Genomic DNA, 115343 nt, shown 5'->3' on the forward strand with positions numbered 1-115343 from the left:
CCTCGAACTCGTCGGGCTGTCCGACCGGATGACCTACCACCCGGCCAAGCTCTCCGGCGGCCAGCAGCAGCGGGTCGCGATCGCCCGGGCGTTGTCGATGGACCCGAAGGTGATGCTCTTCGACGAGCCGACCGCCGCCCTCGACCCCGAACTGGTCGGCGACGTGCTGGCCGTCATGCGCGACCTCGCCGAGGCCGGGATGACGATGATCGTGGTCACCCACGAGATGCTCTTCGCCCGGGACGTGTCCGACCGGACGATCTTCATGGACGGTGGCGTGATCGTCGAGGAAGGCCCGTCCGCAGAGTTGATCACCGCCCCGAGCGAGAAGCGGACGCAGGTGTTCCTCAAGCGCGTCCTCGACCCCACGCACATCGAGGACTCCGAACTGGGGGAGACCGAGCCCGACTGAGTCGCCCTGCGCGCGGGGGCTGGGGCCCTCGCGTAGGATGGGGAAGCCGTTGCGCTGACGCGCGACGCCGTTGCTGCGCGATCAGGAAGCGATACAGACGTGGGTCTACTGGACAAGATGCTGCACATGGGCGAGGGCCGCCAGCTGAAGAAGCTGAAGGTCGTCTCCGCCCAGGTGAACTCGATCGAGCCGGACTTCGAGGCCATGTCGGACGACGAACTGCGCGGTCAGACCGCGGAGTTCAAGGAGCGGATCGAGAACGGCGAGAGCCTGGACTCGCTCATGCCCGAGGCGTTCGCGACCGTCCGCGAGGCCAGCCGTCGGGTGCTCGGCAAGCGGCACTTCGACGTCCAGCTCGAGGGCGCGGCCGCGCTCCACTGGTGCAACATCGCCGAGATGAAGACCGGTGAGGGCAAGACACTCGTCGCGGTCCTCGCGTCCTACCTCAACGCGCTGTCCGGCAAGGGCGTCCACGTCGTCACGGTGAACGACTACCTGGCGAAGTTCCAGTCCGAGCAGATGGGCCGCATCCACCACTTCCTCGGCCTGAAGGTCGGCGCGATCCTTTCCCAGATGACTCCGGCCGAACGGCGCGAGGCCTACGCCTGTGACATCACCTACGGCACCAACAACGAGTTCGGCTTCGACTACCTGCGCGACAACATGGCGCTGAGCCTGGCCGACTGCGTCCAGCGCGGCCACCACTACGCGATCGTCGACGAGGTCGACTCGATCCTCGTCGACGAGGCCCGCACGCCGCTGATCATCTCCGGTCCGGCCGAGGACAACTCCTCGTGGTACCCGGAGTTCGCCAAGCTGGTCCGCAGCCTCAAGCGCGACACCCACTACGAGGTGGACGAGAAGAAGCGCACGGTCTCCGTCCTCGAGCCCGGCATCACCGCCGTCGAGGACCGGCTGGGCATCGAGAACCTGTACGAGTCCGCGAACACGCCGCTGATCTCCTACCTGAACAACGCCATCAAGGCGAAGGAGTTGTTCAAGCGGGACAAGGACTACGTGATCATGGACGGCGAGGTGCTCATCGTCGACGAGCACACCGGACGCACGCTGGTCGGCCGCCGCTACAACGAGGGCCTGCACCAGGCGCTGGAGGCCAAGGAGAACGTCGAGATCAAGGACGAGTACCAGACGCTCGCCACGATCACGCTGCAGAACTACTTCCGCATGTACGACAAGCTCGCGGGCATGACCGGCACGGCGAAGACCGAGGAATCGGAGTTCCAGAAGATCTACGGCCTGGGCGTCCTGCCGATCGACACCAACAAGCCGATGGTCCGCAAGGACAACGCGGACCTGATCTACCGCACGGAGGCGGCGAAGTTCGCCGCCGTCGTCGGCGACGTCGTCGAGCGCCACGAGGCGGGCCAACCGATCCTGATCGGCACGGCCAGCGTGGCGAAGTCGGAGGTCATCTCGAAGCTGCTCAAGCAGTCCGGGGTCAAGCACGAGGTGCTGAACGCGAAGAACCACGCGCGGGAAGCGTCCATCATCGCGCTGGCCGGACGCAGGGGGGCGGTGACGGTCGCCACCAACATGGCCGGCCGTGGCACCGACATCATCCTCGGCGGCAACCCCGAGTTCCTCGCCGACCAGGTCCTGCAGGGCAAGGGCATCGACCCGGTCGAGCACGCCGACGAGTACGAGGCCGCGTGGCCCGAGACGTTGGAGGCGATCGAGAAGCAGGTCGCGGACGAGCACGACGAGGTCGTCGAACTGGGCGGCCTCTACGTGGTCGGCTCCGAGCGGCACGAGTCGCGGCGCATCGACAACCAGCTGCGCGGCCGGTCCGGCCGTCAGGGCGACCCGGGCGAGAGCCGGTTCTACCTCTCGCTCGAGGACGACCTGATGCGGCTGTTCAAGTCCGACATCATCGACTGGGTCCTGCAGACCCTGAAGGTGCCCGACGACCAGCCGATCGAGAACAGCCGGGTCTCCAAGTCCGTGCAGCAGGCGCAGGAGCAGGTCGAGGCTATGAACTTCGAGATGCGCAAGAACGTCCTGAAGTACGACGACGTGATGAACCGCCAGCGGCACGCGATCTACGGGGACCGGCGACGCGTGCTCGAGGGCACCGACGTCGAGGAGCAGCTGCGCAACACCGTCAACACGGTGGTCGAGCAGTACGTGCGCGGGCTCACCGAGGGCTTTGTCGAGGACTGGGACCTCGAGGCGCTGTGGACGCAGCTGCGCACGCTGTACCCGGTCACCCTCGACATCGCCGACTACGAGGGCCGCCTGGACCTGACCGTCGAACAGCTCGTCGAGGACTTCCAGACCGACGCCCAGAAGGCGTACGACGCCCGGACCGAGGCCCTCGGCGAGGAGACGATGCGGGAGTTCGAGCGGCAGGTGCTGCTCACGGTGCTCGACCGCAAGTGGCGCGAACACCTCTACGAGATGGACTACCTGCGCGAGGGCATCGGCCTGCGCGCGATGGCGCAGCGCGACCCGCTGGTCGAGTACCAGCGCGAGGGCGGCGACATGTTCAACGCCATGATGGAGGCATTCTCGGAGGAGGTCGTCGGCTACCTGTTCAACCTGCAGGTGCAGGTGGAGCCGGCGCCGCAGGTCGGCCTGGTGCCGGGTGCGAACGGCCGGCCGGTGACCGCCGGGGCCCTGCTCGAGTCCGGCCCCGACGACGACGTCCCCGACCTCGGCAAGGACGGCTTCGAGGAGCGCGTCGTCGCCGCGGCCGAGGAGCCGGCGCTGGTCCGGCGCCCGACCCTGAAGGCGAAGGGCCTGCAGCCGAAGGCAGCGCGTCCGATGGCCTACTCCGCGCCGAGCGAGTCCGGCGAGGCGACCAAGTCGGGGACGCAGACCGCGACCGCCGACCCGTTCGCCGGCGTCGGCCGCAACGCGCCCTGCCCCTGCGGCTCCGGCAAGAAGTACAAGGTCTGCCACGGTCGCGCCAGCTGACGACGGCACGAAGGAACCGTCCCCGCGTACCCGGTACGCGGGGACGGTTCTTTCGTGCCGGGCCGATCCGGCGCTGTCGGCGACTCGTACGACTTCGGCGGTCGCGCTCCGGCCACGGGACCCGTCCCGGGGCTAGCGTGACCGCCATGACGTCGGGAGGTGTCGGCATGGCCGATCGTCGTGGTTCCGCTGTTGTCGCCGTCGGTGCGGTGATGGCCGTCCTTTCCGCGTGCACGGGGCCCGCCGCGCCCGGCTCGCCCGCGGTGACGTCGTCCCCGTCGCCGGAGAGCACCCACCGGGTCACGCCGGCGGTGGTGTCGGCGGCCTCGCCGGACTTCGACGGGGACGGGGGCGCGGACCTCGTCGTGGGCATCGGTACGAGCCCGGGGCGGGTGAGCGTCCGCTACGCCAACGGGGCGAGCCTCGACCTGGGACGTGGCGACGTGGACACCGCCGGGGCCGATTCGGTGGATTTCGGGCAGGGGCTGCTGGCCCGGGACTTGAACGGGGACGGCTACACCGACCTCGTGGTGGCCGACCCGGGGGACGGGAGCGGGCTGAGCCTGTACTGGCTCTACGGAGGGCCGAAGGGGCTCGACCCGGCCGCGTGCCTGGTCACGACGAACAACGACAGCCCCGGTGCGGGGCGCGCGCTCGCCCTCGTGACGGCGCCGAGCCCCGTCCTGGTGGTGGGCGGCGGCGGGACGGTGCTCACCTACACGCTGGACGCGGACGGCCGTCCCGCCGGCGACCCCGGTCTGCTGACCCCCGCGACGCTGGGGTTGCCGGACGTGCCTGCGGCGTCCCGCTTCGGCTGGAGCGTCGCGGCGCACGGCGCGCTCCTCGTGGTCGGCGCGCCGGGGGAGAAGGTGGACGGCGCCGCCCGGGCGGGGGCGATCTACGCGATCGACTTCAGCGCCGCACCGATGCGGGCATCCCGGCTCACCCAGAACTGGCCCGGCGTGCCGGACGTCGCCGAGGCCGGGGACTGGTTCGGCGGGAGCCTCTCGCTCGACGCCTCGTGGCTCGTGGTGGGCGTTCCGGGGGAGAGCAGGGAGGACGAGCGGGGCCACACGCGGGCACAGACGGGAATGGTGCAGGTGTTCTCCGTCGCAGGCACGGCGCTCGAGCCGGGGGACGCCATCGACCAGCGGGACATCCCCGGCAACGTGGAGGCCGACGACCGGTTCGGCACGACGGTGGCGCTGGTCACTCCCTGCGAGGAGACGTCCGGAGTGCTGGTGGGTGCGGCCAACGAGGCGATCGGGAACCGGGTGCAGGCCGGCGCGGTGTGGGTGGTCCCGATCGGTCCGACCTGGAACTGCGGTGCGATCCAGCTCTACGACAGCGGCGGCCTCGGTGCGAAGGCCCGGGCCGGCACCCTCGTGGGCTCGGCGGTCAGCACCCTGCGGGTCGGCGAAGGTGGGGACACCCTGGTGATCGCGGCGCAGGGTGACTGGGAGGAAGGTGTCCCTGGCCGCGTGCTCACCCTCGACCGCCCCTACACCGACGCCCCGGTGGTGGTCCTGGACGGCCTCGCGATCAAGGAGGAACGGACGATCGCGCTGAGCCCTTCGGGCCGGTGATCGGGGACGTCAGCAGGAGACCCGCACCTCGAGCGGGTTGATCCAGCCCGCCCTGTGCACGACACCCGCGTCCAGCGAGATCACCAGGTGGGTGGCGACCCACCGTCCCCTGCGGCGGCTGATCCGGAGTGCGGCCGCCCGGGACACGCCTCCCTCGCGCAGGTGCGCGGACACCTCGAGCGCCTCCTCGTGCGGGGCCTGGACCCGGACCGAGTGCAGCCGCAGGCCGAGGGACGGGCGGGCGGCCCGCAGGTGCTCGAGCAGCGCCAGCACGTCCGGCACCACCCAGAGCTCGAGCTGGAGGGCCGAGCGCTGCCCGCTGAGCACCTCCACGAGCGCCGACATCAGCGACGTGGCCAGCTGGCGGAGCCCCGGGTCGAGCGGGGAGTCCGGCGCCACCACCTGGGGGACGACCGTCCACGGCAGGACCGGCTGGCTGGGCGCGGGCAGAACCACGGGCTCGACCAGCGGAACCGCGGGCGGACGCGATGCCGGCGCGGGCCGGCTGCGGGCGAGGGCGGGATCCATGGCACCTCCTCGGCGGGTGGGCGCCACTGTGCGCACGCGCAGCCGGTTCCCGGCAAGGGGGTGGGACGACATCTGTGGACAACTCCGGCGAATTGCGGTCCGGATTCCCCGGTGCGCGCCTCCGCGAGCCCCTAGCCTGTGCAGAAGGGGGCACAAATGCACGCATGGGTGTGGGTGGCGATCGTCGTGGCCATCGGCGCGGTGGTCGGGGGAGTGTTGCTGTGGCGTCGGCAGCGCTACCTCGCCCAGGTGAAGGCGCTGGGCTGGTCCCACGACCCGCGGCCGACGCTGGACGCCGTCGGGGACCTGCACGCACCGCCGTTCGCCCTCGGCCTGGACCGTTCGATCGACGAACTCGTCAGTGGCACGACCGCGGGCGGCTTCGGTTTCCGCGTGTTCGAGTACGGCTACACCGGCGAAGGTCCCCGGTTCTCGGCCCGCGTCGCGGCCCTCGACCTGCCCCTCGGCCTGCCGGACGCCTTCGTCTGCGGCGAGGGCGTGGACCGGGTCGGGATCGGCCTCGGCGGCCTGGAGTTCGTCCAGGCCGAGGACCAGGGCGTCCGTGCGGTCGCCGGGGACGGCGCGTACGCCGCCGACCTGCTGGCGGCCGTCGGCCCTGCCGCGCGCACGTTCGGCCAGACGGCCGGCACCATCGACCTCGGAGTCGACGGCAACCACCTCGTCGCGTCCGGCGCGCCGAGGGACCCCGAGCGGCTGGCCGCGTTCCTGGCCGGTCTCGACCCGATCGCGCAGGCCGTGGCAGGCAGCGGGGCGTTGCGCAGCCGCCAGGTGGCGCCCGCGCAGGGCGCGTCCTACTACGGGCACCCGGACTGGGGCTGGGTGGGCGTCGACGACGGCGTCCTCGACCACTACCCGGTCACGAGGGACGGGTACGGCCACCGCACGGAGGACGTCGTTCGCGGCCTGCGGGACGGCATCCGGATGGACGCGTTCACCCACCACTGGAAGACCGACCGGACGGTCACGGAGACCGACTCCGAGGGCCACACCCACACCCACACCGAGACCGACAACCACTCCGAAGCGGTGTGCGGGTTCCAGCTCCCGTTCGTGTTGCCGTCGATCTCGTTCAACGGCGGCCATGTCGGGCCGAAGGTCCGGTTCGAGAGCAGCGACTTCAACGCCGCCTTCACCGTCCGGACCGAGGACGCCAAGTTCGCCTCCGACGTCACGCACCCCCGCATGATGGAGTGGCTGCTCGCCACGCGTCCGGGTGGATGGACCGTGCAGGCCCACGTGGTCACCTTCGACGTCCGGCAGCACGACTTGCTGCTCGTCGACGGGTGCGAGGCCACCCTGCGCGGCTGGCTGGGGCGGATTCCGCGGTTCGTCTGGCAGGACCTGCGCGTCCCGGTCCCGCCGTACCTGGTCGAATGAGCGCTGGGTAGGGTGGGTTCATGATCACCCCGCGGACTTTTTCTCCTCCGCTGCGCTCCCCCGAACAACTCCGCGGGGACCCCGATGAGTGACCCGGTGACGGTGACCGAGGCGGCCCTGCTCGCCCGCGACCAGCAGTCGCAGCCGTGGCAGCAGGCGGTGGTCGCGATGCTGACTGGCCCGCTCACCCGTGCCGAACTGATCGACCGGGTCGCCGACCGGATCGAGTACGCGCCGAGGTTCCGCAGGGTGGTGGGGGGCTGGCCGGTGCCCGTCTGGCAGGACGACACCACCTTCAGCGTGGCCGGTCACGTCCGCACCGACTCCCTGGCCGCCGGCCAGCGGATGGAGGACTGGCTGGCCGCCCGGCTCGCGGAGCCCCTCGACCGTGCCCACCCGCTGTGGGAGGCGACACTCGTCGACGGGGTCGCGCCGGGGACGCAGGCCCTCGTGGTCCGCGCGCACCCGGCGCTGGTGGACGGCTACGACAACGTCCACCTGCTGCAGGAACTGTTCGACTCCGAGCCGGCCACCGTCAGTGCTCCGGTCGCCGACTGGGTTCCCGAGGACGCCCGTCCGCCCGGTCTGGCGGACCTGGTGACCGGCCTGTCGGACCCGGTGCGGGCGGTGTCGGGCGCGGCGACCGGCCTGCTCGGCATGGTGGAGAACGCGGTCCGCACGCTCGCGGCGAGCCCGCGGTCCCAGCACGTGGCCGGCGTCGAGGTCGACCTCGACGTGCTGGCGGGCCTGCGGGGGCGGTTCGGGTGCACCACCCACGACCTCCTGCTGGCGCTGGCGTGCGCGGGCGTCCGCGGCTGGCTGGAGGACAACCAGCGCGAGCTCGCCGACCCGGTCGCTCTGGTGCCGCTGGCGGTGCAGGAGCCCGCCGTGCTGGAGAGCGCGATCGGCTGCCGGATCGCGCCGTCGTGGCTGGGCCTTCCGGTCACCGCGCCGTCGGCCGGCGAGCGGGTGCGCACGCTGGCCACCCTGACCAGGGCGCGGATCGACACCGGGGTGAGCGTGCCCGCCCTCGACCTCGTCGAACTGGCCGGGTTCGCCCCGCCCACCCTGCACGCGGTGGCCGCGGGCACGGTCGCCGCGGGGCGTCCCCACTCGGTCACGGTCGCCAACGTCCCCGGTCCCGCAGCGGACCGCTACCTCGGCCGCGCGCGGTTGCGGCAGGTGTACGCGCTCACGGCCACCACCGACGACGAACAGGTGAACGTGTCGATCACGAGCTACCGGGGCCGGGCCACCATCGGCGCGACCGCCGTCGCCCCGCTGCGCCACTGGGCCAGGGACGTCGGCGCGGAGCTGGCGGTCCTGCGGAGGGAGGTCTGATGACGCTCGTCCTGGTCCCGCTCACCACTGAGCAGCTCGCCGGCTGGGCGACGAGCGGCGTCCTGGCCGGACCCCGCCCCGGCCACGCCGTCACGGCGGGGCTGCGGGCGGCCTTCGCGCCGTCCGACGATGAGGAGGCCGAGCACATCGCGCTGCTGGTCGCGTCCATCGCGTCCCTCGTCGGCACCGGCCGCCGGCTGGTCGCAGTGGTCGAGTGCTCGCCGCGTCCGGACGCGAGCGCCGACCAGGACTTCGGCGGCGTCACCGTTCCCGACCTCGCGTGGGACGCCCTCCAGAGCCTGTTCGCGGACGCCGGCGACGCGGAGGGGCTTCCCGAGGCTGCCGCTGCTGCGGCAGGCTTGTCCCTCACGGAGGCGTGGGACCTTCCCGAGGTCGTCCGATTGCTCGAGGAGGCCGACCTGTTGTGGCACGGCGCGGGGGAATGGCGCGAGCTGGGTACCGGTTGAGCACGTGACGTCCCGGAGCCGGGGCGTGGAGGCGAGGAGGACGCGATGCCGAGGTCGATCTGGAAGGGCGCGGTGTCGTTCGGGCTCGTCACGATCCCGGTGAAGGTCTACGGGGCGACCGAGGAGAAGGACATCAGCTTCCGGCAGGTGCACCGGGCCGACCAGGGCCGGATCCGCTACAAGCGGGTGTGCGAGGTGTGTGGCGAGGAGGTGCCGTTCGCCGAGATCGTGAAGGGCTACGAGTCCGCCGACGGACGCATGGCGATCCTGGAGCCGTCCGACTTCGCCGACCTGCCGGCCGCCGACGGCAAGACCGTCGACGTGGTCCAGTTCGTCGACGTGGACGACATCGACCCGACCTATTTCGACAGGACCTACTTCCTGGAGGCGGAGAAGGTCGGCACCAAGCCCTACGTCCTGCTCCGGGAGGCGCTCGCCGAGACCGGCAAGGCGGCGGTGGTGAAGGTGGCGTTGCGGTCCCGCGAGACGCTCGCCCTGATCCGGCCGGTGGGGGACGTCCTGCGCATGCACACCATGCTGTGGCCCGACGAGTTGCGGGACTCCGCGTTCGCCGCCCCTGAGGGCGAGGTCAAGGTGAGCAAGGCCGAGGTGGCGATGGCCCGTTCGTTCATCGACCAGCTGTCGGGCGACTTCGACCCGGAGGCGTTCGCCGACGACTACCGCGAGGCGCTGGAGAAGGTGATTGAGGCCAAGCTGGAGGGCGTCGAACTGCCCGCGCCCGAGGCCGCGCCCCAGGAGGCCCAGGTGGTCGACCTGGTCGCGGCGCTGCGCGCGTCCGTCGAGGCCGCGAAGAAGCGCCGCCAGGAGGCCGCCGCCAGCTGAGCCGGTGCCATCCGGTCATCTTCGGGTCGCCGATCCGTCCACCTTGTCGTGGACGCTTCTGCGGTGAGTTCGCGATTTTCCGTCCACTTTGTGGTGGACGTGGCGCGGTCGCAGTTCGTAGTGGACGGTTCTGCGGCGAGTTCGCGACATTCCGTCCACCTTGTGGTGGACGCGGGGTCCGCGCCGCCGCGCCGGGAGGCCGGGGTGCGTGGTCGGCCTCGTCGTCGCGGGCCACCCCGACGATAGGGTGAGCGCCGTGACCGGGGAGGTGGGGACGGGCGACGCGGCGAGGACCGCGCCGGGCGAGAACGCGGCCGAACACGTCCACCAGCAGTTGCGGGACGGCATCCTCAGCGGTCAGTACCGGCCCAACCAGCGGCTGGTGGAGGAGGAGGTCGCCGCCCGCCTGTCGGTCAGCAGGACGCCGGTGCGCGAGGCGCTGCTGCGACTGCGACACGAGGGACTCGTGCAGCAGAACCGGGGCTGGCTGGTCCGCGACCACGCCCCCGAGGAGATCCTGGAGTACCTCGAGGCGCGCGCCGAGGTGGAGGCCGCCGCCGCGCGGCTGGCCGCGTCCCGGATCACGCCGGCACAGCTCACCGGGCTGGAGGAGTTGCTCGCCCACATGGAGGGGGAGCCCAACCGGCGCCTGTTCAACGAACTCAACAGCGCGTTCCACGACCGCGTCACCGAGGCCGGCGGCAACCGGGTGCTGGCCGGTTTCGCCCGCAGCTCGAAGATCAACTACTGGACCTTCAGCCGCCCTGTCGTGTTCACCGCAGCCCAGGACGCACTCGTGGACAGCGAGCACGACGAGCTGCTGGCCGCCCTCCGCGCGGGCGATGAGGACGCCGCGGAGCGGATCGCGCGCGCCCACGTCCGGCACACCGCGGCGATCATCGCGGACGCGCTCGGACTGCGCGTGCCCTGACGTCGCGAGCAGGAACGCCCGCGGCACGACAGGAACCGTCCCCATCGTGCCGCGCGGGTGTGGGAGACTGTATACAGCGCGGTATGCAGGATTCCCGGACTGGGAAGACCTGCGTGCACCCGCGACACTGGACGAGGACGAGTCAGCAGGAGGACAACGTGGACGCGATCACCCAGGTGCCGGCGCCGGCCAACGAGCCGGTGCGCAGCTACGCCCCCGGCAGCGCCGAGCGCGCGAGCCTGAAGGCCGAACTGGCCTTCCTGGCCGCCGAGCCGGTGGACGTGGCTCCCGTGGTCGCGGGGACGGTGGGGAACGCGTCGGAGCACGTGCTCGAGGTGCGGATGCCGTCCGACCACTCGACGCTGCTCGCGCGGGTGCGGCAGTCCTCGGCGGAGAACGCCGCGGCCGCGGTGGTGGCTGCGCAGCGCGCGAAGGCCGACTGGGCTGCGACGCCGTTCGACGAGCGGGCCGCGGTGTTCCTGCGGGCGGCCGAGTTGCTGGCGGGGCCCCGCCGCGACCTGCTGAACGCCGCCACGATGCTCGGCCAGGGCAAGACCGCCCAGCAGGCCGAGATCGACGCCGCGTGCGAGCTGATCGACTTCCTGCGGTTCAACGTGGCGTTCGCCCGGGAGCTGATGGCGCACCAGCCGATCAACTCGCCCGGAGTGTGGAACCGGCTCGACTACCGCCCGCTGGACGGCTTCGTGTACGCGATCACCCCGTTCAACTTCACCGCGATCGCCGGCAACCTCCCGACCGCTCCGGCACTGATGGGCAACACGGTGGTCTGGAAGCCGGCGCTCACCCAGACCTTCGCCGCGCACTTCTGGATGCAGTTGCTGGCCGAGGCCGGCCTTCCCGAGGGCGTGATCAGCATGCTGCCCGGGCACGGTGCGGACGTCTCCGACGTCCTGCTCGCCGACCCGAACCTCGCCGGGATCCACTTCACCGGTTCCACCCGCGTCTTCCAGGGCCTGTGGGGAGAGGTGGGGGCGAACATCTCGCGCTACCGGGCCTACCCGCGCCTGGTGGGGGAGACCGGCGGCAAGGACTTCGTGCTCGCGCACCCCTCCGCCGATCCCGCCGCCGTCGTGGCCGGTCTGGTCCGGGGCGCCTTCGAGTACTCGGGGCAGAAGTGCTCGGCCGCCTCGCGGGCCTACCTCCCGCGCAGCCTGTGGAACCTGGTCCGCGACGAGTTGGTCGACCAGGTCGAGGCGCTGTCGGTCGGCGACGTCCGCGACTTCTCGCACTTCACGTCCGCCGTGATCGACGCCCGTGCGTTCGACAAGCTGTCCGGCGCGATCGACCGGGCCCGGTCCTCGGCCGACGCGGAGATCGTCGCGGGTGGCACGTACGACCGCAGCGAGGGCTGGTACGTCCGGCCCACCCTGATCACCTCCGACAACCCGCACCAGGACATCTTCACCACCGAGTACTTCGGCCCGATCCTCGGCATCTTCGTCTACGAGGAAGCGAAGTACGATGAAGTACTTTCGCTGATCGACGACACGTCCGCCTACGCGCTGACCGGCGCGGTGTTCGCGACCGAGAGAGCGGCGGTGGAGAAGGCGTCGCAGGTTCTCCGGCACGCCGCCGGCAACTTCTACGTCAACGACAAGCCCACCGGGGCCGTCGTCGGCCAGCAGCCGTTCGGCGGCAGCAGGGCGTCCGGAACCAACGACAAGGCCGGTTCGATGTGGAACCTGATGCGCTGGACCAGCCCGCGCGCGATCAAGGAGAACCTGCTCCCGCCGACCGCCACCGGCTACCCGCACATGCTGCCGGAGGCCTGAGCAACCGTTTTCACGGCGCGCCACGTGGTGTGACGCCCTCCGGGGCGCCACAATCTCGCTGTGGCCATTCGGGGGGATGGCCCGGATCTGGGGGGATCGGGCAGTGGATGCCGAACAGGAATACCTGCTGCGAAGAATGCTGGACGCCTACGTGCCCGCACCGGCGCCGCGCCCGCAGGGGGAGGGCCGCCCGCCGGTCATCCGCCGGTGGTCGGACCCGTCCTCGCCGATGGCGATCCGGGAGTCGCTGGACGACTACGAGCGCGTGTTCTTCGCCGAGGGGGCGACCCTCGACCACGTCCGGGCCGTCGCCGAACCGTGGCGGGCGAGCGGGCTGACCGCTCCCGAGGTGCAGCAGTGGCTCGACGCCGGGGTCTACCTCGACGAGCCGGAGCTGGCGGTGGCCCTCGCCGGGGCCGGCTTCGCCCCGCAGGAGGCCAGGCGGGCGACGATCCGCTACCGCTCCGACACCGAGGTGATGAACGTGATCAGCGCCGTCCGCAGCCGAACCGAACAGGCCGTCTGGGCGGTCGAGCTCAAGCAGCGGATCGACCTGATCCGCGAGACCCCGGACGAGGCCAGGCGGGCCGTCTAGCCGTACGGGCGGGTGGTCGTCAGGCCGGGTTGCTGTGCCGGGCGATCACCATGTCGATCCACGCGCTGTAGGCGGACACGATGTCCGGGTTGTGGACGGTAAGGGACACCTCGTCGTTCACCCCGTCCGGCGTGACGGTGAGGGCGCGTCCGCTCAGGTTGTGGGTGCCGACCATGGCGACCTCGAGGGGCTGCCCCGCCGCGTCCCTGCCCTCGATCGTGAGGATCTTGGTGTGGAGGGCTGTCCCCCTGGTCGAACGGAGGTCGATCCGGCCGGCCCCCGGTGCGGTGAGCTGCTCGCGCGCCAGGGGAGTCCACTGGGGCAGGTGCGCGAGCAGGCGGACGTCACAGCCGGCGGCCTCGAGGGCCCGGAAGCGGTCGACGAGGTACAGGCGCTGACTGGTGAGGAACAGGTGGGCGACCCGAATGGTCGTCGCGTCGCCGTCGTGGACGCAGCTGACGTCGTCGAGCAGGGCAAGGACCGGATCATTGGCCTCCCCGCCCTCGGGGAGCGGGAAGGTGCGGACGGTGGCCGTCGCCGTGGTGGCGGTGCGTCCCAGCCGCGTCGGGTCGGTGACCCCGGCACGGAACAGGGCGAACTGCTGGCGGAGGAACCGGTAGAGCCGGCCGTCGCCGGTGGTGACCAGGGCCTCGTTCGCCTGGTCGCGGCCGTCCGCGCTGGTCAGGTTCCCGGAGGACACCCAGACGACCTTGTCCTCGCCGTTGCTGCGGGAGGAGAGCAGGAACTTCGAGTGCATGCGGATCTCCGGCGTCCGCACCACCACCCAGGAACGGGCCGTCCGGTCCGAGCCCAGGGCGCGGACCAGTTTCGTCGCCTGGGTCGAGTCGGCGTTCTCGCTGTTCAGCACGACGTGGACGGTCACCCCGCGGCGAACGGCCCTGACCAGGCTGGCGGCCGTGCCGGGGTAGGTCATGTTGAACATCGACAGGGTCACGGTTTCGCCCGTGGGCGTTCCGTTGATGATCTCCAGAGCGGAGTCGGCCACCGCGTGCTGGCGGGCGGGGTCCTTCGACCAGGGGTTGCCGAACACGACCCGCTGCGTGGTGCCGGGGGTGGGCTCGTCGGTGCGGGGTGGTGTCGCACTCGTCGTGGGGGTGGACGGGACGGGTGTCGTGGCGGAGGTGGCCGGGGCGCTCGTCGGCGTGCCGGTGCACGCGGTCAGGGCCACTGCGACGGCGAGGGCCAGGGCCAGCAGCGAGGTGCCCGGTCCCGGAGTGGCGCGTCGGCTCATGTCCGCCAGCCTCCCACGCCCGAGGCGGTTTCTCGACCACCTTGACCAAATCGAACAAGTGTTCGATCATCGAGGAGTGGAGTACGCGACGGACCTCGCCAGGGGCGAGCTGCTGGAGCGCCTGCGGGCGCAGGTGGCCACCCGCGAGGCGCGCGTGCGGCCGGCGCCGTTCCCCGTCCCCACCGAGTTGGCGGGGTTGCTGGACGGGGGCCTGAAACCCGGGTCCGCCTATTCGCTGGCCACGTCCGGCGCGCTCCTGCTGGCCCTGCTGGCCGGGCCGTCCGCGGACGGGCACTGGTGCGGGGTGGTGGGCGTCCCCGAGTTCGGGGCGGAGGCTGCCGGGCACGCCGGCGTGGCGCTGGACCGGCTCGCGCTCGTCCCCGATCCCGGAGAGGAGTGGCTGGCCGTCACCGCCGCGCTGCTGGAGGCGGTGCCCGTCGTCGTGGTCCGTCCCCCCGGACGGGTGCGCGAGGCGGACGCGGCCCGGCTGGGCTCCCGGCTGCGGGACCGCGGCTCCGTGCTGCTCGTGCACGGGCCGTGGCCGCGGGCCGAGGCGCTGCTGAGCCTGGAGGAGGCCCGCTGGAGCGGCCTGGGGGACGGCTTCGGCTACCTGTCCCGTCGCGAGGTGACGGTGATCGTCAGCTCCCGGCGGGTCGCGGTTCCGCGCAGCGCACGGCTGGTGCTGCCGACCACCGACGGTCGGCTGGCCGGGGTGCCCTCCGTGCCGCGGGAGCAGCCGGCGCCGCTGCGGGCGGTGGGCTGATGTCCGCCGCAGAACTCTCCACGGTCCCTGAGGAGCGGGCGCAGCGGGTCACTTCCACGCTCCCTGAGGAGCGAGCGCAGCGGATCCCTTCCACGCTCCCTGAGGAGCGGGCGCAGCGAGCGTCACGAAGGGCCGCCGAGCGGTGCCTGGTGCTGTGGTTCCCCGGCTGGCCGGTGACGGCGTGGGCGCTGGCGGAGGGGGCGGACGCGAACCGTCCGATCGCGGTGATGGCGGCGAACCGGGTGGTGGCCTGCTCGCCCGAGGCGTCCGCGGAGGGCGTGGTGACCGGGCAGCGGCGCAGGGAGGCGCAGGCACGCTGCCCCGGGCTGTTGGTGCTGCCGGCGGACGAGGGCAGGGACGCCCGCGAGTTCGACCCCGTGCTGGAGTGCATCGAGGAGATCGCGCCCGGGGTGCAGGTGATCTGGCCGGGGGCGTGCGCGCTGCGTCCGCGCGGGTTGGCGCGCTACGTCGGCAGCGAGGAGGAGGCCGCGGAAGTGCTGCTCGAGGCGGTGGTCGCGTCCCTGGGGCTCACCGGCGGACGCGCGGGGATCGCCGACGGCCGGTTCACCGCCCTGCAGGCCGCCTACGCCGGCGACCCGGTCCGGATCGTCCCTCCCGGAGAGGGCGCCGCCTTCCTCGCCCCGCTGCCGGTGACCCGGCTCGGGGACGAGTCGCTGTCCGCGCTGCTGCCCCGGCTGGGGGTGCACACCCTCGGTGCCTTCGCCGCCCTCGGTCAGGACGCCGTCCGCGACCGGTTCGGCCGCCACGGCGAGCGGCTGCACGCGCTGGCGTCGGGGGCCGACCCCAGCGTCGTCGCCGCGCGCACCCCACCGCCCGAACTGTCCCGACAGATCGGGTTCGAGCCGCCGCTGGCGCTCGTCGACCAGGTGGCGTTCACCGCGCGGGCGACGGTGGAGGAGTTCATCGCCGGCCTGTCGGCGGCCGGCCTGGCCTGCACGGAGCTGCGCATCGAGGTTTCCGGAGAGCGGGACGAACTGGTCGCCCGCACCTGGGGCACCCCGGGGGTGTTCGACGCCCCCGCCGTCGTCGACCGGCTCCGCTGGCAGCTCCAGGCCGCGGCGGGGAGCCGCCTGCACAGCGCGGTGACCGGGGTGCGGCTGGAGCCGCTGGTCGTCGACGCGCTCGCCCACCACGTGCCCGGCCTGTTCGGCTCGGGGACGGACGAACGCGTGCACCACGTGCTGTCCCGCGTGCAGGCGATGCTCGGCCACGACGGGGTCGCCACCGCGCGGATCGGTGGCGGGCGCTGGCTCGCCGAGCGGCAGGAGCTCGTCGCCTGGGGGGACCGGCCGGTGAGTGCCCTGGCGGCGACCCCGCGTCCCCAGGGGGCCAGGGACGCGCCGGGGACGTCGGGGGAGGATGCGGGACCGTGGCCGGGTCGGCTGCCGGACCCGCTGCCCTCTTCGGTGTTCACCTGGCCCCGGCCGGTCCAGCTGCTGACCAGGGAGGGGACCGCGGTCGGGCTGGACGACAGGGACCAGCTGCGGGGGGTGCCCACGGCACTGCTGCTGGAGGACGAGCGGCGCACGGTGATCGGCTGGGCGGGGCCGTGGCCGATCGACGAGCGCTCCTGGGACCCCGTCCGGCACCGGCGGGCCAGCCGGTTCCAGGTCGTCGACGGGGCGGGGACGGCCTGGCTGCTGGTGCTGCAGGCCGGACGCTGGTGGGCAGAGGGGCGGTACGACTGATGGGCTTCAACAACCCCCCGGTCACGTGGCGGACGCTGGAGCGCACCCTCAGCACACCGGAGCAGGGCCGGGTGCCCGCGCAGGACGTGCCGACGTCGTGGAAGCGCGGCCCCTACCAGCCGCCGCCGATCGAGCGACCGGCCGACGCGGTGCCGTACGCCGAACTGCACGCGCACTCGTCCTTCTCGTTTCTGGACGGGGCGTCCGGGCCGGCGGAACTGGCCGAGGAGGCCGAGCGGCTGGGCCTGCACGCGCTGGCGGTCACCGACCACGACGGGCTGTACGGGATCGTCCGGTTCGCCGAGGCCGCGGAGTCGATGCAGGTGAAGACGGTCTTCGGTGCCGAGCTGTCCCTCGACCTGCCCGCCCCGCAGGCGGGGCGGGCCGACCCGGCGGGCTCCCACCTGCTGGTGCTGGCCGCGGGCGAGGAGGGGTACCACCGGCTCGCGGCGGCGATCACGCAGGGCCAACTGCTCGGCGGGGAGAAGGGGCGTCCGGTCTACGACACCGTCGACCTCGCCGCCGGGGCGGACGGCCACTGGGTGGTGCTGACCGGCTGCCGCAAGGGCGCCGTGCGACAGGCGCTCGCGTCCGGAGGGGTGGACGCGGCCGGTCGCGAGCTGGACGACCTCGTCCGCCTGTTCGGACCCGAGCGGGTGTTCGTGGAGCTCACCGACCACGGTCACCCGCTGGACTCCACCCGCAACGACACGCTGGCCGCGCTGGCCGCCGACCGGCGCCTTCCCGTGGTCGCGACCGGCAACGTCCACTACGCCACCCCCGCCCGACACCCACTCGCCCAGGCCGTCGCCGCCGTCCGCGCCAACCGCAGCCTGGACGCCCTCGACGGCTGGCTGCCCGCCGCGGGGACGGCGTACCTGCGCTCGGGGGCGGAGATGGCCGCCCGGTTCGCCCGGTACCCCGGCGCGGTGGCCCGGACGGTCACCCTGGCCGACGAGCTGGCGTTCCCGCTGCGCCGCGCCAAGCCCGCCCTGCCGAAGCAGGAGGTGCCCGACGGCCACACCCCGATGAGCTGGCTGAGGCACCTGGTCTGGGAGGCGGTCCCGTCCCGCTACCCGCACCTGAGCAGCGCGGACGCTGCCCGGATCGAGCGGGAACTCGGCGTCATCGAGGCCAAGGACTTCCCCGGCTACTTCCTGATCGTCCACGACATCGTCGCCGAGGCCCGGCGTCGCGGCATCCTGTGCCAGGGCCGCGGGTCGGCGGCGAACTCCGCGGTCTGCTACCTGCTGAACATCACCGCCGTCGACTCCATCGCCTACGACCTGCCGTTCGAGCGGTTCCTGTCGGCGCTGCGTGACGAGGAGCCCGACATCGACGTCGACTTCGACTCTGACCGGCGCGAGGAGATCATCCAGTGGGTGTTCGACCGGTACGGGCGCGAGCGCGCCGCGCAGGTGTGCAACGTGATCCAGTACCGGCCGAAGAACGCCGTCCGGGACATCTCCCGGGCGCTGGGCTACAGCCCGGGGCAGGGGGACGCCTTCGCCAAGCAGGTGGAGCGCTGGGGCTCGTCGCTGGCCACCGACGAGCACGGTATCCCGGCCGAGGTCGCCGACCTGGCCACGCAGCTGCTGAAGGCGCCGCGGCACCTGGGCATCCACTCCGGCGGGATGGTGCTCACCGAGCGTCCGGTGGGGGAGGTGGTGCCGATCGAGCACGCCCGGATGGAGAGGCGCACCGTGATCCAGTGGGACAAGGACGACGCCGCGTGGATGGGTCTGGTGAAGTTCGACCTGCTGGGGCTGGGCATGCTGGCCGCGCTGCAGTACTGCTTCACCCTGATCGCGGGCGCGACCGGGGAGGCGTGGGAGCTGGCCACCATCCCGAAGGAGGAGCCGGGCGTCTACGACATGCTGTGCCGGGCCGACTCGATCGGGGTGTTCCAGGTCGAGTCCCGCGCCCAGATGGGGCTGCTGCCCCGGCTCCAGCCGCGCCGGTTCTACGACCTGGTGATCCAGATCGCGCTGATCCGTCCCGGCCCGATCCAGGGCGGGGCCGTGCACCCGTTCGTGCGCCGCAAGCTGGGCAGGGAGCCGGTCACCTACGCGCATCCGCTGCTGGAGCCGGTGCTGGAGCGGACGCTCGGCGTCCCGGTGTTCCAGGAGCAGCTGATGCAGATGGCGATGGCGGTGGGGGACTGCACGGGTGAGGACGCCGACCTGCTGCGCAGGGCGATGGGCTCCAAGCGCGGCCTGGAACGGATCGAGTCGCTGAAGGAGAAGCTGTTCGCCGGCATGGCCCGCAACGGGCTGGTCGGGAAGCCGGCCGAGCACCTGTACGCCCAGATCCAGGCGTTCTCGAACTTCGGCTTCGCCGAGTCCCACTCGCTGAGCTTCGCGCTGCTGGTGTACGCGTCCAGCTGGCTGAAGCTGCACTACCCGTCCGCGTTCCTCGCCGGGCTCCTGCGTGCCCAGCCGATGGGCTTCTACTCCCCGGCCACCCTCGTCAACGACGCCAAGCGCCACGGCGTGGACGTGCGGCGTCCCGACCTCGCCCGCTCGGGCGTGGACGCGGTGCTGGAGGCCGTGGCCGCCGACGCGGGATCCCGCTCCCCGCGCGCAGACGCTCCGCTCGCGTCCTGCGTCGCGGCCGACCAGCCTCCGGTGGGGGCGTTCGATCCCACGGCGCCGGACGACTCGGCCGCCCATCGCAGGGACGCAGGGTTCGCCGTGCGGCTGGGGCTGGCCGGGGTGCGCGGGATCGGGGCGGGGGTGGCTGGGCGGATCGTTGCCGAGCGCGACGCGCGCGGGGCGTACACGTCCATGGAGGACCTGGTCCGGCGGACGGGGCTGGCGCAGGAACAGCTGGAGGCGCTGGCGGCGGCCGGGGCGCTGGAGTGCCTGGGGCTCAGCAGACGGCAGGCGCTGTGGCGCGCCGGCAGCGCGGCGCTCGACCAGCCGGGGACGCTGCCGGGCACGCTGGTCGCGTCCCAGCCGCTGCTGTTCGAGGACCCGTCCGCCACGGAGCTGCTCGCCGACGACCTGTGGGCGACCGGGGTGAGCACCGGGGAGCACCCGATCGGCCAGCTGCGGGCCGACCTGGCCACGCGCGGGGTGCTGGCCACCGTCGACCTCGCCACGGCCGAGCCCGGCCGCCGGGTGCGGGTGGGTGGGCTGGTCACCCACCGGCAGCGGCCCGCGACCGCGTCCGGCATCACGTTCCTCAGCCTGGAGGACGAGGGCGGGCTGGTGAACGTGGTCTGCTCCGTGGGGGTGTGGCAGCGCTACCGGAAGGTGGCCCGGTCCTCCCCGGCGCTGGTCGTCCGCGGCACGCTGGAGCGCTCGCCCGAGGGGGTGGTGAACGTGGTGGCCGACCAGCTGGAGGCGCTGCCGATCATGGTCACGCACTCCTCCCGGGACTTCCACTGACCTGCGGGTACGCAAGGATGCGCGCAGGTCGGAAACCTCGTGTTCACCCGCGGCAGGTACCCTTTTCCTGGTCAGGACGGACGCGACCCCAGCCGCGTCCCCGACACGACAGTGCGGAAGGACCCCATGAGCCCGACCCTCCCGTCCGAGCGGCGCACGATGCCGCGCGCCCTGGTGGCGGTGGCCGTGGCCGTGATGCTCGTCGCGTCCGGCTGTGCCCGCACCCTTCCCGAATCACCCACGCAGGGCGCCTTCGGCCCCGCGAGCGAACAGGTCACGCCGTCCCCGACCGGGGTCGCGACCGCCACGGCGTCCCCGACCAGCTCGCCGACGGCGACGTCCACGCCGACCACCACTCCGACGCCGAAGCCGACGCCCACCGACCCGTGGAAGGCGCTCAGCGCCAAGACCCAGAAGCAGTTCAAGAAGTGCCGCACGACCACCGTCGGTCCGGGCTCGTCGGGGGCGTGCGCGCTGCTGGTGGTCAAGAAGCTGAAGGCGGCCCACTACTACCCGTGGGCGCTGACCAGCCGGATCAACCAGACCTCCGGGGCCAACGCGATCCTGAACTACCAGCGGTCCCGCGGCCTGCCCGCGACCGGGATCGTCGCGAAGAAGACCTGGCTGGCGCTGGCGTCCAAGGCGCCCGTGGTGCCGACGGTGCTGCCGAAGAAGTGCCTGACCAAGGGCGTCGTGATCTGCGTCGACCAGGCCCACCGCAAGCTGTTCTGGCTGAAGGACGGCGAGGTCAAGAAGACCGTCAAGGTGCGGGTGGGTGGCTACAACTACCTCAAGAAGAAGAAGCAGAAGAAGGGGGAGTGGCGGATCTACGCCACCGCCAACGGCACCTGGAAGGTCTACGACAAGCAGGTCGACCCGCCGTCGGACAACTACGGCTCCGGCGCGATGCCCTACAGCGTGATGTTCTACCCGGACATGTACGTGCACTACTCGCCGGGGTTCCACGCGGTCGGCTACGCGGGGTCGAGCCACGGCTGCGTGAACGTCGGCAGCCTGTCCGACGCGATCTGGATCTTCAAGCACACCCCGATCGGGGCGAAGGTGCACATCTTCTCCGCCACCAAGGTGTAGTCGCGCCGCACGATCACCGTCCGTTCACCGGGCGGACGTCTCAGCGCCGATCGCCGGCCACGCGCGCTTCCTAACGTGCGGATCGCCACCTCGCCCAGGGCTCCCCTGGCCAGGACACCGAAAGAAGGCGATCCCCACCCATGCCCCTTGATCCCTCACCCGTGCGCGCCCGTCGGCTCCCGCTCCTGCGCGGGCTCGCCGCTGCCGCGACCCTCGCACTGCTGGCCACCTCTGGCGCGGTTCCCGCCCAGGCCGCGACCTACTCCAGCGACTCCACCAAGCCGAACCTCGTCGCCGGCCTGTCCGGCTACAGCGACCTGTGGCAGTCCTCCGGCACCAACGACCTGCACGGCACGGTGAAGAACGCCGCGGAACTGCAGTGGAACGACCGCCTGACCAGCTGGATCAACCAGCACGCGACCAGCGACCAGCAGTTCCGGGCCCTGCAGAACTCGGCCTACCTGGCCTCCGACCTGTCGGGCTACGACCAGTCCATCTCGATCGCCGACGGTCTGGGCAAGAACCTGGGCTCGCTGTACGTGCAGGGCCGGATCTCCGGCGCACTCCCGCTGACCTCCGCGCTGATCAACAGCTCCAACGGCACGACGGGCGCCTACGTCAGCACCTCGACGGCGAAGGCGACGTTCAGCTACCCGCGTCCCTTCCTGAACGTCGACCCGACGGCGACCAAGGTGGACGGTGACACCGACGCGTGTGCGCCGAGCGCGGTGAACGGGTCGTCGCTGGCCTCGATCCGCAAGGGGAAGAGCTGGGCCGACGCGTCCGGCAACCTGAAGGTCACGCGTGTCGCGGCCACGACCGACACGACCAAGGAGTTCGCGACCACGGACGTGACGCTCGACCCGGGCTACGGCACGGCGGGCATCTGCACGGGCGGCGCCTTCCCCAGCGGTCACACCACCACTGCCTACGAGGCCGGCATCACCCTGGCCACGCTGCTGCCCCAGCTCGCCCCGCAGATCCTGGCCCGGGCGTCCGAGGCCGGCAACAACCGGATCGTGCTCGGCGTCCACTACCCGCTGGACATCATCGGCGGCCGGATGAACGGTGAGATGGCCCTCTCGGCGCGCTGGTCGGACGAGGCCTTCCGCACTGACGTGCTCGAGCCGGCCCGCACCGAGCTGGTGAACTACCTCGAGCAGCAGTGCGGCAACACGCTGGCGAAGTGCATCGCGGCCGACACCTCCTACACCGACAACCCGTACGGCGGGGCGAAGATCCCCGGCGGCACCAGCCAGGTCGTGAAGGACCGCAAGTCGGCGATCAAGGTGTACACCGAGCGGCTCGGCTACGGGTTCGCACCGACCACGTCCACGCGGCAGGCCGCGTCCGTCCCGGCCGGTGCGGAGAACCTGCTGCTGAGCACGTTTCCGACCCTGACCGACGCCCAGCGCAGCTCGATCCTGGCCCAGACCGAGATCCGTTCGGGCAACCCGCTGGACACCACCTGGGCCAGCGCCCACGGCACCGCTCCCGGCTCGTGGCAGCGGCTCAATCTGGCCACCGCCATGTCGGCAACGGTCAAGGTGTTCAGGAACGGCAAGGTCAAGGTGGTCTCCACCGGCGGCCAGCCGAAGCTGATCGTGCTGTCGAAGTAGGGCGGCCCCCGCGGCCGCGGTCCCTGGCTCCGTCCGCCCTTGCTCCCGAAAGGCGGCCTTGCTCCCCGAATTCCGGGAGCAAGGCCGCCTTTTGGGAGCGAACGCAACGGGTGGGACGGGTGGGACGGCACTGGCGGGGGAGTCGGTCGTCCCAAGCCCGGGCCGTCCCCCACAGACGCTCCCGAAACGCGCGGACGCTCCCGAAATCTCGGTGGCTTCTGCGAGTTTCGGGAGCGTTTGCGCGGGAGTGGGACGGATGGGACGGAGGGGAGTCGGCGTCGGCGGTTGCAGCGGCTGCACTGCCGCGGGACGGCGGCCTAGGGTGGGGCATGGCTATCGCACGTTTCCCCAGCGTCGTGCTCGACTGCCCCGACCCGGCGGCGCTGGCCGGCTTCTACGGGGCGATGCTCGACTGGAAGGTCGAGCTCGATGACGGCTGGGCCGACATCCGGGCTGATTACGGCCAGTGCTTCTCGTTCCAGAAGGTGGACGACTACCGCCCCCCGGTGTGGCCGGGCCAGGACGTGCCGCAGCAACTGCACATCGACGTGATGGTCGACGACCTGGACGAGGCCGAGGTGGCGGTGCTCGCCCTCGGCGCGACGAAGACCGTGTTCCAGCCGGGGACGACCTTCCGGGTGTTCCTCGACCCCGCCGGGCACCCGTTCTGCCTCTGCGTGGAGTGAGCTACCGCGCCAGGAACTCGGTCCCGACCCGCTGCTGGATCTCCAGCGCCTCCAGCAGCAGGGGAGCGGCCTGTTTGGCCAGCCCCGGCCCCAGGAACGGGACGTTCACCGTCAGCTCACCGTCGTAGTGCAGCACCGACCCCGAGCCGCCCGGACGCAGCGTCACGACCCCGACCAGCTCGGCCGGCAACCCCTCGACGGTGATGTGCGCGGCGCCGCGGCGTCCCCCGTCGACCTCGCCGGGCTCCCACGTGATCTCGTCGACCACCGCCATCCGTGGCCCGGCGAGCCTGGCCACCACGGACGGGGTCGGCATCACGCGGCGGGTGGAGGTGCGCAGCCCGTCCACGGTCACGTCGTGCTCGAGCGGATCGGTCGCCAGGCACACCGCCCGCAGGAAGACCGGGTCGGTGAGCATCGCGAACACCGTGGGCACGGGCGCGGCGAAGTCGTTCGTGGCGTGTATCTCCATGCCGCCCATTCTGGCGTGGATAGGGTGGATGAGGTCCCAAGCTGCGAAGGAGCAGGCGTGTCCAGTCTCGTGCCCGGCGTTTCGGCAGGGCTGCGTGAGTCCCTCACCCGTGTCACCGAGGGTGGGCAGCCGGCCGATCCCGGGTTCTCCCGCCTCGTGGCCGCCTACCTGCAGCCCGTCCCCGAGCCCGACCTCGTCGGCATTGAGCCGGCCTCGCTGGCCGCCACCGTCGCGGCGCACCTGGCCCTCGGCGCGACCCGCCGGCCGGGGGAGCACCTCGTCCGGGTGATCACGCCCGGGCAGGTCCCGGGCATCGGCGCCGACGGCTCCACGCTCGCCCTGCTCGTCAGCGACGACCGTCCCTTCCTCGTCGACACCGTCACCATGGAACTGACTGGCCGCGACTGGAGCCTGCGCCGGCTGTACCACCCCCAGCTGCGGGTGGCGAGGGACGCGGACGGCCGTCTCGTCGAGCTGGCTGCCGGCGACCACGGCCTGGCCGAGTCGTGGATCGCGCTGGAGGTCTACCCGCCGCTGGGGGAGGCGGCCGACGGTCTCGCCGGAGCCCTGGCGGACGGGCTGCGCCGCGCCCTCGAGGTGCTCACCGTCGTCGTCGACGACTGGCGGCCGATGGTCGCCCGGGCGCGGTCTGCGGCCGACGAACTGCGCGGGACCGGTCCGGACGCCGAGGAGGCCGTCGCCGTGCTGGACTGGCTGGCCGCCGACAACTTCGTGTTCCTCGGCGCGGCCGACTACGTGCGGGACGGCGACCGGCTGGTCCCCGTGCCCGGCACCGGCCTCGGCCTGCTGACCGGTGCCACCGAGCCGGATGACGTCACCGTCCCCGTGGCCGGCGAGCGCGACCCGCTCGTGCTCGTGCGCGACCCGCGCCGCTCGCCCGTGCACCGTCCGGTCCACCTCGAGCACGTGGCCGTCCGCACCTACGCCGACGACGGGACGCTGGTCCGGGAGCACCGGTTCCTCGGCCTGCTCGCCGCCTCGGCGTACACCGAGTCGGTGGCCACGATCCCGCTCCTGGCCGCGAAGTCGCGCCAGCTGCTGGAGGGGTCCGGCTTCGAGCCGCACTCCCACGGCTGGAACGCCGTCCGCCAGGTCGTCGCCACCTACCCGCGCGACGAGCTGTTCGAGGCCAAGGTCGAGGAGCTCGCCCCGATCGTCGCCGCCGTCGCGGGGCTGCGCGAACGCCGGCAGGCCCGGGTCTTCCTGCGTCGCGCGCGCTACGGCGCGTTCGCGACCGCGCTGGTGTACCTGCCCCGCGACCGGTACAACACCGACACCCGGCTGCGGATCCAGCAGATCCTGATCGAACGCCTCGGCGGCGTCGAGGTGGAGTTCTCCACCCTGGTCAGCGAGTCGGTGCTGACCCGGCTGTTCTTCGTCGTCCGGCTGGGCCCGGACGCCCCCGCGGAGCCGGACGGCGAGTTGATCGCCCGCGAGGTGGCCGCCGCGGCCCGTAGCTGGGAGGACGACTTCGTCGCGCTCGTCGACGCGTTGCCGAGCGAGCAGCGGGGGGTCGAGTTCAGCGAGGCGTACACCGCCGACTACGCCCCGTCCGCCGCGGTCGCCGACCTCACGCTGGCCAACCAGCTCGTCGACCACGACGACCTGCGGCTGTGCATCTTCTCCCCGCACGACCCGTCCGACCCGTCCGACGTGCGGCTGAAGGTGATCACGCAGCGCGCGATGTCCCTGACCGAGGTGATGCCGCACCTCGCCGTCCTGGGGGCGGACGTCGTCGACGAGCGCCCGTACAGCTGGGACCTGCGCGGACGCCGCGTCCTCGTCTACGACTTCGGCCTGAAGCTCCCGGCCGACCTGGCCGCCCGCGCCCGCACGGTCGGCATCCGGCAGCGCTTCATGGACGTGTTCGTCGCCTCGGTGACCGGACGCTGCGAGGCCGACGCGCTGAACCGGCTGGTGGTCGCGGCCGGCCTGGACTGGCGCCAGGTCAGCTGGCTGCGCGCGATCTCGCGCTACCTCCAGCAGGCCGGCGTCCCGTTCAGCCAGCCGTACCTGGCGACGGCACTGAACGCCCACCCCGACCTCGCCGCCGGCCTGGCCGCCGCCTTCGCCGACCGGTTCGACCCCGACGCCCACGCCACCCCGGAGGCGAGGGACGCGGCGTATGCGGAGCGACGCGCCGACCTGCTCGCCCAGCTGGACGCCGTCGAGAGCCTCGACCACGACCGGATCCTGCGGGCGTTCCTCGCTGTCGTCGACGCGAGCGTCCGCACCAATGCGTTCACCGGCACCGACACGCTGGCCCTGAAGCTGCTGCCCGCGCAGCTCGCCCTGCTGCCCGAGCCGCGGCCGGCGTTCGAGGTGTTCGTGTACTCCCCGCGCGTGCAGGGCGTCCACCTCCGCTTCGGCGCGGTCGCGCGCGGGGGCCTGCGCTGGTCGGACCGCAGGGAGGACTTCCGCACCGAGGTGCTCGGACTGGTCAAGGCCCAGCTGGTCAAGAACACGGTGATTGTGCCGAGCGGGGCCAAGGGCGGCTTCGTCCCGCAGCACCTCCCGGACGCGGCGGACCGCGCGGCGTGGCTGGCCGAGGGGAAGGCCTGCTACCGGGTGTTCGTGGACGCCCTGCTCGGCATCACCGACAACATCGTGGCCGGGCGGGTCGTCCCACCCGAGCGGGTCGTGCGCTACGACGGCGACGACCCGTACCTCGTGGTGGCGGCCGACAAGGGCACCGCGACCTTCTCCGACCTGGCCAACGAGGTGTCGGTCGGACGCGGCTTCTGGCTCGGCGATGCGTTCGCGTCCGGGGGGTCCAGCGGCTACGACCACAAGGCCATGGGGATCACGGCCCGCGGCGCCTGGGAGTCGGTCCGGCGGCACTTCGCCGACCTCGGCCTCGACCCCGCCGTCGACGCCTTCACCTGCGTCGGCATCGGCGACATGGCCGGCGACGTGTTCGGCAACGGCATGCTGCTCTCGGACCGGATGTCGCTGGTCGCGGCGTTCAACCACGTCCACGTGTTCCTCGACCCCGACCCCGACCCGGCGGTCTCCTTCGCAGAGCGGCAGCGGCTGTTCGCGCTGTCCGGCTCGACCTGGGCGGACTACGACGCGTCCCTGGTCTCGGCCGGCGGCGGGGTGTTCCGCAGGGACGCGAAGTCCGTGCCGGTCAGCCCGCAGGTGCGCCGCGTGCTCGGGCTGCCGGAGGACGCCGAACACCTCACCCCGAACGAGCTGGTCAGCGCGATCCTGTGCGCGCCGGTCGACCTGCTGTTCAACGGTGGCGTGGGCACCTTCGTGAAGGCGGCACCCGAGTCGCACGCGGACGCCGGCGACAAGGCCAACGACGCCGTCCGGGTCGACGGCGGACGCCTGCGCGCCCGGTGCGTGGCCGAGGGCGGCAACCTCGGGTTCACCCAGCTCGGACGCGTCGAGTACGCGCGGGCGGGCGGACGGATCGGGACCGACTTCATCGACAACTCCGCGGGCGTGGACACGTCCGACCACGAGGTGAACATCAAGATCCTGCTGGCTCCCGAGGTCGAGTCCGGCCGGCTGGGCGAGGACGACCGGCGCGCGCTGCTCGCGTCCATGACCGACGAAGTGGCCCGGCTGGTGCTCGCCCACAACTTCGACCAGAACGTGGCGCTGGCCAACTCGATGTACCGGCGGGTGGTGCTGGCGGGACAGCACGAGGCGTGGATGCGGACCCTCACCGACGACGGCCTGCTCGACCGGTCGATCGAGGACCTGCCGTCCAGCGCGGAGATGACCGAACGGATCGCCGCCGGCGAGGGGCTGACCCGCCCGGAGCTCGCGGTCCTGCTGTCCTACACGAAGATCGCGCTGGACCGGTGGGTGCTCGCGTCCGACCTTCCCGACGACCCGTATCTCGCCGACCGGCTCGTCCAGTACTTCCCCGAGCCGCTGCGGGAGCGCTACGCCGACCGGATGCCCGCCCACCGGCTGGCGCGGGAGATCGTCGCGACGGTGGCGGTGAACCGGTTCGTGAACAGCCAGGGCATCACGGCCTACCACCGGCTGTCGACCGAGACCGGGTCGGGGATCGCGGACATCATCAGGGCGCAGCTGGCCTCTCGGGCGATCTTCGCCGTCGGCCTCGACGAGGTACGGCTGCGGCGCAACACCGGCCTGGCCGCTGCCGACGCCACGCGGCTGCGGGTGACGCTGCGCCGGATGGTCGAGCGCGCCACGCGCTGGCTGCTGCACCACCAGCGTGGCGCGCTGGACGTCACCGCGGCCGTCGCGGCCTACGGTGCCGAGATCGCGCAATTGCGTCCGGAGCTGCCGCGGCTGCTCACCGGCGGCCAGGCAACCGCGGCGCAGGAGCTGACCGCGCACTGGATCGAGGCGGGGCTGTCGGCGGAGCTCGCGGCGACCATGGCGACCGCGGGGCAGGCGCACACCCTGCTCAGCGTCGTCGAGGTGGCCCACCGGCTGGGCCTCGCGCCGCTGCGGGTGGCCGAGGTGCACTACCGGTTGTCGGCGGCGGCGGGCATCGACCAGCTGGCCGCAGGGGTGGACGGGCTGCCGCGGCAGGTCCGCTGGGACGCGATGGCGCGCGCGGCGCTGCGCGACGAGTTGCTGGCCGCGCACGCAGAGCTCACCGCCGAGGTGCTGTCCGGTGCCGATCCGGACGCGCCACCGAGCCAGGTGGTCGCGGCGTGGGCGGCGTCCGAAGCGGCGCTCGCCACCCGGGTGGCGACGATCCGCGCGCTCACCGACGGCCCGGCCGACGTGGCCAGGATGAACGTGGGACTCGCCCAGGTGCGCGCCATGCTCGGCTGACGACTCCGGCCCGTGAGGATGCCGGATGGCAGGATGGGGCGATGCGCATCGACCTGCACACGCACAGCGCGGTCTCGGACGGGACGGACACGCGGGCCGAACTCGTCGCGAACGCCCGGGCCGCCGGTCTCGACGTGGTGGCCCTGAGCGACCACGACACCTTCGACGGCCTGGCCGAGGCCGTGCAGGCGGGGACCGAGCTCGATATCCGGGTGTTGCGCGGCATTGAGATCTCGGCGGAGCACGACGGGACGTCGGTGCACCTGTTGGGGTACGGGTGCCGTGCCGACGACGGGCCGCTGAACGACGAGCTGGCGAAGATCAGGGAGGGGCGGAGCGGTCGCGTCCCGACCATGCTGCGCCGGTTGGCCGAGGCGGGGATGCCGGTCCCGGAGGACGTGCTGGCGAGGTACGTCGGCGACAGCCCGTCGATCGGGCGTCCGCACCTGGCCGACGCGATGATCGAGCTCGGCTACGTCGCCGACCGCACGGAGGCCTTCGACACCTGGCTGGCCGAGGACCGTCCGATCTTCGTGAAGCGCTACTCGGTGCCGCTGGCTGCGGGCCTCGACCTCGTCCGCGCCGCGGGCGGGGTGGCGGTGATCGCCCATCCGTGGGGACGCGTCAGCCGTGACCAGCTGCCCGTCGAGGTTCTGGCCGGGTTCGCGCGGGCGGCCCGGCTGGACGGCGTGGAGGTCGACCACCAGGACCACGACGCGGCCACCCGCGCGGAGCTGCGGGCGCTGGCCGACCGGCTGGGCCTGCTGGCGACCGGCTCGTCCGACTACCACGGCACCGGCAAGGTCGACCACGACCTCGGCTGCAACACCACCGGCCCGGCCGTCCTCACCGAGATCAGCGCGCGGGTCGCGGAGCGCGGCGGCGTCCTGTGAGCCACGTCCGGTGGGCCGCGCCGCCGGACGGGGAAGCGTGCGGGGAGTGGTAGATTGGCGGCCGTGCATTCGAGGATCTGGTGGCGGCCGTAGCGACGGCCCGAACCCCCTGATCCACACCCACGGCCGTCCGTCGCAGGCGGCCGTTTCGCATGCCTGAGCCGGGTGGCCCGACCGAGGAGAACCATGTCCGACCCGCAGAGCGTGACCGTGACCGACACCACCGGTGACGACCTCGCCCAGTCCACCTCCGACGCCTCCCTGCGCCGCACCGAGGCCCGCAGCGCGGAGATCGAGGCGCAGATCGCGAAGGACCCGTCCGGCTTCCGGGTGATGACCGGTGACCGCCCGACCGGCAACCTGCACCTGGGCCACTACTTCGGCTCGCTGGCCAACCGCGTGCGGATCCAGGACGCCGGCGTCGAGACCTACATCCTGATCGCCGACTACCAGGTGATCACCGACCGTGACGGCACCGGCCCGATCCACGAACGGGTGCTCGGCATGCTGGCCGACTACCTGGCGATCGGCCTCGACCCGGCCCGCACCACCATCTACGCGCACTCGGCCGTGCCCGCGCTGAACCAGCTGCTGCTGCCGTTCCTCTCCCTCGTCACGGACGCGGAACTGCGCCGCAACCCCACGGTGAAGGCCGAGCTGGACGCGACCGGCGACCGCCCGATGTCCGGCCTGCTGCTCACCTACCCCGTGCACCAGGCCGCGGACATCCTGTTCTGCAAGGCCAACCTCGTGCCGGTCGGCAAGGACCAGCTGCCGCACCTCGAGCAGACCCGCGTGGTCGCCCGCCGCTTCGACGAGCGGTACGGCCGCGTCGACCCCGCCCGTCCGGTGTTCCCGCAGGCGGAGGCGCTGCTGAGCAAGGCGTCGACGGTGCTGGGGCTGGACGGCACGAAGATGAGCAAGACCAAGGGCAACGTGATCGAGATCGGGATGGACGCCGACACGACGGCGAAGCTGATCCGCAAGGCCGTGACCGACTCCGACCGGCACATCACCTACGACCCCGCGAACCGTCCGGAGGTGTCGAACCTGCTGATGCTCGCGTCGCTGTGCACGGGCCGCGACCCGGTCGAGATCGCCGACGCGATCGGCGACGGGGGCGGCGGCGGGCTGAAGAAGCTGGTCACCGAGGCCGTCAACGAGTTCTTCGCCCCGATCCGGGCCCGCCGCGTCGAGCTCGCTGCCGACCCCGGCCACCTGCTCGACGTGCTGCGCCGCGGCAACGCCCACGCCAACGAGGTGGGCGACGCCACCCTCGCCGAGGTGCGCGCCGCCATGAACATGGTGTACTGACAGCCTCCCAGGACGACGAACGCCCCGGCACGGTGCCGGGGCGTTCGCGCGCGATGTGGGATGCGACGGTTCAGGAGGCCTCGACCTGCTGGCCCTCACGGTTGCCGCCGGAGCGACGACGGCGGCGCCGACGGTTGCGCGAACCAGCCGTGGTGACCGCGCCGTCAGCGGACGCGTCCGCGGCGGGGGCATCGGCGGTGGCGGGCGTGGTCACGACGTCCACGCCGGCCTCGCCCTCGACCGGCTCGCCGTTGCGGAGCCTGCGTCGCGTCCGCTCGCGCGGGGCGCGATCGGCGTGGTCCTTGTGGTGGTGGCCGTCCTTGTGGTGGTGGTCCTTGTGGTCCCTGCCCGCGTCGCGCTCGCGCGGGGCTGCGGCCTTGAGACGCCCCTTGGTGCCCTCGGGGATGCCCAGGTCGGCGTACAGGTTGGGCGAGGTGGAGTAGGTCTCGACGAGTTCGGGGAAGCCGAGCTCGAGCGCCTTGTTGATCACCTTCCACCGGGTCACGTCCGCCCAGTCGACCAGGGTCACCGCCGTGCCCTTCGCACCCGCGCGGCCGGTGCGTCCGATCCGGTGCACGTAGGTCATCTCGGAGTCGGGGCACTCGTAGTTGATCACGTGGCTGACGTCGGTGATGTCGATGCCGCGGGCGGCCACGTCCGTGGCGACCAGGACCGACACCAAGCCCAGCCGGAACTTCTTCAGCGCCTTCTCGCGCGCGACCTGGTTGAGGTCGCCGTGGATCGAGGTGGCCTCGAAGCCGCGGTCGACGAGTTCGTCGGCCAGCCGCTGCGCGGCCCGCTTGGTGCGGGTGAAGATCATCGTCCGGGTGCAGCCGGGCGCCTGCAGGATGCGTCCGACGATCTCGGGCTTGTCGAGGTCGTGGGTCTGGTACACGAACTGGGTGGTGTCCGGCACGGTGAGCTGCGCGTCGTGGGTCTCGGCGCGGACGTTCACGGGCTGGTTCAGGTGCATCCGGGCGAGCGCGACGATGGCCGAGGGCATCGTCGCGCTGAACAGCAGGGTCTGGCGCGACTTCGGGGTCTTGCCGATCAGCCGCTCGACGTCGGGCAGGAAGCCGAGGTCGAGCATCTCGTCGGCCTCGTCCAGGACCAGGACGCGGACCTGGGACAGGTCGAGGGAGCGGCGGTTGGCCAGGTCGAGGAGGCGCCCGGGGGTGCCGACGACGACGTCGACGCCGGACGCGAGCGCGTCGAGCTGGGTGTCGTAGCCGACGCCGCCGTAGACGGTGAGGACGCGGGCCTGCCGCACCGACGACGCGTCCGCGAGGTCGCGGGCGACCTGCAGCGCGAGCTCGCGCGTGGGGCACATCACCAGCGCCTGCGGCGAGCCGGGCACCTTCAGGTCCGCGTACTCGGGGTCGGTGGGGACGGCGATGCGCTGGAGCAGGCTGACGCCGAAGGCGAGGGTCTTGCCCGTGCCCGTCCGCGCCTGCCCGATCATGTCGGTGCCGGCCACCGCGATCGGGATGGCGAGTGCCTGGATCGGGAAGGGGTGGACGATCCCGAGCTTGGCGAGGGCCTCGGAGATCTCGGGGATGACGCCGAGGTCGGCGAACGTGCGTTCGTCGACCTCGGTCTGGTTCTCGATGCTGATGTCGGTCAGGGTCATGCCTTCTGGTGTCACTGCAGCCGGCGACGGCGCAGAGGTGTTCGGACCGCCGGCGGCGCCGTTCGGGCCGCTCGAGGCAGGCGCGCACGTGGGGGTGCGGCGGAGCCAGTCTAGCGCGCCCGCGCCCGTGGTCCCGCAGGCGGGCGGGGCGGCGTCAGAGCGAGCCGAAGCCGACCGTGCGGGTCTTCTCCTGGCCGAGGTCGATGTAGGCGACCTTGTCCGCGGCCACGAGGACCTTGCGACCCTTCTCGTCGGTGAGCGCCAGGAGGGTGCCGTCGGTGAGGGCCTTGCGCAGGTCGGCCTCCACCTGCGCAGCGGTCGCGTCCGTCTCGACCGTGAGTTCGCGGGCGACGTGCTGGATGCCGATCTTGATCTCCACCGTTCCTCCTTGTTGGCTGCGTGGCCAAGCTACCAGCGGGGATCCGGGCAGCGGCCCCGCGTACGCCGAGAGCGCAACCGGGCGGCACGATGGGAACCGTCCCCAGCGTGCCGGGTCAGCCGGCGAGGGCTTCCTTCTCGTCCTGCGTGGCGCGGCGGAGGACGATCCTGGTCCAGGCGCCGACGTAGATGCGCTGGCCGGGGGACAACTCGACGCGTCCCTGCGGGATCGGCATCGCGGGCAGCGGACCCGCCGCGGAACCGACGAACGTGCCGTTCGCCGAGTCGAGGTCCTCGATCCACCAGCGGGTGCCGTCGGTGGTGAGCATGGCGTGGCGCCGGCTGCAGCCGGTGTCGAGCTCGCAGTCGACGTCGGGGAAGATCCCGCGGCTGTGCGAGACCCGTCCGACCAGGTTGGCGTCCTTGACCAGGGGGACGATGTCCGGCAGCCCCGCGGACGGGAGCGGATCGGTGGACCCCTGCGCGGCGTACCAGTCGGGATCGATCCACAACTCGGCGACCCACTCCACGGCCTTCCGCGCCGGGGGGAGCGGAGCGGACGCGGCCGGCTCGACAGGAGCCGCGGCCTGCTCGGTGGGCACCTCGGCAGGCCCGCCGTCCTCGTGCATCGCCGCCGACGTGGGGGACTCCTCGTCGAACACCGACGTCGGGTCGGGCTCGGTGACGACGTCGTGCTCCGCCACCGGGACGGGCGCCGCGGCCACGGGCGCCGCGGCCACGGGCGCCGCGGCCACGGGAGCAGCCGGGACGGCCGCGGCCGGCGCGGTGCCGGTCGTGAAGTCGAACCCGCAGGCCTCGCAGAACAGCGCGTCGGCCACGTTGGTGGTGCCGCACTGCGGGCAGGTGATCGGGGCGGTCGGCGCCTCGACGGCCGGTTCGGGGACGGCGCTGCCGGCCTGCTCGGGCGCCAGCGGCAGGCCGCAGGTGTCGCAGAAGTCGGTCTGGCTCGTCTGGTGCCCGGCCGGACAGATCGGCATGGTCAGCCCCTGATCCTCGTCGTCTTGGTGGACGCCGTGTCCAGGGCCATCTCGTCGACCTTGTCCACGGCCTTCCTCAACCTCACGGTACCCGTCCGGGCGTCCGCGATGTCGACGACCTTCCGCAGTTTGGCCGTGGCCTCCGCATTCCCGCTCTCGGTCGCGAGCTGGACCGCCCGGCCGAGCTTGGTCGTCGCGGTCGCCTCGTCCCCGACGGCCTTCGCGGCCAGGCCCTCCTGGATCACCTGGGCGAGCTCGGCCTGCCCGGTGTAGTGCGCGACCTCGGGGTTGATCTGCGCGGTCAGGTTCGTGTCGGAGGACCACTTGGCCTTGACCAGTCCCTGCGTGAGCAGGTCGGGGCCGACGGCCAGCTGCACGCGGGCGGCGAGCTGCTCCTGCCCGACCGACTTCGCGGCGAGGCGGACCGCGACGTGGTAGTCGCGCTCCTCGTCGGCCCACGCGCCGGTCGGGTAGCTCATCGTGAGCTGGTTGACCGGGGTGCCACGGTGGGTGAGGTCCTCGACGGTGGGGGAGACCTGCCGGATGAACAGCACCTGCGCGCCCTGCGGGATCCACACCCGCAACTCGGCGTTCGCGACACCGCGGGCCATCGACTTGCGCATCAGCTCGGCGAACACCTGGCCCATCTGGGCGGGGTCGCCGATGATGTCGACGGTGCCGAGCATCGCCTGGGCGATCTTGCGGATCTCCGCGACCTTCCAGTCGACGCCGACGCCGCGCGCGTCCACCTGGAAGTCGCCCGCGCAGTTCGCGATCGCCTGGTCGAGCTGGGTCGGGGTCTCGTTGTGGTTCTCGCCGTCGGTGAGCAGGATCACGTGCTTCTGGGCGAGGTTGCCGATGGACGCGAACAGCGCCTTGCACAGGTTCAGCCACGTCCCCATCGCCGTGCCGCCCTCGGCGCGGAAGAAGCTGATCGAGCGCCGCGCCTCCGCCCGCGTCCGGGCGTCCATCCGGACCATGCCCGCGCCGGTCTGCACCATCGGGTAGGCGAGGTAGGCCTTGTGGTTGCCGGCGACGACGGCGAAGTACGTGCCGTCCAGGATGTTGTCCAGGGCGATCATCGCCGCCTGCTTGGCCGCGTTCATGTTGGCGACGCCCATCGACCCGGAGGTGTCGACGACGATGATCTCGCCCGCGTCGCCGCTGCCGGTGCGTCCGGCCGACCCGGCCCCCGTGCACGTGATCGTGACGATCGCGTTGACGTCGGTGCCGCCGTCGGGCAGGAACTCGTTCTGGTAGACGGCGGAGGTGAACTCAGCCATGGTCGGGATGCACTCCGTTCTCGGGGTTGGTGGCCTCGCCGACCAGACTAGCCGGGTCGTCCGACGGGTCCGGGGCCTGCGGCGAGGGCGTGGGGACGCGGGCGAGGGCGACGGTGATGTTGTCGTGGCCGCCGCACGATGTTGCCCAGTCGACCAGCCGCTGCGCGACCTTCCCCGGCTCGTCGCCGGGGGTGGTCGCCGCGTCCAGCTGGGCGGCGAGTTCGTCGGCGGAGGAGGCGTAGTTCCACAACCCGTCCGAACACACGACCAGCCAGCCCGGCTCAGGCACCTGCAGCGTGCCGGTGCGGGGGACGATGTCGAGCGAGTCGCGGCCCAGCCACTTCGTGATCGCGTGCGCGCGGGGCAGCGCCTCGGCCTCCTCCCGCGGCATCCCCTCCGCGATGAACGCCTGGGCCATCGAGTCGTCCAGGCTCAGCAGCAGGTGCTGCTGCGCGCCGAGGAGGTAGACCCGGGAGTCGCCGAGGTTGGCGTAGTGGATGCGGTCGCCGACGACCACGGCCGCGGCGAACGTCGCGGACGCGGCGTTGGTGCTGTCGGCGGCCGTGGTGGCGACCACCGCGTCGTTGGCGCGGGCGACGGCGGCGACCAGCGCGGCGGCCACCCCCGCGTCGTCGTCCCCGGCCAGGTCGGCGGTGCCCGTGACGAGTTCGTCCCTCGCGGTCCGGGCCGCGGCCATCGCCGCCACGTCGGAGTCGACCGAGGTGGAGACGCCGTCGCAGACCACGAGGACCGCGCGGTCCCCGTCCGCCCACAGGGCCATCGCGTCCTCGTTGCGGTGGTGCTGGACGCCGCGGTCGCAGACCCCGGCCACCCAGGCGGCGGGTGCCTCGCTGAAGTGGTCGCGGGGGCTGGGCGCCTTCGCGCCGCAGGTCTGGCAGTAGCCGTCCGCGCCGACGTTCCCGCCGCAGGAAGGGCAGGTGGTGAGCTGGCTCGCCCGTACGCCCAGCCGCCGGGTCTGGCCGGACGGCGCGTCCGCCGGCTGCGTGGGAGGGGCGGGCGCAACGGTGGGGATCAGCGGGTTCCCACACGCCTCGCAGTACCAGGCGGCCGGGTCGATCGGACGCCCGCACTGGGGGCAGGTGGGGGCCACCGGCGCGACGGCGGAAGGGGCCGGGTCGGGCGCCGGCTGCTCCGGTTGCCCGGGCGGCGGGGGCATCGTGGGCCAGGTCGGTTCGCTCACAACAGGCTCCAGGGACGCAGGGAGTTGGCCAGGTCGACGTAGCCGGCGCGGATCCCCGGGTTCTCGGTGAGGCGGGCCAGTTCCCGGTAGCCGGCGACGAGGTCGTCGCGGACCATCGCCGCGGTGGTGGGCCGCCCGCCGAGGGTGATCCCGCCGGCCGCGGCGAGGTCCAGGGCCTTGCGCAGCAGCAGGACGCGATACTCGGCGTCGACCCTCGGCTCCAGCCGGGCCTGCCCGAGCGCCCGGAACGCCTCGTCCAGCCCGGACGCGTCGCCGGCGAGCGTGACGAGGTCGCGCACTTTCAGCCGCTGCGACTCCGGGTAGCCGCGCGACGTGCTGGGGACGAGTTCGAGGGCGGCCAGCGACCCGGGCAGGTCGTTGCGAGCGGCCCGGACCCGCGCGAGGCCGAACGCCGCGGGGGTCACGTACGCCGCGTCCGTGCTCGCGCAGACCCGGTACAGGTTCTCGGCGATGTCCAGCTCGCCGCCGAGCTCGCAGGCCAGGGCGAGGGCGAGCTTGGGCGCGAGTTCGCCGGGCACCTGGCCGTAGACGGCGTTGAACGAGCTCTGCGCCGTGGTGAAGTCGTGGGCCTGGAGCGCGGCGATCCCGGCCAGCCAGACCGCGCGCCACTCCCAGGGGTCGGCGGTGAGGAGCTGGCGGACGCAGTCGTCGACCAGCCGCGGGTTCTGCGCGTCCAGCGCCGCCTCGCCCCGGGCCAGCAGCACGTCCGCCGACAGCGCGGGCGGTGACTCCAGGGCCGCGAGCCGCTCGATCGGGTCCTCGGTGCTGATCCGGGCGAGCCACGCCGCCTGCGGGTCGGTCGGGTCGGGGCGCAGCCGCGGTAGCTGCCGCTGCCCGGTGCGCTCGCTGGCCACCGTGGGCGCCTCGAAGAGCACGGACGCGGCCGAGATCGTGCCGACGCCGGGTGTGGCCGCTGCGACCACCTCACGCAGCACGCCGAGCATCTGCAGCCGCAGTTCCTCGGTCGAGGTGAACCGGTCGTTCGGGTCGGGGGCACAGCACTTGAGCAGCAGCCGGTAGAGCGAGTCGTGGGCGGCGAAGGCCGGCATCTCCTCCGCGGGAGGGATCCGGGTCTCGTACTCGGTCTGGTAGCCGGGCACCTCGGCGCTGAGCACCATCAGCGTCCGCCCGACCGTGAAGATGTCGGACGCGATCGACGGGCCGAGCGTGGCGACCTCGGGCGCCTGGAAGCCCACCGTGCCGTAGATCGCCGAGTCCTCGTCCCCGATGTGGCGGACGCCACCGAGGTCGATCAGCTTGAGCGCGTCGCCGACCTGGATCACGTTGTCGGGCTTGAAGTCGCAGTACAGCAGCCCGATCGAGTGCAGGTAGCCCAGCGCGGGCAGGATCTCGATCAGGAAGGCCAGCGACATCTCGGCAGGCAACGGGTCGGACTCGCCGTTGTTGGTGGTCATCCGCTGCTTGAGCAGTTGCTTCAGCGAGCGGCCGCCGACGTACTCCATCACGATGTAGCCGGCGTCGTCGTGGGTGACGAAGTTGTAGATCTCCACGATCTGGGGGTGCTCGACGCGGGCGAGGAAGCGCTGCTCGCCGATCGCGGCGGCGACCGCGTCCGCGTCCCCGGCGTTGAGCAGGCCCTTCAGCACCACCCAGCGGCCGGACACGTTGCGGTCCTTCGCGAGGTAGATCCAGCCCATCCCGCCGTGGGCGAGGGCGCCGACGACCTCGTACTGGCCGGCCACGACGTCGCCAGCCTTCAGCTTGACGGTGAACGAGTACGGGGCGCCGCAGCTGGGACAGAAGCCCTCGGACCGGGACGCGACGTTCTCCGCACCCTGCCCGACCTTGGCGCCGCAGCGCGGGCAGACCCGGGCGTCCAGCGGCACCTCGGGGTTCGCCAGGACCGCCTTCGCCGGGTCGATCTCCGGGGCGGGCGGCACCCGGGTCAGCCCTGCGCCGATCCGTCCGGTGGTCAGCCGCTCGCTGCTGGTCTGCCGCTGCGGACGGCCGCCGAAGGACGTGGCCCTCGCCGAACCGAGCGCCGTCGAGCCGAGGTGGATGGAGGTGCGGGTGGCCGTCGAGGCCGGGCTGGGGGACGCCGCCGGTGCGGCGACCACATCGGGGGAGCCGCACACGTCGCAGTAGCCGTCGACGATGTGGCCGGGGCACCCCGGCTGCCGGCACGGCCCGCTGGAGCGGGTGGACGGCCGGTTGCCGGGCGTGGCGCGCCCGACCGGCATCACACCGGGCATGCCGCACACGTCGCAGTAGCCGTCGACGATCGTGCCGGTGCAGCCCGGCTGGCGGCACTTCATCGCTTGCCCAGGTAGTCGAGCCGGGCCTGGTAGGCGCCGACGAGCTGCTGGATGACCGGGATCACCGCGGGGGTGGCGGCGAGGCTGTCGGTGGCCAGTGCGGCGATGCCGGCCAGGCCGGGATCGCCGGTGGCACCGAGCGCTGCCGCCTTCGCCTGCAGGGCGCCCAGCAACGCGGCGGCGCCGTCACGGTCTCCGGTGGCACGGGTGAGCGCCGCCTGCGCCTCGCCCAGCTGGGCGTCCAGCCTGCTCAGTCCGTCGACGTAGCCGACCAGTGCCGTGCGGGTGTTGGGCAGCGGACCGAGTCCGGCCACGCTGGGCACGACGACCTGGGGCGCGGGCCATACGGCGGCGGCGACCTGTGCGGCGAGCGCGCGGACGGCCTGCTCCCTGGCGGAGGCCTGCGCGAGCTGTTCCCTGGCGCGGACGAGCAGGTCGCGGCCCTCGCGCCGCTGCGCGGAGCCGACGATCAGGTCGCGCTCGAACCGGGCCGCCTCCACCTCCAGGCTGGAGAGCAGCCCGCCGATGTCGCCGCCGCGGGCGCGCTTGTCGACGAGTTCGTCGGTGCGCGCGGCGAGCCCGGCGAGCCGGGCGGTGCCCGCAGGGGCCAGCGCCGGGGGCTCCAGCTTCAGCTGGTCGCGGATCCGCTCGAGCTGGGCCCGCAGGTCCCGCAGCCGGACCTGCTGCTGCTCGGCGCCGGGATCGGTGTCCAGACGGGTGCGCAACTGGCCGACGAGGGCGTCGCAGAGCCGCCCGGCCTCGGGCAGCGACACCGACATCGACTGCAGCTGGGCGACCTGGCTGCCCGCGGTGTCGAGGCGCCCCCAGATCAGTGCGGAGACCCGCTCCAGCTCCTCGCGTCCGACGCGGCCGGAGTCCCAGGCGGCCAGCAGCAGGTTCTGCCGGGTCTTGGCGGCCTGCCACAGGGCCAGCGCGAGGGTCAGGTCGGGCGTGAGTTCCTGCTGGCGCCCGGTGGTGACGATCTGCTCGTCGAGGGCGTCGAGTTCGGAGCGCCGCTCCCGCAGCCACGCGTCCAGCCGGCCGAGGTAGTCCAGCACCTGCGCGGGCTGGGCGGCGACGCCGAGCTGGCCGGGGGCGGTCGGGGACGTGGTGCTCATGCGTACTCCCGGAGTCGGCGGGCGATCCCGAGGACGCCGGCGACGGCTCCGGCGAGCGCGAGGAGGATCGTGGCGACCAGGTGGAACACGAGTTCGGAGCGGGCCGCGGCCGGCTCGTCGGCCGCGGCCTGCACCGCGGCGCCGGAGGTGGTGTCGGCCGTCTCCCGGAAGTCGTCGGCGGCCGCGAGGAACGCCTTGCTGTCATCGGACAGGAGGGCGGAGGTCGCGGTTTTCGGATCACCCTTGGCGAGGGCATCCGTGATCGCCGTCCGCTGCTTGTCGAAGCGGGACAGCGTGCCCAGGTCCTCGCCCTCTCCTGCGGCGGTGGCCGCCTTGTAGGCAGCCGTGTAGCCCGCCTGGGCGTCCGCGTCCCAGCTCTGGTCGAGGACGGCCGTGGTCACCACGCGCTGGGCGGTGTCGACCTGGCGCACCGCGGTGGTGGCGTTCACCACGTGGGTGAACTCGGTGTCCCTGCTCGCCACGGAGGCCGCGACCGCCGTGCTCTGGGCGGCGACACCGGTGACCAGCAGGAGCAGCAGTGCCGCGACGGCGCCGGCCAGGCCCGGGTTGACCGCGCGGTGGCTGAGCCTTGCGACCAGCCAGCTCGCCCACCCCGCGACACCGAGCATCACCACGATCACGATGACGGCCCAGGGAGAGGTCTGGCTCCACGGTCGGGACGACGCCTCGGTGGCGAGTTCGCCCTGCAGGTTGTCGATCGAGGCGAGCAGGTCGTCCAGCTGGCTCGAGGAGGCCGTGAGGCCGGTCCGCGCGGCGGCGTCGGAGGTGCCTGCGACGGCGGCCAGGGAGGCCGAGTAGCGCAGCACCTTCTCGCCGAGGTCGGCGAGCGCGGTCGCGTCCTGGGGACGGTCGGTGGCGGCCTGCACGATCAGGCCGTTCGCCGTGGCGACCTGGGTGGCCGCTGCGGTCGCGTGGGTGCCGGACGCGGATTCTCCGAGCAGCACGCTGCGGACAGCGAGGTCGTTCGCGGCGCTGAGGGCGTGCTGCACCTGGCCGAGCCGCGCGTACTGCTGGGCGAGGTTCGGCACGGACGCGAGGTCGTCGCGGAGGTCGGAGATCACCCACGCGCCGACCGCGCCGGCGAGGAGGACGACCAGCGCCACGAGGGCCTGCAGCTGGCGGAGCAGCTGGGGCGACCGGCTGGGTGCAGGGACGGGGAACTCACTGACGGGTGTCGGCGCGAGGGGAGTCTGGGTCACGACGGCTCCGCGGGCCGGGCGTCGCCGGGCGACACGTCGGAGGGCCCCTCGCCTCCGGGGCGGGCGGGGAACTCGACGGCGGGGATCGGCGCGGCGGACGCGGGCGGGGTGAGCGGCGCGCCCGGCTCCGGTTCGGGGGCGGCGCCGTCATCGACGAGGTCCTCGGGGAGGAGCGTCCTGAGCTGCTCGATGGTGGGTTCGGTGACCTCGCGCAGCCGCCACGCGTGGCGTCCGATCGCCGCCTCCAGGAGGTTGCGGGCGAACCGACCGTTGCCGAAGGTCTCGTCGCGGCGCTGCCGCGAGAGCTGGCTGGTGAACTCGTCGATGACGCCCTCGCCGAGGTCGTAGTCGGAGGTCTCGGCCATCTGGGTGAAGATGCGGCGCAGCTCGTCGTCGGTGTAGTCGTCGAAGGTGATCGTGGTGCGGAACCGGCTGGCGAGGCCCGGGTTGTTTGAGATGAACTCGTCCATCGGGGCGGGATAGCCGGCCACGATCACGACCAGGTCGTCGCGGTGGTCCTCCATCTCCTTCACGAGGGTGTTGATCGCCTCCTCGCCGTACTGGTCGCCGTTGAGGGAGTACGCCTCGTCGATGAACAGGACGCCGCCGTAGGCCTTGCCGGCGACCTCCGCGGTCTTGATTGCGGTCTGGCCGAGGTAGCCGGCGACCAGTTCGGAGCGGTCGACCTCGACGAGCTGGCCCTTGCTGAGCAGCCCGATGGCCTTGTAGATGCCGGCGACGAGGCGGGCGACCGTCGTCTTGCCGGTGCCGGGGTTGCCGACGAAGACGAGGTGCCGGGTGATGGTCGGGCTCTTCAGGCCGGCCTTCGTCCGCAGCGCGTCGACGCGCAGGATCGCGGTCTGGCGGCGAATCTCCGCCTTCACCGTGGCCAGCCCGACCAGGGCGTCCAGCTCGGCCAGCCACTCCTCGACGGTCTTCTCCGGCTCGGCCGGCTTCGCATCGGGCGCGGGGGTGGCCTCCGCGATCGCGGGCTGGGCGGGCGCAGTGGCGGACGGCGTGGCGGCAGGGTCATGGCCGTCCACGGCAGTCGTGGCCGGCCCAGGTGACAGCGTCGGCGTGGGGAACGGGGTGCCGCCGAGACCGGGGAACGCGCCCCCGACGGCCGGGTCCAGCCGGCTGACGTCCAGCAGCTGCTGCTGGCTGGACTGCAGCCGGGCCAGCACGTCGGTGAGGATCGCGGGCGCCTGCCGGACGAACTCGCGCTGGGCCGCGTCGTCGGCGCCCGTGGGCGTAGCGGCGGGCCCGGTGGTGATCGGACGGTGGGCCATCGCGCCCGGCAGCTGGGCGGCCGCGGCGAGGCTGGCCGCGCCGAGGGCGGAGGGGCCGGGCTCGCCGAGGACGGCGGCGGCGTGGCAGACGTCGGCCAGGGCCTGCGCGTAGCCGCCGGCTGCGGGCGTGGCGGACGCCGCGGCCTGGCTGGCCAGGGGCGTGGGCGCGCCGCGGTAGCGACGGCCGCGGACGGCCGCGTCCATGAAGGCCTGGGCGGACGCGGGCACGCCGACCTCACGGCACCAGTCGACGAACGCGCCCCGGTTGGACTCCGCGACGGCCGCGGACAGCACGAGGCCCTCCTCCGCGGCGGCGTCGGGGTCGAGGCCCGCGGCCGACGCGGCGGCGGTGAGCGCGGCGAGCGCTGAGGACAGGGTCGGGGTCGTCATGCGGTGGCTCCGCTCGCGGTGCCGGCGGGAGGGGTGTCGTCCCCGTTCCCGCTCGGCTGCGCGGGCACCGATCCGGGCGCGCTGGGCACGGCCAGGTTCAGCTCGGGGGCGTGGGCGTGGCCGAACCGCTCCTGCAGGAAGCGTCCCTGGGTGACGAGGGCTGCGGCGTCCGTCGTGTTGGCCGCGTCGAAGATCGCGTCCATCGTGGCCGAGAGCAGGTCGAGCTGGTCGATCAGGAGCAGCAGGGAGGTCTTGCCACCGTCCACCGGCCGGGAGTCGGCCCAGTCCCGCGGCAGCCGCAGGTAGGCGCCGATCGCCTCCGGAAGGTAGTCGGTGGCGGTCGCGACGACCGAATAGGAGTCGTAGCTGCCCAGCCCGAGCAGGTCGAGCCGGGGAGCGTCCGGCGCACCGTGGTCGTGATCGCGAGCGCGCGCGCCCGCACCACCCCGGGCACGGCCGGGTCGGCGACGAGCCGCTCCACCCCGTCCAGCGACGCGTTGATGTCCGCGGCCGTCGGAGCGGTCGCGATCTCATCGGGCGAGGTCGGCGCCGGAGCCTCCTCGCGTCCGAGCACCCGGTCCCAGAAGCCCATCTGCGCCGGCTAGCGGTCGATGGACAGCGCGGGCAGGGTGGAGGCCCGCGTGTCCTGTTGTGCGACGCGTTCGAGGTAGGCCTTGGACTTCGCGACCTCGGTCTCCAGCGTCCCGATCGTGGCCGACATGGTGTCGAGGGCCTTCAGCTTGAACTGGTCGATCGAGTCCATCGTCGCGTAGATGTTCGAGAACGCCGCCTGCAGCTGCTCCAGTCCGATCGTCGAGGACGCCGCCTGCTCCTGGATCTGCGCGGAGTTCTCCTTCAGCATCTCCGAGGTGCGCTGGATCATCTCCGAGGTGGTCGTGTTCAGGGCGGTGATCTGGTCAAGCACGAGCTTCTGGTTGCCCAGCGCCTGCGCGACGATGACGGCCGTCCGCAGCGCCGACACGGTCGTGGTGGACGCGCGGTCGACGCCCTTGATCAGCTCGACGTTGTTCTTGATGATGATGTCGATCGCGAGGTAGCTCTGGATCGAGACCGCCAGTTGGGTGAGCAGGTCCTGGTGCTTCTGGCGGACGTAGAACAGCACGTCCTGGTTGAGCGACTTCGCCTTGGTCTGGTCGGTGAGCTCCAGCTGGGCGATCTGGGCCGACAGCTTCGCGTCCAGCCGTTCGGCGATGTACACGTACTGGTTGAGCCGCCCCATCACCGTCCACAGGTTCTGCTTCTCCATGTTCAGGGCGACGTTGTCCTTGGTCAGCTCGTCCTGGCCCGACCTCAGGGCGTGCAGGATGCCGTTGAGGTGGTCCTGCGAGCTCTGGTACTTGCGGAAGTAGTCGGCGACGGGGCGGGCGAACCCGATCTTCGAGAAGAAGCCCTTGCTGCCCTTCGCCTGCGCGGGATCCAGGTCCTCGACCGTGCGGCGCAACTCAAGCAGGGTCTTGCCGACCTTGGACGTGTCGGCGAGGCCGCCGGACTCGATCGCGCGCACCGGGGTCTGGAGCAGCCGGTTGGACGTCTCGGCCGCCTTGCGGATGTCCGCGTCCCCCATGCTGCGCACGGCGTCGGCCTGGGCGGCGAAGGTGGGCGAATTCTCCTCCGAGGAGTTCAGCGCGGTGATGAACTCCTCGACCTTCGCGTCGAGGACGGGGACCTGGGCTGCCTCGACCTGCGGAGCCATCGCCGGGGCCTGGGTGGCGGTGATCGTCGCCGGCGGCGCGGGCGGGGTGAGGTTCAGCATCTCGGGCGGCGCCAACTGGACGGCCTGGCCCTGGCTGGACGGCTGCGCGGGTGTGGTCATCGACCGGCCTCTCGGTTCGTGGACGTTCGGCCCCCAATCTAGCGGCCCGCACCCACAGCCGGGCGGCCCGCCGGGGCTCGCCCGAACGCATTCGGGGGAGCCTGGGGGACAACCCCGACGCGGGCTCGCTCAGGCGTCGCCGACGGCCAGGGCCTGGGCCTCGAACTCGGGGTCGGTGGGCAGGTCCTCGTCCACCACCTTCAGCAGCGACCGGGCGGTGAGCAGGACCAGGACGCCGGCCAGCACTGCCCCCGAGCCGACCCAGAACGGCAGGTGCACCGACACCTCGCCGAGTGTCCCCGCCAGCCACGGCGCGACCGCGCCGCCGCCGAAGCGGACGAAGCTGTACGCGGCCGACGCCACGCTGCGCTCGACGGGAGCGACCTTCATCACGATCTCGGTGATCAGGGTGTTGTTCACGCCGATGAACGCCCCGGCGAGGACCACTCCGGCGACCAGCACCTCCTTGTGGTCGGTCCAGACCGCCATCGCCAGCAGGACGATGCTGAAGCCCAGCAGCGCGCCGACCACGCTCGGGACCGTGCCGAAACGGCGCTGGACGCGGGGTGCGACGAAGACGGAGAACAGCGCCAGCAGGACGCCCCAGCCGAAGAAGACCAGGCCGATCTGCTGGGCCCCCATCCCCAGCGGGAACGGGGTGTAGGCCAGCAGCGTGAAGAAGCCGAAGTTGTACAGCAGCGCGGTGATGCCGACCGTCAGCAGGCCGCGGTGGCCGAGCGCGCGCAGCGGTTCGGACAGCCGGGAGCGGTGCCCGGTGGGTGGGGTCGGCGGCAGGGTGAGGGCGGTGGCGACGAACGCGATCGCCATCAGGACGGCCACGCCGTAGAACGGCAGGCGCCAGCCGATGCTGCCCAGCCAGCCGCCGAGCAGCGGGCCCAGCGCGATCCCGACGCCGAGGGCGGCCTCGTAGAGGATGATCGCCTGCGCGACGGATCCCGCCGCGGCATTCACGATGGTCGCCAGCGCTGTCGCGATGAACAGGGCGTTGCCCAGTCCCCACAGGGCCCGGAACCCGACGATGCCGGCGATGCTGTTCTGGCTGCCGGCCAGTGCGGCGCCGGCGATGATCAGCACGAGCCCGGCGAGCAGCGTCCGCTTGGCCCCGATCCGGGTGCTCAGCCAGCCGGTGCCCAGCATGGCGACCCCCATCACCGCCATGTAGCTGGTGAACAGTAGGGAGACCTCGGCAGGGCCGGCCCCCAGTTCCTCGGCGATCGGCTTCAGGATCGGGTCGACCAGGCCGATCCCCATGAAGGAGATCACACAGGCGAACGCGATGGACCACACGGTGCGTGGTTGGCGCAACATAGTTGTTCTTCGTTCCTCTCGGGGTGTCACTGCGGAGTGGGTGCTGCGGGGGCGGCGCCCGGGTGGGACGCGACGTCGAGCAGCTCGCCGATGACCAGGACCGCGTCGGTGACCCTGGCCAGGGCGGACGGGTCGACCTCCACCAGGCGCTCCAGCACGGGGGCGAGGACGGCGCCACGGGCGCGGCGCGCCTCAGCCAGCGCTGCGGAGCCGGCCTCGGTGAGCGAGACCCGGCAGGCCCTGGCGTCGCCCGGGTCGCCGTCGCGCCGGACCCAGCCGGCCGCCTCCAGCCGGTTCACCTGCGCGGTAGCGGTGGGCTGGCTGCTGTGGTCGGCGAGGGCGAGCACGCTGACCCGGGTCGGACCCAGTTCGTCCAGCAGGGCGAGGAGCCTGGCCTGGGCCGCGGGGACCGTGAAGGTGGTGTGCCTCGTCGTCCAGCGGTTGAGTCGGGCCACGGCACGCAGCAGGTCGGTGCCGAGGTCGGTGGTGGTGGTCACCCTGGGAAGATAGATAGATAAGCTATAGAAGTCCAGCTCGCCGGGCGTTCGGCGGCGGCGCCGACGCTCAGCGGGTGTCCGGAGTACGTAGTCGGCGATGCCGCCCTGTCGCCCGTGACGCGACCTCGCCGCTGGTCCCGTCCCGCCAGTCCCTGGTGTCACGTCTCGGCCCTTGAGTGGATGGATCGCGTCAAGGCTTGGCGGTTCCGGAGAGCGCGTCGCGACGGGGCGTCCTGACGCGAATCGTCCACGGAAGGCCGGGAGCGTGACGGCTGTGACGTGAGGGACGGCACGGGTGGCGGGAGTGCGTCAGGGCCGGGGTCCCGACTCCGGAGGTGCGACGCAAGTGGCTCAGGCGCAGGCGGGTCCGGGAGAGAGGCGTCCGTCCGCGTCGGTGCGACGGCTGTCGGTGGCAGGTGATTGCATGGTCCCCGTGATCGACTCCGGACCCCACGCGCTGCCGCCGCTGAGCGCGGAGCAGGCCGCTGTGCTGGCGGGGTGGGACGGGGCGCTGCTCGTGCTCGGCGGTCCGGGCTCGGGCAAGACCACGGTGCTCGCGCACGCGATGGTCGAACGCTGCCGTGCGGACGGTCCGCCGCCGCTGCTGCTGGCCGGTGGCAGGACGGCAGCCAGTGCCCAGCGCAACCGGGTGGTCACCGAGCTCGGCGCCGGGTCGTGGCAGCCGAGCGTCACCACGGTCCACGCGTTGTGCCGCTCGCTGTGGCAGCGGTTCTCCGAGCGGGCCGACCTGCGGCTCCTGGCCGCGCCGGAGCAGGAGTTCCGCGTCCGCGAGCTCCTGACCGGCGCCGGCGCCGGGGCGTGGCCGGACGCGCTGCGCCCCGCGCTCGGCACCCGTGGCTTCGCCGCTCAGGTGCGCAGTGCGCTGGCGAGGACACGGCAGCTCGGCCTCGAACCGGACGACCTCGTGGAGTTCGGCGACGCGGCGGCGCGCCCGGAGTGGTCCGCGCTCGGGCACTTCTTCACCGAGTACCTCGACGTGCTCGACGCCGAGGGAGTGCTCGACTACGCCGAGCTCGTGCACCGGGTCCGCATCCTACTCACCGATCCGGCGATCGAGGCGGCCGTGACCGCGGAGATCGGCGCGGTCCTGGTCGACGACTACGCGGAACTCGACCCCGCGCAGATCGGTCTCGTCGCCACTCTGGCCGGGTCGTCCCCCGTGCTGGCCGTCGCGGACCCGGACAGCGTCAGCTCCACCTTCCGCGGCGCAGACCCCCGTGCGGTCGCCGACTTCGAAGCCGTCTTCGCGCGGCGGGGCGCGCCCGTCCGACGCGTAGAGCTCGCCGGCGGGCACCGGATGGCGCCGGGGATCGCCGCAGCGGTCGCGGGCCCGCGGGCGCGGTTGCCCCGGCCGCCGGGCTCGGTCCGACCGCACTCTCCCGCCGTGGTGCCCGACCCCGCCGAGGTGGTCGTCCTCGCCTGCGCGGACGAGGCCGCGCAGGCGGAGGCGATCGCTGCGGCGGTGCGCCGGGCCCGGCTCGAGGACGGGGTCGAGTACGGCGAGATGGCCGTCCTCGTCCGCTCGGGACGCCGCCAGCTCGGCCCGATCGTGCGCTCCCTGGTCGCGTCCGGGGTGCCCGTGGAGGTCGCGGGGGACGAGATCCCCGTGGCGCAGTCGCCGGCCGTCCGTCCGCTGCTGCTCGCCCTGGAGGTGACGCTCGCGGGAAGGGTCGAGCCCGACGAGGCCGTCCGACTGCTCACCTCTCCGCTGGCCGGCTTCGACGCGCTCGGGCTGCGCCGGCTCGCCCGACTGTGGCGCAGGACGCGGGGCGGCCCGGTGGCCGCGGTCATGGCCGAACAGCTGGCCGGAGCGCTCAACGACCCGGGGTGGATGGACGGCGCCGAGGAGACGCCGGACCTGGCCCGGTTGCGGGCCGTGCAGGACGTGCTCGGCGCCGCCGCTCGGCGGATGAGCGCGGGCGCCCCCGTCGACCGGGTCGCGTGGGCGCTGTGGGAGGGGACGTCCTGGCCGGACCAGCTGCGCAGGGAGTCGAGGGCGGGCGGTGCGACGGGGAGCCGCGCGGACGCCGACCTCGATGCCCTGTGCGCCTTCTTCGAGCTCGCGGCGGAGGCGGATCGGCGCGGTGGCGCGGGCGGTGTGCGGGCCTTCCTCGCCGAACTGGCCGCCCAGCAGATCCCCGCCGACCACGAGCGGGAGTCCCGCCTGCGCCGCCGCGGCGTTCAGGTGCTCACCGCGCACCGTTCGCGTGGCCGCGAGTGGGACCTGGTGGTCGTCGCGGGCGTCCAGGAGGGCGCGTGGCCGGTCGGGCGGCGCGTCAGCACGGTGCTGGACGCCGCGACTCTCACGTCTGAGGGGCTGGTCGGCGCGACCGACCATCGTGACGTACTGGCCGCCGAGCGGCGACTGTTCCACCTGGCGTGCTCTCGCGCACGGCGGCGGCTGGTCGTGACCGCGGCGGCGGGCACGGAGGGGGAGGCCGACTCGCCGTCCCGCTTCCTTTCCGAGCTCGGGGTGGAGGTTCGCAGTCCCGCGCGTGCAGGCCGCGTCCTCACCCTGCCTGCGCTGGTCGCCGACCTGCGCCGCTGGGCGTCCTCTCCCTCCGCCACGCCCGGGCTGCGCGCCGCGGCCGCCCTCGAACTCGCCCGGCTCGCGGACGAGACCGACGACGCGGGACGGGCGCTGGTGCCGGCGGCCGACCCGTCCGCCTGGTGGGGCGTTCGCGAACTGAGCAGCCGCCCCGAACCGCGGGCGGGCGGCGAGGTGCGGCTCAGCCCGAGCCAGGTCACGAGTGTGCTCACCTGCCCCCGGCGCTACTTCCTCGCCCGCGACGCGAAGGGCGAGGGCGAGCCGGGGCTGGCCGCGACCCTCGGTTCGTTGATCCACCTGCTCGTCCAGCAGGCGGTGGTGGAGAACTGGGGTCTGCCCGAGCTGCGCAGCCAGCTGGACGGGGTGTGGCACCGGCTCCGCTTCGAGGCCGCCTGGCTGTCCGCCACCGAGCGCGTCGAGGTCGAGCTCGGACTGGCGCGCTTCCTCGCGTGGCGGCAGGTCCGCAGGGCCGACCTCGTCGGGGTCGAGCAGCGGTTCGAGCTCCGCGTGGACGTGGACGGGCTCACGGTCGTCCTCGACGGCACGGTCGACTGGCTGGAGGCCACGGCCGACGGCCTGCGGGTGATCGACTTCAAGACGTCCCGGACCGCCCCGACGAAGGCCGCGGTGGCGGGGATGGAGCAGCTCGGCGTGTACCAGCTCGCCGTCGCGTCCGGTGGGTTCGACGCCGTCGCGCCGGGGTTGGCCCGTACGGAAGGCGCGGCCGCGGTGTTCCTGCGGCTGCCCGACAAGCCCGAGGACCTGCCCAGGGAGTTCGGCCAGGCCTCGCTGGCGACGGTGCCGTACCTCGGCGCCGACCCGGACGAGGAGCGCTACCCCAGCTGGGTGCACGAGCGGGTGGCGAGGGCGGCACGGGTGGTGGCCGAGGGCAGCTTCCCTGCGACGCCCGGGACGCAGTGCCGGACGTGCGCGTTCGCGACCAGTTGCCCCGCATCGCCCCGAGGCGGGCAGGTGCTGCGATGAGGATGACCGACCCGGCCCAGCTCGCCGACGCGCTGCGGATCCCCTTCTCCGACCAGCAGCTGCAGGCCATCACCGCACCGCTGGAGCCTGCCGTGATCATCGCCGGTGCCGGCTCGGGCAAGACCACGGTGATGGCCGCACGGGTGGTGTGGCTGGTCGGGTCGGGTCAGGTGCGGCCCGAGCAGGTGCTGGGGCTCACCTTCACCCGCAAGGCGGCGGGCGAGCTGGGCGCCCGCGTCCGGCGCGCCCTGCACCAGGCGGGGGTGCTGGCCGACGACGTGGAGGCGGGGGAGGAACTGATCCTCACCTACGACGCGTTCGCCGGACGCCTCGTGGCCGAGCACGGCCTGCGGTTGGGGCTGGAGGGCGACGCCCGGATGATCACCGGTGCGGCCCGGTACCGGCTGGCCGCCCGCGTGGTCGCCGACACCCCGGGTCTCGACCACCTGTCGCGGCTGCGTCCGGCCAGCGTCACGCAACGGCTGCTGGAGCTGAGCTCAGAGCTGCGCTCGCACCTGGTCGACCCGCTCGACCTCGCCGACCACGCGGTGGCGTTCGAGACGGCGCTGGAGGGGGCGCCGCGCAACCCGCGCGGGCAGGTGTACGCGGCCGTCCAGACCGCGCGGGCGGCGATGGCGGAGCGGCTCGAACTGGCCACGCTCGTGGTCCGCTACGAGGAGCTGAAGACCCGGCTCGGCTACGTGGAGTTCGCCGACCAGATGGCGGCGGCCGCCCGGTTGGCCACCGAGGTCCCCGCGGTGCCCGAGGCGCTGCGCAGCGAGTTCGCCGTCGTGCTGCTCGACGAGTACCAGGACACCTCCGCGGCGCAGGCGACCCTGCTGCGGGGCCTGTTCTCCGGCCCCGACGCCGCGCACGGCCGGGGTCACCCGGTCACGGCGGTCGGCGATCCCTGTCAGGCGATCTACGGGTGGCGGGGCGCGGCGGCCAGCAACATCCTCGACTTCGCCCACCACTTCCCGGTGGCGGACGGCGCGCCGGCGACGAGCTATGCGCTGACGGTGAACCGGCGCAGCGGACAACGGGTCCTGGACGCGGCCAACGAGCTCGCCGCGGAGGTGCGGGCCGACCCCGCGCTGACCGCCCACGGACTCGACCTCGACCTGGTCGCGCCGCCCGGCACCCCTCCCGGACGAGTGGAGGCGGCCTCGTACGTGACCTGGCCGGACGAGGTGGAGGCGCTGGCCGACCGGATCGCCGCGCTGCATGCCACGGGTGCGGTCGGCGCGTGGTCGGACGTGGCCGTGCTGGCCCGTCGCAACGCGCAGGTGGCCGACGTGTACGCCGCGCTGTCGGTGCGGGACATCCCCGCGGAGATCGTCGGGCTGGGCGGCCTCCTCGAACTGCCGGCGATCGCCGACGTGGTGGCCACCCTCACCCTGCTCGATGACGCCACCGCGAACCCGTCCCTGCTGCGGCTGCTCACCTCTCCGCGCTGGGCGATCGGGATCCCGGACCTCGCCCTGCTCGGGCGGCGCGCCCGCGAGCTCGCCGACGCCCGGGTCGGCGGGCGGGACGCGGCAGGCGCCCGGCCCGTGGAGCGGGCGGAGGAGACGCCGCTGGACGGTCTGGTCGGCACCGATCCGGCCGCGGTGCCCAGCCTCCTCGAGGCGCTGACCGATCCGGGCACGTTGCCCTTCCACAGTGAGGCGCGCCGCCGGTTCGCCGCCTTCGCCGCCGAGCTGGGCCAGCTGCGGCGCCACGCCGGGGACGCCGTCACCGAACTCGTGCAGCGGGTGATCGCCGTCCTCGGCCTCGCCGTGGAACTGGAGGTGGTCGAGCCGGGCGGGCGCGCGCCGCTGGCCACCTTCGTGCAGGCGGTCGCCGACTACACCGACATCGACGCCGACGCCTCCCTGGCCGGCCTGTTGGCCTATCTGGAGGCCGAACGCGAGTACGGCACGGGCCTCGAGCAGGCCGTGGTGTCCTCGGCCGACTCGGTGAAGGTGCTGACCGTCCACAAGGCCAAGGGCCTGGAGTGGGACGTGGTGTTCGTCCCCGGCCTGGCCGCGAAGGTGTTCCCGACCGACCGGGTGACAGGGAACTGGTTGCGCACCGGGTCGACGCTGCCGTACCCGCTGCGGGGGGACGCGAACGCGATCCCGCAGCTCGGCCACGTCGACCACCCGTCGATGGCGGCGTTCGCCGAGTCCCTGACCGGGCAGCAGCGGCTCGGTGAGGACCGGCTCGCGTACGTCGCCGTGACCAGGGCGCGGCAGCTCCTCGTCGCCAGCTCCCACACCTGGGCGCCGGGCCTGTCCACGCCGCGGGAGGCGTCCGACTACTTCTCGCTCGTGGTCGAGCACGCCCAGGACGTCCGGCTGGCGACCGATGTCCCCGAGGAGAACCCGCTCCTCGGCCTGGACGCGACCGCCGCGTGGCCGGCGGTGGGTGTGACGGAGGCGTTCCTGGCCCGCCGGGAGGCCGCGGACGGCGTCCGGGCGGCGCGCGAGCAGTTCGCGGCCGACGGTGACTACCCGGGGCAGGGCGGGCTCGACATCGACGAGGCGGAGCTGGTGGCTGCCTGGCGCCAAAGGGGCGACGCGCTGGTCGCGGCCGAGCAGCAGGCGGCCAGGGAGCGCCGCGGCGCGCGGTTGCCCGACTACCTGTCGGTCACGGGTCTGGGCCGGCTCGCCCGCGATCCCGAGCGATTCGCCGGTGAGCTCCGGCGACCCATGCCGCGGCTCGTCAGCGAGGCCCAGCGGTGGGGGATCGGCTTCCACCAGTGGCTGGAGCACCGCTTCCGGACCCAGGCGCCGCTCCTCGACAGCGGGGATGGCGCCGAGCTGGCGGGCGCGGAGTTCGAGCGGCTCCAGTCTGGGTTCGAGGCGGGTCCGTACGCGAGTCTCGTACCGCTGGCCGTGGAGACGCCGTTCACCCTCGTGCTCGCCGGGCGGCTCGTCCGCGGCCGCATCGACGCGGTGTTCCCGGGCGAGGACGGGCGCCCTCAGGTGGTGGACTGGAAGACCGGCGATGCCCGGCGCTCCGACCCGCTGCAGCTCGCGTGCTACCGGCTGGCGTGGGCCGAGCTGCACGGGCTCCCGGTCGACGGGGTCGACGCGGTGTTCTACGACCTGCACACCGGAGAGGTCGTGCGTCCGTCCCCGCTGCCCGACCGTGCGGCGCTGGAAGCGCTGCTGGAGGGACTGCCCGGGTCGGTTAGCCTGTCGCCGTGAGCGACTGGCGGGACCCGAGCACCCTCGACAGGGTGGAGGAACGGCGCACGGATCCGGCGTGGGTGGAGGCGCTGTGGGCGCACCCTTCGTCGGTGGTGCTGGACGTCGGGGACGCTGCGGTCGCGGCCGCCCCGGACGGCGGACTCGACACGCGTCCAACAGCGGGTCCGTACGACGCCGGGCGCCAGTTCCTGCTGGGGTTGGTCGAGGGACGGGCGTGGTTCGCGCAGTGGGCCGAGGTCGGGCTGACCCCGCTGCGGTCGATCATGGACGGCCTGTCGGCGGCCGACCTGCAGGTCGCCTTCACCGGCGCCGGGCTGGCCACGTGGCACGCGAACAGCGCGTTCTGCCCCCGCTGCGGGTCGGCGACCAGGGTGGTGTCCGGGGGCCAGACACGGCTGTGCGACGTGTGCGGGCGCGAGCTGTACCCGCGCACGGACCCGGCCGTGATCGTCGCGATCCTCGACGCGGACGACCGGCTGTTGCTGGGCCGCCAGCCGACGTGGGTGCCGGGGCGGGTGTCGGTGTTCGCCGGCTTCGTCGAGGTCGGGGAGTCGCTCGAGCAGGCCGTGCACCGCGAGATGGCCGAGGAGGTCGCCCTCGACCTGACCGGGCTCACCTACCTGGGTTCGCAGCCCTGGCCCTTCCCCCGCTCGCTGATGGTGGGCTTCGCCGCGCGTGCGCGCGACGCCGGCTTCACCGCCGCCGAGGGCGAGATCGAGGCCGCGCGCTGGTTCACCGCCCCCGAGTTGCGCGCGGCGCTCGCGTCGGGAGAGATCACGCTGCCGCCCCACACCTCCATCGCCCGCCGCATGATCGAGGCCTGGCTCGCCGACACCCTCCTGCACCCGCAGCCCGCCTGACAGGCTGGCTGAGTCGTCGTCCATCACCACGGTGGACGGTTTGTCGTGAGTTCGCCGCAGTCTGGTCCACCTTGTGGTGGGCGCGGGTGCTGTCCTGGTCAGGGTGGGCGGTTTGTCGTGAGTTCGCCGCAGTCTGGTCCACCTTGTGGTGGGCGCGGGTGCTGTCCTGGTCAGGGTGGACGGTTTGTCGTGAGTTCGCCGCAGTCTGGTCCACCTTGTGGTGGGCGCGGGTGCTGTCCTGGTCAGGGTGGACGGTTTGTCGTGAGTTCACGGCGTTGGCGTCCACCACAACGTGGACGGTGGCGGTTGTGGCGGGTCGGTGCGTGCGTCCGCCTGCGTGTGGTCATCCCGGGCCTGACCCGGGATCTGGTGGGTGCGGTCTGGTGGTGTCCCGGGGTCCCGGCTTTCGCCGGGATGACAGGAGTGGGTCGGGGCCGTTGGCTGGCGGGCGCTCGCTCCTTGGTGGTCGGGATCCGTCGCCGGCCCCAGCGTCCTGTCATCCCGCGCTTGACCCGGGATCTCCGCTTCGGCGCGGACGGCGGAGTTGCTGTTGTCCGGCGTCCACAAGCCCGGATGACACGGGCAACAGGGTGTGAGAGGTCAGGGCTGGTCGACCGGGTGGGTGCGTTCGAGACGGATGCCTACGGCCGTGAGCGCGATACCGAGGACGCACAGGATGAGGCCGACCCACGCGGTGTTTCGGGCGTCGCCCGTGGTGGCGAGCGCAATCCCGCCCAGGAACGCGCCCAGCGCGTTGCCGATGTTCATCGCCGCGTGGTTGAGCGACGCCCCCAGCCCTTCCGCCTCACGGGCGGCGTGCATGAGGCGGGCCTGGACGGTGGGCGCGAGCGCCATGCTGGTCACGCCGAGCAGGAGCAGCGTGCCGAAGACCCCGAGGGGTGTCCGTGCGAGCAGCCCGATCAGCGTCAGTGTGACCGCCGACGAGACGCCCAGGATCAGGATCGCCCGGCCCGTGCCGCGGTCGGCCAGCCAGCCGCCGAGGAGGTTGCCGATCGTCATCCCGAGCCCGGTCGTGACCAGCGCCCACGGCACCGCGCCGGCACCCATGCCCGCGCTCCCCGTCACGAGTGGGGACACGTACGAGTAGACCGCGAAGAACCCGCCCGTCCCGATGGCGCCGATCCCGATCGCCACCCAGACCTGGACGTTCCTGAACGCGGCCAGTTCCCTGCGGACGCTCGCGCCGTGCCCCGGCGGCTGGTGCGGCACGAGCCACGCCACCGCGCCGAGCGCGACAGCGAAGACGGCGGCGACCACGGTGTACGCGATCCGCCATCCCGCCACTTGGCCCGCCCACGTGATCGTCGGGACGCCCACGATGTTCGCGATCGTCAGCCCCGCGAGGATGAACGAGCCGGCCCTGCCCTTGTTCCCGGGTCCCAGCAGGTCGGACGCCACCACCGACGCGATCCCGAAGTAGGCGCCGTGGGGCAGCCCGGCGACGAACCGCGCGGCGAGGACCAGGCCGAAGCTCGGCAGGACGGCGGCGAGGGAGGTCGCCCCCACGAAGCCGACCAGGAACCCCACCAGGAGCGTCTTGCGGGGAGCCCGGGCGCCCAGCGCCGCGAGGACGGGCGCCCCGACGACCACGCCCAGCGCGTACGCGGAGATCAGGTGCCCCGCCGTCGCGGTCGCCACCGCCGGGGACGCCGCCCATTGGGCGGGCAGCAAATCCTGCGCCATCGACGGCAGCAGCCCCATCGCCACGAACTCGGTCACCCCGATGCCGAAGCCGCCCAGCGAGAGCGCGACGACTGCGGCGACCACCCTGCCGCGCGTGAGGGTCGCGGGGGTGGCAGTGGTCATCGAGTCTCCCTCGTCTGTGGGGTGGGGTGGCCGTCCGAGAAGTGCACCATCCGTGGCCGGGTCGTGAGTGCCCTGCCCGCGGTGAGAGACGGGCGAGCCCTCAGCGCCGATAGCGAGTGCCGTCCGGAGCGCGCGAGAGCAGGCGGGCGTCGACAAGGTGACGGCGCAGTGTGGCCACGTCGTCCGTGAGCCCGGTGAGCCGCTCGTTGAGTTCGGCCTCGTCGACGACTTCGTCCCGGGCGAGCACGCGGTCGGCCAAGAGTTCGAGGAGCTGCCTGCGGTCGGCGACACGGGAGGGATAGTCGCGGATCCTCCCGTCCGTGCCGAGGAACCGCTCGACCCCCGTCGGCCGTCGCGCAGCCGCTGCCCTCACCGCCGCCAGGAGTCGTTCCTCGTCGACCGCCCGGGCGCCGTCGGCATCCGTGGTGAGGACACCCGTGCGCTCCCACTTGGCGAGTGCTGCTCGACGCCTGTTCTCGGGAAGACGGGGATCCTCCGTGATCGTCGCGAGGGCTGCGCGGGCGTCCGCGTTGGCGAGCAGCGCGAGGACCGCGCGCCAGTCCAGTGGCTCCGGGACGTCCATCCGCTCATCCTAGGGCGCGGGGCGGACGCCGTCGGCGAGCCGGCTGCGCAGTCCGGACGCCCGCTGCGCCTGGCGTCGCACGGCCTGCCGGAGCGACTCCGGGGAGCCGATCAGCGTCACCTGCTCCTTCGCGCGGGTGATCGCCGTGTACAGCAGTTCCCTGGTGAGCAGCGGCGAATCGGGGGTCGGCAGCACGACCGTCACGCGGTCGAACTGGCTGCCCTGCGCCTTGTGGACGGTCATGGCGTGGATCGTCTGCACGCCGTCCAGCAGGAACGGCGAGACGGTCTGCCAGTGGTGCGTGCCCCGGGCGAAGTGGGCGCGGAGCTGGCCTCCTGCGGCCACCACGACACCCGTGTCGCCGTTGAACAGCCCCAGGTCTGGCGAGTTCTGGGTGACCAGCAGGGGCTGGCCCGGGTACCACGCGCGGGTCGGGTCGAAATCGTCGACGGCGCCGACCAGCCACTCCTCGACCTGCCGGGACCACAGCGAGACCCCGTACGGACCCCGACGGTGGGCGCACAGCAACCGGTGGGACTCGAGCTCGGCCAGCGCATCGGCCACCCGGCCGTCCCGCGCAGCGGCGACGAGGCGCCCGCCGGATGCCGTGACGCGTTCGCGGAGGTCGGTCTGCTCTGCGCGCTCGGCGAACCGGACCTCCTCGGCTCCCGCGGTGGCCAGCTGCAACGCGCCTGCCTCGTCGCCGGCCAGCACGGCCCGGGCGAGGTCCGTGATCGCGACCGCCGAGCGATGGTTGTGCGTGAGCCGCACCACCGGCCCGCTCGACCTGAGCCCGAGGCCGGACAGGGTGCCGGCGAGGTCTGCGGCCGGCGTGGACGGGGCGTCCACGATGTCGGCGAGGACCGCCCCCGCCTCGACCGGCGCGAGCTGGTCGGGGTCGCCGACCAGGACGAGCCTGGCCTCCGGACGCAGGGCGTCGAGCAGCCGGGCCATCAGGGTCACGCTGATCATGGACGCCTCGTCGACCACGACCACGTCGTGCGGAAGCGGGTTGGACCGGTGGTGGCGGAAGCGGTTGCGCGCCTCGGGCACCCATCCCAGCAGCCGGTGCAGCGTGGTCGCGTCGAGCGCGGTCAGGGACGCGGCGAGGTCTGCAGGGAGGCCGGCGGCGGCCTGGGAGAGGGCCTCGCGCATCCGGACGGCGGCCTTCCCCGTCGGTGCGGCGAGGGCGATCCGCGGAGGAACCGTCGCGGTGCGCAGCAGGACGCCGAGGAGCCGCGCCAGCGTGTGGGTCTTGCCGGTGCCGGGACCTCCCGCGACCACCGTGACGCCGGTGAGGGCGGGCACGACAGCAGCGAGTCGTTGGTCGGGGTCGGTGTCGTCGGTGAGCAGCTCGGCCACGGCCGCGGCCAGGCGCTCCCGGTCCGGAGCCGCCACCGGCCGGGACCGGCGTGCCGCCAGCTGGTCGGCGACCGTCGACTCCTCCTGCCAGTAACGCTCGAGGTAGAGCAGGTCGCCGGCCAGCCTCAGCGGACGGTCGCCGCCACCCTCCGCGCCGACGGTCACCAGCGGGCTGGCCTCGATCGCCGACCGCCAGGCGAGGGGGTCGGGCCACAGCTCGGACGGCACCGAGGCCGCGTCCTCGTCGCTGTCGGAGCTGCCCGGGCCCGTGCCGGCCAGGTCGAGGCAGATCGAGCCGGACCGCAGCGCCCGCACGGACAGGGCGAGGGCGAGCAGGACGCTCTGGTCAGCCTCGTGGTACAGATGGCCCACCTTCTGTGCGACGTGGACGTCGCCCCAGGTCAGGGCGCCGGCCGCGTGCACGTCCCGGAGCAGGCCGGGGACAAGGCTCGTGGCGAGGTCGGTCATGACCGGCTCCGATCAGCCAGCAGGTCGGACAGGTCGGTGACCAGACCGGCCGGCGGGTACCAGCGGAACACGCCGGTGTCGGGTGCACCCGGCCCGCCCATCCCGCGAACGAACAGGTAGCCGACCCCGCCCAGGTGTCGCGCCGGGTCGTAGCCGGGCAGGCGGGACTCGAGGAAGCGGTGCAGCGCCACGCAGTAGAGCAGCGCCTGCAGCGGGTAGTGGGTGCGCACCATCTCCGCCACCATCGCGGGCTCGGTGTAGTGCTCAAGGGTGAGCTCCGCCGGCCCGAGCCGGTTGGTCTTGTAGTCGACGACCACGAACCGGGGGGACCCCGCCGGACCGACGCGCAGCACCGAGTCGATGCTGCCGGTGAGGAAGCCGCGCAACGGCTGGCCCGCCAGTGCGGGGTGCTCCAGTTCGGCGGGGTACCCGGCCAACGGGTCGTCGGCGGGCAGCCAACGGCGCAGCAGCGCGGCCACGTCCCGGAGCCGTCGCGTCTCGCGTCCGGCACCGAGCGGGAACTCGAACGTGAGCTCGCTCAACCGGTCGGCCACGGGGATCGCGGCGAGCGGCTGGCCATCGGTGAGCGGACCCAGCGAGGTGAGCAGGCTGGGCAGGAGCGCGTCGGCGAGTGCCACGGGGGCGACTCCCGGGACCGCCCAGCGCTGGCCGGCCGCGGCGGTGGCCTCCTGCAACCGTTCGGCCAGCGCCGGCACGTCGCCCGGCGTCGGCGCGTGCCAGTCGAGGTTCTCCAGGACGTGGTGGACGAGGCTGCCGAAGCCCGTCCCACCCGGCAGGTCGGCCATCGGGGACGGGACACCCGGCGCGAACTCGACCACGGGTGGGTCGCTGACCGGCTCGTCGTCGGTGATCGGCTCAGCCACCAGTGCGACGGGGGGACGGGCGTGGACGGCCTCGGTCAGCCCCGAGTAGGACGTACGGCGCCAGTCCTGGTCGATCCGGCGGGAGAAGGTAGCCGGTGCGAGCCGTCGCGGGGCCGCGGTCGGTCGCACGATCGGGCGGGCACGCTCCGGCGTGCAGTCCTGGACGACGATGCCCGCCCCGGCCAGCCAGGCCAGGGCGGCGGGGCTCCCGTCGCCCGGCGGCTGGTCGAGCGGGTACTCCGGTTCGGGCGCGCCCAAGCCGTCCCGCCGGCGGAACAGCAGCCGGTGCAGGGGTGATGCTGCCGTGTTGACCCGGGTCCGCGCCCACCACAGGGTCAGCTGCGACTGCGCGCGGGTGCAGCCCACGTAGAGCGTGCGGAGCCGCTCGGCCGCGTCCTCGGTCGCCTGCTGGGCGCGCCGGCCCGGACGTCCGGGGGCGTGGGCGCCGCCGACGTCGAGGACGCGGCGGTCACCGTCATGGAACGCGAAGTTCTCACCCTCGTCGGCGTCCCGGACCCACAGGTCCGCGGCCTCGGGTAGCAGGACGACCGGGAACTGCAGCCCCTTCGCCTTGTGCACGGTCATGATCTGGACGGCGTCCCGGTCGGTCTCCAGCCGGCGGACGCGGTCAGACGTCGCCGCGGACCGGGTGACGGCCTCGTCCAGCCACGCGACCAGTGCCTGCCCGCGGGTTCCCGCAGAGTGTTGCGCGTGCAGGACCTCCGCGAGGTGCCGGAAGTCGGTCAGGTCCCGTTCGCCGCGCGGACGGCGCAGGAGGCGTGCGGCGAACTCGTCCGCGGCGTCGTCCGACGGGGCCTGGATGGTGGCGAACAGCGCGGCCACACCCTGCGCGGCCAGCACGCGGGACCAGCCCTGGAGCAGCGCGGACCAGCCCGTCAGGCGGTCGTCGTCGGCGAGGGCGAGGTCGGTGAGGTCCGCGCCGACGAAGTCGGTGAGGATGGCGGCCCGGACGGCGCTGCGGCGCGGCTGCTCGAGCGCGGTCAGCAGCGTGAGCCAGTCGGCGGCCGCAGAGGTGGCGAAGATCGAGTCCGCGCCGGAGAACGCGACCGGGACGCCGGCCGTGGTGAGGGCCGCGGCGATCTGGCGTCCCCGCCCGTTGGTGCTGACCAGGATCGCGATGTCGCTCGCGCGCACCGGGCGCGGGCCGTCGTCGGCCTCGACCGTACTGCCGCCCGCGAGCAGCGTGACGATCTCCCCGGTGAGGTCGGCGATGATCGCGCTCCGGGCGTCGGCGGCGGGCACGGGGGCGGTGGAGGCGAGGCAGCGCAGCCGCACGGGTGCGGCCCAGGCCGAGTCGCTCGGCACGGACAGCCGCGAGCCGGCATGGCTCGCGACCACCGGCGGCACGACGATGCCGTCGCCGAGCACGACGTCGCGGAACAGGTCGTTGACCGCGTGCACGATGCCCGCATCGGCCCGGTGGTTGACCTCGAGGGAGTACCTCTCGTCCGCGTCGGCCACCGCCGCGGTGTACGCGGCGACGTCGGCACCCCGGAAGGCGTAGATCGACTGCTTGGGGTCCCCGATCAGGACCAGGGGCACCCGGCCGGCGAACGTGTCGTGCAGGATCGACCACTGGACGGGGTCGGTGTCCTGGAACTCGTCCACGAGGACGACGCGGCAGCGTCGCCGCAGGCGTTCCGCACCGGCCACGCCGGCCGGGCCGCGCAGGGCCGCGCGGAGCCGGGACAGCTGGTCGTCGAAGGTGTACAGGCCCCCGCGGACCTTGCGGCGCTCGAGTTCGGTGCGCACCGCGTCGGCGAACTCGACCCGTTCGCCGGCGATGCCGGGCGCGCCCGCGGGGACGAGGTCGGCGTCCGGCAACCCGACCGCGGAACGCGCGATCGCCCGTGCCGTCGTCAGGTCGAACGGCACCCCGAGCGGGTGGGTGGCGTAGCGGGCGAGGTAGACGTCGTCCGTGACCTGGTCGAGGGCCAGGCTGAGGTCCTCGACGAGGGTGGCCCGCGGGTCCTGTTCGGCGAGGACGCCGAGCTCGTCCAGCATGGCCTGGCAGAACTGGTGGATGGTCATGATCGTCGCCGAGTCGAGGCCGCTGACGGCCCGGTGCAGCCGGGCGATCCGTTCGGCGACGACCTCGGTGGGGGCGTCGAGCAGCAGGGCGTCGGTCGGGTCAGGGTCGACGGGGGTGCCCGCCAGGTGCGCGGTGAGGACGTCCGCGGAGCGCCGCAGCCGCTGCCGGACGCGGGCCCGCAGTTCCGCCGATGCCATCCGGCTGAAGCTGATCACGGCGAGCCGGTCCACGGGAACGACGCCCTCGGCGATGTAGCGGACGGCCAGGGCTGCGATGGCGTAGGTCTTCCCCGTACCGGCGCTGGCCTCGAGGACGGCCGTGCCGGTCGGCAGCGGGCCCGTGGGGTCGAACCGCGTCACGGTGCCACCTCGCTGTCCAGCAGCGGCGTCCAGATGGCGCGGGCCAGCGCTCCGACGAGGTTCGGCTCACCCTCGTCCGCACCGGGGAGTTCGAGGTCGCCGACGGGGAGGTCGAGCACGCCGGGGAAGTCGAAGAACGCGGTGTACGACGGGTCCTTCGCCGCCTCCCAGTCCCAGCGGTCGCGCAGGCGGTTGCGCGTCCGCGGTTCGAGGGGGTCCTGACCGGCCTGGCGCAGGGTCGCCCACTCGGCGCACAGCCGGGGGAGCGCGGGCAGGGGACGGGACAGCCCGATCGAGCGGATCGCGATCAGGTCGCCCAGCAGGCGGCGGGCCTCCGCCTGCGGCGGTGCGGCGAGCACGCAGACGCGTCCCTTCCCCGCGACCCGCGCGCGCCAGGGACCGGGCTCCGCCGCGGCGAGGGCCAGAAGCCGGACCCACGCGGCCAGTCGGTGTCGCGGCTGCAGGGACGAGAACTCGGCCTGCACGATCTCGGTCCCGTGGGTGGTCACCCGCCCGATCAGGGTGGTGGTGCCGCGGTCGGGGACCGGGACGGCCATGGCGAGGTCGTGGAGGGCGGGGGCGGGCAGGTCGGAGGATACCGCCTGCGCGGAGCGCTGGGCCTCCTGCCGCACCCCGGCGAGCAGGAGCGTCCCCAGCTGGAAGGGGGGCACCTCGCCACGGAGCCACTCGGCACGCTCAACCGCGGCCGGGTCCCTGCCCTGCCGCAGCCCGGCCAGCATCCGGTTGCCGATCTGCCACCGGGCCAGGCCGTCGGGCTCGATCGGGATCGCGTCGCTGGGCTCGGGATCGTCGCCAAGGCTGACCCCCGCCGACTGCCGCAGCAGCGTGCGGGCGGGGTGGCCGAACCAGGCGACCAGGTCGTCGAGGGACACCCCGAGGCCGAGGTCCGGCTCGGGGAGCGGGTCGATCCGGTACCGCGGCCGGGCCGCGACCTTGTCGGCGAGCAGCGCGGTCGCCGCCCGGAAGGCCAGCGCGTCCACGCTCGTGAGGTCGGGCCGCTCACCGTCGAAGTAGGCGGGGTCGAACGGCTGGAGCGGGTGCCGGTGGGTGACCGCGGCCCCGGCCGGGGTTCCGTCGGGGGTGGACGCGAGCCGGTCCAGCGCCTCGACCAGCTCCGCGACCGGCGCGGCGAGCGGGACGTCCTCGTTGGTGGCCTCGCTGCGCCCTCGGGCCACGACGACGAGGGTCTGGCCGGCGGCGTGGACGGCGTCCAGCAGGAGCTGCCGGTCGAGAAGTGCGGCGGACGGCTCACCGACGCAGGGGTCGAGCGCCAGCAGGTCGTCGCCGTGCCGGCGCGGCGAGCGGGGGTAGCGGTCGGCGTCCCAGCCGAGCAGGACGACCACGCGATGGGGGACGTGTCGCAGCGAGGTCGGACCGGCCACGACGAGGGACCCGTTGCCGAAGGCGCCGCGGGCGGGCGAGGTCTCGAACTCGTGCTCGATCGCCCGGACCGCGGTGTGGCGGTCGACCGGGTGGTCGTCGGCCGCCGCGCCGCGGTCGGCGAGCCGGGTCAGGCCGGCCCACAGGTCGCTCAGCTGCCACTCCTGGGTGGGCGGGAGCGCGACGAGCCCGGAGAGGGCGTCGCGGCAGCGCAGCGTCCACCCCGCGATGGTCGTCGGGGTGCTGACCTCGGTGAACAGGCGGCTGAGCCGCCCCACCAGCTCGGTCAGGCCGCCGATCAGCTCCACGTCGGAGGACTCGATGTCGTCCAGCGGCAGCACGGTGCCGGCGGAGACGAGGTCGCTCTCGCCGATCGCGACCCCGAGCAGCATCCGCTGGAGGCCGGCGAACCAGGTGTTCTGGGGGAAGCTGCCCAGGCCGAAGGCCGTCCGCTGGGCGCCGGAGAGTCCCCACCGGATGCCCGCCCGCTCGACGAGTTCGACGAGCCGGGCGCGGGACTCGGCCGTGAACCCGAACCGCTGCGCGACCGCAGGATGGGCGCAGAACTCGAGCAGGGTGCTGGCCTCCGCCCTGCCATCGGGGAGGCGGAGCAGTTCGAGCAGGAGCGTCACCATCGGGTTCACCTGCGTGAGCGTGCGATCGGCCAGCTGGACCCGGAACCCCTGCGCGGGGTGGACGGCACCCTGGGGCGGCGCGGTGAAGGCTGCGGTCACCAGGGGGGCGATCGGCTCGATCGCGGGGGTGAGGACCACGATGTCCCTCGGCTCGAGGGAGGGGTCCGCGGCCAGGACGGAGGTGAGCACCTCGCGGAGCACCTCGACCTGGCGGTCGTCGCCGTGGGAGAGGTGCACCTGGACCGATCCGTCGCCCGGCCGGAGGGTGCGCGGACCGCCCTCGCGGTCGGCCCGCAGGTCGGCCTGGAGCCAGCCGAGCAGGGAGTCCGGGGACGCGACGTCCGGCAGGTCGTCGGCCGGCGGGAGCAGGAGCGCTGCCTCGTCCGAGACGACGCCGAGGGAGCGATTGAGGGGATGGCCCGGAGGCGCGGTGAACTCGGAACGGCGCAGTCCCGCCGGCGCGGGCACCGGTCGGCGGGACGGTGCCGGTGTCAGCAGGAGCACGTCGACCTGGTGGTGGTCGCCGAGCGCAGCGAGCAGTGCCAGGTACCCCTCGTGCACGCGCTCGGGGGCGAGGACGGCGACGCGGCGCGGGAGACCGGCGACCGGCGATGTGCGCAGCCGGTCGAGGAGTTCGGCCCTGCGGGTGAGCGGATCGCTGCCGAGATGCGCGACCAGTTCGCGCCACAGGTGGGCCTGCCAGGCGTTCTCGGCGAGGGGGCAACCGTCGGGCCCGCTGTCGTCCCCGTCCAGCCACGCGCCGAGCATGGCCGGGCGGTGGTCGGCGTAGCCGGCGAACTGCGCAGCGATGCGCCGGGCGGTGGTGTACCCCTCCCTGGATGCGGCGATGTGCCGCTGGAGCACCTCCAGTTCGGGGTCGGTGGACGCGCCGGCCAGACGCAGCACGGCCCAGGCCAGCCGCCCGGGGCGCCACGGGTCGTCGGCCGCGTCCACGCGGCGCCACAGCCCGCCGGTCGTGGTGATCTCGATCCCCGCGCAGATCCCCGGCCGCTCACCCGCAGTCGCGATCCGCTGCGACAGCCAGCGCTGGAAGCCCGCGCCCGGCACGACCGCGAGGTCGAACTCGAAGGGGTCGGACCGGGGGCCGGACCACAGCCCGACCAGGGTCCTGGCCAGCTGGTCGGCGGTGCGCGCGTGGTGGAACTGCATGGTGTTCACACCTTAGGGGCGCCCACTGACACGCGTGCGGCGGAGTGTCGGCGCGGGTGCCTACAGTGTGCTGCGTGATCGCCGAACCGTCCGCGCTGCTCTCCGGGCTCGACCCCGAGCAGGCGCAGGTCGCGACCACGTTCGGGGCCCCCGTCGTGGTGATCGCGGGAGCGGGCACGGGCAAGACGCGCGCGCTCACGCACCGGATTGCCTACGGCGTGGCGACCGGCGCGTACACCGCGAACGCCGTCCTCGCCGTCACCTTCACCACGCGGGCCGCCGGGGAGCTCCGGTCGCGGCTGCGGGCGCTCGGCGTGCCCGCCGTGCAGGCGCGCACGTTCCACTCCGCCGCGTTGCGCCAGGCCCAGTACTTCTGGCCGCGCGCGTACGGGTCCCACCTGCCCCCGGTGAGCGACGAGCGGCTCGGCATGGTCGCGGACGCCGCCCGGCGGCTTCGGCTCGCTCCGGACGCGAGCACGCTGCGGGACCTGCTCACCGAGGTGTCGTGGGCGAAGGTCACCAACGTCTCACCCGCCGACTACGCCGACCTCGCCGAGCCGGCCGGACGCGAGGTGTCCGGCCTCGACGCTGCGCAGGTGGGGCGCGTACTCGGCCGCTACGAGCAGGTGAAGTCCGACCGGGGCGTGATCGATTTCGACGACATCCTGCTGTGCACGGAGGCGATGCTGGCCGAACACGGCGACATCGCGGAGGAGGTGCGGGGGACCTACCGCCACCTCGTGGTGGACGAGTACCAGGACGTCAACCCCGTGCAGCAGAACCTGCTGAACCTGTGGTGGGGCAACGGCCGCGACCACTGCGTGGTGGGCGACCCCGCGCAGACCATCCATTCCTTCGCCGGCGCGACGCCCGCCTTCCTGACCGGTTTCGCCGACCGGTACCCCGACGCGAGGGTGGTGCGGCTCGTGCGGGACTACCGCTCCTCACCGCAGGTGGTCGGGATGGCGAACCGGGTGGCCAGGCGCACCCGGCTGGGCACGGTGGTGCTGGAGTCCCAGTGCGAGCCCGGCCCCGAACCCCGGGTCCTGGAGTGTGCGAGCGAGGAGGACGAGGCGGCCACGGTCACCCGCTGGCTGGTCGAGCAGCACGAGGCCGGGGTCCCGTGGCGCGAACAGGCCGTGCTCTACCGCGTGCACGCGCAGTCGCCGGTGTTCGAGTCGGCGTTCGCGCAGGCCGGCGTCCCGTTCACGGTGCGCGGGGGAGAGGGCTTCTACGACCGCCCCGAGGTGCGCCAGGTGATCGGCACGCTCACCGAGCGGGCGCGCAGGGACGCGGGCGAGCCGGCCCTGGACGCGTGCCGCGACGTGCTGGCCCGGATCGGGTGGACCGAGGCGGCGCCGTCCGGCCAGGGCCGCGTGCGGGAGCGCTGGGAGTCGCTCGCCGCAATCCTCGCGCTCGCCGAGGACGTGGCCTCCGCCAGGGCGGCCGCGGGCGAGGGGACCGCCGACCTCGGCGGTTTCGTCGCCGAGTTGAACGCGCGCGCCCAGGTCGAGCACCCGTTGAGTTCGGACGGGGTGACCTTGTCCACGCTGCACGCGGCCAAGGGCCTGGAGTGGACGGCCGTCGCGCTGGTCGGCGTCCAGGAGGGGACGCTGCCGCTGTCGCTGGCCGCAGGCCCCGAGCAGGTGGCGGAGGAGGCGCGGCTGTTCTACGTCGGGATCACCAGGGCGAGGCGCAACCTCCTGCTGAGCTGGTCGCGCACCCGCAGGGGCAGCGGCGGCCGACAGCCGTCCCGGTTCCTGGACGGGATCACGGCGCGGCCCGAGCCGATCGCGAGGCGGCCCGGCCACAGGGAGAAGCCGACCTCCGCGCTGAGCGCGACCTGCCGGGTCTGCGGCAAGGCGCTGCACACCGGGGCGGAGCGCAAGCTCCGCCGGCACGCCGACTGCCCGCCCGGCTATGACGAGGAGACCTACGACCGGTTGGTCGCCTGGCGAACGGGGGTGGCCGCACAGCGCTCGGTCCCCGCCTATGTGGTCTTCACCGACGCCACGCTGATGACGATCGCGGAGGACCGTCCCGCCGACGTGGGCGCCCTGCTCAAGGTGCCCGGGGTGGGCAGGGTGAAGTGCGAGCAGTACGCGGCCGACGTGCTCGCGATCCTCGCCGCCGACCGCTGACCGGCCCCCGCTATCGTGCGGGGATGGACTACCTCGCGGTGAACCGGGCGAACTGGGACAGCAGGGCCCCGATCCACGCCCGCAACTACGGGATCGACCGGCTGCTCGCCGATCCGTCCGCACTCTCCGACGTTGTGCGGTTCGACCTGCCCCGGCTGGGCCGCCTGGACGGCCTCGACGTGCTCCACCTCCAGTGCCACATCGGCACGGACACGCTCAGCCTGCACCGGCTCGGTGGACGGGTGACCGGCCTCGACCTGTCGCCGGCGTCGCTGGCCGAGGCCCGGAAGCTCGCCGGGCAGGCGGGCGCGGCGATCGACTACGTCGAGTCCGACGTCTATTCGGCCCCCGAGGCCCTGGCCGGACGGTCGTTCGACGTCGTCTACACCGGGATCGGCGCGATCGGCTGGCTGCCGAGCATCCGCCGCTGGGCGGAGGTCGCCTCGGCGCTCCTGCGTCCGGGCGGCCAGCTGTTCATCCGGGAGGGCCATCCGGTGCTGTGGTCGTCGATCGTGGTGCGGCTGGGCGAGGACCCCGAGGACCGCGTCCAGCAACCGTGGGTGACCGGCGCCGGCGGGCTCTCCGCCGCCCTCGAACTGCCGTACTTCGAGCAGGCCGAGCCGTTGGTCTGGCACGAGGAACACACCTACGCCGGTGACGACCTCGTCAGCTCGCCGGAGGCGGCCGAGTGGAACCACGGGATGGCCGAGATCATCACCGCGCTGCTCGAGGCGGGCCTGCAGCTCACCTCGCTGACCGAGCACGACAGCGTCCCGTGGGAGGCGCTGCCCGGCCTGATGACCCTCGATGAGGAGAGCGGGGAGTACCGGCTCACCGACCGGCCCGAGCGACTGCCGGCCAGCTACACGCTCACCGCCACGAAGCCGTAGCGTCAGTCGGCGAAGCCGGGCAGGTGGTCCCGGAGCACCTGGGCGAAGTTGGCGCGCACGTCGAGCTGGGAGAGGACGGCGATGCCGCCCATCCAGACCCGGTAGATCAGCCCGTACTCGGGCGGGATGTTCAGCTTGGTCGCCACCCCGGAGCTGCTCATGTCGCCGTGGACGCGGGAGAACTGGCCGCGCGCCCACTCGCGGTTGAACGAGAACTCCTCGACGCGGGCTGGTTCGACGAAGGGGGAGAGGTAGTCCAGCAGCGCCTGGCCGTCGATGGAGTCCTCGACGAACCCCTCCTCGGCGAGTCCGGCCACCATCGGCTCGATCGCCCCGTCCACCGCGTGGCGGATCAGGCGTCCCATCGCCTCCGGGAGCCCGTTCGGCAGCCGGGAGACCAGCCCGAAGTCGAGGATGGCCAGCCGGCCGTCCGGCGTGACGAGGTAGTTGCCCGGGTGCGGGTCACCGTGCAGAATGCCGGCCAGCGACGGCCCGGCGAACAGGAACGTCACGTAGTCGAGCGCGCTGCGGTTGCGCTCGTCCTCGGGTCGGCCGATCAGCCCGGTGAGCTTGAAGCCGTCCACCCAGTCGCTGACCAGGACGCGTCGCGTGGCGACGTGCACCTTCGGCACCACGAAGCGGGGGTGGCCGTCCAGCGCCTCCGCCACTTGCTGCTGGGCTGCGCCCTCCAGGGTGTAGTCGACCTCCTCGTTGATCCGGGACGCGAACTCCCTGGTCAGGGCGACGACGTCGAGGCCGCCCGACAGCGGGGACACCGCACCGGCGAGCCGCTGGATCTGGCGCAGGTCGCTGGCCAGGGCGACGTCGGCACCGGGGTACTGGATCTTGATCGCCACCTCGCGGCCGTCGACGAGCCGGGCCCGGTGCACCTGCCCGATGGAGGCGGCCGCGGCCGGGCGCAGGTCCACGTCGGCGAACCGGCGCCGCCAGTCCGGGCCGAGCTCGGAACGCAGCACGGCCTGGGCGCGGGAGGACGGCATCGGCGGGGCGGCGTCCTGGAGCTTGCGGAGTCGCTCCCGGAAGGGGCCGGCGATGTCCTCGGGGAGCATCGCCTCGAACAGGCTGAGGGCCTGGCCGAACTTCATCGCGCCACCCTTGAGTTCGCCGAGCACCTGGAACAGCTGTTCGGCCGCGGCGTCGCGCATGGCGGCGTCTACTTCTGCCGCAGGGGCGCCCATCAGCCGGCGTCCCATGCCGACCCCGGCCCGCGCCGCCGCACCGAGCGGCAGGCTGAGGAGCTTCGCACCGCGTCCGAACGTGCTCTCGGGCAGTACCCGGCGCTGGTCGCGCTCGTCCTGGCTGGTCACGCGCCCAGTCTGCCCGCCTCCTCAACCGGGGGTCAGCAGGCAGCCGCAGGCCGGATGGGCGGGCCAGGCCCGGCGGCGGAGGCGGTAGTCGGGCAGGGTCAGTTCGAGGGACGCACCGCTGGCGTCCGCCGCCGCGCCGGCCTGCCAGGCGTGGACCTGGACGGCGGCCGTGCTCGCAGCCCACGTCCGCAGCGCGGGGACGGGTTCGACACCCTCACGGCACAGCTGGGCGAGCAGGTGCGGCCACGCCGGATCGAGATGTCCGCGGACGAAGTCCGAGCACCGCACGCACGGAGTGCTGCCGGGCACGACGAGCGGCCCCACGACCGCCCGGTCGGGCTCGAGCCGGACCACGAGGTGCGCGCGGCCCTCCCGGAACAGCGCATCGGTGAGCGCGCGGTCGGGCTCGGCGGTCCCGGTCGCGAGCAGGACCAGTTCGGGGGCGTCAGGACGGGAGGGCAGCGCAGCGAACCCGACCGGGTCGAGCCGGTCGACGTGCCGACCGCCGACCGCCACCGCGTGCGCGACCGCGGCGGCCAGCGGGCCCGCACCCACCACGAGGATCGAGGGCTCGACGACCGGGGTCGCCGTGGCCAGCAGACCCGCGCTGCCGAGTCGGTCGACCAGCCAGGGCAGCCACTCCGGGTCGAGGCGGGGCAGCAGGGTCGCGAGTTCCTCGGTCGTACAGGGGTGGGCGAGGAGGGGAACCGCGTCCGCCAGCGCCCGGGGGACGCCCTCCAGGACGACCGACGGATCGTCGATGCCGACCTGCAGGACACCCGGCGCGCGCCACACCGCGATCGCCGGCCGGTCCAGCCGGACGCGGGTGCTGGCCTCGATCGTCACGGGCAGCAGGCTGCGCGCGGGTCGGGCGCCGGCGCAAGGGCTCGGAATGAACGGACAACACCTGGGCGATATTGACAACACCGTCGCGCTCGCGGCGCCCGGGGAACAGCGAAGCGCCGACCCCGTTCGGGGCCGGCGCTTCACAGGTACTGGATCAGGCCTTGGGCAGGAACCGCGTGAGGTTGGTCCCGCAGACCGGGCACTTCGCCTTGGCGATGCGCGTGCCCTTCTCGTTGACCACGACATCGCCGGTTGCGTCACGGTGGTCCTTGCACTTCACGCAGTAGAACGAACCGCTGTAGGTGTCCTTGGCCACGTTTTTCCTCCTGTAGATCGGCTTCGCCCCCTGATGGGGCTCCGCAGCGGGCTGCCGGTCAGTCTATGCCCCGCGCGCCGCCTGCGCAGCGATCGGGGATCCGGCGTGCGAGAGCCCCCAGGTACCGGGTTTCCGCTTGCCTTCCCCTGCGAGCGGACCGGCCACTGGGGGCCTCGGCTTCAGAACCTAGTGCCCGCCCCGGCGCCGGTCAACTGGGCTGTCTGCGGCGTGTCGTACGGTGGCGGTATGGCAGAACCAGAGCTGGAGGTGCGACGCAGCGCGCGGCGCCGACGCACCTACACCGTGTTCAGGGAGCAGGGGCGGCTGGTGGCCCTGGTGCCCGAGCGGATGACCGCGGCGCAGGTGCGCGAGCTGCTCCCTCCGCTGGTCGAGAAGTTCCTGCGCCGGGAGGCGCAGCGCACGCTGCCGGCGTCCGAGGACGAGCTGGCGGCACGGGCCCGGGAGCTGTTCCGCGTCCACCTGGCCTCCCGCGCGGGTGCCGAACTCCCCCCGTTCACGATCCGCTGGGTCGACAACCAGAACCACCGTTGGGGGTCGTGCACGACGGGCGAGGGCAGCATCCGGCTGTCGTCACGGCTGCGCACGATGCCGACCTGGGTGAGCGACTACGTGATCCTGCACGAGCTGTGCCACCTCTTCGTCCCCGACCACTCCCCGGCCTTCCACCACCTCCTGGCCGGCTACCCGCAGGTCGACCGCGCCCGCGCCTTCCTGCACGGCTACGAGCACGCCACCAACGTCGAGGGAGCCGGCGAGCCCGACTGAGTCCACGCCAAGGTGGACGCTTCTGCGGTGTAGTCGCGTGTTTCGGTCCACCTTGTAGTGGACGCTCCTGTGGCGTAGTCGCGGCTTTCCGTCCACCTTGTGGTGGAGTCAGCCGGGTCCAGCTCAAGGTGGACGCTTCTGCGGGGTAGTCGCGTGTTTCCGTCCACGTTGTGGTGGACTCAGCCGGGTCCAGTTCAAGGTGAACGCTTCTGTGGCGTAGTCGCGGATTTCGGTCCACTTTGTGGTGGGCGGGGTGGGGCCCACGTCAAGGTGGACGCTTCTGTCGTGTAGTCGCGTGTTTCCGTCCACTTTGTGATGGACTCAGCCGGGTCCAGTTCAAGGTGGACGCTTCTGTTGTGTAGTCGCGGCTTTCCGTCCACCTCAGGGTGGACGCGGCGTCAGCGGGCGCCGCCCTCCTCGTCCAGCAGCTTCGCGAGCTCGGCGTCGAGGTCGTCGGGGGCGCCCGTGGTGTGGCCCACGGCGGCGAAGCCCAGCGGGTCGGCCAGGTCGGCGGTGGTGGGCACCAGGTCGGGGTGGTCCCAGGTGGCGTCGCGGGCCTCGGCGCCGCGTGCGGCGCGGGTCGCAGCCCACAGGTTGGCCGCGTCCCTGGTCCGGCGGGGACGCAGCTCCAGCCCGACCAGCGACTTCAGTGCCGACTCCGCGGGCCCTCCGACGGCACGGCGCCGGCGCAGCGTCTCGGTCAGGGCCGCCGCCGCCGGCATCCGCGTCCCTGCGACCTGGGCCACGACCTCGTCCACCCAGCCCTCGACGAGGGCGAGCAGGGTCTCCAGCCGCTCGAGCACCTCACGCTGCTCGTCGGTCACCTGCGGGGCGAACAGGGAGCCGGCCAGCGCCTGCCCGGCGTCCTCGAGCGCCTCCGGCGTCATGGCCGAGCCCAACTGGCTCTCGATCGCCTGCTCGAGCGCGTCCGGGTCGATGGCGATGTCGCGCGCGTAGTGCTCGACGAGGGCGAGCAGCTGCGGGCCCAGCCAGCCGACCGCCCCGAACAGGCGCTGCCGGGCGGCCTCGCGGATGGCGAGGAACAGCAGGATGTCGCCGGGGTCCGCCTCGAGACCCTCGGAGAAGGCCGAGATGTTCACCGGCAGCAGGGCCACCTGCGGTTCGTCGGTGAGCGGCAGGCCGATGTCGCCCGCACTCACCACGGACTGGGCGAGGCTGGCCAGCGACTGGCCCACCTGGGACGCGAACATGCCCGACAGGGCCATCCTCAGCATCGGCTCGACGGACGTCGACTCCCTGGCGTCGACCAGGCCGCGCAGCGCGACCGACAGTTGGCCGGTGACCGGCCGGACGAGCTGCTGCCAGGTCGACCACGTCCGCTCGACCCACTCGCCCCTCGTCCACGCCGCAGCGGGCGAACTCAGCCGCGGGAAGGCGATCTCCTCGTCCAGCCACAGGTCGGCCAGGGCCACGGCGTCCCTGATCCGGCCGAGCTCCGCGGCACCGGCCGAAGGGTCGGGGCCGGCGGCGGCGGTGAGCCGGCGCACGACGTCCCTGGTGAACCCCCAGTTCATGCCGCTCTCGTCGGACTTCCCGAAGCTGGCCATCTGGGTGGCGAAGGCGCCCATCATCCCCTGCAGGCGACCCATCAGTGCCTCGACGTCGAGCCGGCCGTCGGGACCGGGGCTGATCCCGAACTGCGCGAGGAAACGCAGTAACGCCTCCTCCTCGCCCTCCGGGTCGGGGCGGTCCGGGTTGGCCGGGTCGGTCATGGGCACTCCTCAGCTGGCGTGGCCTCCATTGTCCCGCACCCGCCAAGCCGTGGCGCCCCGGCAGGGTAGGGTCTGGGGAGCATGGACGGCCGCGCGGCCGGAACGGGAAGGTGACGTGACGAAGCAGACCTGGACGGCCACGGTGTCGGCCGTGCTGTTCGTCGTCCTCGCCGCGGTGATCGCCCTCGTCCCGGTCCCGTACGTGCTGTGGTCGCCGGGCGGGACGAGCAACCTCCTGGAGGACGGCGTCGCCGCCGACCCGATCACGATCACCGGCACCAAGACGTTCCCGACCACCGGCAAGTTGCTGATGACGACCGTCGCCGTGACGTCGCCGGAGAGCACGCTCAGCCTCCCCGAGGTGCTGTTCTCCTACTGGCTGCCGTCGCGGCAGGTGCTGCCCCGCTCGGCCGTGTACCGCGAGGGCCAGGACCCGACCGACATCACCCAGGACGAGACGCAGCTGATGACCGATTCCCAGTCGGACGCCGTGGTCGCGGCGCTCCGGGAGGCCGGCATCCCCGTGATCAGCTGGCCGATGGTGCAGTCGGTGACCAGCTCGGGGCCGGCCAACGACATCCTCAAGCCGGGCGACCTGATCCAGGCCGTGGACGGCCGCACGACCACCTCCGTGCAGGACGTCGAGGCCGCGGTCGCAGCGCACCACGTCGGCGAGGCCGTCCTGTTCACGGTGATGCGCGACGGGCAGGTGCAGCGGGAGTCGGTCACCACCCGAGCGACCACGGCGAACCCGGACAAGCCGGTCGTGGGCATCTCGCTGACCACCGGCTACACCTACAAGCCGAGCGTGAAGTTCGCCATCGACCCCGCCGTGGGCGGGTCGAGCGCAGGGCTCATGTTCGCCCTCGCGATCAGCGACAAGCTGTCCGACGACGACCTCACCGCGGGCCGGGTGATCGCGGGCACCGGCACGATGGCCGCCGACGGCACGGTGGGCCCGATCGGCGGAGCGCAGGAGAAGGTCGCCGCGGCGGCGCGCGACGGGGCGACGATCTTCGTGTTGCCCCGCGACAACTGCGTGGACGTCGGCCAGGCGCCCTCCGGGATCCGGCTCGTCCCCGTCGACAGCCTGGACGAGGCCATCAGCGCGCTGCGCACGCTGCAGGAGTCCCCGGACACGGTCTCGATCGCGGGGTGCTCGTGAACGACGCCCTCGTCGCCGCACTGGTCGAGGTGGAGCGCCACGTCGGCCGGCTCGGCTGGGGCCAGCCCGCGCGGCTGTTCGCCCTCGTCCGCACGGCCGACCTCCTGGCCGCCGAACCCAGCCTCGCCGCGCACCTGTCCGGTGCGATGCCGGACGGGTACAGCTCGATCGAGCAGGAGGACTTCCGGCCCGGCACCGACCTGGCCGAGGCCCTCGCGCGGATCACCTGGCCGCCGACGGTCGCCGGCTGCGTCCTCGCCCTCGAACGGGCATTCCTCCCCGCGGACGCGGAGGAGCAGCTCCCCTCCGACCCCGACGAGGCCGCGAGGGTCGTGGCCGCCCACCCGCGCAGGCTCGACCTGAGGGTGGTCGTGGGCGTGACGAGGGACGAGGACCGGCACGGCGTCGCGAGGGTGCGCGGCGAGGACGGCGACCTGCTGTCCGGTGCTGACCTCGTGCCCGCGCTGGCGTCCGCGCTGGCGCATACATTGGAGTGACCCGATGCCGCTGATCCGCCACGCGGCTCGACGAGGAGTGGACACGTGAACGTCTCATCGCGGGTGGCTCGCCGAGGCCCCCTGTTGCCGACCATCCTGGTTCTCGCGGTGCTGGTCACCGCGTACGTGGTGTTCGCGGAACTGTGGACGACCAAGCTGTGGTTCGACTCGGTGTCGTTCCCACAGGTCTTCAGCACCCAGCTGGCCGCCCAGGTGATCCTGTTCGTGTCGTTCTTCCTGGCGATGGCACTGATCGTCGGCGGCAACATGTGGATCGCCTTCCGGCTACGCCCGTTGTCGCGGCGCACCGGCCAGAGCGCGATCCTCGACCGCTACCGCGACCTGCTGGAGGCGAACATCTGGCTGGCGATCCTCGTGCCGGCGGTGTTCCTCGGGCTCGTCTCCGGGGCGTCGGCCGTCGGCCAGTCGCAGGCGTACCTCGCCTGGTGGAACCGCGTCCCGTTCGGCACCATCGACCCGTACTTCCACCTCGACGTGGGCTTCTACGTCTTCGAGTACCCGATCTGGCAGGACCTCCTCTCCTTCCTCATGGGCGCGGTGTTCCTCGCCCTCGTCGCGTCCGCGGCCGTCCACTTCGCCGTCGGCGGGATCGCGTCCGGACGGGGCCGGGGTGGCGGCAACAACGGCGCCCGGATCCACCTCTCCGTCCTCGCCGGCCTGCTGCTGATCGGGTACGGCCTGCAGAACCTGCTCGACCGCTACGGCTTCCTGCTCCAGCAGGGGACGTTGTTCACCGGCCTGCAGTACACCGACGACCACTCCCGGCTGACGGCGAAGGTCGTGATGGCGGTGATCGCGTTCGTGTGCGCGGCGGTCTTCTTCGCGAACGGCTTCCTGAAGCGGTGGACGGTGCCGCTGACGGCCCTGGTGCTGATGCTGGTCTCCGGGCTGATCCTGGGGCTGGTGTACCCGCTGGTGGTGCAGAGCTTCCAGGTCAAGCCGAACGAGCCGGTGCTGGAGAGCCCGTACATCGCCAACCACATCTCCGCCACGCGGCAGGCCTACGACATCGACGACGTCGAGATCGAGCCGTACACGGCGGAGACCACAGTCAGCTCCGGCCAGTTGAAGGAGGACGCCGAGACGCTGCCGGGCATCCGCCTGATCGATCCGGCGGTGGTCGCGCCGACGTTCGAGAACCAGCAGCAGCTGCGGGGCTGGTACTCCTTCCCGTCCACCCTCGACGTGGACCGGTACGTGATCGACGGCACCGAGACCGACGCCGTGGTGGCGGCGCGCGAGATCAACTACGCCAACCTGCCCGACCAGGCCTGGAACAACCTGCACACGGTCTACACCCACGGCTACGGACTGGTGGCGGCCTACGGCAACCAGCGCAGCTCGTCGGGCGACCCGGTGTGGATCGAGAAGAACATCCCGCCGGAGGGCGTCCTGCCCGAGTACGAGGGACGGATCTACTTCGGCGAGAACACCTCGACCTTCGCGATCGTGGGCCGCGAGGAGGGCGAGGCGCCGATCGAGTTCGACACCCCGGACGGCGCGAACAACACCTACGCGGGCACCGGCGGCGTCCCGATGGGCGACTGGTTCACCCGGCTGCTGTACGCCACCCACTTCCTCGACCTGAACATCCTGCTGTCGGACCGGGTCAACGCGCAGTCCCGGATCCTCTACGACCGGACACCCAAGGAGCGGGTGCAGGAGGTGGCGCCGTGGCTGACGCTGGACTCCAACATCTACCCGGCCGTGGTCGACCACCGGCTGGTGTGGATCGTCGACGGCTACACCACGACGAGGAACTACCCGAACAGCGAGGCGGTGAGCATGCGCCAGGCGATCACCGACGCGCAGACCACACCCGACCCGGGTTCCGACCAGTCGATCAACTACATCCGCAACTCGGTCAAGGCGGTGGTGGACGCCAGCGACGGCACCGTGAGCCTGTACGCGTGGGAGGCGGACGACCCGATCCTGCAGACCTACGAGAAGGCGTTCCCCGGCGTGCTGAAGCCGAAGTCGCAGATCAGCCCCGACCTGATGGCCCACCTGCGCTACCCGGAGGACCTGTTCAAGGTGCAGCGCCAGCTGCTCACCCGCTACCACATGACCGACACCAACGCCTGGTACCAGCAATCGGACCTGTGGCAGGTGCCGACCGATCCCGTCGCGACGATGCCCGGGCAGAGCGACACGAGCAAGTCGACGGCGGCCGAGCCGCCGTACTACCTGTCGATCAAGTGGCCGGACGACAGCTCGGCGGTGTTCAGCCAGACGGCGGTCTTCGTGCCGTACGGCCGGCAGAACCTCGCCGCCTACCTCTCGGTGGTTGCCGAGGCGTCCAGCGGCGCCTACGGGAAGCTGCGGGTGCTGCGGATGTCGGACACCCAGCAGATCGCCGGCCCGAGCCAGACGGCGAACGCGATGACGACGGACCCACAGTTCGCCACCCTGATGCGTTCCTACCTCAACCAGGGGTCGGCGACGGCGAAGTACGGCAACCTGCTCACCCTTCCCGTGGGCGGCGGCCTGCTGTACGTGATGCCGATCTACACGATGCGGGAAGCGGGCAGCGGCTCGTACCCCGCGCTCGCCTACGTGGCCGTGCGGTTCGGTGAGCACGTCGGGATCGCCACGACCCTGCAGGAGGCGCTCGACCAGGTGTTCGCGGGCAACGCCGGCGCCAGCACGGGCGAGGATCCGGACGAGACCCCGCCGACGACCGGGCCTTCCACCGGGGGGACGTCCAATGACGAGGAGGCGGCGGTCGTCGCGATGCAGAACGCGGAGAAGGCGTTCACCGCCGCCGACGAGGCGCTCCGCAACGGTGACCTCGCCGAGTACCAGAAGCAGGTCGAGGTCGCGAAGGCCCAGCTCGCCGACGCCCTCGCGAAGCTGGGCGTCAAGTAGCGTGGCGCCCTCCACGCCCGCCATCCGCAGCGACGACCTGTCGGGGGAGGCCACCCGGCGGCTGATCAGCGCGCACCTGGACGGCATGCATGCGCTGTCCCCGGCGGAGAGTTGCCACGCGCTCGACGTCGACGGACTGCGCGACCCCTCCGTGACCTTCTGGTCGGCGTGGGTGGACGGGGAACTCGCCGGGATCGGTGCACTCAAGCAGCTCGACGCGCAGCGCGGGGAGGTCAAGTCGATGCGGGTCGACGACCGCTTCCGCGGCAGCGGGGTGGGCCGGGCGATCCTTCGACACCTCGTCGGGGAGGCGACGCGCCGCGGCCTGACCAGCCTGTGGCTGGAAACGGGCACCAGCCCGGACTTCGCCCCCGCGCAGGGTCTGTATGCCAGCGAGGGGTTCGTCCACTGCGGGCCGTTCGACGGCTACGTCCTCGACCCCCACTCGGTGTTCATGACCAGGCAGCTCGGCCCGGAGGCCTGAGGAGCATCACCCGGCGCCGGCTCAGCTCTGGAGGAGCACCGGCCAGCCGTCGGCGAGCAGCTGGTCGTGCAGGGACGCGGCGTCGCCCACCACGACGAGGGTGAGGGCGTCGGGCTGGAGCAGTTCGAGCATCGACTGCGTCGCGGACTCGGGGGTGACCAGCGACAGGGCCTGGAAGTTTGCGTTGACGAACTCCACGTTGACGCCATCGCGCACCAGCGCGGAGATCCGGTCGGTGATGCCCTGCGCGGTCGAGTAGCGCAGCGGGGCGACGCCGGTGGTGAACGTGACCGCGTCGTGGACCTCAGCCGGGGTGATCGGCGCGTCGGTGAGGTCGAGCAGCTCCCTGGCCAACGCCAGCGCATCCACGACGACCTCGGTGCGGAACGACCCCTGCATGGTCAACAGCCCGCCGTCACGCATCGGTGAGTTCACCAGGTGCGCGCCGTAGGTGTAGCCCTTCTCCTCCCGCAGCACCCGGTTCAGCCGGCTCAGGAACGCCCCGCCGAGCGCATGGGTGGCGACCTGGACGTCGGCCCAGCGGGGGTCGCCCCGGTCCATGCCGAACCCGCCGAGCCGGACGTCGGCCTGGACGGCGCCCGGACGGTCGATCAGCCAGCACTGGGGCGTGCGCGGCTCCGGGACCTCGTGGCTGAAGTAGCCCTCCGCGGGGCTCGTCCAGGAGCTGAAGGCGGCCGCCGCCTGCCCGAATTCCTGGCCGGACAGGTCGCCGGAGATGATCAGCGTCGCGCCGTCGGGACGGTAGTGGCGCTCGTGGAACGACAGGACGTCGCCGTGGGTGATCGCCGACACGGTCTCGGTGCTACCCCCGACCATGCGCGAACAGCGGTACCGCCGCGGGATCGTGGCCGCGCGGAAGCCCAGCGCGGCCCGGTGGGCGGAGTTGGCGAGGGTCTGCTCGATCTCGGCCAGACGCAGTCGGCGGTGGCGTTCGACGTCGTCGGCCTGCAGTTCGGGCTCCCGGACGGCCTCGGCCAGGAGCTCCAGCGCCGGGCCGAGGGTGCGCGCCGGCACCTCGACCGACAGCTCGCTCCCTGAGAAGCCCGCCGAGCCGCCGAGCACCGCACCGATGTCCTCCAGCGCTTCGGCGAAGCTCGGGCCGGGGTGGGTGGCTGTGCCCTCGTCCAGGCAGCGCTGGGTGAGGGTGGCCACGCCCTCCACGTCGACCGGTTCGGTGTTCAGCGGGGCGTCGAGCACCAGCGAGACGGCGGCGACGTGCTGGCCCTCGCGGTGGCACGCCATCAGCTGCATGCCGTTGTCGAGCCACAGCCGGGTGGGGTCGGGGAAGCGCCAGCGCGGCGGTGCCTTGACCTCCGGTCGCTGGTCACTTCTCCGCATCACTGGCCTCCTGCCGGTAGTCGAGCTGTGCCCGCTGGCCGGGCTCGAGGAATGCGCTGGCCGCGTCCACGACCTGGTCGATGCTGATCGCGTCGACCTCCGCCAGCCGCTGGTTCACGCGTTCGGGATCGCCGTGCAGGGTGGCGTAGGCGCCGAGGAGGTCGGCGCGGGAGTCGAACCGGGCGAGCTCGGTGAGCCACTCCCGCGCGTACTGGGCCTTCGCCCTGGCCAGCTCCGCCGCGGTCGGCCCTTCCTCGGCCAGCCGGGCCACTTCTGCCAGCGCGGCCTCGGCGGCCTCCGTCCCGTCCGCGCCGGGGAGGGCACGCACCTGGGCCACGCCGAACGACGTGCCCCCGATGAGGGGCATGGCGGACGCGCCGACGCCGGCGGCCACCTGCTGGTTGCGGACGAGTTCCTGGTGCAGGCGGGAGGTCTGGCCGCCGCCGAGCACGGAGAGGGCGAGCTCGCAGGCGTCGAAACCCCACGTGTCGCGCTGGGGCAGGCGCCAGGCGAAGTACGACGCCGCCGCGGGGACGCGTCCGCGCACCTCGCGCCGGACCACTTCCGACAGCGGCGGCAGCGGGACGGTGGCGGGACGTACGCGCGGGTTCCACGAGGGGATCCGGCCGAAGGCCTTCTCGACGCGCTTGAAGGCGTCCTTCGGGGTGATGTCGCCGACGATCGTGAGGACAGCGTTGTCGGGACGGTAGTGGTTGCGGAAGAAGTTCGCGGCCCGCTCGACCGTCGCCGCGTCGATGTCGGCCATCGAGCCGATCGTCGTGTGGCCGTAGGGGTGGTCGGGGCCGAACACCAGTTCCACGAGGGCCGGCATCGCGTCCCCGTAGGGCACGTTGTCGTAGCGCTGCCGCTTCTCCTCCTTGACGACCTCGCGCTGGGTCTCGACGCTCGCGTCGGTGAGGTGGTCGGGCAGGGTGGCGAGGCGGTCGGCCTCCATCCACAGGGCCAGGTCGAGGGCGCCGACCGGCAGCGTCTCGAAGTAGTTGGTCCTGTCGAACCAGGTCGTGGCATTCACCGACCCGCCGAGGGCCTGGAGGGAATTCAGGTGCTCGCCGGTCGCGACATGCTCGGAGCCGGAGAACATGAGGTGCTCGAAAAGGTGCGCCCACCCGTACTCGCCGGGCCGCTCGTCGCGTGAGCCGACGTCGTACCAGATGTTCAGCGCGGCCAGCGGAACGCTGTGGTCGGGACTGACCACGACGCGCAGCCCGTTGCCGAGCGTGCGCTGGTGGATCGGGTAGTTCAGTTCGTCCGGCACGGGATCATCTCACCACATTCCGCGGTCTTGTCCCGACCGGGCAACCCGGCGGGAGGTCGCCGCACTTCCCGCCGGGCTGGTCCTGCGGAGGCCCGAGCCGGCGCAGGTGGTGCGCACGGATCGGGGTCCGCCCCTAGTGGCGCCAGCCGCGTCCGCCGGTCTGGACGCGGACGACGGACGGCGGGCCATAGATGCCGGTGGCGACGTACAGGTCGCCGCGGGGACCCGCCTCGACGGCCAGTGCGCCGGGCAGCTCGAGGAAGCTCGAGACCCGTCCGTGCCTGATCAGGGACACCTTGCCGGCGAACAGCTCGGTGACGTAGAGCCCGCCGCGGGAGAACGCCAGGTTGGTCGCTCCGAGCAGGCCTGACGCGATCGCGACGGCGCGGCCGCTGTAGGGGTTGACCCGGAAAACCTTGCCGCGGGCGCCCAGCGAGGCGTCCTCGGGCCCGCCGGGCAGCGTGGTCACGTACAGGAACCCGTCCGGACCCACCTCGACGTCCGTCGGGACGGACTCGAAGGCGTACGTGACGCCGACCGCGCAGGCATCGAGACCGAACGCGTCGGCGGCGGCCTGGGTGATCGCGGTGGGGTGTGCGGGCAGGACGGCCAGGGTGGAGACCTTGCCGCTCCGGCTCACCCTGAGCAGGGCGTTGGCGCCGGCGTCCGCCACGACCCAGCCGCCGTGGTAGGCGGCCACGGAGTAGGCGTGGGAGTCGATCGCGCCGGTGTAGCTGACCGGGAAGCCAGCGTTGGTGAGAGTGTTGGTGACGCAGGAGTCGGGGTTCGTCACGCCGTACTGGATCGCACCGTCGGGATTGTTCGCCTGCTCGTAGGCGAGCGTGTCGACCTGGATGGTGCCCTTCGGACCCGTGATCACGAGACCGCTCGCGGTGATGGTGGTCTCACCCTCGACCACCGAGGTCGTGTAGGCCATCGACTTCCCGTTCCTCGAGGTGGCGATGCCGGACGCACCGGGCACGTCGCCCACGACCGTCGACACCGAGCCGTCGGCCTCCACCGCGCCGATCTGGCCGGCGCCGTCGGCGACGAGGATGCGTCCGTGCCGGACATCGAGGTTGAACGGGGCGCCGATCGCCGTGGTCAGGACGGTCGTGGCAGGGCTCGTCTTGCGGGTCGTGTGGGCGTCGGCCGGCGCGGTGGCCACCAGGGTGGACGCCACGGCGACGGCCGCGACTGCGATCGAGATGCGAACTGCGCGCATGAGTGCCTCCGCAGCGGGAACGGGCGTGAGCCGGCGAGGGAATGCCCCTCGTCGGGATTCATCATCGACACGTCCGCCAGTGCGCGGTATGGGCAAAGGTGCGGCACAGCAGAGGCACAGGGCGAGGCGGGACGGCAGCGTCCTGTCCGGATCAGGTGAGCGGAGGCAATTCCCCAGTGCGCTCGTAGTCGGCCATCATCGTGATCCGGCGGAGGTGCCGCGGCGCGCCGCTGAAGGGCGTTGTGAGGAAGACCTCGACGAAGTGGGTCATCTCCTCGACGGTGTGCAGGCGTCCACCGATGGCCACGACGTTGGCGTCGTTGTGCTCCCTGGCCAGGCGGGCGGTCTCCTCCGACCAGGCCAGCGCCGCGCGGGCACCGGCGACCTTGTTGGCCGCGATCTGCTCGCCGTTGCCCGACCCGCCGATCACGATGCCGAGCGCCTCCACGCCGGACGTCCGGTCGGCGATGACGGCCTCGGCGGCGCGCAGGCAGAAGGTGGGGTAGTCGTCCTCGGGGTCGTAGGCGCTTGGTCCGTGGTCGACCGGCTCGTGGCCGTGGTCGGCGAGCCAGCCCATCAGGTGGTCCCGCAGTTCCAGGCCGGCGTGGTCGCAACCGAGGTGAACGCGCATGCCGCCAGTCTCCCACCGGCCACCCCGCGGGGGTACGGTCGGACCGTCGGGACGAGCAGGAGGGACGGGGACGTGGGCGAACTGGCGGAGCGGCTCAGGGACGAGGAGGTCGAGCTGCGGTTCGACGACTTCACCCTCGAGGACGCCTGGCTGCTCGGGACGCAGATGCGGCAGGCGGCCGCCGAGGAGGAGCTGCCGGTCGTGATCGGTATCGTCCTGGGGCCGCAGCGGGTGTTCCACGCCGCGCTGCCCGGCTCGAGCGCGGACAACGACGAGTGGCTCGCCCGCAAGACCAGGGTGGCCCTGCGCTACGGCCAGGCCTCACTGGCGGTGGGGGAGACCTTCCGCGAGCGAGGCAAGGACTTCGACGTGGACGCCCGTCTCGACCCGCGCGAGTACGCCGCCCACGGCGGCGTGGTGCCCCTGCGCCTGCAGGGTGGAACCGTCGTCGGCGCCGTCGGTGTCTCGGGCCTCCCGCAACTCGACGACCACGCCTTCGTCGTCCGCCAACTGCGCCAGTACCTCGCCGCGTCCGCGTGACCCTGTCATCCCGGGCGTGCCCCGGGATTTCGGTGTTGGTGCCGGCTGGTCGTGGGTGAGATCCCGGCTTTCGCCGGGATGACAGTGGTGGGTGTCGTGCCGGGCGTGAGCCGGGATGACGGTGATGGGTGTGTCATCCCGGGCTTGACCCGGGATCTCGACGTCGGGGCCGCGGGTTACTTCGGGGGGAGGGTCGCGACCCAGGCCTGCGCCCTCCCGAGCCACACCAGGAGCTCGGAGTCGTCGTCGACAGCTTCGGGGGCGACGAGCACCCAGCCGGCCAAGTCCCTGCCGTGCATCCGGAACGGGCGCACAGCGTCCCCGTCCACCAGCCCGGACGCCAGTGAGGGGTCGATCCGGAGCATCAGGCCGCCCCGGCTGCTGGCGGCCGCGGCGAGGTGACCGTCCACCATGAAGCCGAGCCCGCCGAACATGCGCTGCTCGGTGACGCCGTCGGTGAACGACAGCGCGGCGCGGATTCGTCCGGCGAGCTCTTCGTCGAAGGCCATGCCTGAGGCTATCGCGGGCTCAGGACAGGAACTCGGCGAGCCCGGCCAGTACGCGGTCGACGTCGTCGTCGGTGCTGTACGGGGCGAGACCGAGGCGCAGTCCGCCGTCGTCGTCGAGGCCGAGCCGCCGGAATGGCTCGTAGGCGTAGAACGACCCCGCGGGCGCGAGGACGCCCCGCGTGGCCAGGAAGCGGTACGCGTCGGCCGTCCGCCGACCCGGCAGGCTGAGCAGCAGCGTCGGCGTCCGCTCCTCGGCCCGCGAGTGGACCACCACGGCGTGCCCGAACTCGCGCAGGCCGTCCTCGATGCGTCCGCGCAGCCGCAACTCGTGCGCCTCGGTCGCCGCCCAGGTCGCGCGCAGGCGCTCCCGCCGCGTGAGGTCGGCGTCCCCGGCGATACCGGCGAGGAAGTCCACCGCGGCGGTGACCCCGGCCAGCTGTTCGTAGGGCAGCGTGCCGAGCTCGAACCGCTCGGGGACCACGTCGGTGGAGGGCAGGAGCTTGTCGGGGTGCAGGCGCTCCAGCAGTTCGGGGGCCGCGGCGAGGACCCCGCAGTGCGGGCCGAGGAACTTGTAGGGCGAGCACACGAAGAAGTCGGCCCCCAGCGCAGGGACGTCGGCGAACTCGTGCGCGGAGTAGTGCACGCCGTCCACCCACACCAGCGCGCCGACAGCGTGGGCGGCGTCGGCGATCCGGCGCACCGGCGGACGCGTCCCGATCAGGTTGGACGCGGCCGTGACGGCCACCAGCCGGGTACGCGGCGTGAGCGCCGCCTCGACGCTCTCCCAGACGAGCTCGCCGGTGGCCGGGTCGAAGTCGATCCAGCGGACGGTGAGCCCGGCGCGCTCGGCCGCCTGCACCCAGGGCCGGACGTTCGCGTCGTGGTCGAGCCGGCTGACGACGACCTCGTCGCCGGGGCGCCAGTCCTTGGCGAGGGCGCGGGAGAAGTCGTAGGTGAGCTGGGTGGCGCTGCGGCCGTGCACGATCCCGTCCGCAGGCACGCCGAGCAGGTCCGCGCCGGCGGACCGGAAGCCGGCGACGGCCGCGTCCGCGTTGGCCTCGGAGGCCGCCACGGTGCCGCGGTTCGACAGGGGAGCGGTGAGGGTCGCCGCGATGGCGTCACCCACCTCGCGGGGGGTCTGCGTGCCGCCGGGTCCGTCGAAGTGCGCGATGCCCGATGCCAGCGACGGGAAGTGGGTCCGCAGTTCGTCCACGTCGTAGGTCATTCGGTGCATCCCCCTGGTCGATCGGCAGCACGGACGAGCATATTCCGGCGAAGCGGCGTCCACGGGGCCATGATGTGCCCATGACCGATGTGGTCCGGCTGGCCGTCGACGTGCTGCGGGACGCGGGTGCCCGGTGCGAGCCGGGACTGAGCGACGCGGAGCTCGCCCGCGTGCAGGCGCGCTGGGGACTGGCGTTCTGCGCCGACCACGCCGAGTTCCTGCAACGGGCACTGCCGGTCGGGGACGGTTGGATCGACTGGCGCAACGACGCGGAGGCGACGGTGCGCGAGCGGTTGGCCATGCCGGTCGCCGGGCTGCTGTTCGACGTCACCCACAACGGCTTCTGGCCGGGGTCGTGGGGGACGCGTCCGGACGACGCCGCCGAGGCGGAGGAACAGGCCGCCGTCCGGCTCGCGGCCTGGCCCGTGCTCGTCCCCCTGTACGGACACCGGTACCTGCCGCCCGGTCCGTACCCGTCGCCGGCGCCGGTGCTCTCGGTGGTGCAGAGCGACGTGATCCACTACGGACGCGACCTGTTGGCCTGGGTGGAGCGGGAGTTCCTCGGCGTTCCGCTGCCCGAACAACCGCCAACCCCGGAGATCCCGTTCTGGTCGCGGCTGGCCGGCGGCAGCGAGGTGTCCGACCTCTGAGCGACTGTCGCGCGATCTGCGCGATCGGCACGGGCTCAGTTCGTGGTTCCGGACAGATCCATCACCATCGTGTCCTCCGATTCCTTCACGGGGGAGTAGCCCAGTGCCGTGTACAGCTGAACAGCGGCCTGTTGGGTGGGCGCGACCTGGAGGGCGGCGACGCGAGCACCGGCCGCCCGCGCAATGTCGTGGGCCCGGAGCATCAAGAGGCGGCCGATCCCCCTGCGGCGGTCGGGGAGCGTCACGCACAGGTTCGTGATGACCGCACCCGGCTCGCGATCCACCGGGACGATGGTGCAGCACACCATGCCAAGGATCCGCCCCTCGTCCTCGGCAAGAATGGTGGCCACCGGGAGCTGCAGGGTCGACCACACCGACCGCCACTCGCGGTCGATTCGCGCCGGCGTCCAGCTCCACGCCTCGGGTGACGCGCCTGCCGTGGCGACAACGAAGGCGCGAACGCGCTGCTCGTCCTGTGGGTCCAACTCGCGAAGCTCCACGCGGCAAGTATGGGGTGTCGTGCCCGCACTCCGGGCGGCGCCGGACGCACACAGTGAACAGCTCCCGGGCGCAAACAGAGGGCCCCTGACCTGTTATCCCAAGTCAGGGGCCTTTTCGTAGCGGGGACAGGATTTGAACCTGTGACCTCTGGGTTATGAGCCCAGCGAGCTACCGAGCTGCTCCACCCCGCGTCGACTCGACCCAGCTTAGGTGAGGTTCGCCGGATCCCCAAATCCGGGGGCCCGGCGTCGCCGCGGACGCGAGCGTCCCGGCACGAGATGCGACGTCCGGGGACGGGAGCATCGCTGGGCTAGACTTTCGGCGCTTCCTCGCGTCGCGGGGACAGACCTGTGGAGGGCAGATGACCTACGCCGCCGCGAAGTCCCGGCGTTCGCACTCTCGTTCGGCCAAGGGCGTCGCCGCACTGCTCGCGATCGCGCTGGCCCTCGTCCTCGCCGCGTGTTCGCCCACCGGCCAGTCCTCGACCGGCAGCAGTGAGCCGGAGCGGACGCTCTCGATCGGCGCCACGCTCGAGCCCGCGTCCATGGACCCGTGGCACAACACGGCGGCGTCCATCCCGCAGGTGCTGCTCTACAACGTCTACGAGACCCTGGTGAAGGTCGACGCCAACGGCGAGATCAAGCCGCTGCTCGCCCAGGCCTGGGAGGTCAGCCCCGACCGGCTCACCTACACCTTCCACCTGAACCCGGCGGCGAAGTTCGCCTCCGGTGCCCCGGTGGACGCCGCTGCGGTCGTGGCCAACATCGAGCGGCTGAAGGGCGACACCCAGCTGACCGCCACGCTGAAGGCGCAGCTCGCCGTGGTGGCGGGCGCGACGGCCACCGACGACCACCAGGTGCAGGTCACCCTCACGCACCCGTCGATCATGTGGCTCTACGACATGTCCTCCACGCTGGGCATGATGCTCGACCCGAGCTACACCGGCGACCTCAGCACCACCAGCGCCGGCTCCGGCCCGTACGCCGTGCAGAGCCACGTGCAGGGCGACAGCGTCGTCCTGGCCGCGAACAGCAACTACTGGGGCAACCCGGCCCGCTTCGACGAGGTGACGTTCCGCTACTTCACCGATCCGAACGCCGAGAACGCGGCGATGCTGAGCGGGGACCTCGACATCATCTCCAACCTCCAGGCCCCGGACGCGCTGTCGCAGTTCGCCGACACCAGCCAGTACACGACGATCTCCGGCACCACGAACGGCGAGGTCGTGCTGGGCCTCAACCACGACACCAAGGCGCTGGCCAAGCTTCAGGTCCGGCAGGCGCTGACGATGGCGATCAACCGCCAGGACCTCATCGACACCGCCTGGGCGGGCCAGGGCACCCTGATCGGTTCCATGACCGTGCCCACCGACCCCTGGTACGAGGACCTGTCCGGGCTCTACCCGTACGACCCGACGAAGGCGAAGGCACTGCTGAAGGAGGCCGGCTACGACGAGGGTGAGCTCTCGCTGCGCCTGCGCGTCCCCTCTGTGCCGTACGCGGTGAAGTCCGCCCAGTTCGTCCAGAGCGCGCTGCGCGACATCGGCGTGAAGGTGACCGTCGAGGAACTCGACTTCAGCCGCTGGCTGGACGAGGTCTTCACCAAGGGCGACTACGACATGACGATCGTCGCCCACGTCGAGGCCCGCGACCTCGGCAAGTTCGCCGATCCGACGTACTACTGGCACTACGGCGACGAGAAGTTCGCCTCGCTGTACAACGCGGCCATCGAGGCGCCGAGCGAGGACCAGGCGGTCTCCGAGATGAAGACCGCCGCCCGCTACCTCGCCGAGCAGTGCGCGGCCATCTGGTTGTTCGCCCTGCCGAACCTGGTGATCACGAAGGCCACGATCAGCGGGATCCCGCAGAACGCCATCACGCTCAGCTTCGACCTGACCACGATCACCAGCCGGTAGGCGGCCCGCCGTGACTCTCGCGGCGCGGGTCGCCCAACGGCTCGGGGTCTTCGTCGTCAGCCTGTTCGGCGCGTCGATCCTGATCTTCCTCGTCACCAACGCCCTGCCCGGCGACGTGGCCCAGGTGCTGCTGGGTACGGACGCGACGCCGGAGGCGCTGGCCCAGCTCCGCGCCCAGCTCGGTCTGGACCGTCCCCTGGTCGTCCAGTACCTCAGCTGGATCGGCGGGATCCTCACCGGCGACTTCGGGCACTCCCACCTCACCGGCCAGTCCGTGCTCGCGCTGCTCGCGCCCCGCGTCGCCGTGACGATGTGGCTGGTCCTGTTCGGTCTGATCGGTTCCCTGCTGATCGCGCTCCCCGCCGGCATGGTCGCCGCCCTCAAGCGCCGGTCGTGGCCGGGGTTCACGATCAGTGCCGCCGCCCAGCTCGGGATGGCGATCCCCGTGTTCTGGGGCGGCATCCTGCTGGTCCTGGTGTTCTCGGTCTGGCTGCGCTGGTTGCCGGCCAACGGTTACGTCGCGCTGCTGAAGAATCCCGCGCAGTGGGCGTCCCACCTGGTGCTCCCCGTGATCACGCTGGCAGTCGTGCAGGCCGCCGTGCTGATCCGCTACGTCCGCTCCGCCTTCCTCGAGGTGCTGGAGGAGGACTACTACCGCACCGCGCGGGCGATCGGGTGGACGCCGATGCGCGCGCTCCTGCGCCACGGCCTGCGCAACGCCGCGATCTCACTGGTCACCGTGATCGGGTTGCAGCTGTCGTCGGTGCTGGTCGGCGCCATCGTCGTCGAGTCGGTGTTCACCCTGCCGGGGCTCGGCTCGCTGCTGCTCACCTCGGTCGACCGGCGCGACCTGGTCGTGGTGCAGGGCACCGTCATGTTCCTCGTCCTCGCCGTGCTGGCGATCAGCGCGATCGTCGACTTCTCCTACCTGCTGATCGACCCCCGGCAGGGCAGGAAGGGGTCGACGCTCGAGGGGTCGACCCCGTGAAGCGCGCGCAGCTGGTGATCGGCATCGTCCTGGTCGCCCTCGTCGTCGTGACCGCGGTGGTCTCCCTGTTCTGGACGCCGTTCGACCCGATCCAGGTCGTCGCCGGCCAGCGCCTCCAGGGTCCCGGCTGGCCGCACGTCCTCGGCACGGACGGCTTCGGCATCGACATCGCCAGCCGCCTGATGGTGGGGGCCCGGACGGTGCTCGCCGTCGGGATCATCTCGGTCGGGCTGTCGGCGGTGGTCGGGGTTCCGCTGGGCATGCTGGCCGGGCAGGCCGGCGGCTGGGTGGACGAGGTCGTGATGCGCGTCGGGGACGTCGTGTACGCGTTCCCCGCGCTGCTGCTCGCCATCCTGCTGGCCGCTGTCTTCGGCGCATCGACCGTCACGGCCATGGTCGCGATCGGCGTGGCGACGATCCCCGCGTTCGCCCGCGTGGCCAGGGCGGCCACCCTCCAGGTGATGGCCGCCGATTTCGTCCTCGCCGCCCGCGCGTCCGGTACGTCGCGGTGGGGGATCGCCCGGCGCCACGTCCTGCCCAACATCGCGCCCCTGGTCGGCGTGCAGGCGTCGGTGGGCTTTGCGATGGCGATCCTCGCCGAAGCGGCGCTGTCCTACCTCGGTCTCGCGACGCCGCGTCCCACGCCCACGTGGGGAAACATGCTGCGCGACGCCCAGCAGTTCCTCTTCGTCGCGCCCCTGCAGGCGCTGTGGCCGGGCCTGGCGATCGCCCTCGCCGTGCTCGGCTTCAACCTGCTGGGTGACGGCCTGCGCGACTACCTCGACCCCCGCCTGCGGGAGGTGTCATGAATCAGCCTCTGTTGGAGGTGCGCGACCTCCAGGTCAGCTTCGGCCGGCGCCGCGCGGAGGCCGTCCGTGGTGTGAGTTTCACGCTCGAGCCGGGCGAGCGCCTCGGGGTGATCGGGGAGTCCGGGTCGGGCAAGACCGTCACCGCCCTGTCGGTGATGGGGTTGCTCCCCGAGAACGCCCACGTCCGCGGGTCGGTGGTGCTGGACGGGACGCAGATGGTCGGCCTCGACGAGCGCGGGCTGTCCCGGCTGCGCGGTGACGCGGTGTCCATGGTGTTCCAGGAGCCGATGACCGCACTCGACCCCACCATGCGGGTGGGACGCCAGGTCGCCGAGGTGCTGCGGCTGCACCAGGGGGCGGAGGCCGGACCGGCCCGCGACCGGGTGGTGGCCATGCTCGACGAGGTGGGCCTCGCCGACCCGGAGAGGGTGGCGGACGCCTTCCCGCACGAGCTGTCCGGCGGCCAGCGGCAGCGCGCCATCCTGGCGATGGCCCTGATCAACTCGCCCGGCCTGGTGATCTGTGACGAGCCCACCACCGCGCTGGATGTGACCGTCCAGGCGCTCGTCCTGGCCAAGCTGGACGAGGTCCTGGATGCCAGCGGTGCTGCGTGCCTGTTCATCAGCCACGACCTCGCGGTCGTCTCGCAGGTGTGCGACCACGTCCTGGTGATGCTCGATGGGCGGATCGTCGAGTCGGGCAGCGTGGCGAGGCTGTTCACCGCGCCCGAGCACCCTTACACGCGCGGCCTGGTGGCCACCGCCCAGCTCGACAGGGTGGCGCCGGGGACGCGGCTGCCCACGGTCGAGGACTTCTACGCGGAGGCCGGCCATGACTGAGCCGGATGAGCTGTACCGGACCGAGGCGCTCACCCGGGTCTACCGCACGGGCCGCAGCGAGGTGCGGGCGCTGGACGCCGTCGACCTGACCCTCCAGCGCGGCCACAGGCTCGGGATCGTGGGGGAGTCCGGGTCCGGCAAGTCCACCCTGGTCCGGTTGCTCGCAGGGCTCGACAGGGCGACCTCGGGAAGGGTGTGGTTCGAGGGCACCGACATCACCGCGCTGCCCGAGCGGAGCCTGGGCATGGTGCGGGCGTCGGTGCAGATGGTGTTCCAGGACCCGCGGTCGTCGCTCAACCCGCGCATGAAGGTCGGCGACATCATCACCGAGCCGCTGCGCTCACGCCTGGTCCGCCGGCAGCTGCCCGCCGGTGTCGACCACGCAGCGCGGCTCGCCGAGCTGCTGGAGGCGGTAGACCTGCCCGCGGACGCCGGCGCGCACTACCCGCACGAGTTCTCCGGCGGGCAGCGGCAGCGGATCGCGATCGCGAGGGCGCTCGCGCCGAAGCCCGAAGTCCTGATCGCGGACGAGCCGGTGTCGGCCCTGGACGTGTCCGTCCGGGCGCAGGTGCTGAACCTGCTCACCGAGCTGGTGGCTGCGCAGGGCCTCACCCTCGTCGTGGTGAGCCACGACCTGATGGTGGTCCGGCACCTGTGCGACCAGCTGGTGGTGATGCGCCATGGACGGATCGTCGAGCGCGGGGCGACCCAGGAGGTCTACGACGACCCGCAGACCGACTACACGAGGGCCCTCCTCGCCGCCGTGCCCCGGATCCGGACCGGTTGAGCACCCCGAGGGGTCGCCCGGACGAGGACTGACCAGAACGGGGCCCGTACAGGTAGGTATGGGGGGTGTCCCACGTCCCGGCTGCCCTCTACCTCGACTTCGACAACGTCTTCACCGAACTGCGCAAGCACGACCCGACGGCGGCGTTGGGGTTCGCCGAGCAGCCCGACGTATGGCTGGAACGGCTCTCGGTCCTGCCCGAGGGGCGTCGACGGCGCTGGCTCGTGCTGCGCTGCTACCTGAACCCCGCCGGGTGGCCGCAGACCGTCGACGGCGCGCCCCAGACCTTCGGCCGCTATCGCAGAGCGTTCGTGCGGGCCGGGTTCGAGGTGATCGACTGCCCGCGCCTGGCCGGCACCAAGAACGCCGCGGACATCCGGATGGCACTGGACGTGCTGGACTCGTTGCAGGCGAGTCCCTCTCCCGGGAGTACGTGCTCGGCTCGGCCGACTCCGACTTCACCCCGCTGCTGATCCGGCTGCGGGCCGCGGGGAGGGACACCACGCTGGTCAGCTCGCGGGACGTCGCCCCTGCGCTGGCCGCGGTCACCGACCGGGTGCTCGGCCCGGCGGACCTGGTCGAGTTGATCGGGAGTGACCCGCCGCCCCCACGGCCCGCTGCTTTCGGGGAGTTCGCACGGTTGGTCCGCCACCGCTGCAGCACCGCCAGCACTCCGATTCCCCTGGCGGCGCTGGCTGCTGAGGCACACCAGACGCTCGGCCCTGAGGTGCACACCAGCAAGTGGTACGGCCATGGCAGCTTCGCCAGGGCGCTGACCGCGGTCGGGTTGCCGCAGAGCCGGATCGAGAACGGCTACCTCAGCAGCGCGCGCTGGACGGACGCCGGAGCCGAGGGCCGGGTGGACGCGGTGGGAACCATGCCGCGGCGGGCGTTGCCGCAGAGCGCCGGGAGTTGCGCCCGAGCAGATGCTGGCAGCTCGGAATGCGGTGCATCGGCAGGGTCGTGAAGTGTGCGGGCTGTGCCCCCATCGAACCCATCGGGGCGGTGGGGCCGGAGCACGGGGCCTGCGCCACAGTCGGTCGAACCGGTCCCGAGGAGCGGGCGCCCGCGGGTCGATCAGGCCTCGACGGCGAGCCGGGCCACGACGTCGTCGTGCAGGATGCCGTTGGTGGCGATGGCGCCCGGGCCGTGCGGGCCGTCGCGTCCGTCGAGGTTGGTGAACCGGCCGCCGGCCTCGGTGACGATGACGGTGAGCGCCGCCATGTCGTGCAGCGCGAGTTCGGGCTCGGCCGCGAGGTCGACCGCACCCTCGGCGACCATCATGTAGCTCCAGAAGTCGCCGAACGCCCTGGTCCGCCAGCACTCCCGCCCCAGCTCGCCGAACTGGCGGCCGCGCCCGGCCTGCACCCAGCCGTCGAGGGAGGAGTAGGAGAGGAAGGCGTCCTCGAGGTCGCCGACCGCGGACACCCGGATCGGCGCGCCCTTCAGCAGCGTCCTGCCGGTGAACGCGCCGCCACCGGTGTGCGCCCACCAGCGTCGCGACAGCGCGGGCGCGGAGACCACTCCCGCGACGACCTCATCGCCGACCATGAGCCCGATCAGCGTCGCCCAGACCGGCACGCCGCGGACGTAGTTCGCGGTGCCGTCGATCGGGTCGATCACCCAGCGCCGCGGCCCCCACCCGGAGTCCGCACGCTCCTCGCCGTGCACGGCGTCGCGCGGACGCGTGCGGGAGAGCATGGAGCGGATCGCGTCCTCGACGGCTGTGTCGGCGTCGCTGACCGGCGTCAGGTCCGGCTTGGAGTCCACGCGCAGGTCGGACGCCTTGAAGCGTGCCATCGTGAGGGCGTCGGCCTGGTCGGCGAGCACGTGGGCCAGTCGGAGGTCGTCGAGCAGGGCTTGGTCGGGCATGGCTTTCACCCTATCCGCGCCGAGTCGTGGCGAGGTGCGGGGCCACGCCGGAGGGTCAGTGGAACGCCTTCTCCATCCTGCGGAAGGACTCCAGGCGCTCCGGGGCGAGCCGTCCGTCCGCGACCGCCACGTCCAGCGCGCACTCGGGGGAGGCGGAGTCGTGGTGGCAGCCACGCGGGCAGTCCTCGGCGATCTCGGCGAGGTCACCGAAGGCGGCGAGGATCGAGTCCGCGGTGACGTGGCTGAGCCCGAACGAGCGGACGCCGGGGGTGTCGATCACCCAGCCGTCGCCATCGGGCAGTTGGAGCGCGACGGCGGACGTGGAGGTGTGCCGGCCGCGTCCGGTCACCTCGTTGACCTCGCCCACCTGGCGGTCGACGCCGGGAATCAGCGCATTCACCAGCGTCGACTTGCCGACGCCGGAGTGCCCGACCAGCACGCTGCGATGGCCGGACAGCGCCTCCCGCAGGGGCGTGAGGTCGCTGCCCGGCTCGACGGCGACCACCCGGAGCCCGAGCGGCTCGTAGGTCGCCATCAGCCCGTCGGGATCGGCCAGGTCCGCCTTCGTGAGCACCAGCAGGGGCTCGAGCCCCGCGTCGTAGGCCGCGACCAGGATCCGGTCGATCATGCCCACCCGCGGCGGGGGGTCGGCGAGCGCGGCCACGATCACCAACTGGTCGGCGTTGGCCACGATCGGGCGCTCGAAAGGATCGTCGTCGTCCGCAGTACGCCGTAGTACGGTTTCGCGCTCCTCGACCTCGACGATGCGGGCCAGCGTGCCCTCGTCGCCGCTCGTATCGCCGACGAGGCGGACCCGGTCGCCCACGATCACGCCCTTGCGGCCCAGCGTGCGCGCCTTGATCGCGGTCACGATCGATCCGACCCCGTCCGCGGACGGAACGAGGCACCGGTAGCGGCCGCGGTCGACGGTCACCACGGTGGCGACGATCGCGTCGTCGTAGCTCGGCCGGTCCTTGGTGCGCGGGCGCGACCGTCGGCTCGGCCGGTCGTAACCGGCGTGCGGGTCGTCGGTGATCGCGTCCCTGGACTGCCTGCTCACGCGGCGTCCCCCGCGAGCAGGCCCGCCCACAGGCCGGGGAAGTCCGGCAGCGTCTTGGTCGTGCACGCCACGTCGTCCAGCGCCACGCCGGGGGTGACGAGGCCGACCAGGGCGGCGGCGTGGGCGAGGCGATGGTCGGCGTGGGTGGTGAAGGTGCCGCCATGGCGCGGTCCCGGCACGATCTCCAGTCCGTCGTCCAGCTCGGTGACCTGCACGCCCAGCCCCGAGAGCCCGGACGCGAGCGCCGCGAGCCGGTCGGTCTCGTGGCCACGGATGTGGGCGACCCCGCGCAGCCGGCTCGGGCCGTCGGCAACGGCGGCGAGGGCTGCGGCGGCCGGGGTGAGTTCACTGACGTCGTGCAGGTTCAGGTCCGCCCCGTGCACGCCGTCCGGTGCAGAGACCGTGACCGCGCGTCCGGAGGAGTCCCCGTCGTAGGCGATCCTCGCGCCGAAGGCGGCCAGGACGTCCAGCAGCTCGTCCGCGGCCTGCACCGAGACCTGGGGCCAGGCAGTGGTGAGCTCGCCGCCGGTCACCAGCGCGGCGGCGAGCAGGGTGGCCGCGTTCGTGAGGTCTGGTTCGACCGCCTCGTCCAGCGGGGCGATCGGACCGGGCAGGACGCGCCAGGTGAGCGCACTGGGCTGCTCGACGACCACGCCCCGCCGCCGCAGCAGCGTGCAGGTCATCTCGATGTGCGGCGCCGACGGCAGCGACGCGCCGACGTGGGTCACGGTGACACCGTCGGGGAACCGGGCGCCGGCGAGCAGCAGCGCGGAGACGAACTGGCTGGTGGCGCTGGCGTCCACGCTGACGGCCCCGCCCCGGAAGGACGTGCCGCCGCCGAGGGAGAACGGGAGCGACCGCGGCTCGCTGACGGCCGCGCCGAGGGCGGCCAGCGCGTCCAGCAGCCCGGCGATCGGGCGGGCGGCGGCGGCCGCGTCCCCGACGAAACGAGTGGGTTCCGCGGCGAGGGCCGCGACGGGCGGGAGGAAGCGCAGCACCGTCCCTGCCAGGCCCACGTCGACCGTGCCGCCGCCCAGCACGCCCCCGACCGGTGTCACTTCCACCCTGCCGTCAGCGAGGTGGGAGAAGCCCGCCCCGAGGGTGGCCAGCCCCGCCTGCATCAGCGCGGTGTCACGGGAGTCCAGCACGCCGGCGAGGACGGAAGCGCCGCTGGCCAGAGCAGCGAGCAGGAGGCTGCGGGCGCTGGCCGACTTCGAGCCCGGAACGACCACGTGGCCACGGACGGGTGCCGCCGCGACGGGAGCCGGCCAGGGGATCAAGAAAGGACGTCCGCCACGGTCTTGCGGACCTTGCGGGCCGAACGGCGGGCGAGCTTCTCCGCCTCGACGGCGGTCGCCTGGGCGCCGCGCTCGAGTTCGGCCTTGCGCTTGGCGGCCTCCTTCGCCACGAGTTCCTTCTGGGTGCGCACCTTCCAGGCCAGGTTCGGCCGGCCCTCGGTGTCCTGCGCGGCGAGGAGCGCCCCGCCGAGCAGGGCGACGTTCTTGGTCAGCTGGGCCTGCGCCACCGACCGCGCGGCTCCCTTCGCCTTGAGCGGGTTGGACGCGAGCACGTGCGGCACCATCGTGAGCGCCAGCACGCCGGCGCCGAGCCGACGGCCCAGGCCGGTGGCGAGGCTGAGCCCTCCGGCCACCTGCAGGACGCCGCTCCAGCGGACGAAGCCCGCGGTGTCCTCGGGGAGGTAGCCGCGCGCAGCCTCCGGTACCGCGGACGTCACCAGGGGCAGGACGGTGTCGGCGACCGGCTGGGCGGACTCGACCAGTTCCTCGGGATGGCGGATCGCCTTCACCCCGTTGATCACGAAGTAGCTGGCCAACATGGAGCGGGCGACGAACCGCAGAAGACTCATGCCCCTATTCCTACCCCGAACCCCCTCGGCTGCCAAGCGCGTCCCGGGGGTGGCGCGGCGTAGGGTCGGGGCCATGTGCGGACGCTATGCCCTGTCGATGGCAGGGGAGGATCTCGAGGAGTACTTCGAGATCGACGAGGTCGCGGGTCCGCTGCCCGGTCCCGACTACAACATCGCGCCCACGGACCTGATCGTCGCCGTGATGGAGCGGCGCCGTCCGGAGGGGACGCGGCGGCTGCTGGCCCCGGTGCGGTGGGGCCTCGTCCCGTCCTGGTCGAAGGACGCCTCCGGCGCCGCGCGGCTGATCAACGCCCGCGTCGAGACGGTGGCGGAGAAGCCGGCGTTCCGCAGGGCGTTCGCGTCCCGACGCTGCCTGCTGCCGGCGGACGGCTACTACGAGTGGTACGCGGTCACCGACGCTTCCGGGAGGCCGGCCAAGCAGCCCTACTTCATCCGTCCGGCCGCGGGTGGGCTGTTCGTGATGGCGGGGCTCTACGAGTTCTGGAAGGCCCCGGACGGCGCCTGGCTGACGACGGCGACCGTGATCACGACCTCGGCGACCGACGACGTCGGCCACCTGCACGACCGGATGCCGATGGCCGTCGTCCGCGAGAACTGGGACGCCTGGCTCGACCCGGACTTCGACGCCGACCCGCTCGGGCTGCTCAGCGTCGCCGCGCCGGACCTGACCTACCACGCGGTCTCGACAGCGGTGAACAAGGTGGCGAACGACGGCCCGGGCCTGGTCGAGCCGGTGGAATAAGCGATCGGCCCATCGTCGTTGAACCGACGTGATCGCAACCCTCGAGCCCCGGGCGCCGGCCGGACGCGCCGCCACGGTGGCCCGTGACGCGCACCCGCTAGGCTCGTTCGTGATGAACCTCCCGACTGCCCCCGACGAGGCCGGCCCCGACGTGACCCCCGAGACGGACGAGGAGCGCACCGAGCGCTTCGAGTCCGAGGCGCTGCCGTACCTCGACCAGCTCTACGGTGCCGCGCTGCGGATGACCCGCAACCCCACCGACGCCGAGGACCTGGTGCAGGAGACGTTCGCCAAGGCGTACGCGTCCTTCCACCAGTTCACGCCCGGCACCAACCTGAAGGCGTGGCTGTACCGGATCCTCACCAACACCTTCATCAACAACTACCGCAAGAAGCAGCGCCAGCCGCAGACCTCCGGTGGCGAGGTGGAGGACTGGCAGCTCGCCCGTGCCGAGGCGCACACCTCGACCGGCCTGCGCTCCGCCGAGATGGAGGCGCTGGACCGGATGCCCCACTCGGCGGTGACGGACGCGATGAACGCGCTGGCGCCGGACTTCCGGCTGGCCGTCTATCTGGCCGACGTGGAGGGGTTCTCCTACAAGGAGATCGCCGAGATCATGGGCACCCCGATCGGGACCGTGATGTCCCGGCTCAACCGGGGGCGCAACCAGCTGCGTGCACTCCTCGGTGACTTCGCCCGCGAGCACGGACTGATCGGTGCCGACCATGACGCCTGATTTCGAGGACTGCACGGCGGTCCTGAAGCACCTGTACGAGTTCCACGACAAAGAGCTCACCGAGTCCGAGGCCGACGCGATCCGCCAGCACCTGCTGGCGTGCGAGCCGTGCCTGGACCACTACCAGGTCGAGGACGCGCTGCGGCACCTGATCCGCACCTGCTGCCGCGAGGAGAAGGCCCCCGAGTCGCTCCGCCTTCGCGTCCGCGCCACCTGGTCCACCACCACGGTGGTCGTCACCGAGACCACCGACTGAGACCGACAACGACACAGGGCCCCCGCCGGATGGCGGGGGCCCTGTGTGCGTTCTACGGCGGCGATCCTCAGGCGTTCGGGCGCTTGCCGTGGTTGGCAGCGCTCTTCCTGCGGGAACGGCGCTTACGGCCACCCTTACCCATCGTGGTCTCCTCGTTCGTCTCGTCGGCGCGCCGGACAGCGCGCGAGGGCCCATTCTGCCAGCCGCTGGAAGAGCGGTCCAACCGGAGTCAGTAGGGTGAAGCGCATGCAGACGATGGAGCAGGTGATCAGGCAGCACTGCGTCCTCGATGACGAGGACCTGCAGTGGCTCACCCAGCTCGTGGACGAATGGTCCCTCCTTGCCGACCTCGCCTTCGCCGACTTGATCCTGTGGGTTCCCGACGTCGACGACAACGTGTTCTGGGCGTGCGCGCAGGTGCGTCCCACCACCGGCCCGACCTCGCTGGAGGACGACGTGGTGGGCGAGGAGATCGCCTACGACCCCGAGCACCTCGTCACCGAGGCCTACCTCGGGCAGGAGATCTCCCAGACCAGCGGCAACAAGCTGCACGCGGGGATCCCGGTGGACGTCCAGGCGATCCCGATCCTGTCCGGCGACCGGGTCCTGGCCGTCGTGGAGATGCACACCAACCAGATGGGTGTCCGGGCTCCGGGCGCGCTCGAGGACGCCTACCTGGAGGCCGCCCAGGTCATCGCGGGAATGGTGCACCGGCACCAGTTCCCGCTCGGCGGGGACCGCAGGGTGCCGTGGGTCTCACCGCGCGTGGGCGACGGCATGATGCGGGTGAGCAGGGAGGGCGTGATCGTCTACGCGAGCCCCAACGCGCTGAGCGCGTACCGCCGGCTCGGCCTCACCATGGACCTCTACGGCGAGGACTTCGTCGCCATCACCCGGTCGCTCTCCCAGGAGCGGATGCCGGTCGAGCGACCGCTCGCCGCGAGCCTCGCCGGACGTGGCTCGTCCGAGCTGGACCTGGAGACCGGCACGGCCAACGTCCGCCTCCGCGTGCTCCCGCTGGCCGCGGCGGACGGTCCCGACGGCCTGCTGGTGATGTGCCGCGACACGACCGAGCTCCGTTCGCGCGAGCGCCAGCTCGTCACCAAGGACGCGACGATCCGCGAGATCCACCACCGGGTGAAGAACAACCTCCAGACCGTGGCGGCGCTGCTGCGGCTGCAGGCGCGCCGGATCTCGTCGGTGGAGGCCAAGGGGGCGCTGAACGACGCCATGAAGCGGGTCGCGGCGATCGCGGTCGTCCACGAGATCCTCAGCCAGGCGTTCGACGCAGCGGTGAAGTTCGACGACGTCGCCGACCGCCTGCTGAAGATGGTCGGCGACGTCGCCGCGACCGGAGGCAAGGTCCGGATGGTCCGGGAGGGGTCCTTCGGCTACGTGCCGGCCGACGTCGCGACGAGCCTTTCCCTGGTGCTCACCGAGCTGTGTCAGAACGCCGTCGAGCACGGGCTGCGCGAGCAGTCGGGCGAGGTGCTGGTGCGCCCGCTGCAGGAGGACGGAGAGCTGGTGGTCGACGTGGTCAACCACGGCGAGCCGCTGCCCGAGGGTTTCCGGATCACGAGCTCGACGAGCCTGGGCCTGTCGATCGTGAGCACGCTGGTGGCCGATCTCGGCGGAACGTTCCGGCTGGCGACAGAGGGCGACGCGACGACAGCGACCGTCCGGGTGCCGCTGATCTGACGGCGCCTCGGAACCATGGCGCGAAAGGAGAACCGTCCCCGGTTCCGCGCCGGAGCGGACCGGTGAATCACACGCTGTGGGCGGGGCCCTCAGGCGTTGCGGACGCGCATCCTGGCGGCGCGGCGCTTCATGGCTCGGCGCTCGTCCTCGCTGAGGCCACCCCAGACCCCGTGGTCCTGACCGGCGTCCAGGGCCCACTGTAGGCAGGCTTCACGCACCTCACAACGTCGGCAGACCTTCTTGGCCTCGGCGATCTGCATGAGCGCAGGTCCAGTGTTGCCGATGGGGAAGAAGAGCTCCGGGTCCTCGGTGAGGCAGGCAGCGCGGTGGCGCCAATCCATGAAGCAACACTCCTTGAGTAGGTGGGGCCCGATGGCGGTGGCCCGAGCACGCGGCACCGGGCGGTGGTGTGAACCACGCCCGGCGTCCAGAGTGACAACTGTAGCTGGCGAGCACAAGGGGCGGGCCGCATTTTGCACATGTGGTGTGGCGCGCTCACATCGGCTGAACGGAGCGCACCGCCGGTACGGCTACGCTGGCCGGCATGCCGTCCTTCCTGCGCCACCGGCCCGCCGCGGTGCTGGTCGCCGTCGCCGGCACCGCGCTCGTGGGGGTGGCCGTCGTCGTCCTCGCGGTCGCATCGCTCGCGTCCGGCCATGGCGGATTCAGCTCTGGGGTCGCGATCTTCCTGGTCGGCTACGGCGCGCTCATGCTCGGTGCCGCGTGGGTGCTGTGGCGACTGAGCGTCTTCGGGCGCGGGCCCGTGCTCGCGCTGTCGTTGCTGAACCTGATCACGGCGTGGACGTTCACCGCGGACGCGCCCTGGGTGTGGGTGGTCGTCGTGATCTCGGCCGCGACCGTCGTGGCCGCAGCGCTACCTGCCACGTCCCGCGCGCTGCACAGGGGCGGCGTCACACGAGCCGACGCGCCCCCGCCGACGGCCGACCAAGGAAGGTGACCGGCTCGCCAAGGCCCGCCTCGGCGAAGGCCGCTCGCACGGCCTCAGCGGTCGCCTCCACCCGGTCGGCGTGGACGAGCGCGAGGACGCAGCCGCCGAAGCCGCCACCGGTCATCCGCGCACCGAGCGCCCCGGCGCCCAGCGCCGTCTCGACGGCGAGGTCCACGCTGCGCTCGGTGATCTCGTAGTCGTCGCGCATGGAGGCGTGCGACGCGGTCATCAGCCGACCCAGCTCTGCGTAGTCGTCGGCGGCGAGGGCGTCCATCGCGTCCAGCACCCGCTGGTCCTCGGTGACGATGTGCCGGACCCGGCGCGCCTCGAGGGCGGGCAGCTGCGCGAGTGCGGCGTCCAGGTCGGTGACGTCGCGCAGCGCGGGTACGCCCAGGATCGCCGCCGCCTTCTCGCAGCTGGCCCTGCGGGCGGCGTACTCGCCGTCCACGTGGCTGTGCCGGGTGCGGGTGTCGATGACGAGGATCTCCAGGCCGGCGTCGGTGACGGCGAGCGGCACCTGGCGGGTCTCCAGCGTGCGGCAGTCGAGGAACAGCGCGTGGTCGGCCGTGCACAGCGTGGACGCTGCCTGGTCGAGCAGCCCGGTGGGGGCTCCGACGTAGGCGTTCTCCGCCACCCGGGCCAGCTTGGCGCGGTCGACCGGGTCGATCGTCAAGCCGTACAGGTCGACGAGCGCGGCGAGCGTCGCGCACTCGATCGCCGCCGACGAGGACAGTCCGGCGCCCAGCGGCACGTCCGAGGTCAGGACGAGGTCCGCGCCACCGACCTCGTGACCGGCCTGCTGCAGCGCCCAGACGACGCCGGCGAGGTAGGAGTGCCAGCCCGGCGACCCGGGGACCAGCTCGGCCTGGCCGAGCTCGACGGTGTCGTCGAGGTCGACGGAGCGGAACCGCCACCGGCCGTCCGCACGGGCGGACGCGGCGACGTAGGCGGCCTGGGGGAGCGCGAAGGGCAGTACGTAGCCGTCGTTGTAGTCGGTGTGCTCACCGATCAGGTTGATCCGGCCCGGGCCGACCCAGACGCCCTCGGGGGCGGTCCCGGTCAGCGCGGTGAAGGCGTCGATGGCTGCCTGCGTGAGCACGTCATTCCTCCTCGTCGTCGAGGCGAGCCAGCCAGGTGGCCAGTCGCTCGACGGCATTCTCGTGCTCCGGGTGCAGGTCGACGAACAGGCTGAGTTTCTCGGACAGCCAGGCGAAGCTGAACTCCTCCTCGCCCCTGCGGTCCTCGAGCTCCTCGATGCCCCTGTCGGTGAAGTACATCTCAGTCCGCCAGGGCGCGGGTGACCAGGTCGGACTCCTGGGCCTGGTGCACCTTCACCGAGCCGACGGACGGCGCGGACGCCGCGGGGCGGGTGATCCCGGTCATGTTCAACTCGTAGCCGGGCAGGAACGCCGCGACGGCCTGGGGCAGGTGCAGCTGGAGGAACCACCACGCGCCCTGGTTCTCCGGCTCGTCCTGGACCCAGCGGACGTCGCTCAACTGCGGGTACTTCGCCAGCTCGGCGGCCAGTTCCCGCGCGGGCAGCGGATACAGCCGCTCCAGCGGCAGGATCGCGACCTGACCGTCGAGGCCGGCCTCCGTCCGCGCCTGCACGAGCTCCCAGCGGATCTTGCCCGAGCACAGCACGATCCGGCGCACGGCCGCGTGGTCGGTGATCGTCGGGTCGCCCATCGCGGGCTGCCAGCGTCCCTCGAGGAACTCCGAGCGCGGCGACATGGCCGCCTTGGCGCGCAGCATCGACTTGGGCGTCGCGATCACGACCGGCCGGTGCCAGTTCACGTAGGCGTGCGTGCGCAGCAGGTGGAAGTAGCTGGCCGGGGTGGACGGCTGGGCGACGGCCAGCGCGCCCTCAGAGCACAGCGTCAGCCAGCGCTCGATCCGGGCCGAGGAGTGGTCGGGGCCCTGGCCCTCGTAGCCGTGGGGGAGCAGCAGGACGACGCCCGACTTCTGCGTCCACTTCGCGTTGCCGGCGGCGATGAACTCGTCGGCGATGGTCTGGGCACCGTTCGCGAAGTCGCCGAACTGGGCCTCCCACAGCACGAGCGCGTCCGGGGCGGCGACCGAGTACCCGTACTCGAAGCCCATCGCGGCGTACTCGCTGAGCAGGGAGTCGAACACGTGGAAGCGACCCTGGTCGGGGGTGAGGTGCTTGAGCGGGACGTACGCGCGGTTGGTGACCCGGTCGATGACGGCGGCGAACCGCTGGCTGAAGGTGCCGCGCCGGCTGTCCTGCCCGACCAGCCGGACGGGGCGTCCCTCCATCAGCAGCGAGCCGAAGGCCAGCAGTTCGGCCGTCGCCCAGTCGATGGGGCCGCTGCGGATGCTCTCGGCCCTGCGCTCCAGCTGCGGGAGCACCTTCGGGTGGACGGTGAAGCCCTCGGGGAAGGTCAGGTGGGCCCTCGCGACGGCTTCCATCTGGTCGGCGGTGATCGCTGTGCCCCGGTCCTTGCCGAGCTTGGCCGGGTAGTACGGGGCCTTGCGGTAGGTGTCGTCGTCGGCCTCGGTGGCCTCGCGGACCTCCCGGAAGACGCCCTCGAGGCGCTCGCGGAACCGCGCCATCACCTGCTCGGCGTCCTCGGTGGAGATGTCGCCGCGGCCGATCAGTGCCTCGGTGTACAGCTTGCGGACGCTGCGCTTCTGCTCGATCAGGTCGTACATCAGCGGCTGGGTGAAGCTGGGGTCGTCGCCCTCGTTGTGGCCGCGGCGGCGGTAGCAGATCAGGTCGACCACGACGTCCTTGGCGAACCGCTGGCGGAAGTCGAACGCGACCTGCGCGACCCGGGCGACGGCCTCGGGGTCGTCGCCGTTGACGTGGAGGATCGGGGCCTGGACGGCCTTGGCGACGTCCGTGCAGTAGGTGGAGGAGCGGGACTCGATCGGGGCGGTGGTGAAACCGACCTGGTTGTTCACGACGAGGTGGATGGTGCCGCCGGTCTTGTAGGCGCGCAGCTGCGCCATCTGGAGGACCTCGTAGACGACGCCCTGGCCGGCGAAGGCCGCGTCCCCGTGGAGGAGGATCGGCAGCACGGGCCAGCCCGGCACCTTGCCGACGCGGTCGATCTTGGCGCGCGCGATGCCCTGCACGACCGGGTCGACGGCCTCGAGGTGGGACGGGTTGGCGGCGACGGAGGTCTTGATGGTCTTGCCGCTGGCCGCGGTGAACTGGCCCTCCGAGCCGAGGTGGTACTTCACGTCGCCGGAGCCCTGGTTGAGCCGGGGGTCGTAGTTGCCCTGGAACTCGCGGAAGATCTGGCCGTAGGACTTGCCGACGATGTTGGCAAGCACGTTGAGGCGGCCGCGGTGGGGCATGCCGATGATCGCCTCGGCGAGGTCGGCGCCGGCCGCCTGCTCGCACAGCTCGTCCAGGAAGACGATCGTGGACTCGCCGCCCTCGAGGGAGAACCGCTTCTGGCCGACGAACTTGGTCTGCAGGAAGGTCTCGAAGATCTCGGCCTCGTTGAGCTTGTCGAGAATCCGCAGGTGCTCCTCGCGCGGCCACGGGACGAAGGGGCGCTCGAACCGCTCCTGGATCCAGGTGCGCTGCTCGTTGTCGGCGATGTGCATGTACTCCACGCCCACCGAGCGGCAGTAGGAGCCGCGCAGCATGGCGACGATGTCGCGCAGGGTGGCGACTTCGCCGGAGTGGCCGCCGAAGCTGCCGACGGGGAACTCGCGGTCGAGGTCCCACAGGGTGAGGCCGTGGTACTCCAGGGCGAGCTCGGGGTGCGAGCGCTGCCGGAACTCCAGCGGGTCGATGTCGGCCATGTAGTGGCCGAGGTTGCGGTAGGCGTTGATCAGCGAGAACACGCGGGCGCTGCGGGGGACGGAGCCGAGCTTCTCGTCGCTGACGTCGCTGGACCACCGGATCGGGGTGTAGGGGACGCGGAGGGCGTCGAAGATGCCGTCGTAGAAGCCGTGCTGGCCGATCAGGAGCTCGTGCATGCGGCGGAGGAACTCGCCGGACTGGGCGCCCTGGATGACGCGGTGGTCGTAGGTGGAGGTCAGGGTGGTGACCTTGGAGACGCCGATCTGGGTGATCCGGGCGGCGCTGGCGCCCTGGAACTCGGGCGGGTAGTCGATCGAGCCGACGCCGAGGATGAGGCCCTGGCCGGCCATCAGGCGGGGCACGGAGTGGTTGGTGCCGAGCCCGCCGGGGTTGGTCAGGGACGCGGTGGTGCCGGCGAAGTCGGCGACGGTGAGGGCGTTGTCCCTGGCCTTGCGGACCAGCGCTTCGTAGGCGGCCCAGAACTGGGCGAAGTTGAGGTCCTCGCAGTTCTTGATGTTGGGGACAAGGAGCTGGCGGGTGCCGTCGGGCTTGCGGATGTCGATGGCGAGGCCGAGGTTGATCGAGCCGGGGGTGACGAGGACGGGCTTGCCGTCGACCACGTCGTAGGAGTTGTTCATCTCCGGGACGGCCTTGAGTGCCTGCACCATCGCCCAGCCGATCAGGTGGGTGAAGGACACCTTGCCGCCGGTCGAGCGGGCGAGGTGGGCGTTGATCATCAGGCGCTGGTCGATGGCGAGCTTCATCGGCACGTCGCGGACGCTGGTGGCCGTGGGCATGGCCAGGGAGGCGTCCATGTTGTGCGCGGTGCGCAGCGGGGCGCCGCGCAGGGGCGTCCGGGTGGGCTCGGACTGTTCCTTGGTGACCGGCTGGGAACGGGGGACGTCGGGGGAGACCCCGCGGCCGGAGCCGGGGGAGTCGGGCTTGCTGGTGGAGGGCTTGGCGACCGGTTCCGTCCTCGGCGCGGGCGCGTCCGCGGGCGCTGCCTGGGCGGGGGTGGCGTGGGCAGGTGCAGGCTGGGTCTGCGGAGCGGCGGTGGCGGAACCGGCGGCGGTCTGGGCGCTGGGGGCGGCGTCGGACGTCGGGGTGACGGCCGTCGGGGCACCGTTGCGCGCGGGCTCGGGGGCGGTCGGGGTGGCGGCCGTGGTCACCGGGGCGGCGGAGCCGGCGGCGTGGCTGGTGAAATAGTCGGCCCAGCTGGGGTCGACCGAGGTCGGGTCGGCAAGGAATTGCTCGCGCATCTCCTCGATCAGCCAGTCGTTGGCTCCGAACTCGTTGTCGGTCTGGTTCTTCACGTCCTGCGGCGTGGCCACAATCGCCTTCTTCCCTGATCAGCGCGCGCTGCTGTCTGGTTGATGTTACCTACGCGCCGCGCGGCCGAGCGCCCGTACCCGCCGGAGTATCACCGGATTGGAGAATCTCCGCCCGACGGCGCAACCAGTTCAGTCATCCCGGACGTGATCGGGGACCTGAGTGGAGCACCTAACCCGCGCCGGCGGCCTCGTGGCACCTGCCCCGCGTGGGCATGCTGGGTGCCGCCTGTTGTCGTGCGCGCCCGATGGGTCTGTCATCCCGGACTTGATCCGGCATCTCACCGAAGTGCCAACTCGCGCCGGCGGGACGCTGATCGTGACGCGTTCGTCGCCGTCGTACCGCTTGCCGGCTCATGACCGGCCGCTGTGCTCGCGGGCGCGGTCTGGGTGCTGCGTGAGATCCCGGATCAAGTCCGGGATGACAGCACGGCGTTCGTGCGGTCGCAGGCTGCCCGAGGGCTCCGCGAAGACCGGTCGGGCCTTGCATCACCCATTCGTGCTTGCTGCAGGCGCGGTCTGGGTGCTGCGTGAGATCCCGGATCGAGTCCGGGATGACGGGGCGGTGTTCGTGCGGTCACGGGAGGTCGGACTCCGCGATGACCTGTCGGGCTTTGCTCTGTCCCGTCGAGGTCGTGGCACGCGCGGTCTGGGCGCTGGGTGAGATCCCGGATCAAGTCCGGGATGACAGCACTGGGCTCTTTCGGTCACAGGCTGCCCGGGACTCTGGGATGACTGGTCGCGCCTCGCATCGCACCACCGAACCGCGGCAGGCGCGTGTGGTTCTCGGGTGAGATCCCGGATCAGGTCCGGGATGACAGAAACTCGGCAGCTCGTGCACGGGGGCACCCTGGCGGTCGGCGCGCTTCACGCTGCGCTCGGCGGCCCGGGGTCGGCGGTGGTCCTGTCCCGCTGGTGGCGGGCATGCCGGACCGGCTTCTGTTCGGGGTCGAGACGCCGCGGGGGCAGGAACTCCGGCAGGCCGTCGGACGCGATCCGCACCCGCCACTGGTCGCGGGTCGGGCCGCTGGCCGGTTCGATCAGGGCGTGGTGCGTGTGGCACTGCAGGACGAGGTTGGCCAGGCTGGTCGGTCCGCCCTGCCACCAGGGCACGATGTGATGGGCGTCGCTCCGGGACGGTGGCGCATCGCAGCCCGGGAACGCGCAGCCCGCGTCGCGGACGATGAGCGCCGACCGGATGGCGGGCGTCACCAGCCGTTGCGCGCGGCCGACGTCGAGCGGCTCGGACGCCGCACCGAGAACCACCGGGATGATCTCCGCGTCGCAGCACAGCCGCCGCAGGTCGCCGGCCGAGAGCGGCTCGTCGTCGCCCAGCACGCCCGCGGCGGCAGCGTCCCGCCTGAGCTTCTCGTAGTCGACGTTCACGATCACCCGTGCGCCGGCCGGCGGCGGGGCGGCAGCGTCAGCGTCCGTCGCGCGTCCCGACCTCGACTCGCCGGCGCGGAGCAGCGCGATCAGCGCGTCGGCCCTGCGCTGGGCGAAGGTGGGCAGCTCAGCGAGCGGATCGCGTCGCTCGATCGAGGTGCGTCGCAGCCGCTCCGCGCACGCGTCGAGCTGTGCGATCCAGCGCTCGGCCTCGACGCGGGGGAGTGACCCGTCGAACCGCACCGACCCGCCCTCGGAGAAGAAGCGGAGCGAGCGGTCGCGGTGCGCCTGCTCGGCCTCCCGCTGGAGCCGGGCCTCAAGCAGTTCGTCGGCGGCCGACGGCGCGACCTGCGCCAGCACACGTCCTCCCGCCTTCGCCAGCTGGTCGGCGTCCAGGTGCGAGGCCAGTTCGAGCAGGACCTGCTCTGCGGCCGCCTGCTGGTCTTCGTCGAGCTGGGGCGCGAGGCCGTCCAGCACCGCGGCGATCGCGCGTGCCTGGCCACCACCGACGCGCCCCGCGACGGCGGCCTCGCCGACCATCGGGTGGCCGCCTAGCTGTACTCGGCCATCAGGTTGGTGACACCCGGCTGGTCGGGGGTTTGCCTTCGAGTGCGGTGTGTCGGCGTTGAGTGTTGTACTGCTCAAGCCAAGGGGCAAGGGCGTCGCGGCGTTCCTGGTTGCTGGTGAAGGGCTGCCGGTAGGCCCACTCGGTTTGCAGGGTGCGGTTGAACCTCTCCACTTTCCCGTTTTGCCAGGGGCAGTGGGCTCGGATGAACTTCTGGCGGGCACCGAGATCCGCGATCACGGCCAGGAACGCGGTGCCGTAGCGGTAGGCGAACGCGTTGTCGGTCATGACTCGTTCGATGTGGGTGATGCCGTGGGCGGCGAAGTAGGCGCCGGCCCGGGCCAGGAACGCCGCGCAGGTGGGTGCGGTCTCGTCGTCGTGGATCTCTGAGTAGGCCAGCCGGCTGTGGTCATCGACCATCGAGTGCACGTAGTCGTAGCCGATCTTGGTCCCTTTGCGCCGACCTTTGTCGGCGGCACGGCCGTGGAGTCGCCAGCCGCCGCCGTCGGGGATCTTGCCGAGCTTCTTCACGTCCACATGGACCAACTCACCGGGCCGGTCCCGTTCGTACCGGACCGCGGTCGCCTTCGAGGACCGGATGACCGCTCCGCTGATCGGATCCAGGCTGCACAGATAGGGCAGCTCGTGGCGGCGCAGGACCCGCGACACCGTCCGGGCCGGCACCCCGAGCTCGGCACCGAGCCAGTCCTGCCCACGACGATGCTCGACACGAGCAGCGACGATCCTGGCCTCCACCTCGGCGCTGGTCCGCCCAGGGCTGGTGTGCGGCCGTGACGACCGGTCCACCAGCCCAGCCTCGCCCTCGGCCCGCCACCGCGCGATCCAGCGGTGCGCACACTGACGCGACACCCCTTGGGCTTTCGCGGCGTGCGCGACCGGCCAGCCCTGCTCCACCACCCGGCTGACGAGCAGCCTCCTGCCGAACACGGTCAGATGAGCCCTACATTGAGACACGGGAGAACCTCTTCCTGGAGTAGTGAACCTTCGCAAGTCACACCCCAGTGGGGGTTCTCCTCTTCGTCAACCAGAAACTGTCACCAACGTCCCGGCCGAGTACACCTAGCGCCCGCGCCTGGCGGACGGCAGCGCCCGCCTCGCGCCGGGAGAGGTTCTCTCCCATGCCGAGCCAGGAGGCCATCGGTGTGCCCATGGCCTGCTCGGCGGCCCTGGCACTGTCCGCCTCCGCGGTCAGCACCGCACACAACGCGTCGAGGCGCCCACGGACGCGGCGCGCCAACCGCACCCACGCGAGCCCCTCCGCACCGTCGGCCGAGGACCGGTCCGCGGACGCGCTGTCGAGCAGCCGCTCGATGCCGGTCAGGACCTCCCCGACCGTGCGGACCTCGCTGCTCGTTCCATGTATCCATCACAGCACTCGCCTCTGACATTTTCGAGCACCTGAGCGAATCAGGTGTTGTCCGTTTGTTGTCAGACGGCACCCTCCCGATGGCGACGCCGGCCGGGCGGATCCAGGACCTGTCAGCCGAGGTCGGGCGGCCGAGGCGGCGCCTGCGAGCGCCGGTGGGATCCTCGCGATTGTGATTGCGATGAATAGTCCGACGGGGCGCCGTGGTGGCGTTAGCCTGCGTTGCATGGGCGATCGCTGGGAGTCGGTTCCGGTTCCCGGTGAGCCGGCAGGCGAGGACGACGGGTGGGGGCGGCCGCCTATCGTTCGGGCGGGTGATGTGGTCCGGGTGGTTCTCCACGGTGGTCCGGAAGCGGTCTGGCTTGATCAGGTGTTTGACCGGGGAGTCCCGCGTATCCAGGTGGTGACGGCGGACCAGGTTGCCAGGTCGCAGCTGCTCGGCGCCTGGTGCGTGCTCGTCGGCCACCACATGGCCGACGTGGAGGTGTTGGAGGGCTTACCAGTCGGGGAGCGCGACGGTGTGGAGTCGGACCATTCGATGGTGGTCCGGATCGCGCAGACCGACGGGCACCTTCAGGACTTCATTCTTGAGCCCACCGTTCGGCGCGGTTGTCGGGTCTGTCGCATGGTCGAGCGTGACCAGGTCGACCGCGGTGTGGGAATGGTGAGGCCGCAGCCAAAATGCCGGGCGGCCATCGACCATGCCCAAAGCCCACGCCCGGTGGTGGCACCGGCTGCGACCACCGTGGAATCCGTGGCGATCGAGCAACGGGTTCTACTGCGGCATCGTCGCGCCCGTGTCGCTCGTGGCATATGTGCTGTTCATCGCGCTCGTTGTCCTGAGCGGGGCGCCCCGGCCGCCGGAGTGGTCACTCCTCGTGTTCACGATCCCCATGATCGGCGACCTCGTGCTCAGTAACGTGTTCGGACCGGCCCGAACGTTCCTCGAACGCTGCGGCGCACGGTTCGATCACGACGCGCCGATGGGGTGTCGACCCGGCGACCAGCCGGTGTGGCGGGTGGATGGCCATGAGGCCGGTCCATCGTCCTGGGCGCCCCCGGCGCGATTCGAACGCGCGCTCCCGCCTCCGGAGGGCGGTGCTCTATCCCCTGAGCTACGGGGGCCCGGCCCCGAAGGGCCGTAGGAGACTGTAGCAAAGTCTGGGGCGAGCGACCGCATCGGCGTCCGGGCCTCGCCGACGGGCGGCCGGCGTCCAGATCGGCCCGCGGGGACGCGTCGGGAGCCCGGACTCTGGCACAGTTGCCTGCCATGACGCACATGCACGTGGCGGGCTCGATCCACGCCGACGTCACCGCACCGGCACCGGTGTGGCTGACGCGGCCCGAGGACGTCAACGCGCTCACCCCGAAGCTGTGGAGCAGCACCGTCCACCGCGACGAGGACGGGGTGATCTCCGTCGGCGGCGTCCGGCTCACCGACCTCGCTGAGCAGGTCGGCACCCCCGCCTACGTCATCGACGAGGACGACTTCCGCGCCCGCGCCCGGGACTGGCGCACCGCCTTCACCGGATGGACGGTGTACTACGCGGGAAAGTCCTTCCTCTGTGGGGCGCTCGCCCGCTGGGTCGACGAGGAGGGCCTCAACCTCGACGTCTGCTCCCTCGGCGAGCTGACCGTCGCCCTTCGCGCGGGCTTCGACCCCGCCCGGATCGGCATGCACGGCAACAACAAGTCCGAGACCGAGCTGCGGCTCGCCCTCGAACGCGGCGTCGGGCGGATCATCGTCGACTCCTCCGACGAGATCGGCCGGCTCGAGGCCCTCTGCGCCGAGCTCGGCACCACCGCCAACGTGATGATCCGCGTGACCACCGGCGTCGAGGCCCACACCCACGAGTACATCGCCACCGCCCACGAGGACCAGAAGTTCGGCTTCTCGATCAACGGGGGCCAGGCCCTCGTCGGCATGTTCCGCTGCCACCACAGCCCCCGGCTGAACCTGCTCGGCGTGCACAGCCACATCGGCAGCCAGATCTTCGACACCAATGGCTTCGAGGTCGCCGCCCGCCGCACCCTCAAGCTGTTCAGCCAGTTCAGGGAGGCCACCGGCATCGAGCTCGCAGAGCTCGACCTCGGCGGCGGCTTCGGCATCGCGTACACCAAGGAGGACGACCCGGCCCCCGCGGACGAGCTCGCGCGCGGCCTGCGCGACATCGTCGAGCACGAGTGCCGGGCGTTCGGGCTGGCCGTTCCCGCCATCTCCATCGAGCCGGGGCGCGCGATCGTCGGCCCGGCGGGGCTGGCTCTCTACCGCGTCGGCACCGTCAAGCCCGTCGACGTCGGCGGCGGCGTCACCCGCCGCTACCTCTCCGTCGACGGCGGCATGAGCGACAACATCCGTCCCGCCCTGTACGCCGCCGAGTACTCCGCGGCCCTCGCCTCCCGGACCTCGACCGCAGAGCCGGTCGTTTCCCGCGTCGTCGGCGTCCACTGCGAGGGCGGCGACATCCTGGTCCGCGACGAGTTCCTGCCTGCGGACGTGCGGATCGGTGACCTGCTCGCCGTCCCCGCCTCCGGCGCGTACAGCCGCTCGATGGCCAGCAACTACAATCACACCCCACGGCCACCTGTCGTCTCGGTCCGGGACGGGAAGGTGCGCACCATGCTGCGGCGCGAGACCCTGGCCGACCTGCTCTCCCTGGACGCCGGGCTCGCCGAGAACGAGGAATGACGATGGAAGACTCCACGCCACTGAAGGTGGCGCTGCTGGGCTGCGGAGTGGTCGGGTCCCAGGTGGCCCGGCTGCTGATCGAGCAGGCCGACGACCTGCGCGCCCGGATCGGACGCCCGCTCGAGCTGGTCGGGATCGCCGTCCGGCGCCTCGAGCTCGACCGTCCGGGGATCGACCGCTCGCTGCTGACCGACGACGCCCTCGGCCTGGCCAGCCGTCCCGACGTCGACCTCGTGATCGAGCTCCTCGGCGGCATCGAGCCCGCCCGCACCCTCATCCTCGCCGCCATCGGCGCGGGATCCTCCGTCGTCACGGCCAACAAGGCGCTGCTCGCCTCGGACGGGGCGACCATCTACTCCGCCGCCGAGGCCGCGGGGGTGGACGTGTACTACGAAGCCGCCGTCGCCGGCGCGATCCCGATCATCCGCCCGCTGCGCGAGTCGCTCGTCGGCGACGAGGTGACCGCGGTCATCGGCATCGTCAACGGCACCACCAACTTCATCCTCGACAAGATGCACTCCGAGGGCTCCGACTTCGCCGCCGCGCTGGCAGAGGCGCAGGACCTCGGCTACGCGGAGGCCGACCCCACCGCCGACGTCGAGGGCTTCGACGCGGCCTCCAAGGCCGCCATCCTCGCCAGCCTCGCCTTCCACAGCCGCGTCCGCCTGGACGACGTCTCCCGCGAGGGCATCACCGGCGTCACGGCCGACGACATCACCGCGGCGAAGCAGATGGGCTGCGTGGTCAAGCTGCTCGCGCGCTGCGTGCTCAGCGAGGACGGCACGATCGCCGTCGGCGTGCACCCCACGATGGTCCCCGCCCACCACCCGCTCGCCGCCATCCCCGGCGCCTACAACGCCGTCTTCATCGAGTCGCGCAACGCCGGCACGCTGATGTTCATGGGCCCCGGTGCCGGCGGCTCGCCGACCGCGTCCGCCGTCCTCGGCGACCTCGTCACCGCCGCCCGCAACCGCGTCCGCGGCGCCAGGGGGCCGGGGGAGTCCACCTACTCGGCGCGCGGCATCACCCCGCCCGGACGGGTCAGCTCCCGCTACTACGTGTCGATGACCGTCCACGACGAGCCCGGCGTGCTCGCGCAGGTCGCCGGACGCTTCGCCGACCAGGCCGTCTCGCTCCAGGCCGTGCGCCAGGAGAGCGAGGGCTCGCAGGCCCGCCTCGGCGTGATGACGCACCGCGCCACTGCGGAGCAGGTGAGCAGGGCGCTGGAGTCGCTCGGCGCGATGCCGGAGGTCGAGCCCGGCGTCTCCGTCATGCGGGTCGAGGGGGCCTGATGAACCTCGCCTGCCTCGACCTCGAGGGCGTCCTCGTCCCCGAGATTTGGATCCGGGTCGCAGAGACCACCGGGATCGAGGGCCTGCGGCTCACCACCCGCGACATCGCCGACTACGACGAGCTGATGCGCCACCGGCTCCGGCTGCTGGACACCCACGGCATCCCGCTGTCCCGGATCCAGTCCGTGATCGCGGAGATGGGCCCCATGCCCGGAGCGGCGGAGTTCCTCGACTGGCTGCGCGCGCGCTTCCAGGTCGTCATCCTCTCCGACACCTTCTACGAGTTCGCGATGCCCCTGATGGCCCAGCTCGGCTTCCCCACGCTGCTGTGCCACCGCCTCCAGGTGAGCGACGACAGGGTGGTCGGCTACACGCTGCGCCAGCCCGACTCCAAGCGGGCGGCCGTACGGGCGTTCCACCACCTGAACTACCGGGTGGTGGCCACCGGTGATTCGTACAACGACGTCGCGATGCTCGCCGAGGCCGACGCGGGGATCCTGTTCCGGCCCCCGGCCAACGTGGTCGCCGAGTACCCACGGTTCCCCGTGGTCACCGACTACGACGGGCTCCGCAGCGCCTTCGAGGTGGCGCTGGCCTGAGCCGTGCGCACGCGTGTTCGCGTCGCTTCGCGGTTCCGGCGATGCGGGTGCTACTCTGGATTTGCGCCGAGAGCGCGCCGGCCCCTCAGATCGGGCAGGACGAGCGAGAGCCCACCACCGTTCGTCGAGAAATCCCCCGCAGCAGAGTCTTTCGTGAGCAACCTTCGGGGTATTTCAGATCTGGATGTCATGTGTGGAGCTCATCTATGAGCGCGGGGGACGCCTGCCCGCCCGGCAGACGGCCGCCCGATCCGAAAGGAAGTCAGTGACCGACACCATCGAAGCCGCGACCCCGGCGAAGCGCCGCGGGTCCGGACTGGAGGGAATGCTCCTGCCCGAGCTCAAGCAGCTCGGCGCGTCCCTCGGACTCAAGGGCACGGGAACCATGCGCAAGGGCGCCCTCATCGAGGCGATCCAGGCTGCGCAGACCCCGGCGAAGACGACCACGGCGAGCGGCGGTGAAGCGGCCAACGGCGGCCAGCGCACCCGCAGGCAGCGTGCCGAGCGTCCTGCCCCGCAGGGCCAGCCGAACCCGGAGCCCGCCCGTACCGAACAACCCCGCGCCGAACAGGCCCGGGTCGAGCAGCCCCGGGCCGAGCAGCCCGACAGCCAGCCCGCGCTGCCGCAGGGGAGCGATGACGTCGCGTCCCGGCTGGAGGCGCTGAAGGCCGAGGGCGGCGGACGCAGCCGTCGCCGCGGCGGCAACGGCGGCAACGGCGGCAACGGGGAGGACGCCGGCGACCAGAACCGCCAGGCCGAGCCCGCCCGCCAGCCGCAACAGCAGCAGCCGCAGCAGCGCAGCAACAACGTCACCAGCAGCACCCTCGACGACGACGACTTCTCCGGCGGCCGTCGCAGCCGCCGCCGGCGCAACCGCGACCGGCAGAACAACAACCGTCGCGGCAACAACCGCTCCGGGAACAACCTGGGCCTGGAGCGCATGGACGCCGAGCCGGTGCTCAACGACGACGACGTGGTACTGGAGATCTCCGGCATCCTCGACGTCCTCGACAACTACGCGTTCGTCCGCACCACCGGCTACCTGCCCGGGCCGAACGACGCCTACGTGTCGCTGTCGATGGTCAAGAAGTGGGGCCTGCGCAAGGGCGACATCGTCACCGGCGCCATCCGTGCGCCCAAGGAGGGCGAGCGTCGCGAGAAGTTCAACCCGCTCGTCCGCATCGACACCATCAACGCCGACGCGCCCGAGAAGGCCAAGGACCGGCCCGAGTTCCAGAAGCTGACCCCGCTGTACCCGCAGGAGCGTTTCCGCATGGAGACGACCCCGCTGAACATGACGGGCCGGATCATCGACCTGGTCTCGCCGATCGGCAAGGGCCAGCGCGGCCTGATCGTCTCGCCGCCGAAGGCGGGCAAGACGCTGGTTATGCAGGCGATCGCGCACGCGATCACGGCCAACAACCCCGAGGTGCACCTGATGGTGGTGCTGGTCGACGAGCGTCCCGAGGAGGTCACCGACTTCCAGCGCACGACGTCCGGCGAGGTGATCGCGTCCACGTTCGACCGCCCCGCGGACGACCACACCACGATCGCGGAGCTCGCCATCGAGCGGGCCAAGCGCCTCGTCGAGCTGGGCCACGACGTGGTCGTGCTGCTGGACGGCATCACCCGCCTCGGCCGTGCCTACAACCTGGCCGCCCCCGCCTCCGGACGCATCCTGTCCGGCGGTGTCGACTCCGCCGCGCTGTACCCGCCGAAGAAGTTCTTCGGCGCGGCGCGCAACATCGAGGACGGCGGCTCGCTGACGATCCTCGCCACGGCGCTGATCGAGACCGGCTCGAAGATGGACGAGGTGATCTTCGAGGAGTTCAAGGGCACCGGCAACATGGAGCTGCGGCTGCGCCGCGACCTGGCCGACAAGCGCATCTTCCCCGCGATCGACCCGGTCGCCTCCGGCACCCGCCGCGAGGAGATGCTGATGGGCCGCGAGGAGCTCGCGATCATCTGGAAGCTGCGCCGGGTGCTCAGCGCCCAGGACCCGCAGGCCGGCCTGGAGATGCTGCTGAACCGGATGCGCAAGACCCAGAGCAACCGCGAGTTCCTCCAGGTCATCTCCCGGACGACACCGAACCCGGAGTAGCCCTCAGAAGATCCAGCTCGACCCCGGCCCGACGGGCCAGCCGAAAGCGACG

91 protein-coding genes and 2 tRNA genes (2 of these 93 running past the window's edge) are annotated in these 115343 nt (G+C 72.4%); 47 read left to right on the top strand and 46 right to left on the bottom strand.

Annotated features, from left to right (window positions below; all coding sequences use genetic code 11):
- The 3 genes from QM779_RS03405 to QM779_RS03415 form a co-directional block, all read left to right on the top strand.
- Positions 1-412 carry the 3' portion of an amino acid ABC transporter ATP-binding protein gene (locus tag QM779_RS03405; RefSeq protein WP_428531611.1) on the top strand. It extends 401 nt beyond the left edge of the window, so the window shows 412 of its 813 coding nt (coding positions 402-813); its start codon lies beyond the left edge, outside the window; the stop codon is at positions 410-412.
- A 108-nt stretch (positions 413-520) separates the two neighbouring features.
- A complete protein-coding gene (gene secA / locus QM779_RS03410) occupies positions 521-3349 on the top strand; it encodes a preprotein translocase subunit SecA (RefSeq protein ID WP_428533049.1) in 2829 nt (942 codons plus the stop codon).
- A gap of 146 nt (positions 3350-3495) precedes the next feature.
- Entirely contained in the window at positions 3496-4935 is a 1440-nt protein-coding gene (locus tag QM779_RS03415; RefSeq protein ID WP_428531614.1) for a hypothetical protein, read from the top strand.
- 9 nt (positions 4936-4944) lie between these two features.
- Here the strand turns inward: QM779_RS03415 and QM779_RS03420 are convergent, their stop codons facing one another.
- Entirely contained in the window at positions 4945-5463 is a 519-nt protein-coding gene (locus QM779_RS03420) for an Rv3235 family protein (protein WP_428531617.1), read from the bottom strand.
- A 156-nt stretch (positions 5464-5619) separates the two neighbouring features.
- Between QM779_RS03420 and QM779_RS03425 the strand changes: the two genes are divergently transcribed.
- The 7 genes from QM779_RS03425 (at position 5620) to QM779_RS03455 (ending at position 12831) form a co-directional block, all read left to right on the top strand.
- Positions 5620-6861 carry a hypothetical protein gene (locus QM779_RS03425; RefSeq protein WP_428531620.1) on the top strand — a complete coding sequence of 414 codons (1242 nt, stop codon included), beginning with the start codon at positions 5620-5622 and terminating at the stop codon, positions 6859-6861.
- A gap of 84 nt (positions 6862-6945) precedes the next feature.
- Positions 6946-8202: a wax ester/triacylglycerol synthase domain-containing protein gene (locus QM779_RS03430; protein ID WP_428531623.1), complete on the top strand. Its 1257-nt coding sequence runs from the start codon at positions 6946-6948 to the stop codon at positions 8200-8202.
- The gene (locus QM779_RS03435) at positions 8202-8669 is read left to right on the top strand and encodes a DUF6912 family protein (RefSeq protein ID WP_428531626.1); all 468 of its coding nucleotides are present in this window, start codon (positions 8202-8204) and stop codon (positions 8667-8669) included. Before QM779_RS03430 ends, QM779_RS03435 begins: the two co-directional genes overlap by 1 nt.
- Positions 8670-8714: 45 nt before the next feature.
- Entirely contained in the window at positions 8715-9512 is a 798-nt protein-coding gene (locus QM779_RS03440) for a Ku protein (RefSeq protein WP_428531629.1), read from the top strand.
- Positions 9513-9768: 256 nt separating this feature from the next.
- On the top strand, positions 9769-10443 hold the full coding sequence (locus QM779_RS03445) for a GntR family transcriptional regulator (protein WP_428531632.1): 675 nt from the start codon (positions 9769-9771) through the stop codon (positions 10441-10443).
- 158 nt (positions 10444-10601) lie between these two features.
- On the top strand, positions 10602-12236 hold the full coding sequence (pruA, locus tag QM779_RS03450) for an L-glutamate gamma-semialdehyde dehydrogenase (protein WP_428531635.1): 1635 nt from the start codon (positions 10602-10604) through the stop codon (positions 12234-12236).
- A 103-nt stretch (positions 12237-12339) separates the two neighbouring features.
- Positions 12340-12831, top strand: a complete 492-nt coding sequence (locus QM779_RS03455) for a hypothetical protein (protein ID WP_428531638.1) — start codon at positions 12340-12342, stop codon at positions 12829-12831.
- Positions 12832-12850: 19 nt separating this feature from the next.
- On the opposite strand, the gene QM779_RS03460 is transcribed toward QM779_RS03455, so the two are convergent.
- Positions 12851-14083, bottom strand: a complete 1233-nt coding sequence (locus QM779_RS03460) for a phospholipase D-like domain-containing protein (protein WP_428531641.1) — start codon at positions 14081-14083, stop codon at positions 12851-12853.
- A gap of 76 nt (positions 14084-14159) precedes the next feature.
- Here QM779_RS03460 and QM779_RS03465 point away from each other — a divergent pair, with 76 nt between their 5' ends.
- The 6 genes from QM779_RS03465 to QM779_RS03490 all read left to right on the top strand — a co-directional run bounded on the left by QM779_RS03465 (position 14160) and on the right by QM779_RS03490 (position 23344).
- Positions 14160-14846, top strand: coding sequence for a hypothetical protein (locus QM779_RS03465; RefSeq protein WP_428531644.1), 687 nt, complete (start codon positions 14160-14162; stop codon positions 14844-14846).
- The gene (locus QM779_RS03470) at positions 14846-16555 is read left to right on the top strand and encodes a DNA polymerase Y family protein (protein ID WP_428531647.1); all 1710 of its coding nucleotides are present in this window, start codon (positions 14846-14848) and stop codon (positions 16553-16555) included. Before QM779_RS03465 ends, QM779_RS03470 begins: the two co-directional genes overlap by 1 nt.
- Positions 16555-19947, top strand: coding sequence for an error-prone DNA polymerase (locus tag QM779_RS03475; RefSeq protein WP_428531650.1), 3393 nt, complete (start codon positions 16555-16557; stop codon positions 19945-19947). Before QM779_RS03470 ends, QM779_RS03475 begins: the two co-directional genes overlap by 1 nt.
- A gap of 126 nt (positions 19948-20073) precedes the next feature.
- Positions 20074-21039: a L,D-transpeptidase family protein gene (locus tag QM779_RS03480; protein WP_428531653.1), complete on the top strand. Its 966-nt coding sequence runs from the start codon at positions 20074-20076 to the stop codon at positions 21037-21039.
- Between the two features lie 140 nt (positions 21040-21179).
- Positions 21180-22658, top strand: coding sequence for a phosphatase PAP2 family protein (locus QM779_RS03485; protein ID WP_428531656.1), 1479 nt, complete (start codon positions 21180-21182; stop codon positions 22656-22658).
- A 329-nt stretch (positions 22659-22987) separates the two neighbouring features.
- Entirely contained in the window at positions 22988-23344 is a 357-nt protein-coding gene (locus QM779_RS03490) for a VOC family protein (protein WP_428531659.1), read from the top strand.
- 1 nt (position 23345) lies between these two features.
- Here QM779_RS03490 and QM779_RS03495 read toward each other — a convergent pair whose 3' ends face one another.
- Positions 23346-23816, bottom strand: coding sequence for a DUF2505 domain-containing protein (locus QM779_RS03495; RefSeq protein WP_428531662.1), 471 nt, complete (start codon positions 23814-23816; stop codon positions 23346-23348).
- 57 nt (positions 23817-23873) lie between these two features.
- On the opposite strand from QM779_RS03495, the gene QM779_RS03500 reads away from it, so the two are divergent.
- From QM779_RS03500 to trpS, 3 genes are all read left to right on the top strand, one after another.
- The gene (locus QM779_RS03500; RefSeq protein ID WP_428531665.1) at positions 23874-28607 is read left to right on the top strand and encodes an NAD-glutamate dehydrogenase; all 4734 of its coding nucleotides are present in this window, start codon (positions 23874-23876) and stop codon (positions 28605-28607) included.
- 41 nt (positions 28608-28648) lie between these two features.
- Positions 28649-29500 (top strand): PHP domain-containing protein, encoded by an 852-nt coding sequence (locus tag QM779_RS03505; RefSeq protein ID WP_428531668.1) that lies wholly within the window; start codon positions 28649-28651, stop codon positions 29498-29500.
- Between the two features lie 186 nt (positions 29501-29686).
- Positions 29687-30814 (top strand): tryptophan--tRNA ligase, encoded by a 1128-nt coding sequence (gene trpS / locus QM779_RS03510; protein WP_428531671.1) that lies wholly within the window; start codon positions 29687-29689, stop codon positions 30812-30814.
- A 70-nt stretch (positions 30815-30884) separates the two neighbouring features.
- Here trpS and QM779_RS03515 read toward each other — a convergent pair whose 3' ends face one another.
- From QM779_RS03515 to QM779_RS03575, 13 genes are all read right to left on the bottom strand, one after another.
- Positions 30885-32444, bottom strand: a complete 1560-nt coding sequence (locus QM779_RS03515) for a DEAD/DEAH box helicase (protein WP_428531674.1) — start codon at positions 32442-32444, stop codon at positions 30885-30887.
- Between the two features lie 154 nt (positions 32445-32598).
- On the bottom strand, positions 32599-32823 hold the full coding sequence (locus tag QM779_RS03520) for a DUF3107 domain-containing protein (protein ID WP_428531677.1): 225 nt from the start codon (positions 32821-32823) through the stop codon (positions 32599-32601).
- 115 nt (positions 32824-32938) lie between these two features.
- Positions 32939-33820, bottom strand: a complete 882-nt coding sequence (locus QM779_RS03525) for an FHA domain-containing protein (RefSeq protein WP_428531680.1) — start codon at positions 33818-33820, stop codon at positions 32939-32941.
- 2 nt (positions 33821-33822) lie between these two features.
- Positions 33823-35103 carry a vWA domain-containing protein gene (locus QM779_RS03530; protein WP_428531683.1) on the bottom strand — a complete coding sequence of 427 codons (1281 nt, stop codon included), beginning with the start codon at positions 35101-35103 and terminating at the stop codon, positions 33823-33825.
- Positions 35096-36304 carry a PP2C family serine/threonine-protein phosphatase gene (locus QM779_RS03535; protein WP_428531686.1) on the bottom strand — a complete coding sequence of 403 codons (1209 nt, stop codon included), beginning with the start codon at positions 36302-36304 and terminating at the stop codon, positions 35096-35098. The genes QM779_RS03530 and QM779_RS03535 overlap by 8 nt, the downstream gene beginning before the upstream one ends.
- On the bottom strand, positions 36301-38601 hold the full coding sequence (locus QM779_RS03540) for a tetratricopeptide repeat protein (RefSeq protein ID WP_428531689.1): 2301 nt from the start codon (positions 38599-38601) through the stop codon (positions 36301-36303). Before QM779_RS03540 ends, QM779_RS03535 begins: the two co-directional genes overlap by 4 nt.
- Entirely contained in the window at positions 38598-39719 is a 1122-nt protein-coding gene (locus tag QM779_RS03545; RefSeq protein WP_428531692.1) for a hypothetical protein, read from the bottom strand. Before QM779_RS03545 ends, QM779_RS03540 begins: the two co-directional genes overlap by 4 nt.
- Positions 39716-40939, bottom strand: coding sequence for a hypothetical protein (locus tag QM779_RS03550; RefSeq protein ID WP_428531695.1), 1224 nt, complete (start codon positions 40937-40939; stop codon positions 39716-39718). Before QM779_RS03550 ends, QM779_RS03545 begins: the two co-directional genes overlap by 4 nt.
- The gene (locus QM779_RS03555) at positions 40936-42618 is read right to left on the bottom strand and encodes an AAA family ATPase (protein ID WP_428531698.1); all 1683 of its coding nucleotides are present in this window, start codon (positions 42616-42618) and stop codon (positions 40936-40938) included. The genes QM779_RS03550 and QM779_RS03555 overlap by 4 nt, the downstream gene beginning before the upstream one ends.
- The gene (locus tag QM779_RS03560) at positions 42615-42884 is read right to left on the bottom strand and encodes a hypothetical protein (protein ID WP_428531701.1); all 270 of its coding nucleotides are present in this window, start codon (positions 42882-42884) and stop codon (positions 42615-42617) included. The genes QM779_RS03555 and QM779_RS03560 overlap by 4 nt, the downstream gene beginning before the upstream one ends.
- Before the next feature lie 335 nt (positions 42885-43219).
- Positions 43220-44452, bottom strand: a complete 1233-nt coding sequence (locus QM779_RS03565) for a toxic anion resistance protein (protein ID WP_428531704.1) — start codon at positions 44450-44452, stop codon at positions 43220-43222.
- 129 nt (positions 44453-44581) lie between these two features.
- On the bottom strand, positions 44582-45760 hold the full coding sequence (locus QM779_RS03570; RefSeq protein WP_428531707.1) for an MFS transporter: 1179 nt from the start codon (positions 45758-45760) through the stop codon (positions 44582-44584).
- 47 nt (positions 45761-45807) lie between these two features.
- The gene (locus tag QM779_RS03575) at positions 45808-46278 is read right to left on the bottom strand and encodes a MarR family winged helix-turn-helix transcriptional regulator (protein WP_428531710.1); all 471 of its coding nucleotides are present in this window, start codon (positions 46276-46278) and stop codon (positions 45808-45810) included.
- A 424-nt stretch (positions 46279-46702) separates the two neighbouring features.
- Between QM779_RS03575 and QM779_RS03580 the strand changes: the two genes are divergently transcribed.
- The 3 genes from QM779_RS03580 to nudC are packed head-to-tail and all read left to right on the top strand — an operon-like array spanning position 46703 to position 53888.
- Positions 46703-49831 (top strand): ATP-dependent helicase, encoded by a 3129-nt coding sequence (locus tag QM779_RS03580; protein WP_428531713.1) that lies wholly within the window; start codon positions 46703-46705, stop codon positions 49829-49831.
- Positions 49828-53025, top strand: a complete 3198-nt coding sequence (locus QM779_RS03585; protein WP_428531716.1) for a UvrD-helicase domain-containing protein — start codon at positions 49828-49830, stop codon at positions 53023-53025. The genes QM779_RS03580 and QM779_RS03585 overlap by 4 nt, the downstream gene beginning before the upstream one ends.
- Positions 53022-53888, top strand: a complete 867-nt coding sequence (gene nudC, locus QM779_RS03590; RefSeq protein WP_428531719.1) for an NAD(+) diphosphatase — start codon at positions 53022-53024, stop codon at positions 53886-53888. Before QM779_RS03585 ends, nudC begins: the two co-directional genes overlap by 4 nt.
- A 600-nt stretch (positions 53889-54488) precedes the next feature.
- Here nudC and QM779_RS03595 read toward each other — a convergent pair.
- The 5 genes from QM779_RS03595 to QM779_RS03615 all read right to left on the bottom strand — a co-directional run bounded on the left by QM779_RS03595 (position 54489) and on the right by QM779_RS03615 (position 64630).
- Positions 54489-55715 (bottom strand): MFS transporter, encoded by a 1227-nt coding sequence (locus tag QM779_RS03595; RefSeq protein WP_428531722.1) that lies wholly within the window; start codon positions 55713-55715, stop codon positions 54489-54491.
- Positions 55716-55815: 100 nt separating this feature from the next.
- On the bottom strand, positions 55816-56298 hold the full coding sequence (locus QM779_RS03600) for a DUF2087 domain-containing protein (protein ID WP_428531725.1): 483 nt from the start codon (positions 56296-56298) through the stop codon (positions 55816-55818).
- Positions 56299-56307: 9 nt separating this feature from the next.
- Positions 56308-58128, bottom strand: a complete 1821-nt coding sequence (gene recD, locus QM779_RS03605) for an exodeoxyribonuclease V subunit alpha (RefSeq protein ID WP_428531728.1) — start codon at positions 58126-58128, stop codon at positions 56308-56310.
- The gene (locus QM779_RS03610) at positions 58125-61424 is read right to left on the bottom strand and encodes a UvrD-helicase domain-containing protein (protein ID WP_428531731.1); all 3300 of its coding nucleotides are present in this window, start codon (positions 61422-61424) and stop codon (positions 58125-58127) included. Before QM779_RS03610 ends, recD begins: the two co-directional genes overlap by 4 nt.
- Positions 61421-64630, bottom strand: coding sequence for an exodeoxyribonuclease V subunit gamma (locus tag QM779_RS03615; RefSeq protein WP_428531734.1), 3210 nt, complete (start codon positions 64628-64630; stop codon positions 61421-61423). The genes QM779_RS03610 and QM779_RS03615 overlap by 4 nt, the downstream gene beginning before the upstream one ends.
- Before the next feature lie 74 nt (positions 64631-64704).
- Between QM779_RS03615 and QM779_RS03620 the strand changes: the two genes are divergently transcribed.
- Together QM779_RS03620 and QM779_RS03625 are read left to right on the top strand one after the other, a co-directional pair.
- A complete protein-coding gene (locus QM779_RS03620; protein WP_428531737.1) occupies positions 64705-66771 on the top strand; it encodes an ATP-dependent DNA helicase UvrD2 in 2067 nt (688 codons plus the stop codon).
- 23 nt (positions 66772-66794) lie between these two features.
- Positions 66795-67661, top strand: coding sequence for a class I SAM-dependent methyltransferase (locus tag QM779_RS03625; RefSeq protein WP_428531740.1), 867 nt, complete (start codon positions 66795-66797; stop codon positions 67659-67661).
- A 2-nt stretch (positions 67662-67663) separates the two neighbouring features.
- On the opposite strand, the gene QM779_RS03630 is transcribed toward QM779_RS03625, so the two are convergent.
- From QM779_RS03630 to QM779_RS03640, 3 genes are all read right to left on the bottom strand, one after another.
- Complete coding sequence (locus tag QM779_RS03630) at positions 67664-68989, bottom strand: ABC1 kinase family protein (RefSeq protein ID WP_428531743.1); 1326 nt, start codon at positions 68987-68989, stop codon at positions 67664-67666.
- 21 nt (positions 68990-69010) lie between these two features.
- A complete protein-coding gene (locus QM779_RS03635) occupies positions 69011-69835 on the bottom strand; it encodes a hypothetical protein (RefSeq protein WP_428531746.1) in 825 nt (274 codons plus the stop codon).
- Between the two features lie 154 nt (positions 69836-69989).
- On the bottom strand, positions 69990-70151 hold the full coding sequence (locus tag QM779_RS03640; protein ID WP_300150377.1) for a DUF5679 domain-containing protein: 162 nt from the start codon (positions 70149-70151) through the stop codon (positions 69990-69992).
- 246 nt (positions 70152-70397) lie between these two features.
- Here QM779_RS03640 and QM779_RS03645 point away from each other — a divergent pair, with 246 nt between their 5' ends.
- On the top strand, positions 70398-70937 hold the full coding sequence (locus tag QM779_RS03645; RefSeq protein ID WP_428531750.1) for a YgjP-like metallopeptidase domain-containing protein: 540 nt from the start codon (positions 70398-70400) through the stop codon (positions 70935-70937).
- A 398-nt stretch (positions 70938-71335) separates the two neighbouring features.
- On the opposite strand, the gene QM779_RS03650 is transcribed toward QM779_RS03645, so the two are convergent.
- Positions 71336-72670, bottom strand: a complete 1335-nt coding sequence (locus QM779_RS03650; protein ID WP_428531753.1) for a zinc-dependent metalloprotease — start codon at positions 72668-72670, stop codon at positions 71336-71338.
- A gap of 115 nt (positions 72671-72785) precedes the next feature.
- Here QM779_RS03650 and QM779_RS03655 point away from each other — a divergent pair, with 115 nt between their 5' ends.
- The 4 genes from QM779_RS03655 to QM779_RS03670 are packed head-to-tail and all read left to right on the top strand — an operon-like array spanning position 72786 to position 77705.
- Positions 72786-73835: a YlbL family protein gene (locus tag QM779_RS03655; protein ID WP_428531757.1), complete on the top strand. Its 1050-nt coding sequence runs from the start codon at positions 72786-72788 to the stop codon at positions 73833-73835.
- Positions 73826-74332, top strand: coding sequence for a PPA1309 family protein (locus QM779_RS03660; RefSeq protein WP_428531760.1), 507 nt, complete (start codon positions 73826-73828; stop codon positions 74330-74332). The genes QM779_RS03655 and QM779_RS03660 overlap by 10 nt, the downstream gene beginning before the upstream one ends.
- A 45-nt stretch (positions 74333-74377) precedes the next feature.
- A complete protein-coding gene (locus QM779_RS03665; RefSeq protein WP_428531763.1) occupies positions 74378-77221 on the top strand; it encodes a UPF0182 family protein in 2844 nt (947 codons plus the stop codon).
- Position 77222: 1 nt separating this feature from the next.
- Complete coding sequence (locus QM779_RS03670; RefSeq protein WP_428531766.1) at positions 77223-77705, top strand: GNAT family N-acetyltransferase; 483 nt, start codon at positions 77223-77225, stop codon at positions 77703-77705.
- 21 nt (positions 77706-77726) lie between these two features.
- Here QM779_RS03670 and QM779_RS03675 read toward each other — a convergent pair whose 3' ends face one another.
- From QM779_RS03675 to QM779_RS03690, 4 genes are all read right to left on the bottom strand, one after another.
- On the bottom strand, positions 77727-79064 hold the full coding sequence (locus QM779_RS03675) for a M16 family metallopeptidase (protein ID WP_428531769.1): 1338 nt from the start codon (positions 79062-79064) through the stop codon (positions 77727-77729).
- Positions 79051-80340: a M16 family metallopeptidase gene (locus tag QM779_RS03680; RefSeq protein ID WP_428531772.1), complete on the bottom strand. Its 1290-nt coding sequence runs from the start codon at positions 80338-80340 to the stop codon at positions 79051-79053. Before QM779_RS03680 ends, QM779_RS03675 begins: the two co-directional genes overlap by 14 nt.
- 133 nt (positions 80341-80473) lie before the next feature.
- Positions 80474-81565 (bottom strand): ScyD/ScyE family protein, encoded by a 1092-nt coding sequence (locus QM779_RS03685; RefSeq protein ID WP_428531775.1) that lies wholly within the window; start codon positions 81563-81565, stop codon positions 80474-80476.
- 151 nt (positions 81566-81716) lie between these two features.
- Positions 81717-82196 (bottom strand): ribose-5-phosphate isomerase, encoded by a 480-nt coding sequence (locus tag QM779_RS03690; protein WP_428531778.1) that lies wholly within the window; start codon positions 82194-82196, stop codon positions 81717-81719.
- Between the two features lie 72 nt (positions 82197-82268).
- Here QM779_RS03690 and QM779_RS03695 point away from each other — a divergent pair, with 72 nt between their 5' ends.
- Positions 82269-82736 (top strand): heme-degrading domain-containing protein, encoded by a 468-nt coding sequence (locus QM779_RS03695; RefSeq protein ID WP_428531781.1) that lies wholly within the window; start codon positions 82269-82271, stop codon positions 82734-82736.
- A 176-nt stretch (positions 82737-82912) separates the two neighbouring features.
- On the opposite strand, the gene QM779_RS03700 is transcribed toward QM779_RS03695, so the two are convergent.
- Together QM779_RS03700 and QM779_RS03705 are read right to left on the bottom strand one after the other, a co-directional pair.
- Positions 82913-83245 carry a TfoX/Sxy family protein gene (locus QM779_RS03700; RefSeq protein WP_428531784.1) on the bottom strand — a complete coding sequence of 111 codons (333 nt, stop codon included), beginning with the start codon at positions 83243-83245 and terminating at the stop codon, positions 82913-82915.
- A gap of 19 nt (positions 83246-83264) precedes the next feature.
- Positions 83265-84470: a cysteine desulfurase-like protein gene (locus QM779_RS03705; protein ID WP_428531787.1), complete on the bottom strand. Its 1206-nt coding sequence runs from the start codon at positions 84468-84470 to the stop codon at positions 83265-83267.
- Positions 84471-84550: 80 nt separating this feature from the next.
- Between QM779_RS03705 and QM779_RS03710 the strand changes: the two genes are divergently transcribed.
- The gene (locus QM779_RS03710) at positions 84551-85120 is read left to right on the top strand and encodes a hypothetical protein (protein ID WP_428531790.1); all 570 of its coding nucleotides are present in this window, start codon (positions 84551-84553) and stop codon (positions 85118-85120) included.
- Positions 85121-85155: 35 nt separating this feature from the next.
- On the opposite strand, the gene QM779_RS03715 is transcribed toward QM779_RS03710, so the two are convergent.
- Both QM779_RS03715 and QM779_RS03720 read right to left on the bottom strand, forming a co-directional pair.
- Positions 85156-85620, bottom strand: a complete 465-nt coding sequence (locus QM779_RS03715) for a GNAT family N-acetyltransferase (protein ID WP_428531793.1) — start codon at positions 85618-85620, stop codon at positions 85156-85158.
- A gap of 118 nt (positions 85621-85738) precedes the next feature.
- Positions 85739-85812, bottom strand: a tRNA-Met gene (locus tag QM779_RS03720).
- Between the two features lie 170 nt (positions 85813-85982).
- On the opposite strand from QM779_RS03720, the gene QM779_RS03725 reads away from it, so the two are divergent.
- From QM779_RS03725 to QM779_RS03755, 7 genes are all read left to right on the top strand, one after another.
- Positions 85983-87536 carry an ABC transporter substrate-binding protein gene (locus QM779_RS03725; protein ID WP_428531796.1) on the top strand — a complete coding sequence of 518 codons (1554 nt, stop codon included), beginning with the start codon at positions 85983-85985 and terminating at the stop codon, positions 87534-87536.
- 10 nt (positions 87537-87546) lie between these two features.
- Positions 87547-88524 (top strand): ABC transporter permease, encoded by a 978-nt coding sequence (locus tag QM779_RS03730; RefSeq protein WP_428531799.1) that lies wholly within the window; start codon positions 87547-87549, stop codon positions 88522-88524.
- Complete coding sequence (locus QM779_RS03735; protein WP_428531802.1) at positions 88521-89333, top strand: ABC transporter permease; 813 nt, start codon at positions 88521-88523, stop codon at positions 89331-89333. The genes QM779_RS03730 and QM779_RS03735 overlap by 4 nt, the downstream gene beginning before the upstream one ends.
- On the top strand, positions 89330-90172 hold the full coding sequence (locus QM779_RS03740) for an ABC transporter ATP-binding protein (RefSeq protein ID WP_428531805.1): 843 nt from the start codon (positions 89330-89332) through the stop codon (positions 90170-90172). The genes QM779_RS03735 and QM779_RS03740 overlap by 4 nt, the downstream gene beginning before the upstream one ends.
- On the top strand, positions 90165-90959 hold the full coding sequence (locus tag QM779_RS03745; RefSeq protein ID WP_428531808.1) for an ABC transporter ATP-binding protein: 795 nt from the start codon (positions 90165-90167) through the stop codon (positions 90957-90959). Before QM779_RS03740 ends, QM779_RS03745 begins: the two co-directional genes overlap by 8 nt.
- Before the next feature lie 65 nt (positions 90960-91024).
- The gene (locus tag QM779_RS03750; RefSeq protein WP_428531811.1) at positions 91025-91432 is read left to right on the top strand and encodes a hypothetical protein; all 408 of its coding nucleotides are present in this window, start codon (positions 91025-91027) and stop codon (positions 91430-91432) included.
- On the top strand, positions 91393-91926 hold the full coding sequence (locus QM779_RS03755; protein WP_428531814.1) for a hypothetical protein: 534 nt from the start codon (positions 91393-91395) through the stop codon (positions 91924-91926). The genes QM779_RS03750 and QM779_RS03755 overlap by 40 nt, the downstream gene beginning before the upstream one ends.
- A 110-nt stretch (positions 91927-92036) precedes the next feature.
- Here the strand turns inward: QM779_RS03755 and QM779_RS03760 are convergent, their stop codons facing one another.
- The 4 genes from QM779_RS03760 to QM779_RS03775 are packed head-to-tail and all read right to left on the bottom strand — an operon-like array spanning position 92037 to position 95758.
- The gene (locus QM779_RS03760) at positions 92037-92831 is read right to left on the bottom strand and encodes an inositol monophosphatase family protein (protein ID WP_428531817.1); all 795 of its coding nucleotides are present in this window, start codon (positions 92829-92831) and stop codon (positions 92037-92039) included.
- Positions 92832-92886: 55 nt separating this feature from the next.
- Positions 92887-93891: a ribosome small subunit-dependent GTPase A gene (gene rsgA, locus QM779_RS03765; RefSeq protein ID WP_428531820.1), complete on the bottom strand. Its 1005-nt coding sequence runs from the start codon at positions 93889-93891 to the stop codon at positions 92887-92889.
- Positions 93888-95123, bottom strand: a complete 1236-nt coding sequence (aroA, locus tag QM779_RS03770) for a 3-phosphoshikimate 1-carboxyvinyltransferase (protein ID WP_428531823.1) — start codon at positions 95121-95123, stop codon at positions 93888-93890. The genes rsgA and aroA overlap by 4 nt, the downstream gene beginning before the upstream one ends.
- Before the next feature lie 44 nt (positions 95124-95167).
- A complete protein-coding gene (locus QM779_RS03775) occupies positions 95168-95758 on the bottom strand; it encodes a DoxX family protein (protein WP_428531826.1) in 591 nt (196 codons plus the stop codon).
- A gap of 73 nt (positions 95759-95831) precedes the next feature.
- Between QM779_RS03775 and QM779_RS03780 the strand changes: the two genes are divergently transcribed.
- The 3 genes from QM779_RS03780 (at position 95832) to rsrA (ending at position 97513) form a co-directional block, all read left to right on the top strand.
- Positions 95832-96521, top strand: a complete 690-nt coding sequence (locus QM779_RS03780) for an SOS response-associated peptidase (protein ID WP_428531829.1) — start codon at positions 95832-95834, stop codon at positions 96519-96521.
- A 112-nt stretch (positions 96522-96633) separates the two neighbouring features.
- Positions 96634-97257 (top strand): sigma-70 family RNA polymerase sigma factor, encoded by a 624-nt coding sequence (locus QM779_RS03785; RefSeq protein ID WP_428531832.1) that lies wholly within the window; start codon positions 96634-96636, stop codon positions 97255-97257.
- Entirely contained in the window at positions 97247-97513 is a 267-nt protein-coding gene (rsrA, locus tag QM779_RS03790; RefSeq protein ID WP_428531835.1) for a mycothiol system anti-sigma-R factor, read from the top strand. Before QM779_RS03785 ends, rsrA begins: the two co-directional genes overlap by 11 nt.
- Positions 97514-97580: 67 nt before the next feature.
- Here the strand turns inward: rsrA and QM779_RS03795 are convergent, their stop codons facing one another.
- Complete coding sequence (locus tag QM779_RS03795) at positions 97581-97655, bottom strand: 50S ribosomal protein bL37 (RefSeq protein WP_377108721.1); 75 nt, start codon at positions 97653-97655, stop codon at positions 97581-97583.
- A gap of 104 nt (positions 97656-97759) precedes the next feature.
- Here QM779_RS03795 and QM779_RS03800 point away from each other — a divergent pair, with 104 nt between their 5' ends.
- Positions 97760-99211, top strand: coding sequence for a sensor histidine kinase (locus tag QM779_RS03800; protein ID WP_428531838.1), 1452 nt, complete (start codon positions 97760-97762; stop codon positions 99209-99211).
- Positions 99212-99300: 89 nt separating this feature from the next.
- On the opposite strand, the gene QM779_RS03805 is transcribed toward QM779_RS03800, so the two are convergent.
- Positions 99301-99552 (bottom strand): WhiB family transcriptional regulator, encoded by a 252-nt coding sequence (locus tag QM779_RS03805; RefSeq protein ID WP_415153419.1) that lies wholly within the window; start codon positions 99550-99552, stop codon positions 99301-99303.
- A 203-nt stretch (positions 99553-99755) separates the two neighbouring features.
- On the opposite strand from QM779_RS03805, the gene QM779_RS03810 reads away from it, so the two are divergent.
- A complete protein-coding gene (locus QM779_RS03810) occupies positions 99756-100169 on the top strand; it encodes a hypothetical protein (protein WP_428531842.1) in 414 nt (137 codons plus the stop codon).
- On the opposite strand, the gene galK is transcribed toward QM779_RS03810, so the two are convergent.
- From galK to QM779_RS03840, 6 genes are all read right to left on the bottom strand, one after another.
- Positions 100123-101259 carry a galactokinase gene (gene galK, locus QM779_RS03815; RefSeq protein WP_428531845.1) on the bottom strand — a complete coding sequence of 379 codons (1137 nt, stop codon included), beginning with the start codon at positions 101257-101259 and terminating at the stop codon, positions 100123-100125. The genes QM779_RS03810 and galK overlap by 47 nt on opposite strands.
- Position 101260: 1 nt before the next feature.
- Positions 101261-101437: a DUF6104 family protein gene (locus QM779_RS03820; RefSeq protein WP_428531848.1), complete on the bottom strand. Its 177-nt coding sequence runs from the start codon at positions 101435-101437 to the stop codon at positions 101261-101263.
- Between the two features lies 1 nt (position 101438).
- Positions 101439-105278, bottom strand: coding sequence for a multifunctional oxoglutarate decarboxylase/oxoglutarate dehydrogenase thiamine pyrophosphate-binding subunit/dihydrolipoyllysine-residue succinyltransferase subunit (locus tag QM779_RS03825; protein ID WP_428533053.1), 3840 nt, complete (start codon positions 105276-105278; stop codon positions 101439-101441).
- Between the two features lie 861 nt (positions 105279-106139).
- The gene (locus QM779_RS03830) at positions 106140-107198 is read right to left on the bottom strand and encodes a DUF222 domain-containing protein (protein ID WP_428531851.1); all 1059 of its coding nucleotides are present in this window, start codon (positions 107196-107198) and stop codon (positions 106140-106142) included.
- 28 nt (positions 107199-107226) lie between these two features.
- Positions 107227-108198: an IS481 family transposase gene (locus tag QM779_RS03835; RefSeq protein WP_428531854.1), complete on the bottom strand. Its 972-nt coding sequence runs from the start codon at positions 108196-108198 to the stop codon at positions 107227-107229.
- 1465 nt (positions 108199-109663) lie between these two features.
- Positions 109664-109735: transfer RNA gene (locus tag QM779_RS03840), tRNA-Arg, on the bottom strand.
- Positions 109736-109880: 145 nt separating this feature from the next.
- On the opposite strand from QM779_RS03840, the gene lysA reads away from it, so the two are divergent.
- From lysA to rho, 4 genes are all read left to right on the top strand, one after another.
- Complete coding sequence (gene lysA / locus QM779_RS03845; protein ID WP_428531857.1) at positions 109881-111299, top strand: diaminopimelate decarboxylase; 1419 nt, start codon at positions 109881-109883, stop codon at positions 111297-111299.
- Positions 111296-112591 (top strand): homoserine dehydrogenase, encoded by a 1296-nt coding sequence (locus QM779_RS03850; RefSeq protein ID WP_428531860.1) that lies wholly within the window; start codon positions 111296-111298, stop codon positions 112589-112591. Before lysA ends, QM779_RS03850 begins: the two co-directional genes overlap by 4 nt.
- Positions 112591-113190 (top strand): bifunctional phosphoserine phosphatase/homoserine phosphotransferase ThrH, encoded by a 600-nt coding sequence (gene thrH, locus QM779_RS03855; protein ID WP_428531863.1) that lies wholly within the window; start codon positions 112591-112593, stop codon positions 113188-113190. Before QM779_RS03850 ends, thrH begins: the two co-directional genes overlap by 1 nt.
- Before the next feature lie 325 nt (positions 113191-113515).
- Positions 113516-115291, top strand: a complete 1776-nt coding sequence (gene rho / locus QM779_RS03860; RefSeq protein WP_428533056.1) for a transcription termination factor Rho — start codon at positions 113516-113518, stop codon at positions 115289-115291.
- 3 nt (positions 115292-115294) lie between these two features.
- On the opposite strand, the gene QM779_RS03865 is transcribed toward rho, so the two are convergent.
- A protein-coding gene (locus tag QM779_RS03865; protein WP_428531866.1) for a GNAT family N-acetyltransferase crosses the window boundary here: on the bottom strand, positions 115295-115343 show its end. It continues 1205 nt past the right edge of the window; 49 of the gene's 1254 nt are visible here — the last part of the coding sequence; its start codon lies beyond the right edge, outside the window; it ends in the stop codon at positions 115295-115297.

The organism is Propionicimonas sp., assembly GCF_049840635.1.
Taxonomy (GTDB): domain Bacteria; phylum Actinomycetota; class Actinomycetes; order Propionibacteriales; family Propionibacteriaceae; genus Propionicimonas.

Bases quoted from the DNA above. Each gene is read 5' to 3' on its own strand.
- QM779_RS03415 (WP_428531614.1), top strand. From the start codon at position 3,496: ATGACGTCGGGAGGTGTCGGCATGGCCGATCGTCGTGGTTCCGCTGTT.
- QM779_RS03420 (WP_428531617.1), bottom strand. From the start codon at position 5,463: ATGGATCCCGCCCTCGCCCGCAGCCGGCCCGCGCCGGCATCGCGTCCG.
- QM779_RS03425 (WP_428531620.1), top strand. From the start codon at position 5,620: ATGCACGCATGGGTGTGGGTGGCGATCGTCGTGGCCATCGGCGCGGTG.
- QM779_RS03430 (WP_428531623.1), top strand. From the start codon at position 6,946: ATGAGTGACCCGGTGACGGTGACCGAGGCGGCCCTGCTCGCCCGCGAC.
- QM779_RS03435 (WP_428531626.1), top strand. From the start codon at position 8,202: ATGACGCTCGTCCTGGTCCCGCTCACCACTGAGCAGCTCGCCGGCTGG.
- QM779_RS03440 (WP_428531629.1), top strand. From the start codon at position 8,715: ATGCCGAGGTCGATCTGGAAGGGCGCGGTGTCGTTCGGGCTCGTCACG.
- QM779_RS03460 (WP_428531641.1), bottom strand. From the start codon at position 14,083: ATGAGCCGACGCGCCACTCCGGGACCGGGCACCTCGCTGCTGGCCCTG.
- QM779_RS03470 (WP_428531647.1), top strand. From the start codon at position 14,846: ATGTCCGCCGCAGAACTCTCCACGGTCCCTGAGGAGCGGGCGCAGCGG.
- QM779_RS03475 (WP_428531650.1), top strand. From the start codon at position 16,555: ATGGGCTTCAACAACCCCCCGGTCACGTGGCGGACGCTGGAGCGCACC.
- QM779_RS03480 (WP_428531653.1), top strand. From the start codon at position 20,074: ATGAGCCCGACCCTCCCGTCCGAGCGGCGCACGATGCCGCGCGCCCTG.
- QM779_RS03485 (WP_428531656.1), top strand. From the start codon at position 21,180: ATGCCCCTTGATCCCTCACCCGTGCGCGCCCGTCGGCTCCCGCTCCTG.
- QM779_RS03490 (WP_428531659.1), top strand. From the start codon at position 22,988: ATGGCTATCGCACGTTTCCCCAGCGTCGTGCTCGACTGCCCCGACCCG.
- QM779_RS03495 (WP_428531662.1), bottom strand. From the start codon at position 23,816: ATGGAGATACACGCCACGAACGACTTCGCCGCGCCCGTGCCCACGGTG.
- QM779_RS03505 (WP_428531668.1), top strand. From the start codon at position 28,649: ATGCGCATCGACCTGCACACGCACAGCGCGGTCTCGGACGGGACGGAC.
- trpS (WP_428531671.1), top strand. From the start codon at position 29,687: ATGTCCGACCCGCAGAGCGTGACCGTGACCGACACCACCGGTGACGAC.
- QM779_RS03515 (WP_428531674.1), bottom strand. From the start codon at position 32,444: ATGACCCTGACCGACATCAGCATCGAGAACCAGACCGAGGTCGACGAA.
- QM779_RS03525 (WP_428531680.1), bottom strand. From the start codon at position 33,820: ATGCCGATCTGTCCGGCCGGGCACCAGACGAGCCAGACCGACTTCTGC.
- QM779_RS03530 (WP_428531683.1), bottom strand. From the start codon at position 35,103: ATGGCTGAGTTCACCTCCGCCGTCTACCAGAACGAGTTCCTGCCCGAC.
- QM779_RS03540 (WP_428531689.1), bottom strand. From the start codon at position 38,601: ATGAAGTGCCGCCAGCCGGGCTGCACCGGCACGATCGTCGACGGCTAC.
- QM779_RS03545 (WP_428531692.1), bottom strand. From the start codon at position 39,719: ATGAGCACCACGTCCCCGACCGCCCCCGGCCAGCTCGGCGTCGCCGCC.
- QM779_RS03555 (WP_428531698.1), bottom strand. From the start codon at position 42,618: ATGACGACCCCGACCCTGTCCTCAGCGCTCGCCGCGCTCACCGCCGCC.
- QM779_RS03565 (WP_428531704.1), bottom strand. From the start codon at position 44,452: ATGACCACACCCGCGCAGCCGTCCAGCCAGGGCCAGGCCGTCCAGTTG.
- QM779_RS03580 (WP_428531713.1), top strand. From the start codon at position 46,703: ATGGTCCCCGTGATCGACTCCGGACCCCACGCGCTGCCGCCGCTGAGC.
- QM779_RS03585 (WP_428531716.1), top strand. From the start codon at position 49,828: ATGAGGATGACCGACCCGGCCCAGCTCGCCGACGCGCTGCGGATCCCC.
- QM779_RS03595 (WP_428531722.1), bottom strand. From the start codon at position 55,715: ATGACCACTGCCACCCCCGCGACCCTCACGCGCGGCAGGGTGGTCGCC.
- QM779_RS03600 (WP_428531725.1), bottom strand. From the start codon at position 56,298: ATGGACGTCCCGGAGCCACTGGACTGGCGCGCGGTCCTCGCGCTGCTC.
- recD (WP_428531728.1), bottom strand. From the start codon at position 58,128: ATGACCGACCTCGCCACGAGCCTTGTCCCCGGCCTGCTCCGGGACGTG.
- QM779_RS03615 (WP_428531734.1), bottom strand. From the start codon at position 64,630: ATGCAGTTCCACCACGCGCGCACCGCCGACCAGCTGGCCAGGACCCTG.
- QM779_RS03625 (WP_428531740.1), top strand. From the start codon at position 66,795: ATGGACTACCTCGCGGTGAACCGGGCGAACTGGGACAGCAGGGCCCCG.
- QM779_RS03645 (WP_428531750.1), top strand. From the start codon at position 70,398: ATGGCAGAACCAGAGCTGGAGGTGCGACGCAGCGCGCGGCGCCGACGC.
- QM779_RS03650 (WP_428531753.1), bottom strand. From the start codon at position 72,670: ATGACCGACCCGGCCAACCCGGACCGCCCCGACCCGGAGGGCGAGGAG.
- QM779_RS03675 (WP_428531769.1), bottom strand. From the start codon at position 79,064: ATGCGGAGAAGTGACCAGCGACCGGAGGTCAAGGCACCGCCGCGCTGG.
- QM779_RS03685 (WP_428531775.1), bottom strand. From the start codon at position 81,565: ATGCGCGCAGTTCGCATCTCGATCGCAGTCGCGGCCGTCGCCGTGGCG.
- QM779_RS03690 (WP_428531778.1), bottom strand. From the start codon at position 82,196: ATGCGCGTTCACCTCGGTTGCGACCACGCCGGCCTGGAACTGCGGGAC.
- QM779_RS03700 (WP_428531784.1), bottom strand. From the start codon at position 83,245: ATGGCCTTCGACGAAGAGCTCGCCGGACGAATCCGCGCCGCGCTGTCG.
- QM779_RS03705 (WP_428531787.1), bottom strand. From the start codon at position 84,470: ATGACCTACGACGTGGACGAACTGCGGACCCACTTCCCGTCGCTGGCA.
- QM779_RS03710 (WP_428531790.1), top strand. From the start codon at position 84,551: ATGACCGATGTGGTCCGGCTGGCCGTCGACGTGCTGCGGGACGCGGGT.
- QM779_RS03725 (WP_428531796.1), top strand. From the start codon at position 85,983: ATGACCTACGCCGCCGCGAAGTCCCGGCGTTCGCACTCTCGTTCGGCC.
- QM779_RS03740 (WP_428531805.1), top strand. From the start codon at position 89,330: ATGAATCAGCCTCTGTTGGAGGTGCGCGACCTCCAGGTCAGCTTCGGC.
- QM779_RS03745 (WP_428531808.1), top strand. From the start codon at position 90,165: ATGACTGAGCCGGATGAGCTGTACCGGACCGAGGCGCTCACCCGGGTC.
- QM779_RS03760 (WP_428531817.1), bottom strand. From the start codon at position 92,831: ATGCCCGACCAAGCCCTGCTCGACGACCTCCGACTGGCCCACGTGCTC.
- QM779_RS03775 (WP_428531826.1), bottom strand. From the start codon at position 95,758: ATGAGTCTTCTGCGGTTCGTCGCCCGCTCCATGTTGGCCAGCTACTTC.
- QM779_RS03780 (WP_428531829.1), top strand. From the start codon at position 95,832: ATGTGCGGACGCTATGCCCTGTCGATGGCAGGGGAGGATCTCGAGGAG.
- QM779_RS03785 (WP_428531832.1), top strand. From the start codon at position 96,634: ATGAACCTCCCGACTGCCCCCGACGAGGCCGGCCCCGACGTGACCCCC.
- rsrA (WP_428531835.1), top strand. From the start codon at position 97,247: ATGACGCCTGATTTCGAGGACTGCACGGCGGTCCTGAAGCACCTGTAC.
- QM779_RS03800 (WP_428531838.1), top strand. From the start codon at position 97,760: ATGCAGACGATGGAGCAGGTGATCAGGCAGCACTGCGTCCTCGATGAC.
- QM779_RS03805 (WP_415153419.1), bottom strand. From the start codon at position 99,552: ATGGATTGGCGCCACCGCGCTGCCTGCCTCACCGAGGACCCGGAGCTC.
- QM779_RS03810 (WP_428531842.1), top strand. From the start codon at position 99,756: ATGCCGTCCTTCCTGCGCCACCGGCCCGCCGCGGTGCTGGTCGCCGTC.
- QM779_RS03820 (WP_428531848.1), bottom strand. From the start codon at position 101,437: ATGTACTTCACCGACAGGGGCATCGAGGAGCTCGAGGACCGCAGGGGC.
- QM779_RS03830 (WP_428531851.1), bottom strand. From the start codon at position 107,198: ATGGTCGGCGAGGCCGCCGTCGCGGGGCGCGTCGGTGGTGGCCAGGCA.
- lysA (WP_428531857.1), top strand. From the start codon at position 109,881: ATGACGCACATGCACGTGGCGGGCTCGATCCACGCCGACGTCACCGCA.
- QM779_RS03850 (WP_428531860.1), top strand. From the start codon at position 111,296: ATGACGATGGAAGACTCCACGCCACTGAAGGTGGCGCTGCTGGGCTGC.
- thrH (WP_428531863.1), top strand. From the start codon at position 112,591: ATGAACCTCGCCTGCCTCGACCTCGAGGGCGTCCTCGTCCCCGAGATT.
- rho (WP_428533056.1), top strand. From the start codon at position 113,516: ATGCTCCTGCCCGAGCTCAAGCAGCTCGGCGCGTCCCTCGGACTCAAG.